Genomic DNA, 112,926 nt, shown 5'->3' with positions numbered 1-112,926 from the left:
GTGTCTTCACCCAGGCCGAGGCGCTGTTCCCCACGGGCAAGCCGAACCGTTTCGTGCTGCGCGCGATGGAAAAGAACGAAGCCGTCATGGCGCTGAAAGTGACCGAACCCGGTGAAGATGCGGGCCTGACCAACCGGCTTGAAAAGGGCATGCGCGCCTTCGCCATCAAGGTCGATGTGTCGTCCGGCGTGTCCGGCTTCCTCCGCCCCGGCGACCGCGTGGACGTCTACTGGACCGGCCGTGTCGGTTTTGAAGGCGGCCGCGCCGGCGAGGTCACCAAGCTGATCGAAGCGGGTGTCCGCCTGATCGCCATCGACCAGACCGCTGCCGCCGAAGAGGCTCAGGCGATGATCGCCCGCACCGTCACTGTCGCAATCAACCCGCAGCAGGTGGCCGCGCTGGCACAGGCACAGTCCACCGGACGCCTGTCCCTGTCGCTGGTCGGCGCCGCGGACGACACCGTGGCCGAGGCCATCGAGGTCGACCAGCAGACCCTGCTGGGCATCGAAGCCCCCGAGAAAGAAGTCGTGATCCAGAAGCAGGAAGAGAAAGTCTGCTCCATCCGTACCCGCCGCGGCGCGGAAGTGGTCGAAATCCGCATCCCCTGCACCGACTGATCCCGACAGCATACTGGAAAGGGCGGCCCAATTTGCGCCGCCCTTTCGTTTAGCCACAACAGAATGTGCCGCATGGTAAAGTCTGTTGCCACTTATCCACATAAGCTGCGGCGCGTAAGCCATTGTTCATTGCAATAAATGCGCGCTTCCCGCAGGATGCCTGAAAACGTGGGCGCAAAAAGACCCACTATCGAGGCGTGATCGGAGAGGCAGGTCACATGAAAAACGACAGATTCCTAAAGGCGGCCCTTTTGGGGTTGTCTCTGGCTGCGGGTGGTATGGTTTCGACGCCGGTCCTCGCCCAGCAACTGAGGGTCGTGGAGCGCGGCACCCAGTCTTCGGTCAAGGTGGCCATGAACCGCGCCGTGGTCGTCGAAAGCGCCACGCCCTTCGCCGAACTTTCCATCGCCAACCCCCAGATCGCCGACATCTCTTCGCTGAGTGACCGGTCGATCTATGTGCTCGGCAAGGCGCCCGGCATCACGACGCTGACGCTGCTGGACCAGACCGGCCAGCTGATCGCGAACGTGGATGTGGTCGTTGCCGCCGACATCACCGAATTCAAGGAACGGCTGCGCCAGATTCTTCCCGGTGAGAAGATCGAGGTGCGGACCGCCAACGACGGCATCGTGCTGTCGGGCACCGTGTCCTCCTCGCAGAAGCTTCAGCGTGCGCTGGACCTCGCTGAGCGTTACGCGCCCGAGCGCGTGTCGAACCTGATGAGCGTCGGCGGCGTGCAGCAGGTCATGCTCAAGGTTCGCTTCGCCGAGATGGAACGCTCGGTCTCCAAGTCGCTGTCCTCCTCGCTCGCGCTCAAAGGCAATGGCCTCGGCGGCAATCTGGGCCTGTCCGGCGGCAACGGCCGCAGCTCCAACTCGGTCGACCAGGGCAACGCGCTGGCCGGCTCGATCCCCGCCATCAACGACAACACGGGCGCAATGTTGTTCGGCTTTGACGTCGGCGCGGTCGAGGTCGGCGTCCTGCTGGAAGCCCTTGAAACCAAGGGCGTGGTCCGCACGCTGGCCGAACCCAACCTGACCGCTCTTTCGGGCCAGGAAGCCAAGTTCCTCGCCGGTGGTGAATACCCGGTGCCGGTCGCGCAGGATGGCGGGACCGTCACGGTCGAGTTCAAGCCCTTCGGCGTCGAGATGAACTTCATCCCCCGCGTGGTGGATGACGACATCATCAACCTCGAACTGTCGGCCGCCGTGTCGTCGATCGACCCGAACAACGGCTTTACCCTGAACGCGTTCGAGATCGACGCCTTCACCAAGCGCCAAGCCGAAACCACGGTCGAACTGCGCGACGGTCAGAGCTTTGCGATCGCCGGCCTGCTGCAGGACGACTTCCGCGACAGCAACGCGCAGGTGCCGTGGCTGGGCGACATCCCCGTGCTGGGCGCGCTGTTTCGCAGCGCGGACTACCAGCGCCGCCAGACGGAACTGGTCATCATCATCACGGCGCACCTCGTGCAGCCGACCCGTGGCGAGGCGCTCGCCCTGCCGACCGACCGGGTCCGGCCGCCCTCCGAAAAGGACCTGTTCCTGTTCGGCAACGTCGCCAAGGACAACAGCCGCAAGCTGAAGGGTGCCGCGGGCGAAGTCGCCCGGCAGGACTTCAGCGGGTCCTACGGCTATGTGATGGAGTAAGGCCATGAACTTCCGGGGGCATATCAAGGGCTTGCTGGCAGCGACCAGCGTTCTGGCCATCGCGGCCTGTACCGGCGACGGCTATTCGCCGTGGACCAAGGAAGCGGGCTCCATCGTGGACGGCGGCGACTTTGGCGACGCCACGATGAACAACACGCTGATCCAGAACGGCGACAGGACCTATGTCGTCAACCTGAACGAGCGGTTCACGAAAGAAGTGCCGCCAACGGTCAACTTCGCCTTCAACTCGGCCACGATCGACGCGGAAGCGGCGGCGATCCTGCGCCGCCAGGCCGACTGGATCCGCCAGTTCCCCGAGGTGCGGTTCCGGGTCTACGGCCACACCGACCTCGTCGGGTCGAATTCCTACAACTACGGGCTTGGCCTGCGCCGCGCCAATGCGGTGGTCTCCTATCTGACGCGGTTCGGCATTTCGCGGTCCCGGCTCGAAGCGGTTGTTTCGCGTGGCGAAACGCAGCCGCTGATCGTGACCCAGGGCCGCGAGCGTCAGAACCGGCGCACCGTGACCGAGGTGATCGGCTTCGTCGACGGCGATCCGCTGGTGCTCGACGGCAAGTATGCGCAGATCGTCTATCGCGAATACGTGCAGTCCGCCCTGCCCCAGACCGGCCTGACCGGTGTGGACGGGCAGAGCGCCGTCACCACCCCGAACTAAGCCGTTTCGGCAGTGCGACTTTACTGTCCGGCGGCGCCCTGCGCCGCCGGAAACACTTCTGTGTCTCGACGGTCAGTGTTGTGTAAAACCAAACAATTTCGAGATTTTGGCCGTAATCTCGCCCAAGTTTGCTGACATTTTGCATCAGGAAACGCCTTGCCCGCGGTGCGGGTGGCGGTTCGGACAAGGGATGTGAAGGCCGGAAGAGCAGAACAGGCACAGTATTCCCCGAACCGCAGGTGTGAGTGGAAAGGTATTGAGGCATGACATCGACCGCTAATTCGCAGCAGCCCGAGCCGAGCGCGCTCGTGGCCTGCACGATCCGGCGAGAGCCGGACGGCTTCGATCTGCTTATCGAGGACATGGAAGAGGCCCTCGGTGAACACTGGGGGGATCTCGGATTTTCCGAGGCCCTGATGTTCTTCAACCAACCCGAAGCGGCTTCGCTGGAATTCGTCGCCATCGCCATGGACAGCGAGGACGAGAAGAACCTTGCGATGCTGGGTGAGGTCATCACCCAGGCGCGGGCGCGGGCGATCAAGGTCATCCTGATCGCCGAAGACGTCAGCCCCTCGGCCCTGCACCAGCTGCTGCGGCAGGGTGCGGATGAATTCGTGCCCTATCCGCTGCCCGAAGGCGAACTGGCCGCCGCGATTTCCCGTATCCAGGCGCCCGAGCCCGAACCCGAGCAACTGGACGACACCCCCAAGCGCAAGAAGTCCAAGGGCGACCGCAACGGGGCCGTGCTGGTCACGCATGGCCTTGCCGGTGGTGTCGGCGCGACCTCGCTGGCCGTGAACCTGGCGTGGGAGCTGTGCAACGTCGCCAAGAAGGGCGAAGACAATCCCAAGGTCTGCATCCTCGACATGGACCTGCAGTTTGGGACCGTCGCCACCTATCTCGACCTGCCCCGCCGAGAAGCGGTCTATGAACTGCTGTCCGACACCGAGGTGATGGACGACGAGGCGTTCCTCGGCGCGCTGCTGACCTACGAGGACAAGCTGCACGCCCTGACCGCACCGGGCGAGATGCTGCCGCTGGATTTCATCAATTCCGACGACGTGAACCGCATTATCTCGATGGCGCGTTCGCATTTCGACTTCGTCATCGTCGACATGCCCAAAACGCTGGTGCAGTGGTCCGAAGCGATCCTGAACTCGGCCCAGATCTATTTCGCGGTGATGGAGCTGGACATGCGGTCCGCCCAGAACTGCCAGCGCCTGAAACGCGCGCTGCAGGCCGAGGAACTGCCGGTCGAAAAACTGCGCTTCGTTCTGAACCGCGCGCCGACCGGGTTCGACCTGAACGGCAAGCAGCGGGTCAAGCGGCTTGGCGAGAGCCTCGGGATCTCGATCGAACTGCAGCTTCCCGACGGCGGCAAGGCGGTTGTCCAGGCAGGCGACCACGGCGCGCCGCTGGCCCGCAACGCGGCCAAGAACCCGCTGCGCAAGGAATTCGCAAAACTGGCCAAACAGATCCACGAGATCGGGGCCGACCAAGAAGCCGCCGTCGCCGACTGACGCAAAAAGCAGGGTAGAAGATCATGTTCTCGAAATACAAGAAGGCTGCCCCTCCTCAGAAACCGACGCTGGTGCCTGCCAGCAACGGCGCCCGTGACACGCAGCCCAAGCCCGCGGCCCCGGCCGCGCCCGCACCCGCGGCCCCAAAGGCCATGCGCAAACCGATGGCTCCCGCGAAACCGGGCGTGCCGGTCGCGGCGGACAAGAACCGCAAGCGCAAGGAACGGCTGGGCGAGATCAAGCTGGAACTTCACCGCGCCCTGCTGGACAACCTGAACCTTGCCGCGCTCGACAGCGCATCCGAACAGGACCTGCGGATGGAGATCAACTCCATCGCGACCGAGGTGCTGCAGGAAAAGGGCATCGTGCTGAACCGCGAAGAGCGGTCCCAGCTGAACCAGGAACTCTATGACGAGGTCAAGGGTCTCGGTCCGCTCGAGTCGCTGCTGAAAGACGACACCATCGCGGATATTCTGGTTAACGGACCGCAGCAGATCTTCATCGAACGGAACGGCAAGCTGGAACTCAGCGACGTGACGTTCAAGGACGAACGCCACCTGCTGCGGATCATCGACAAGATCGTGTCCGCCGTCGGCCGCCGCGTCGATGAATCGAACCCCTACGTCGACGCCCGCCTGCAGGACGGGTCGCGTTTCAACGCCATGGTCCCGCCGATCGCGGTGGACGGCTCGCTGGTGTCCATTCGTAAGTTCAAGAAGGACAAGCTGGGCATCGACGAGCTGGTCAAGTTCGGCGCCTTCTCCGAGGAAATGGCAGCCTACCTTCAGGCCGCCGTCGCCTGCCGCCTGAACGTCATCGTCTCGGGCGGTACCGGTTCCGGTAAGACGACGACGCTCAACGCGCTGTCGTCCTTCATCGACAACTCGGAACGCATCCTGACGATCGAGGATACCGCGGAACTCCAGCTGCAGCAGACCCACGTGGGCCGGATGGAAAGCCGCCCGGCGAACGTCGAAGGCAAGGGCGCCGTCAGCCAGCGCGACTGTCTGCGAAACGCCCTGCGGATGCGTCCCGACCGCATCATCGTCGGCGAAACGCGCGGCGAGGAAGTCATCGACATGCTGCAGGCCATGAACACCGGCCACGACGGGTCCATGACCACGATTCACGCCAACAGCGCCCGTGACGGTGTCAGCCGTCTGGAAAACATGGTCGCCATGGCCGGGATCGAGATGCCGCTCAAGGCCGTCCGGTCCCAGATCGCCAGCGCTGTCCACCTGATCGTGCAGGCCAGCCGCCTGCAGGACGGTTCGCGCCGGATGGTCTCGATCACCGAGGTGACGGGCATGGAAGGCGAAGTGATCTCGATGCAGGAAGTGTTCCGCTTCCAGCGTGTCGGCCTCGCGCCCGATGGCAAGATCATCGGCCACTACACCGCGACCGGTGTCCGGTCGCACTATTCCGAACGGTTCAAGCAGTGGGGCTATGACCTGCCGCCGCAAATCTTCGAACCGATCGCAGCGGAGTAAGATGTCATGGCAAATACGGCATCCCTGGTCATCTACGGCCTGATCTTCGTCGGCGTAATCGTGCTGGTCGAGGGCCTCTATCTGACGGTCTTCGGAAAGTCGATCAGCCTCAACAGCCGCGTGAACCGTCGTCTGGAGATGATGGAAAAGGGCGCGGGCCGCGAGGAAGTGCTGGAAAAGCTCCGCAAGGAGATGCAGCAGCACATGTCGTCGCGGTCGATCCCGCTCTACGCGATGCTGGCCAACAAGGCGCAGAAGGCGGCCATCGCCTTTACGCCGCAGCAGCTGATCATGATCATGGTGCTTCTCAGCGGCGTGGCCTTCGTCGGCCTGACGATGATGACCGCGACATCGGTTCCGATCCGTGTCGTGATGTCCGTCGCCATGGGTGTCGGCGGGGTCTACACCTGGGTCGGACACAAGGCCAAGAAGCGTGCCTCGCTGATCGAGGAACAGCTGCCGGATGCGGTGGAACTGATGGTCCGCTCGCTGCGCGTCGGACACCCGTTCTCGTCCGCCATCGGCATCGTCGCAAAGGAAGTGCAGGATCCGCTCGCCTCGGAATTCGGGGTCATCGCGGACGAGGCCGCCTATGGCCGCGATCTGGGCGAGGCGCTCAAGGACATGGCCGAACGGCTGGACATGCAGGACCTTCGCTTCCTCGCCGTCGCCGTGACCATCCAGCAGCAGTCGGGCGGTAACCTGGCCGAGGTGCTGGCCGGTCTGGCCGCCGTGATCCGGTCGCGCTTCCGCCTGTTCCGGCGCGTCAAGGCGATCACCGCCGAGGCGCAATGGTCCGGCAAGTTCCTGTCCGGCTTCCCGATCTTCGCGCTGATCGTCATCAACGTGATGGACCCGCACTACTACGACGAAGTGCTGGACCACCCCTATTTCATCCACGCCTGCATCGCGGTGGCGGCCTTCCTTGCGGCCAACCTCTACGTGATGCGGATGCTCGTGAACATCAAGGTCTGAGGAGAGCCCGCGATGGACGCCATCAATTCCTTCCTGGTCGACATGCTCGGCCCCCTCGGCCCGATCTATGCGGTCGGCGGCCTTGGCGCCCTGCTGGTCCTTTTTACCCTGCCGGTCCTGCTGAAAAAGCAGCAGGATCCGCTGGAAAAGCTCAAGCAGCAGACCGAGGCCCCCAAGGCCGGTGGCAAGAAGGACCGTCTGCGGACGGCGCGCAAGAACGACAAGCTGGAGAAGTATTCCACCTTCCTCGAACCCAAGAGCGAAGAGGAATACTCGGCCGCCAAGCTCAAGCTGCTGCAGGCCGGTTACCGCACCAAGGACGCGGTCCGCTTCTTCCACTTCGCGCAGTTTGCGCTCGGCATCATCGGGATCGTCGTGGGCGTCATCTTCTTCGTGCTGTTCAAGGCCGGCGACAACCCGACCACGCAGCAGACGCTGATCTGGATTCTCGGTCCCGGCGGCGTCGGCTACATGTTCCCGAAATACTGGGTCACAAAGCGCCAGCAGCAGCGGCAGGAAGAGATCCAGGACGGTTTCCCCGACAGCCTCGACATGCTGCTGGTCTGCGTCGAAGCGGGCCAGTCGATGGACCAGGCGATCATCCGCGTCTCCAAGGAAATGCGCACCTCCTACCCTGCCCTTGCGGACGAATTCGAGATCGTCAGCCACGAGATCAAGGCGGGCAAGGACAAGCCGACCGTGCTGTCCGACATGGCCGAACGCTGCGGCGTGATGGACATTTCGTCCTTCGTCACCGTGCTGATCCAGTCGGCCACCTTCGGCACCTCGATCGCCGAAGCGCTGCGGGTCTATGCGGGCGAAATGCGTGACAAGCGTGTGATGCGCGCCGAGGAGAAGGCAAACAAGTTGCCGACCAAGATGACCCTTGCCACAATGATGCTGACGGTGCCGCCGCTGCTGATCATCCTGGTCGGTCCTTCGGTGCACGGCATCACACAAATGGGGAACATGGGTCCCTGATAAACGAGGCATGACGCAGACATGGCGAAGGGGGTTGTCGCCATCATCCTGACATTCGGACTGGCCGCCTGTTCACCGGGCGGCTTTTCCCCTGCTGGCGAACAGGTTTACGCGCCCGGCGTGAAACCGAACGCCAAGGCGGTGGACGGGCTGGTTGTCGGCCACAGGCTGATGGACGCAGGCGAACACGAACTGGCGCTCGAGGCCTATGTCCGGGCGGCGGGCGAATATGGCATGACCACCGACGTCAAGGCCGCCATCGGCACCGCGAACCTCGGGCTCGGGCGGCTCGGTCAGGCCGAAAAGTTGCTGCGCGAAGCGATCGAGGCCGAGGATTCCACGCCCGAGATGTGGAACAACCTCGGGATCGTTCTGCTGGAAAAGGGTGAAACCGCCGAGGCGGTGCAGGTGCTGAAACGGGCCTATGCACTGGACAATGGCGAAAGTGACGCAATCCGCGACAATCTTCGCCTCGCGCTCGAAAAGCTTGAAAAATCAGCGTATGCTGAGGATAACGAAGAGCAACAATACAAAGTGGTGCGGCGCGGCAGCAGCGAATACCAGCTCCGCCAGATACCATAAGACCGAGGCAGAGCAGTAAAGGACGCAGCAAATGCGCCATCCCCTATTCGTGACCCTGTGCATTGCAGGCGCCGTCACCCTGTCGGCCTGCGAACAGAAAAGCGCGTCCGAGGTCAACCGGGCGTTCCGCGATGTGAACGTCGTGGACGAGTCCAACATGAGTGACATCATGCTGACCGTTGCCGACCCGAACGAGGCGGTGACCTATTTCAAGCGCACGCTGGGTGACAATCCCGACCGCATCGACCTGCAGCGCGGCCTGGGTCAGAGCCTGATCCGCGCCAAGCGCGCGAACGAGGCCGTCCCGGTCTGGGCCGCCGTGGTCGAACACAAGGACGCCACCAACGAGGATCGCGTCGAGTATGCCGACGCCCTGATCCGTGCCGGTGAATGGCAGCGTGCGGACAAGGTGCTGGACACCATCCCGCCGACCTACGAAACCTTCAACCGCTACCGGCTGGAGGCGATGATCGCCGACAGCAACAAGGAGTGGAAGAAGGCCGACAGCTTCTACGAGATCGCAACCGGCCTGACCACCAAGCCGGGCGGCGTGCTGAACAACTGGGGATACTCCAAGCTGACCCGCGGCGATTTCGCCGGGGCCGAGCGGCTGTTCGGCGACGCGCTGCGTCAGGACGGCTCCATGTTCACCGCCAAGAACAACCTCGTTCTCGCCCGTGGGGCCCAGCGGAACTACACGCTGCCGGTGATCCCGATGTCCCAGATCGAACGCGCTCAACTGCTGCAGACCATGGGCCTGACAGCGGTCAAGCAGGGCGATGTGGAGACCGGAAAGTCGCTGCTGCGCGATGCGATCGACACCCATCCCCAGCATTTCGAGGAAGCCTCCCGCGCCCTCCGCGCGCTCGAAGGCTGAGGCACCGCTTTGGCCGGGCCGATGGAAATCACCGCGCTCTCGGCGGCGGCGCTGGCCGTACCCGCGATTCCGCTGTCGATGTTCACCTGCTGGAGCGACATGCGCGGGATGCGCATTCCGAACGGCACCGTCCTGCTGCTGGCCGGGGCCTTCGTGCTGATCGGGCCCTTCGTCCTGCCCTTCGACACCTATCTCTGGCGTCTCGCGCAGCTGGCGATCGTGCTGGTGGCGGGCATCATCGCGAATGCCGGCGGGCTGATGGGGGCGGGCGACGCCAAGTTCGCCGCCGCAGCCGCGCCCTACATCGCGCTCGGCGATCTGCGTTTCGTGATCGCGCTGTTCACCGCCTGCCTGCTGGCCGCCTTCGTGTCGCACCGGCTGGCCAAGCACACACCCCTGCGGCGCCTCGCGCCCGACTGGGAAAGCTGGTCGCGCGGTGGCGACTTCCCGATGGGCCTCGCGCTTGGCGGGACGCTGTCGATCTACCTGATCCTCGGGGCGATCTTCGGCAACTGAGGCGTCAGCGCCCGATTTCGTAGAGCGTGAACAGCTCGTTGTGCCCTGTTTCCGTCAGCGGCACCCCGCGCGCCTCGATCAGCGACAGGATATGCGCCCGGACATGGGGCTTCGACGCGCAGACCGGCACCATCAGGTGCGTCGCCGTCTCAAGGCCCGGCAAGCCGTCGTAATACCACGGCGCACCGTCTGGCAGAGGGGTGAGGGCGGAATACATCCAGTAGGGCGCAAGGAAATCCGCCACGAAGGGTTGCGGTCCTTGAGTGATCCCCAACTCGGCCAGCAGCGCCGTTTCCGCCTCGATCACCGGCACCAGACCGCCCTCGCGCTTGCATTCGGCCAGCGGCCTGCCCTGAAACTCCGGCAGGTCGGGCGTCTGTCCCGGCAGGACCATCGTCGCCTGCACGAAAGGCGCCTCGCCCCGCGCGGCCAGCATCCGCAGGTCCGCATGGGCCGGGTCCGGCAGCAGCGGCCGATACTGGCTGGCGGGCAGCAGCGCGTGACGGACCGGCGAATACAGGACGTTCCCCATCTGCGGCGCGACCAGAACCAGCGCCGTCAGCGCCACGGCGGCCATCGCGCTGCGCGGCCCCTCACCGGGGCCGGGAAGCTGGGCGATCAGGCAGAAGGCCACCGGCACCAGCCACAGCGGGTCGTTGCCGTAGTTCTGGTAGGAAATGTAGACGAAGGCCGGCAGGAACAGCATCAGAGCCAGCCCCGGCCCACGCGATTCCCGCCGCAGCAGCAGGGCCGCCGCAAGTCCGGCGAGCGTGGCAAAGGTATAGGCCGGGGACAGCGCCACCGCCTGCAGCGTTTCACCCGGAAAGGGCCGGATACCCGACCGCAGGACGGTCAGCAGATCGTCGGCGTAGGCCCGCCAGAATTCCGGCCCGAAGGCCCAGGCATACAGCCCCCAGACCGCCAGTGCGGCCAGCCCCGCAACCCACATCACACGCGCCCGGAACTGGATCAGCAGACCGAGGGTCACGGGCAGGGCCAGTGCGACGGCATATGTCGCCTTGATGAGAACCAGCGCAGACAGCGCGAGCCCGATGACCAGCCCGTCGAACAGATCGGCACGCCTGCGCCCCGCCGGAACCACGACCAGCACCACGACCAGAAAGGTCAGCGCCCAGGCCCACCGGTTGTAGTGCATCGACAGCGACAGGTTCGTATGCACCCCGCCGAACACCAGCCCCGTGACCAGCCCCAGCGTCAGCAGGCCGAACACCACCGCCGGTCCGAAACGCATCCGGCTGAGCCCGGTCCAGCACACCGCCGGCAGCAGGACCACCGCCGCCATGACCTGCGACCACAGCATCGCCCGCCCGAGCCCCAGCGGAGGCAGTGCCGCGATCCGGTCCGGGAGCATCAGCAGGGCGGCGATCGGACGAAAGGCCAGATCACCGATCGGCGTCATGAAATCCATGTGCGGCACCTGCCCCGCGACCACGCGCAGCACGAGTTCCGAAAGGTGCAACATGTCGCCTTCGTGGCGGGAAAATCGGAATTCCGCCGAAATCCAGACCAGAAGGGCCTGCAAACCGACGAACCCGATGAGAATTCCACAAAAATGCCGCTTCCGCGCCCCGCTCATCGATGCCTCATGTGTTTTAGTCACAATACGGAGCCGCGTTGTTTATTGCACCGACAAAGTGCGCATTAAGAGTGCCGTGAACAAAATGAAAAACCACAAAGACGAGCAGGTCTCAGGCAGCCGACTATGAATATGCAGGTCCAAACTGGCGTCACACCGCCGCCCTTGCCCCGGTCTCTCGAAGAGATGCAGCTCCCCATCGTCATGATGCGGGACATCCTTCTCAAGACGATGTTCCGCAAGAACGTCGACAAGGTCAGCAAGATCGCCCGCGCCATCGCCCTGCCCGCCCCGGTAACGCAGGAACTGGTCGACCTCGCGCGCGAACAGTTGCTGCTCGAGGCGACCGGCACGCTCAAGGCCACCGGGTCCAACGAGATGGGCTATCAGCTGACCGACAGCGGCCGGGCCCGCGCGCTCGATGCGCTGAAGCAGTCCGAATATTACGGCGCCATGCCGGTCCCGCTCGAGGTCTATCACGAGCAGATCAAGCGCCAGTCGATCAAGAACATCCAGATCACACGCGACCACCTGACGGCCTCGATGGGTCATCTGGTGCTCCCGGATGATCTGATCTCGAACCTCGGGCCCGCGGTGTCCTCGGGCCGGTCAGTCCTGATGTACGGCCCGCCGGGCAACGGTAAGTCATCCATTTCCAACGGCATCCGCGACGCGCTCGGCGACCGTATCTACGTGCCGAAGGCCGTGGAATATGCCGGTCAGGTCATCACCGTCTATGACCCCATCGTGCATTCCGCCGCCGAAGAGCAGATGGACGACCCCACGTCGCTGCGCAGGACCGGCAACCGCTTCGACAGCCGCTATGTCCTCTGCGCGCGTCCGACCGTCATCACCGGCGGCGAACTGACGCTCGACATGCTCGACCTGGTCTACAACCCGGTCGCGCGCACCTATCAGGCCCCGCTGCAGATGAAGGCCTCGGGCGGCGTGTTCATCGTCGACGACCTTGGCCGCCAGTCCGAGCCGCCGCAGGCGCTGATCAACCGCTGGATCGTTCCGCTGGAAGAGGGCAAGGACATCCTCGCCCTCCAGTCCGGTGAAAAGTTCGAGGTGCCGTTCGACACGCTGGTCATCTTCTCGACCAACTTCCACCCGAACGAGATCTTCGACCAGGCCGCGCTGCGCCGGATCTTCTTCAAGATCAAGGTGGACGGCCCGACGCAGGAGAACTTCCTGAAGATCTTCGCGATGGTCGCTCGCAAGAAGAAGATGCCGCTGTCCGAGCCCGCGCTCGTGCACCTGCTCAAGAAGAAATACCCGACCATCGACAACAACTTCGCCAACTACCAGCCGGTGTTCCTGATCGACCAGATGATCTCGATCTGCGAATTCGAAGGCATCCCCTACCAGATGTCGCCGGAACTGATCGACCGGGCCTGGGGCAACATGTTCGTCAAGGACGAGCTGATCGTGAAGTGATCGACTGCGTCGCGGGGAAACTCGCGAAGCGACCCGGGGCGGGTAGACAAAGACCCCGGGTCACTCCGCCGGTGCGGTTTGCCGACCGGGCAGGGAGTTCCCGAGCGGCAGCTCCTCCAACCGCAACGATATCAGGCAGGCCATGAAGGCGAGCGCGGAGGCGACGAGGAAAATCGGCGTGATCGCGTCCGAGAAGGCCTGAACGACCTTGATCTGAAGCGCCGGGTCCAGCTGCATGACCCGGTCATAGGTCACCGGCCCCAGCCCGCCGTCCGGCAGCAGCGGCCGCACATGCGCCGCCAGTCCCATTCCGAACAGCCCGCCGAAGGCCGAGGTGCCGATGGCGCCCCCGGTCAGACGGAACATGTTCACGCTGGCCGTCGCGATGCCGATATGTCCGACCGGCACTGCCGACTGGATAGCGGCCATGCTGACGCTCATGGTCGGGCCGATGCCGATACCGACGAGGAACATGAAGCTGCAGAGCACCGGGATCGGCGTGTCCGGGCCAATGGTCGACAGGCAGAGCATCGCCACGCCCAGCACCGCGGTCGAGCTTGTCGGCATCCACTTGTAACGTCCGGTGCGCGACATCAGCCGCCCTGCGACGATCGAGGTGCCGATCAGCCCGAACATCATCGGCACCAGCAGTAGGCCGGATTCCGACGGGCTGCGGCCCTTCACCACCTGCAGGAAGGTCGGCATGAAGGAAATCGTGCCGAACATCGTCATCCCGACCAGCAGGTTCATCGAGTTCGCGACCTGGAAATTGCGGATGCTGAACAGCTCCAGCGGCATGATCGGCTCGCGCGCGCGCCGTTCGATCGTGACGAAGCTGTAAAGCACCAGCGGCACCAGCGCGATCAGCGTCAGCATCGGCGCCGAAGACCACGGCAGGATCGCCCCGCCCAGGTTGGCGATCAGTGTCAGGCAGCTCAGCAGCGTGGCCAGCAGGAAGGCGCCGGTAAAGTCGATCTTGTGCCGCCCGGACGGCGGCGGGTTCACCATGACGACCGAGATCACGACAAAGGCCAGCAACCCGACCGGCATGTTCAGCCAGAAAATCCAGTGCCAGCTCATCGTGCTGACGATGTACCCGCCGATCAGCGGCCCGATGATGGTCGACAGGCCGAACACGCTCGACAGCGTGCCCTGCGCCCGGCCCCGCTGGCGCGGCGGCAGCACGTCGGCGACCGAGGCCATCGAGACGACGATCAGCGACCCTGCGCCATAGCCCTGCACCAGTCGGCCGATCACCAGCGTCAGCATGCTCTCGGCCAGCCCGCAGATCGCGGAGCCCACTAGGAACACGATGATCGCCGCCTGCAACAGGCGCTTGCGGCCGTACATGTCGCCAAGCCGGCCCGAGATCGGCGCGCCGATGGTCGAGGCCAGCAGGAAGGCCGTCACGACCCATGTGATGTATTCCAGCCCGCCCAGCTCGCTGACGATCCGCGGCAGCGCGGCGGCCACGACGGTGTTGCCCAGCGAGGCGAGAAACAGCGTGGATGCCACGGCCGCGAGGATGACCCGCAGTCGGCGTGGTTCGGGCATGTCTGGCGCGTCAAGCGCCGCGTCGGGTGACGCCATGTCGGGCGACCTCTCTCCACCGGGCTGTATGGTCCGTGCAATCGGCGCCGGGTGGTTCGTTCCGAATGGCGCCAATATCTGCTTGCAGCATTTGCATGTCAATGGCATGTATATTGCAAGAGCGAAAGGGCAAGCCTTGCGGTTGCGCAGGGCGTCCAGACCCGGAGGACAGAGCGATCGGATCCCGCGACGACTCACTCAAGGCGTATCTCGCCCAGGCGGGGATTCCGCCCGAAGTTGCCGATCGCGCGCTCACGCTCGACGCCATCGTCCAGACGTGGCGACGCAGGGTGCAGAAGCGTGAACTGGGCCGGATGGCCCTGCGCGAACTCGACCTCCCGCTCGACCTGCCCAAGCTCGACGTGCTGATCGCCATCTGGGCGCCATCGAACGAATTCGGCCGCGACGAGACAGAGACGATGGTCTCGACCATCGCCACCCGCCTCGGCATCGACCCTTCCCGCGCGTCCCGGCTGGTGTCGGACCTGATCAACCAGGGCTTCGTCAAGCGCGCCGTGTCCCAGCAGGATGCCCGCCGGACGGTGGTCGAACTGACCGACAGCGGCCTCGCCATTGTCGAGACGGTGCGCACGATAAAGTTCCTGATGCTGGGCGATTACCTCTCCGGCTGGTCCCTGGACGAGATCGACGCCTTTGTCCCCCAGCTCGAACGCTTCGCCCACTGGTCCGACCAGGCCGAGACGATGAACGCGGGCCGCCTCGAAGGCGAGATCGAGAAACTCGCCGCCCGCCTCAAGGACCGGATGGGCTGACGCCCCACTGGCTTCATCTTGCCAAAAATATGCCGGGGGTCCGGGGGCAGAGCCCCCGGTCCGCCCTTGCCATATGCGCGCGGCACACTAAGAACGTAGCATGAACACCCTGCCCGAGCCCTTCGCCGGATGGTTCGCCGCGCGCGCATGGTCGATCCATCCGCACCAGCAGGCCATGCTGGACCGCGCCGCGGACCCGGCGCTGCTGCTGATCGCCCCGACCGGCGGCGGCAAGACGCTGGCCGGGTTCCTGCCGACGCTCGCGGAGCTGGCCGACGGCAATCACAAGGGTCTGCACACCCTCTACGTCTCGCCACTCAAGGCGCTGGCCGCCGACATCCGGCGCAACCTGACCACCCCGGTCGAGGAGATGGCCCTCCCCATCCGGATCGAGGACCGCACCGGCGACACCTCCTATACGCAGAAGCGCCGCCAGCGCGCGGACCCGCCGCATATCCTGCTGACCACGCCTGAAAGCCTCGCCCTGCTGATCTCATACCCCGACGCGCCGCATATCTTCGCGGGCCTGCAGCGCATCGTGGTCGACGAAATCCACGCGCTCGCCGAATCGAAACGCGGCGACCAGCTGTTCCTCGCCCTCTCCCGGCTCCAGACCCTCTGCCCCGGCCTGCGCCGCGTCGGCCTGTCGGCCACCGTCGAGGACCCGCAGGCCATCGCGCACCTCCTGGCCCGCAATCCCGATCCCTGCGCCATCCTGCACGCGGACCCCGGCCCCGATCCCGACATCGCCATGCTGGAAACCGAGGAACGCCCGCCATGGTCCGGCGGCGGCGGCGCCTACGCGATTCCGGCGGTGCTCGATCAGGTGCGCAGACACAAGACGACGCTGATCTTCCACAACACCCGCGCACAGGCCGAGATCTTCTTTCACAACCTCTGGATGGCGAACGAAGAAGGCCTGCCGATCGGCATCCATCACGGCTCGCTCGACCGGACCCAGCGGGAGCGGGTGGAAAAGGCAATGGCGCAGGGACGGCTGCGGGCCGTGGTCTGCACCGGATCGCTCGATCTGGGGATCGACTGGGGCGACGTGGACCTTGTGATCCAGGTCGGCGCACCGAAGAACGTGAAACGGCTGGTCCAGCGGATCGGGCGGGCGAACCACCGTTACAACGCGCCGTCCAAGGCGCTGCTGGTGCCCGCCAACCGCTTCGAGGTGGTGGAATGCGTCGCCGCGCTTGAGGCGGTGAAGGAACACGATCTCGACGGCGACCCGCGCGGGCCCGGTCCGCTGGACGTATTGTGCCAGCACCTGCTGATCACCGCCTGCGCCGCGCCCTTCGACGCGGATGCCGTCTATGCCGAGGTCATCACGGCAGGCGCCTATTCCGATCTGACGCGCGATACCTTCGACGCATGCCTCGATTTCGTCGCCACCGGCGGCTACGCCCTGCGCGCCTACGACCAGTGGAAACGGCTGCAGCAGGGCCCCGAGGGCCTGTGGCACCTGCGCGACCCCCGCAGCACCACGCTGATCCGCATGAACATCGGCACGATCTTCGACTACGACAAGTTGAAGGTCCGGATGAAGCACGGCGGCGGCCGGCCCCTTGGCGAGATAGAGGAGGGCTTCGCCGCCTCCCTCACCCCCGGCGACACCTTCCTTATCGGCGGACGGATCGTCCGCTATGAAGGGCTCAACGAGTTGACCGTCGAGGTCACCCGCAACGCCGCCCGCAAGCCCAAGATCGCCGTCTTCGCCGGAACCAAGTTTGCCACCTCGACCCAGCTCAGTCATCGCATCCTGCGGCTGTTCCAGCAGGAGACATGGCCCAACCTGCCCCGCCACACCGCCGAATGGCTGCACCTGCAACGCGAGGTCTCGCGCCTGCCGGAACCGGGGCGGCTGCTGCTGGAGAGCTTCCCGCACGACGGGCGGCAGAACCTCGTGATCTACGGCCTTGCCGGGCGGAACGCGCAGCAGACGCTGGGGCTGATCCTGACCAAGCGGATGGAGGAACTGGGCCTCGACCCGCTCGGCTTCGTCTCGACCGATTACGCCACGCTGATCTGGGGGCTGGAGCATCTGACCGACCCCGCGCCACTGTTCGACCCGGTCATGCTGCGCGAGGGGCTCGAGCGGTGGCTGTCCGACAATGCGCTGATGAAGCGCACATTCCGCGCCTCGGCCCAGATCGCGGGCCTCATCATGCGCAACCAGCCGCGCGGTCCGCGCAAGTCGGGGCGACAGTCGGCGTTCTCGTCGGATATCCTCTACGACACGCTTCAGAAATATGACCCCGACCACCTGATGATGCGGATCACGCAGGCCGAGGCGATGCGGGGCCTCGTGGATTTCGGCCGGGTGGAGGAGATGCTGGCGCGGGTCGGCGGACGGATCGACCACCTCGCGCTGGACCGGATCACCCCACTCTCCGCGCCGCTCTTCCTCGAACACGGGCGCGTGCCGGTCGAAGGCGCGGGTCAGGAGCGGCTGCTGGCCGAGGAAGCGGACAGGCTGATGGAGGAAGCCGGGCTGGCCGGCGCCAAGGTCCGTTAACTTTTATCGCGGATACATGTCATATGCGGATGGACAAATGTGGTGACGCCAAATAGCGTCGTCTGCATGTCTCAAGATCGTCCCCTTCTCGGCATTCTCCTCATGATCGGTTTCTGCGTCGTGGCGCCCATGGGCGACGCGGTGGCGAAACTTTTGGGTGAGACGCAGCCGCTCGGCCCCCTTCTGTTGTTCCGTTTCGCGGTCCAGACCATACTGCTGGTCCCGCTGGTCTGGCTGACCGGACGCGCATGGCGGCTGTCGGGACGGCTTCTGCGGCTGGCCGCGCTCAGAACGTTCCTGCACATCATCGGCATCGGCATGATGTTCTCGGCCCTGCGCTATCTGCCGCTGGCCGACGCGGTCGCGATCGCCTTCGTCATGCCGTTCATCCTGCTGATCCTCGGCCGCTACGTGCTGGGTGAAGAGGTCGGCATCCGCCGCCTCTCGGCCTGCGTCGTCGGGTTCATCGGGACACTACTTGTGATCCAGCCCAGCTTTGCCGAGGTCGGCTGGCCCGCACTGCTGCCGCTCGGGGTCGCCGTGAACTTCGCCTTCTTCATCATGGTCACCCGCCAGCTTGCGCCCCATACGGATCCGATCGGCCTGCAGGCGGCATCGGGGTTCATGGCGACCGCGGTGCTGCTGCCGCTGCTGCTGATCCTGCAGCCGCTCGACTTCGGGCTCACCGATTTCGTCGCGGTGCAGGGGACCGAGGCGTTCCTGCTGTTCGCCATCGGTGCGCTCGGCACCGTGGGGCATCTGCTGATGACGTGGTCGCTGCGCTATGCGCCGTCCGCCACGCTGGCGCCGATCCAGTATCTGGAAATCCCGGTCGCCACGCTGATCGGCCTGCTGATCTTCGACGATCTGCCGGACGACCTCGCCGCGCTCGGCATCGTCATCACCTGTGCCGCCGGCCTCTACGTCGTCATGCGCGAGCGGGCCATCGCGCGGGCGCAGCCGAAAACGCACGAACCGTTGCAGCCAATTCCGCCCGAGGTGTGATCGCCAGCATCAGCGGGGCCGAGACCTCGATCCGCACCGGCCCGGTGACCCGGTTCGACGTGCCGACCCGTGAATGGGGTGCGAACTCCAGCCCGTCGATCGGCCATTCCAGACCTTCGGACCGTCCGGTAACCGGCCCGAGGGGATAAAGCGAGAACCAGCTGCCCGGCCGGGGCTCAAGTTCGATCCGGGGCGGGCACAGGAATATCACGTCGTCCTCGCCCGCCAGCACGCAGCGCCGGTCGGCGTGCCGGGACAGCACCGTGAAGGCCGCCAGCGCGTGGTCCGTCCGCGCGCCGCTGAACCCGGCCCCGATCACCACCGGCGCCCTGACATGCCTGAGTGCCTTGTCGAAATCGGTGGTGTCCTGTTCCGCCACAGGATGGACGCGATCAGCCGGTATGAGGGCGCGATCAACTGGCGAAAGCGAATCCATGTCCCCGATCACGAGGTCCGGCATCAGCCCGCGGCGCAGCAGATGCGTCGCCCCGCCGTCCGCCGCGACACTGCGCGACGACAGCGCCAGAACCTCGTCCAGCAGGGCGTCGGACACCGCCGCGCCGCCGAACAGGCCGAGAAATCCGTCGCTTTCTAATAATGTCTTTGGCATGGCTTCCGGCGCTGTTGATTGGACATCAACCATACAATCGTCACAAAATGAAACCCAGAGCACCATAGATTCGGGCAGGTTCAGTCGCATCCTTCATGCGTCGAGGTCCACGAGCAGTGTCGGGCCGAAACGGGTTACGAGCAGAGAAGCGAGATAAAACCGTGGTAGAATCGAACAAAATCCTGACCGTGTCCTATGGCACGTTCTCCTGCACGCTCGAAGGCTTTGACGATGCATTCGAGACGATGAAGGCAATTGCAGAATATTTCCGCGACCTCGCCGCCGAGGATCGCTTCTTCGGGGCCGAGCCGCCGACGCCGGACGCCGAGATGCTGGCACGCCTGGCAGAGCGCAGTTCCGCCCGCCGGATCGAGGCACGGTCTTCGGACACCGGCATCGTTCTGCGTCAGTCGGCCGAAGCGCCCGCCGCCGCACCGGTCGCAGCCGCCGCGCCCGTCGCAGCCGCCGCACCTGTCGCCGCTGCAGCCGCAGCATCGGCCGCCGCAGCGCCGTCCGCCGAAATCGCCGAAGCACCGGCCGAAGAGATCGCCGAGGCTGTCGAAGCCGACGACATGATCGCCGAGACCGCAACCGATGAGGTCGCCGCCGCTGAGGTCGCAGAAGACGAGGCCGATGATGCCGCGCTGATCGCCGCCATCGCCGCCTCGTCCGAGATCTCCGAAGACACGCAGGTCGAGGCCGAAGAGGCCGAGATCGCGTCGCTCGAAGAGGCGCTCTTTGCCGATGAGGCCGAAGACGAAGACGAGGCCGCGTTCGACGAGGTCGAGGCCTACGACGACGAGGACGCGGAAGAAGAGGCATTCGAGGACGAAGCCTACGACGACGAATTCGAGGACGAATTCGAGGACGAATCCGAATTCGAAGAGGACACCGCGTTCGAGGATGAAGCCGAAGAAGACTGGGAAGATGCTGCCGAGGATGTCGCTGATGACGTGACCGCCGAGGAAGAAGACGAGGTCGTCCTGGCCGAGGATGAAAGCGTCGAAGTCGAGACCGCCGAAGTCGAGATGATGGAAGCCATCTCCGAGCCGCAGGCCGACGACAACAGCATCGTCGCCAAGCTGCGCCGTATCCGCGCCGTGGTGTCCCGCACCCGCGCCACCGCCGCGCCTGTCGACTTCTCCGAAGACCAGCACGCCGACGAGATGGTCGAGGAAACCGGCGTCGACCTCACCCCGCTGCACGCCGCCACGACCACGCCGGTCATGGACGAGACGCTGGGCTTCGACGACGAGTTTTCCGAAGAGGACTACGCCGAAGACGGGTATGCCGACGAAGGCTACGCCGACGAGGATGACTACGCTGAGGACGACTTCGCCGAAGAAGACGAACTCGCCGAGGAAGACGTGGCCGACGCGGAACCCGCGCCTGTCGTCGCGCCCCGGCCGGTCGTTGCCGCCCGCGTCGTCAAGGTCAAGCGCAGCGACTTCGAACAGGCCATGGGCCTGGAAGACGCCGCGCCGAAATCCAGCCTGAGCCCCGAGGACGAGGCCGACCTTCAGAGCGAACTCGCCGCGCTGGAAGCCGAGATCGAGGCCGACGCCGACTATGACGAGGACGAGGACTTCGAAGAGGTCGAAGCCGAACTCGAAGACGACGAGCTGGAGTGGGACGAAGAAGAGACCGCCGCAGAGTTCTTCGAGGACGACGAACTGGACGAATTCGGACCGGAAGCCGCAGTCGGCGTCGCCGACGACTCGCTGACCTACGACGAGGACGACTTCGAGGACGAAGAGGCCTATTCCGACGAGGCTGTCGAGGACGCCGAGGATGAAGCCGCCTTCGAGGAGGCAGAGGTCACGGCCGAGGACGAGGACAGCTTCGAGGAAGAAGCGTTCGAGGATGAGGACGAGGACGAAGCCTACGAGGACGACAGTGCCGAGCTCGACGACGAGGACGCGCTCGAGGACGAGTCGGACGACGCCTTCATGGACGACGAGGACGACGTCGCGGCCGAGGCAGAGCCCGCGCCCGCGCCGGTCGCCCCCGCCGCACTGGCCGGTCGCGACAAGCTCGCCAAGTCGGCTTCGACCGACGACATGGACCGCATCCTGGCCGAGACGAACAGCCAGCTCGGCGAAACCGAAGGCACCCGCCGCCGCAGCGCGATCGCACATCTGCGCGCCGCTGTTGCCGCGACCAAGGCCGAGAAGGACGCCGGCTCCGACCTGCGTAAGTCCGACGAGGACAGCGCCGACGCCTACCGCCAGGACCTGGCACAGGTCGTCCGCCCGCGCCGTCCGCGCCCCTCGGGCACGCCGCTGCGCCGGACCGAGGACAAGCCGGCCCCGCTGCGTCTGGTTGCCGAACAGCGCGTCGACATCGAGAATGAGTTCCGCGAACCGGTCCGTCCGCGCCGCGTCTCCATCGCCGACCTGATCCGTCAGGAAGCCGAAGCCGACGTCGAAGCGGACGCACCCGAGGCAGCCGGTGAAGGCTACGAAGGTCTGCAGAAGAGCGAACCCTCGGGCTTTGTCGAGTTCCTCGAGGACTCGGACGCGACCGAGCTGAACGAGGTGCTGGAATGCGCCGCCGCCTACCTCGCCTTCGTCGAGGGCCGCGAACAGTTCTCGCGCCCGCAGCTGATGAACCGGGTGCGCGAGGCCGATCCCGAGGGTTACACCCGCGAGGATGCCCTGCGCGCCTTCGGGATGCTGCTGCGCGAAGGCAAGATCCGCAAGGTCAAGGGCGGTCGCTTCACCGCCTCCGACCGGATCGGCTACCGCCCGGACCGCCGTCAGGCCGTCTGACCCGAACCGACACTGCACCGAAAACGAAACGGGCGCCCCCAGGGGCGCCCGTTTGCGTCAGTTCGACAGGGTCAGGACCTGAGGACGATCAGCCCGTCCAGAGCCTTGAGTCCGCCGTCATCCGTGACCACCAGCGGGTTCACATCGATCTCCTCGATCAGGTCGGCGTTCTCGGCCATCACCCGGCTGAACGCGGCGATGGTTTCGGCCAGCGCCTTGGTGTCCACCGCCTTCTGCCCCCGCGCACCCATCAGGATCGGCGCGGCCTTCAGCTCTCCGATCATCGCCTCGGCCTCGGCCACCGACACCGGTGCAAGGCGGAAGGTCACGTCCTTGAGGATCTCGACGAAGATGCCACCCAGCCCGAGCGCGACGACCGGCCCGAATTCCGGATCGTTGCGCGCGCCGAGAATCAGCTCGTGCTTGAACTTCACCATGGGTTGCACCAGCACCTCGGCCCCGGCCTTGCCCGCCATCTTTCCGGTCAGGTCCGCAAATGCCGCCCGCACCGCGTCGTCATCCGCCACGCCAAGCGCCACGAGCCCCGCGTCCGACTTGTGCGCCACGCCCGGCGCGTCGCCCTTCATGACCACCGGATAGCCAAGCGCCCGCGCTGCCGCGACGGACTCGTCGGCCGTGCCACAGGCCCGGTCCTCGGTCACCGGCACGCCGGCCTGCGCCAGCAAGGCCTTCGCCGCCTTCTCGGACACGATGCTGTCGCCCGCAGCGGCCCGCGCCTCCAGCGCCTTGCGCACATCCGGCAGCGTATTGCCGCTGGCCTCCGGCTGCGCCGCGGGCCCGCCCGTGTTCCACACCCGGCACCACGCATCCAGCGCGGCGACCCCGGCTGCGGCCTGATGCGGCATCGGGAAATACGGCAGGTTCAGCCCGTCCAGCTTGCCCAGATCCTCGGGATCGAAGCTGCCGCCGGGCCATGAGACGATGACGATCTCGTCCCGCTCGGCCTGGATGCGCCCCAGATCGGCGATCGGGGCGTTGTAGTCGGGCGCGACGGTCAGGGTCGGCACGATCACCTGGATGTCGTCGAAACCCGCGAAGATCTCGGTGCAGCCGCCCCAGTAGGCATCCCCGCCCACGACCTGCGCCGTGGTGTCCAGCGGGTTCTGGGCCTTGATCGGGAAACCCAGTTCGTCCGAGAACAGCTTGTCCGCACCCTCGGGCGGCTTGGGAAAGGTCAGCCCGGCGAAAGAGCCATGGTCGGCCATCAGGCCGACATGCCCGCCCGACAGGCAGAACGACGCGACATGCGCGCCGGGGTTCGAGTAGCGCTTAAGCTTGCCCGCCCGCGCCAGCCGCGCGAACATCGCGCCGAGGCGATAGAGGTCGTCGATGTCCTTGGCCAGCGCGACGCCGTACTTGCGGACCACCATGTCGAAGATCTCGGACGATCCGGCCAGCGCGCCCGTATGCGACTGCGCCATGACCTTGCCGAGCGAGGACCGCCCGGTCTTGAGGATCACCACCGGCTTGCCCGCCCGCCCCGCACGGTCGAGGAAGGCGACGAAGGCCGCCGGGTTGCGCACCGCCTCGATCACCAGCGCGATGGCGTTGGTGTTGGGGTCGTCGATCAGCGCCTCGGCGCATTCGACGGCGTCCAGATCGGCCTCGTTCCCGGTCGAGATGATGTGGGAAAAGCTGATCCCCTCGACCATTGCGCAATAGCTGACCGAAGCGAAGCCAAGCCCGCCGCTCTGCGAGGACAGGCCCAGATCGCCCGCCTTGATGTCCGGCCATGCCATCGCGGCGGCGGCCGCAGAGACGACGTGTTCGTGGAAGTTCGCGTAGCCGATGCAGTTCGGCCCCAGCACCCGGATCCCCATCTCGCGCGCGGTGGCGGACAGCTCGTCCTGCAGCGCCTGATCCTCGGGGCGGCCCGTCTCGCCGAACCCGGCGGCGGCGCAGAAGAACAGCTTGACGCCCTTGCCTTCGCAGGCCTTCAGCGACTCAAGCGCCTTGTCCGGCCCCATGCCGTAGACGATGCAGTCGGTCTGCGGCAGGTCCGCGATGGTGGGGTAACACTTCTGTCCCGCGATTTCCTCCCGGTTCGGGTTGACCGGGTAGATCGCTCCGGGGAACTGGTGCCTGAGCAGGGTCGGCACGATCCGTCCGGTAAAGCGCATCGGGTTCGAAGACGCGCCGACCACCGCGACGGAGCGGGGGGCGAACAGCGACATGTCGATACCGCGGGGTTGGGTCATCTGGCAGGTCCTCATCGGGTTGTTTCAGGAAAAATCCCTGCCGGAACGGGGGTCCGGCAGGGAGGAGTGCGAGACGCCTCAGGATGCGTCCCGTCGGGAGAAAGACACCGGGGTCAGGCGACCTCGCGCGTCTTGGGTTCGGGGGACAGGACCGCCGCGATGCCGGGGGCCGTGTCGATGGACATGAGTGCGTCGTAGAGCGCGCGGGCCTTCGGTTCGGACCACCCGGCAAAGCGGGCGCAGTCGGCGAACTTGGTCCAGAGCTCGGCCTCGGACAGCGGCACGTCGGCATGGCCGGTGGCGCGTTCGACGGGTTTGCCCTCGATCACCGTGCCGTCCTTGAGTTTGACGATCACCTGGTCCGCCGGACGGTAACCCGGCAGCTTGGGGTCGTAGTCGGTCGAGGCGTTGACCGTGACCTTCTGCATCAGGTCCTGCACATCGGGCTGCAGGACGAACCCGTCGGTCAGCTGGGTCAGCCCGACGTTACCCGCGAGGATCCCCGAGGCCATGTCGAACTGCATGGAGAACTTGGCCTCCAGCCCCGTCTGCGGCAGCGCATTGCGCAGGGTCATGGCGTGCAGGTCCGAGGTATAGGTGTCGATCTGGGCGATCTGGTCCGGCGCGATGTCGTGGTCGCGCATGATCTGCAGGATGCCGTCGGTCGCCCGGTGGCCGCAGTAGCAGACCGGGTATTTCTTGATCGACAGGCCATAGCGGCGCATCCGCCACTCCTTGCCCAGATGGTCGGCGGGCGTGGTCCGGTCGACCTGGTTCTCGGGCGAGATCGCCTTGAGGAAGCCCTGGTTGTGCTCGATCGCGTCGGCGCTGCCGGTCATGCCGACCTCGGCCAGCCGCGCGGCCAGCAGGCCCGACGCGGCGGAGCGCCCGGCGTGGAACGGCTTGGTCATCGTGCCGAAGTTGGCCAGTAGACCGGCGGACTGCGAGGCGCCGATGGCGATGGCCATCGTGGCGCGTTCGGCGTCCAGCCCGCGCAGCACGGCGCAGGAGGCGGCGGCGGCGATGGCCCCCAGCACGCCGGTCGGGTGCCAGCCCTTGTTCTGGATCTGGCCCGCGTCGCGATAGGCCATGTCGGCCCAGATCTCGTAGCCCGCCATGTAGGCCGCGATCATCTGGGCACCGGTCGACCCCAGCACCTCGGCCTCGGCAAAGATGGCGGGCATGATGACCGTGGTCACGTGCCCGCGCATCGCCACGTCGTCGTAATCAAGCGCATGGCAGGCCGCGCCGTTGATGAAGGCCGCATCGGCGGCGCCGCGCTTTTCGGAGCCCATCAGGATGGTCGCCTCGGTCCCGCCTGCGGGCAGCACCTGCCGCAGCTTCTCAACCACGGGTTCGTCCTTGCCCGCCAGCATCACGCCGACCGCGTCGGCGAGGCCGGTCTTGACCAGCGCCGCGCAATCCTCGGGCACCGTGATCTCGCCGGATGCGAGGGCGGCGGCGAAGGCGCCGTATTGTTGTGTGAGACCCGTCATGCTGCAATCTCCTTCCGTTTGGCGGACAGCGAGCCGCCGCGTTTCACCATGCCGGGCAGCGGATGGCCGACGATCCGTTCGGCCAGCAACGCCGCATCCAGCAGCTTGTCGAGGTCGACCCCCGTTTCGATTCCCATTTCCTCGCACATGAAGACGAGGTCCTCGGTACAGACATTGCCCGCCGCGCCCTTGTGGCCCGCGAAGGGACAGCCACCGAGACCGGCGACCGAGGTGTCGAAGTTCGCCACCCCCATCTCCAGCCCCGCATAGGCGTTGGCGATGCCGAGCCCGCGCGTGTCGTGCAGGTGCAGGTTCAGCGGCAGGTCGGGATAGCGGTCGCGCACCGCGCCCAGCATCCGCTTGATGCGTTCCGGCGTGGCCCAGCCCATCGTGTCGGCGAGCGACAGCATCGGGATCGCCATGTCCCGCTCCGCCGCCATCTCGACAAGGTCGGCCACCCGCGCCAGCACGTCGTCGGGGCTGACATCGCCCTGGAAGTTGCAGCCGAAGGCGGACATCACCATGACCCGGTCGATGGGGATGTTCCGGTCGATATAGGCGTCCCGCAGCCGCCGCATCAGCGCGAGGTTCTCCTCATGCGTGACGTTCTGGTTCTGGCGCAGGAATTCGACGGACACGGTCAGGGACATCTTGCCGATGATGTCGAGGCACCCGTTGGCGATGGCGCGGTCCAGACCTTTTTCGTTCAGCCAGAGGCCGGTGTATTGCACCCCCGGTTTCCGCTTGATCCCGCAGGCGATGGCATCGGCATCCGCCATCCCCGGCACCTTCTTGGGGTTCACGAAGGAACAGACCTGGATATGGGTCAGCCCGGTTTCGGACAATGCATCGACCAGCGCGATCTTGTCGGCGGTCGGAATCGGCCCCGGCTCGATCTGGAAGCCCTCGCGCGGGCCTTCCTCGTTGATGGTGATACGGCTCGGCAGGCTCATACCGGTGCTCCTTCCCAGTCTGTGCGTGATGATCCGAACCCAGCATAGGCCAGACCACCGTCCTGCGCGTAGACGCGGCGGCGGAATGACAGATCGCTGGTCGGGGTCGGCACCCTGCACACTCCTGAAAAGTCGAAACCAGTCATTCTATTCGCTATTCGAATAGGCTATTCGTATTTTCAGCATAGCCCGCCCAGTGCCCCCCCTCAAAGCGGCGGGCGGCTTTTTCACATGGAAGGCGGACCGGATGAATGAGGCGAGGATGCAGGCGGCAAACGCGGACACGTTACCGGGCAAGGACCGGCAGTTCGTGACCGCCCTCGCCCGTGGCCTGCAGATCCTGCGCTGCTTCGGCGCGGATCATCCCAGCCTCGGCACTTCGGAAATCGCGCGGCTGACCGGTCTGCCCCAGCCGACCGTCTGGCGCGCCTGCCATACGCTGCTGGAAACCGGATACCTCGTGCCGGACGGACATCAGGGGCGGATGCGGCTCGGCGCCGGGTGCCTTGCGCTCGGCCATGCGATGCTGGCCTCGCAGCCGCTGACGCAGATAGCGCAGGGGCTGCTGCTGCCGCTCGCCACGCGGTCGGGCCTGGCCGCCGCGCTTGGCGAACGGGACGGCGACGCGATGATCCAGACGGTGCGGGTGCAGGGACCGTCGAACATGCTGATGAACCTGCCGGTCGGGTCGCGGATGCCGTTCCTGTCCTCCGTATTGGGCTGGGCCTATCTGGCGGAACTGCCCGAAGCCGAGCGCGACGCGCTGATCGCGGAACTGCAGCCGACCGAGGCCGACCGGTGGGACGAACTGGCCCCCGCCATCGAAGCGGCGGTCGCGCACTATGCGGAGACCGGCTATCTCGTGAACCGGGGCTATTTCCATCCCCGCGTGGTGTCGGTCGGCACCGCCTTCCGCGCGCCGGATGGCCGGATCTTCGCCCTGAACTGCGGCGGCCCGGCCAGCGAGATCGGCGAGGACCGGATCGGGGCGGAGATCGCCCCCGCCCTGACCCGCATCGCCCGCGACCTGCGGGACGTGCTGAAGGGGCAGACCGGCGCATGAGCGAACAGACACGCAATGTCGCCCTGACGCTGGCCGTCATCGGCATCATGCTCAGCGCGACGGCTTCGTCGGCGGGCTATCCGCCGGAGGTGCGGCTGGCTGGCGGCGGGCTGGCCTTCGCGCTGGTCATCGCGCAATGGGGCAAGATCCCGATGGGCATCCGCATGATGGGCGGGCTGATGGTGGCGGTGGCCGCCGTCATCCTGTGCTTTGACCCCGAGCCGGTCCTGACCATCGAACGCGGCCTGCGCAGCACGATTTCGTTCCTGTCGCTGGTCGCCGCCGTCAGCCTGCTCGGCGCGCGGTCCGAGGCCAGCCCCTCGGTCAACGGGATCGGCATCACGCTGGCGCGCACCGCGCAGGCCGGAGCCTATGCGCCGATCGCCATTATCTCGCACCTCGTCGCCTCGGGCCTGTCGCTGGCGGGCACGGCGGTGCTGATGGCCTCGGCCGCGCAGGCGCTGCCGCCGGGGCGGGACGACGTCGCCCAGAAACTGGCGTTCAGCGCCCTGCTGCGCGGGTTCTGCTGCGCGATCTGCTGGACGCCGATGATGGGGAACATGGCGCTGCTGCTGGCGATCTACGATCTGCCGTGGCTATCGGTTCTGCCGATCAACATGAGCGCCACCGCAACGCTGATCGCGGGCGGGATCCTGTTCGAATGGCTGCGGCGCGGACGGACACGGGCGGGAAAGCTGCCGCCGGAACTGTGGGGCGTCCTGCTTAAGGTCGTGCTGGCGCTGGCGGTTAACGTGCCCGTGCTGGTCATCATCAGCCGCGCCATCGACCTGCCGATCGCCGGGATCATCATCCTGCTTGCCGCGCCTGCCGCGATGCTCTGGGCATGGATCGAACGGCACCCGGCACCCGGCGGCCCGCCGCGCCAGGTGGGGCGGGACGCGGTGCGGCGGTTCCCCGGCTTCGCGGGCGAAGCGCTGCTGTTTCTTGGCGCGGGGCTGTCTTCGGCGGCCATCGCCGTGGTCGTCCCCGAAGACGTGGTGCGCCTTGCCGGTCAGCTGCTGCTCGGCTCGCCCGGCCTGTTCTTCCTGTTCTGCCTCCTCAGTATCGGCGGGCTGGCCCTGATCGGCATTCACCCGGCCCTGCCCGCCCTGCTGATCGCCACCGTCCTGTCGCCCGATGCCATCGGCCTGTCCGCCAAGGCGCATTTCGCCTCGCTCCTGTCCGCATGGGGCTTGGCCAATACGCTCGGGCCCTTCACGATCTCCGGGCTGATGACGGCGCGGGCCTCGGGCCGGACGCCACAGCGGGTCACGGTCGGCTGGAACCTCGGGATGGTGCTGTTCACGGCCCCGATCGGCGCGGTGGCGCTGGAAATCCTGCTGCGCCTGTTCGGCTGAGCGATCAGTCCGCCCGGCGCCCGCCGACGCGGCGTACCATCTCGGCCAGCCCGTCGAACTGGTCGGTCAGCGGGGTCGTCCGCCGCCAGACCATGCCGATGGTCCGCTTGGGTCGCGGTTCCGGCAGGCGCTGGACCGAGACGGGGGCCGAACGCGCCTCGACCGGGACGGCCATCTCGGGGATCAGCGTCACGCCGATGCCCACGCCGACCATCTGGACCAGAGTGGCGAGCGTCGACGCCTCCATCAGGTCGCGCGGCGGGGTCGAGGACAGGTTGCAGAACGACAGCGCCTGATCGCGGAAGCAGTGCCCCTCCTCCAGCAGCAGCAACCGCATCTCGCTGAGCCCCTTGGGGTCCGGCGGCGGCTTGCCCGCGTCGGCCTCGGGGCGGACCAGGATGAATTCCTCGTCGAACAGCGGCACCTCGCGCAGCGCGGGTTCCGACACCGGCAGCGCGACGATGCCCACGTCAAGACGCCCGTCGATCAGGTCGCGGATGACGGTCGCGGTCTGCGTTTCACGCGGGCGGATGTCGAGATCGGGGAACGCGTCCGAGAGGTCCTTGATCAGCGCGGGCAGCAGGTAGGGCGCGACGGTCGGGATCACGCCGATCCTGAGCTGCCCCGACAGCGCCCCGCGCGAGGTCCGGGCGAGATCCTCGATCTCGTCCACCGCGCGCAGGATGTCGCGGGCGCGTACCGCCAGATCCTCGCCTAGTGCGCTGAGCCTGATCTGACGCGGCCCCCGTTCGATCAGGGGTGCGCCGAGGATGCCCTCAAGCTCCTTCATCTGCACCGACAGCGCCGGCTGCGAGATCGAACAGGCGTCGGCGGCCCGCCCGAAATGGCGATGCCGGGCCAGCGCCTCGAAGTAGCGCAGGTGCTTCATGGTCACGGCAGCCATAACCTGCTCCTATTGGAATGATTATAAATTCCAACTTTTGATAATCTCTCCGCCTGCGTAGAACAAGCCTGAGGGAGACATCCGGATTCGGAGAATCGGACGCGTCGCTGTCACGGAACTGTCCGGGGCACGCGTCAGGATGACGCCACATCGCTTGAACAAGCAAAGGAGAGCCATCATGGACGGCAACGACATGGACACCGGCGGCAAGTGCCCGGTGATGCACGGCGGGAACACCGCCTCTAGCGCGACGGTGACGGGGTGGTGGCCGAATGCGCTGAACTTCGACATCCTGCACCAGCACGACACCAAGACGAACCCGATGGGTCCGGACTTCGACTACCACGAAGAGCTGAAGTCGCTGGACGTCGAGGGGCTCAAGGCCGATCTCAAGGCGCTGATGACCGACAGCCAGGACTGGTGGCCGGCGGACTGGGGCCATTACGGCGGCCTGATGATCCGCATGGCATGGCACGCCGCGGGCTCCTACCGTCTGGCCGATGGCCGTGGCGGCGGCGGCACCGGCAACCAGCGCTTCGCGCCGCTGAACTCGTGGCCGGACAACGTCAGCCTCGACAAGGCCCGCCGCCTGCTGTGGCCGATCAAGAAGAAATACGGCAACAAGGTCAGCTGGGCCGACCTGATGATCCTCGCCGGGAACATGGCCTATGAGTCGATGGGCCTGAAGACCTTCGGCTTCGCCTTCGGCCGCGAGGACATCTGGCACCCGGAAAAGGACATCTACTGGGGCGCGGAGAAGGAATGGCTCGCGCCGTCCGACAGCCGTTACGAGGATGTCGAGAAGCCCGAGACGATGGAAAACCCGCTGGCTGCCGTCCAGATGGGCCTGATCTACGTGAACCCCGAGGGTGTGAACGGCAAGTCCGACCCGATGAAGACTGCCGCCCAGGTGCGCGAGACCTTCGCCCGGATGGCCATGAACGACGAGGAAACCGCGGCGCTGACCGCCGGTGGCCACACCGTCGGCAAGACCCACGGCAACGGTGACGCCAGCGCGCTCGGCGCGGATCCGGAGAACGCGGATGTCGACCAGCAGGGCTTTGGCTGGGCCAACCCGAACATGGGTGGCAAGGCGGCGAATGCTGTGACCTCTGGCCTCGAAGGCGCATGGACCAGCGAGCCGACCAAGTTCGACATGGGCTTCTTCGACATGCTGTTCGGGCATGAATGGGAACTGCGCAAGTCGCCCGCCGGTGCGAACCAGTGGGAACCGGTCGACATCAAGGAAGAGGACAAGCCCCTCGACGCGTCCGACCCGACCAAGCGTCACAACCCGATGATGACCGACGCCGACATGGCGATGAAGGTGGACCCGGCCTACAACGCGATCTGCCAGAAGTTCATGGCCGATCCGGAGTATTTCAAGGACACCTTCGCCCGTGCGTGGTTCAAGCTGACGCACCGCGACATGGGCCCCAAGGCCCGTTACTTCGGCCCGGACGTTCCCGCCGAGGACCTGATCTGGCAGGATCCGATCCCCGCCGGCTCGACCTCTTACGACGTGGAGGCCGTGAAGGCCAAGATCGCCGCATCGGGCCTGTCGCTGTCGGACATGGTGTCGACCGCTTGGGACAGCGCGCGGACCTTCCGTGGCTCGGACCTGCGCGGCGGCGCCAACGGCGCGCGCATCCGTCTGGCCCCGCAGAAGGACTGGGCCGGCAACGAGCCCGAGCGCCTCGCGCGCGTCCTGTCGGTGCTGGAGCCGATCGCGGCCGAGACGGGCGCATCGGTGGCCGACGTGATCGTTCTGGCGGGCAACCTCGGCGTCGAGCAGGCGGCCAAGGCCGCGGGCTATGACGTCAAGGTGCCGTTCGCTCCGGGCCGCGGCGACGCGACCGCGGAACAGACCGACGCCGAAAGCTTCGAACCGCTCGAGCCGCTGGCCGACGGGTTCCGCAACTGGCTCAAGGCGGACTACGTCGTCTCGCCCGAGGAGATGATGCTCGACCGTGCCCAGCTGATGGGTCTGACGGCGGCCGAGATGACCTGCCTCGTCGGCGGGATGCGGGCCATGGGCACGAACCACGGCGGCACCGCGCATGGCGTGTTCACCGCCAAGACCGGCGCGCTGACCACGGACTTCTTCGAGGTGCTGACCGATATGGCCTACACCTGGAAGGCGGTCGGTGAGGGCAGCTACGAGATCCGCGACCGCAAGACCGGTGAGGTCAAGTTCACCGCCTCGCGTCTGGACCTCGTGTTCGGCTCGAACTCGATCCTGCGCGCCTATGCCGAGGTCTACGCCCAGAACGACGGCAAGGAGAAGTTCGTGAAGGACTTCGTCGCCGCATGGACCAAGGTGATGAACGCGGACCGTTTCGACATCGCGTGACGAAAAAGGGCCGGTCCCCGCGACCGGCCCCTCCAGAAATGGAAAACGCCCGCCGGATGATCGTCCGGCGGGCGTTTTTGATTGCCTGTCCTGCGGGGCCTACTGCCCCGCCATGCTCCGCGACAGCTGCATCGGCGCAGAGTCCGCGGTCGGCGGTCCGTCATAGACCACGCGCCCGAGGTCCAGCTTGACCAGCCGGTCGCAGGTCCCGAAATACCGGTCATCGTGGGTAACGGCGATCACCGTCACGCCCTGCGCCCGGAGCGCATCGAGGTATTCGGTATAGAAGAAGGCCCGGAACTCCGGATCCTGTTCGGCCCCGAATTCGTCCAGCACCAGCACCGGCCGCCGCTGCGCCCGCGCCAGCACCAGCGCCAGCCGCTTGCGCTGCCCGGTAGACAACCGCGTGGTCGAGAATGCGCCATCCTCGGTCAGCGAAACCTTGTCGTGCAGGCGCACGCGGACGATCTCTTCCTCCAGCAGCTTGCGGGCGCGGTCGGGGTCGATGCCGTAGGCCTGGTCGAACAGGTGGAAATCGTGGAAGACCGAGGCGATCAGGTCGCGCCAGCCGCCGATCGTCTGCGGGGTCAGCAGCGTGTCGCCAAGCAGGATCCGGCCACGTGTCGGCGGATAGAGCCCGGTCAGCACCTTCATCAGCGAGGTCTTGCCAGACCCGTTGCCACCGACGAGGAACACGATCTCGCCCGGATTGACGGTCATGTCGATGGGGCCGAGCGTGAAGGTCGTGGCGTTGTCCTCGGACTTGTAGTCCAGCTCCACCGCGTCCAGCCGCAGCGGTTCCTCGAAGCGGAAGTCGCTGTCGCGCCCGGCCTCCTCGCGGTCCATCGCCGCCTCCAGCTTGCGGAGGTTGTTCAGCGACACCTGCGCCCGCATGTAGGGCCCGACCATGTCGACCAGCTGTTCCAGCGGCGGCACGAGGTAGAGCAGCACGGCGAGGATCTGGAAGGCCAGCCCGGACGTCACGCCGATCCACTCCACGGGCAGGAACGCGATCACCCCGAGCAGCGCGAACAGCATGAACTTGGAGACGATGGAGGTGGAGTAGAACAGGAACTCCGCCCGGACGAAGTCGACCCGCGCCAGCGCGGAATGCGTGTTCAGCGTGGTCCGCAGGTCTTCGCCGACGGCCGAGTTCAGCTTGACCTCCTTGAACCCGTCCAGAAGGTCGGAAATCCCGCTGAACAGCTTCGCCTCATTGGTGCGCGCCCGTTCGAGATAGGCCTTGGCCCGCCGTTCCTGCCAGTCGAACAGGACGATGCCGACGACGACCAGAACCAGCGTGACGCCGAAGACCAGCGGCGACAGCCACGCGAGATAGGACAGACAGAACACCACGACGATCGCGGCCTGGAACGCCTTGACCAGCCGGACCGAGGCCATCCCGACGTTGCCGGTGTCGCGGGTCAGGTGGACATAGGTTTCGCCCCGGCCGTAATCCTCGACCGCGCGCAGGGACGTGGCGGTGACCCGGTTCACGACCTGTTTGCGCAGAAGCTCGACAAAGCCCTCGGCCATGTCGGTGGCGCGATACATCGCGAAATAGCCGCCGACGAAGAAGGCGATCACCGAGGCGACGAACAGCGCGGGCTGGGTCCAGTCGAACGTCCCGTCCACCCGCGCCGAGATGGCGCTGTTGATCGCGGACAGCATCCCGCCGTTGGCAAAGCCCACGACGAGGGACATGACGACGACGGATTTCTTGGGGCCGGGAATGTTGGTCCAGACATACCGGGCGTAATCGAGCATTCTTTTGGCCTTCGGCGTTGGCGGAAAGTTTGATCCGCCCTTCTATCGCCCATAGTCGCGGATAGGAAGTCCCTAGCTAGCGGTCCGCGACCAGGGCCGACGGCAGCGGGATCGCCCCGATGGTGCCGCCGATCCGCGGCCGGGTCTCGGCGGATTTCCACGAATGGAACCGCGCGATCCAGTGGTTCGAGAACATGACCGGCGGCAGCGGGGCGTCGAACCATGGCGCATATTCGTCGCGCCATTTCGCGAGGTTCGCTTCCGTCACCTCGGACCAGTCCTGCACGATCACGACCGGCAGCCCGTCATAGATCGGGTCCATCGGCGTCGTCTTGACGATGGGGATCGTCCTGAGCAGCAACGCCTCCCACGTGCGGTGGCAGTCGATGGAATTGCCGCGCGGGCTGGCCTCGAACGCCGCTTCCTCGTGCCGCCGCCAGACATCGTTGCGGGTCGTCTGGCGCGGCTCGACGATGGCGAAGGGCTTGTCCTTCAGCGCCTCGATCGCCTCGGCCCGCGCTTCGGCGCGGGGGATAGCGTGATGGTGGCGCAGGAAGGTGTCCATGTTCAGCTGGAAGTTGCAGTAGACCTTGAGCGGCCGTTCCCGGATCGGCGAGATCGTGTCGCGGATCTGCCTGAGTTGCGCCTGCTGCGCGCCGGGCCGGGCGGGCGCGCCCATGTCGGCGGCCCGGTTGGGGCTGTTGGGATCGAGCTTGTGATAGTTCATGCCGAGCGGCAGCGGGACGATCTTGCCGGTCTCGATATAGCTGGCATCGAATTCGTAGTTCTCGACGAACCAGCACAGCACGTTGGGGTCGGCCAGCACGCGATCCACATCGAAATACCGGGTCGGGTTGTTCTCACGAGCGGAGACGAGGACGAATTTCGACTGCATCTTCGGCAGGAATTCCTCGATGAACCTGGGCATTCGCTTGGTGTTAACCCAGATGACCGTCCCGTAGGGATGCGGCCCGGTCAGGTTCGCCGGCGGCTCTTCGTCGAACTCCTCCCAGATCACGTCGCAGGCGTCGCGCATGACCGTGGAGGACACGAACATGTCGGCCTCTTCCTCGGCGATCCGGTCCGGCGGGAAATCCGCGACGCGGGCGCGGTCCTCCCACGTCCGGTCGATCTTGCGCAGCACCCACTTCCTGAAAGGGTTGTGCCGCCACAGCACGGCAAAGGTCGCCACCGCCAGGATCGCGAGGATCGCGACCACGGTCCAGATCACGGTTTGCACTGCCCGACCTCCGTTGCTTGCCCGGCGGATGTGGCCGTCCGGGTCGCAAATTGCAACCCGCGGACCACACGCCACGTTTCAGTTGTGACACATCCCGTCCGAAAACGGCCCAAGCCCGCCGGGATGCCGCAATCAGGGGCTTTTCTGTTACCTTCACATGCTGAATAGACACCAAATCAGACAGCCCCATGACGGGGCGCAGCCAGGGAACCGCCGCCGTCATGCCGCACGCATCCGTCACAGCCCAGACACCGCCGCCCGCGGTGATGTCGCGCCCGCTGGCGGCGTTCGGGCTGGTCATCGGCCTGACTGCGCCGTTTTCCATCGTCTATTGGAACCTGCGCGTTCGGGCTGAATGGATCGCGATGTTCCCGGATCAGGCCGCGGTTCAGCCGCCGACCATCAGCCGGGCGATCTCGGTCCCCGAGATCGGCGCGCCCTTCGCCTTCTGGATCACCATCTTCTCGGTCGTGATGCTGTTCAACGCCTGCGTGATCGGCCTGCTCTACGCCCGGACCGTCGCAGCGACCCCGGCCGCCGATGCCCGCGACCGCCGGAGGCTCACGATCAGGGCCGTTCTGCTGGCCGCGATCCAGTTGCCCGTGTCCGCCGGCATGGTGATCCTGTCGGTCTTCAACCTGGGGCCGCACACCGATCTGCACATGTTCGGCAGCTACCTGATGTTCATCTCGGCCTCGCTGGCGCAGTTCGCCAACATCGCCGCGGCCACCGCCGTGCTGGCCCTCATGCGCCACGACATGGCGATGCGCGACCGTGGCCTGATCGACCCGCGTGCCGCGCGGTTCCGCATCTGGTTCTCGGGCGCGGCGATCGCGACGGCGATCTTCTACCTCGCCCTGTTCATCGCCAAGGACACGTCACTGCGGTCGGACGCGCTGTATTTCACCTATGTCACGACCGAAGAGGTGCTGATCGCCCTGCTGATGAGCATTCAGGTCCTGCATGCCATCGACTTCTGGCACATCCTCAGCGGTCGGCGCGGTCGATACCCTGAAGCATCCGGAACGCCGTCCGGAACCGCTGAAGCGCGGTGAAGTTCGTCAGCGCCGCGAAGATCCCCATGCCCCAGAGCGTCACCGTCCCGGCCCATGCGTCGGGCAGGACTCCGGCCAGCACGAGCATGACGCAGAGGTAGATGATCCGCTCCAGCCGTTCGAAGAGCTGCGGCCAGCCGTCGTTCGACGCCTGCGTCTCCAGCGCGACGCGCGCCTTGGCGTAGGAGGTGATGACGCTGCCCGCGAAGGCCAGCATCGCGGCGGGCCAGAGGTCGTGGACATGGGCAATGGCCGCCAGAACGGCCAGTTCCTGATAGCGGTCGACCATCGCGTCGAGGTAACCGCCCGCCTTGGACCGCATGTCGCGCCGCCGCGCCACGGCCCCGTCCAGTGCGTCGAAGGCAAACGACATGGCCATCCACAGGCCGAACACCAGATCCGAGCGGTGCCAGAGGTAGAGCGCCGATCCGAGGACGATCAGCCCCAGTCCGGTCAGCGTCACCGCATTGGGCGACATCTTTGCCCTGACCAGCGGGGTCGAGGCCTTTTCCCACATCGGGTCCAGAACGTGCTTGATGAGACCGTCGATCATGCGGTGCCCCCCGAATAGCTGCCGACCATCTGCTTGCGCAGTTTCCTGAGCCGCTTGTACCGACGCTCGATCATCTCGCGTCGTCCGGGCTGCGGTGCGAACCGCGCCGTCACCCGGTCCGACAGCCGCGCGGCGGCCTGCCAGACGTCCTTGTCCCAGCCCATGTGCGGCGCGGCCAGCGTGGCGGTGCCCAGCACCCCCGCGAACCGCGTCTCGCCCGTCGTCACCTCGCGCCCGAGCGCATCGGCCACGCATTGCGCCAGCACCGGGTTCGCCGCGCCGCCGCCGACCAGCGGCAGGGGGCCATCCAGCCGGACGCCCTTCTTCTTCGCCACCGCCTCGTAGGCCCAGCGTAGGTTCAGAGCGACCCCTTCCAGCGCCGCGCGCGCGACGGACTGGCGGTCGTGGTCGATCGACAGGCCGTGGATCACGCCACGCAGGCGGTCGTTGTCGACCGGCACCCGTTCGCCGGCAAACCACGGGATCAGGAACGGATCGTCCTCGCGCCACTCGCCGACATCGCCGTAGGCCGCATTCATGTCCGGCGTCTCGCCATGCCTCATCAGCCGGGCGACCCATTCCAGCGCGGACCCCGCGCTTTCCTGCGTGGCGATCAGCAGCGGACGGAACCCCGCGCTGCTTGCGACGGTCGCGAATGAGGCCGGCACGCTCAGCACCCGGTGCGGAAAGAACCCGCTGACCCAGGCGCTGGTCGAGATACACAGGTGCAGCGCTCCGTCCCCGACCGCGCCGGAGCCGAGCGCCGTGGCCGTCACGTCGCCCGCGCCCGCAACCACGGCGGTGCCCTGCGGCAGGCCCAGCTCGACCGCCGCGCGCGGCGTCAGGGGGCCGACGACATCGCTGCCGTCCACGATCTCGGGCAACTTGTCGAGCGGGGTGCCCGTCATCCGCGACAGCGTCTCGGACCAGCCCTCGCGCCCTTCGCGGGTGTCCATCAGCCAGGTCAGGTTGGCGCTGTCGCCGGTGGTGACGAAGCGGCCCGTCGCGCGGTGGATCAGCCAGTCCTTCACGTCCAGCGTGCGGTGCGTTTTCGCCCAGACCTCGGGCTCCTCGCGCATCAGCCAGTGCATCTTGGCGATCGGGTCCATGCCGTTCTTGGCCGGAGCCCCGTTCGCGATCGGCAGCCACTTTGTCAGGCGCGGGATGTTGTAGCCCAGCACCTCGGGAAAGCCGCCGATCAGGTCGCGGGCGATATGCGCCGCGCGGATGTCCTGCCAGATGATCGAGGGACGCAGCGGCGTGCCGTCGGCATCGACACAGGTCACGCCCGCCATCTGGGCCGAGAAGACGACCGCCCCGACCCGCTCCAGCGTGCCGGGCATGTCGCGCTCCAGCGCCGTGATCCCGCGCGCCAGCGCCGCCCACCAGTCCTCGGGGCGCTGTTCGGCGCGGCCGCCGGAGCCAAGGATGACAGGGTAACTTTCCATCCGGTTGCCGAGCAGCTTCATGCCCTCGGCCACCACGCCCAGCTTCACGCTCGACGTGCCGAAATCGGCGGCGATGACGTAATCTCCGCGGCTCATGCTGGTGCCGGTCCTGTCCCCATGCCCGGTCCGCGCCGGGCGCGCTGGACTATTCGCATGTGCCGCGCGGTGCGGCAACCGGCAATCGCCCCTCGCCAAACTGCCGCCGCCGGGCTATCCGGGATCACGGAAAGATGGGGCAGGCGATGACCGGACAAGAGCGGATAGACGTGGTCTATACCTGGGTGGACGACACCTTTGACGGCTATGCCGAGACGCTGGCGAAATATGTCGACAAGCCCGCCGACACGAACCCCAACCGCACCCGCGACAACCTCGACATGCTGCGCTATTCGCTGCGGTCGCTCAGCATGATGCCGGAACTGGGCCACGTCCACATCCTGTCCTGCCGCCCGCAGGTCCCGCGCTGGCTGAACACGGAAGCGCCGGGGATCACGGTGCACCACCATGACGCGGTGATGGATGCGGAGCTGCTGCCCACCTTCAACTCCTTCGCCATCGTCAGCCACCTGCACCTGCTGCCCGGCCTCAGCGACCGCTTCGTGTATTTCGAGGACGACATGCTGATCGCGAATCCGGGGATGATTGCTGGCCTCACCGATCCCGACGGGCGCAGCGTGTCGCACTTCCTGCCCAAGGTGGTGCCCGGCCATGACGCGCTCAAACCAACCGACAGCCCTTGGAACCACGCGCTGGCAACGGCGGTCGAGGTGCTGAACCGGACCTACAAGCGCCGCCCGCGCAATCCCTTCATCCACGGGCCGCAGGTCATCGACCGCGCGCGCTACGGCGAGATGATCGAGAAGTTCGCCCCCGAGATCGAGCGCACCCGCCGCAGCCGGTTCCGGTCGAACGACAACGTGCCGCCGGAATACCTCTATCCCCAGGTCGCGGTCGAGGAAGGCTGGGCCCGCCGCGCCACCAAGGAACAGGCGGCCAAGATGGAAGGCTACGTCAGCATCGAGAACTTCCTGCCGCTGACATGGCTGATGATGCGGCTGAACGAGGGGCGAAAGCCCACGACCTACACGTTCAACGACAGCTTCGGGAAGAACCCGAACCCGCGTGTCGTGCACTATGTCCGGCAGTGGCTGGAAGAGCGCTATCCGGAGCCTTCACCCTGGGAGAAACCGGCGAGGGCGCATGTGTACAGCTCCGTATAGGCCGGGCCGACGGCGCTGACATCATAGGTCATCGCATGGGCGCGCCCCCAGTCGGCCAGCGCCTTCACCCGGTCGGGCGACTGCGCCAGCTCGGCCAGTTTCGCGGCCAGCGCGTCGGCGTCCCCCACGGGGAAGAGCAGGTCGGCCCCCTCGCCCGTCATCACGGTGGCAAATCCGGCATTCGCCGCCGCGACCGGCACGGTGCCCGCCGCCATAGCTTCGATCAGCACCAGGCCGAAGCTTTCGCCCCAGCCGGCGGGCGCGACCGAGACGTCGGCATCGGCGATCAGCCGGATCGCCTCGGCCCGGTCCGGGCTTTCGACCAGCCGCGCGCCTTCGGGCAAGGGTCCGGGCAGCGTGCCGCGCCCGGCGATCACCAGCTCCGCATCCTTCAGCGCTTCGGGCCGCCGGGCCCACGCCCGCAGCAGCACGTCGACCCCTTTGCGCGCCTCGAACCGGCCTAGGTAGGCGACACGGAACGGCCCCGGCCTGCGCGTGCCGGTGTCGCCTGCGCGCCAGTCGCTCAGATCAATGGTCGGCGGCAGCACCAGCGGCAGAGGGTCCAGCCCCTTGGCCGCCCATTGCCGCCGGGGGGCTTCGGATGGGACGACCACGGACGCCATTCGGGCGTTGAAGTAGTGCCCCGCGCGGGTGATGAACCGCTCTTCCAGATCGGGGCTGTCGCTTTCGGGCAGCGTCGCGTGAAAGGTGGCGATGGCAGGCAGACGCATCGCCCGCCAAACCTGCCAGGCCAGCATCGGCGTCCACGGGGTGTGCAGATGCAGCACCTCGGCGCCCCAATCCCGCAATTCGCGCCTGAGCCTCCGCAGCGCCAGCGGTCCGGCAAACGAGAACTCGAACCCGGTGCCGTGGATCGACACTTCGCGCGCGCGGCCAAGGGGCAACAGCCCCGGTTCGTGGTGATCGGCACGGTCCGGGCTGACGATACGGACCTCGTGCCCCTGCGCCGACAACCAGCCGCACACGTCGCGCACGTTGCTCTGGACGCCGCCGGGGCGGGCCATCGGATAGGGCGTGACCTGAACGATCTTCACGTCCGGTCCGTCCGCAGCAGTTGCGACAGCGCGTCCGCCACGTCGATCAGGGAGTAGGCCACAAGGCACCAGACCGCCGCAGGCCAGTGGGCCACCGCAAGAGCCAGAAACGGGATCGCGCCCGATATGCCTGCCACGAAGGCCGTCACCATCGCCAACGGTGTCCACGGCGCGCGTCCAGTCGTCGGCGCGCCGCCGGCCTCGTCATGGTAGACGCGGGCCAGCAGCCGGGCCCATGCGGCGGACAGGCCGACCACGGTCCAGACCCCGAACATTTCCCCCACTGCGCGGTCGGCCAGCAGACCGATCGAGCCGTAGAGCAGGCCCCAGAACATCATGTCCACCGCAAGGTCAAGCCGCGCGCCCAGCTCGGACCCGCCACCATGCCGCGCCACGTCCCCGTCCGAACAGTCGAGCGTGATCACCGCGAACCCGAGGATCACGACGGACCAGACAGCCGCCTGAAACGGCAGCAGCGCCGCCGCGACCGGCATCGCCAGCGCCAGCGCACCGCCCGCCAGCGTGATCGCGTTGGCCGATATCCCGATCCTCATGCACAGTGCGGCCAGCAGGAAGGCAGGCCAGCGGTGCAGGAGCACCATGACCCAGTTCCCGCGCAGCTCTTCCTGAAACTTGTCCGATCCCAGATAGCTCCGCGCCAGGGCGGCCGGGCCGGGAGTGTGATCTTGCGGCACGCGCCTGCTCCGTCTTCCCCTGCGTCGTTCCAATCCGAACGTGACGAACGGATGGCGATACTGTAAACGTCCGGTGTCATTTATCCTTTCGGGGGAAAAACGGAAATGGGCGATATTACGGCCGTCATCGTGGCCGCCGGGCGCGGCGTCCGCATGGGGGAACGGGGCCGCATGACCCCGAAGGGCATGATCGCGCTGGACGGCATCCCGCTGGTCCGCGCCTCGGTCATGCACCTCGCGTCGCGCGGGATCGACCGCGTGCGGATCGTCACCGGCCACCTCGCCGACATTTACCGCAGCGAATTCTCGGCCGCGCCGGGGATCGAGCTGCTGCACAACGCGGGCTTCCACGAAAGCGGCTCGCTCCGATCGCTGCAGATCGGCCTCGAAGGGCTGACCGGGCAGATCCTGATCCTCGAGTCGGACATCATGTACGAGGCCCGCGCGCTGGACCCGCTGGTGGCCGAGGACGCCACCGCGCTGGTGCTGTCGGGCGAGACCAAGGCGACGGACGAGGTCTATGTCTGGCAGACCGCGGACGGGCACCTGCTGGACATGAACAAGAACATCGACCACCGCCCCGAGGACCATCGCGGCGAACTGGTCGGCATCAGCACCGTCGCGTCGGGCGACATGGGTGCCTTCAACGCAACGATGGAGCGGCTGCTGTCCGAGGATCCGCGCCGCGACTACGAAGGCTGTCTGGTCGCGCATGCGGCGGAACGCCCGTTCGGCCTGCACAAGATCGACGACCTGGCCTGGGCCGAGGTCGATGACGAGCAGATGCTGGAACGTGCCGCCGCAAAGGTATGGCCGCGTGCCAGCGCCACCCTTCCGCCGCGCGCCCGCGCGGTCTGAGGTCCGGGATCAGCCGAGGGGCAGCCGCCTGCCCTTCGATTCCTTGTTCAGCAGCCACTGGAGCGTCAGGGTGATCGCCAGCGCCAGCAGCGCCGGCACCAGCACCGCGGCGGGCGCCGCCATCGCGCCCTGTTCCCCGAGCGCAAGGAAGACCTTGAGCGACAGCGTCACGAGGTAGCCGCCAAAGGCCATCGCGACGAGGATCGGCACCCGCGTCACCCGCCCCCGGAAACCCGTCATCGCAAGGCTGGCCCCCAGAAAGGCGAACAGCCCCGGCAGCAGGAATATCGTGGCCCGCCGCCAGATCGTCGTCTCGATCTCGGGATCGCCCGGCATCGCCGCCGCCCGCGCCAGCAGCACATCCTGCGGCAGGTAGAAGGGCGAAGGGCGCAGGTATTCCAGCCGCTCCGGCGTGATCCACAGCGGCAGGTCGAGACTGTCCACCGGATCGCCGATCAGCCGGGTGCGACCGTCCGCCGTCCAGACCTCGGCATCCTCGAACCGCCAGATCCCGCCCTCCAGCGGCCGTACCGCGTCGGCCCGGATCAGCCGGTCGAAGCCAAGCCCGGTCAGCCCCTCGAAGTAACTCACGTTGCGCAGTTCCGGGCGCGGCCCGACAAGCACCTGTCCGGCGATGGCGCGGTCATCCTGAACGAACCACGTCTGGTCGTCGGTCAGCCCCTGCGCGAAGCGTTCGGCGTAATCGCCCGCGCCCAGTTCCACCTGCGCGAACACCGCCGCCGGGCGCCAATCGCGCTGCAGCTTCCATTCCAGTGCGCCGGTCGCCAGCCCGATCCACGCCAGCGCGGCGAAGGTCGGCAGCGCGGAAACCCCGACCGAGGCAAGGATCACCGTTTCCAGCAGCGCCCGCCGCCGGATCTCGGCCAGGAAGGCACCGAGCAGCGCCGCGACCGGCAGCAGCCGGGTGACGATGTCGGTCGCGCGGTATAGCGTGTATTCGCCCAGCACCAGCAGCATCGAACGACCTTCGGCAGCGGCCTGAATGCTGTCGAAGCTCTCGGCGAAGTCGATCATCAGCGCCACGAACAGCAGCACCGACTGCACCGCGACAAAGGCGCCGATGTGTTCGCGCATCGCGAGCCGCATGGCCCGGCCGGTCAGAACCCGCGTCGCCATCACTCGCGCCCCGGACGGATCAGCGCTTCGCCCGCAAAGGCCAGCCCGATCAGCGGCACGCCGATCGCGCCGAGGGCGATGGCCGCCGCCATGCCCGACAGTGTAAGGCCGGACCCCGCGGCGCCGAGCGCCGCGCGGCAAACGAGGTCGAACAGCACCAGCGACACCAGCGCCAGCGGCAGGGACGCGGCGCGGATCCGGCGCTGCGTGCCGCCCCAGACCGCCAGCAGGGCGATCAGCGCAGCCGCGGGGACCAGCAGCGCGCGGGCCCAGACCTGCGCGACGCGGCGGGTGTCGCCGGTCGTGTCCTCCACACCCCGGAACATCGCGCCGAGCAGCGGCAGCACCGTGCGCTCGTCCGACCGGCGGTCCTGGTCGAGCACCGGCAGCACGTCGACCATGGCGAACCCGACGTTCACCGTGCCCGCCGCCATCCGGTTCAGCCGCGCCTCGGCCTCTTCGCCGCGCAGCCGTGGCAGGTCGCCGAAGGCCGTCACCTGCCCCAGCCGGAATGTCGCGTCGCCTTCGGGGTCGGGGCCCAGAACCTCCCAGTCCCCGGCGAAGGCATAGCGCCACGGGGTCGAACCGGCTTCGCGGCGGACCATCAGCGAGGGCGGTCCGCCCTCTGCGCCGGTGGCCACGAAGTCCACGCCATTGGCCACGAAGGTCGTGCCGCTTTCACCCGGCGACGAGATCTGGTTGCCGATGCTCTGCACCGTCAGGCTGTGAACGGCCACGCGCTGCGCATAGCTCGACGCCGGGGTGATGATGCCGGCCATCAGGAAGCTGAGGACACCGCCGACCAGCCCGACCACGGCGACCCCCGCGACCAGCCCGCGCACCGGTGCACCGGCGGCAGCAACGACCACCAGTTCGCCGTCACGCCGCGCCCGCCCGACGGCAGCGTTGACGCCGACCAGCAGGGCGGCGGGCAGAGCGAGATCGAGGATGCCGGGCATTTCCCACGACAGCAGCAGCACAAGGTCAAGCCATGTGCCGCCGGTGCTGACGACGGTGTTCAGCAGCCCGGTGAACTGTTCCGCCAGGAAGACGATCTCGACCAGGGCGAGGATCGCCAGCGCGGTGACAAGCGTGGGGCGCAGGACAAGGCGCAGATAGGGACGCATCGCTGCATCACCTACCACATCGCGGCGGAGGCGAGCACCACCGCCAGCGCGCCGCCGGTGGCGATCCAGGAATCGAAGATGTCGAACAGCCCGCCCTGATGGGCCACCAGTTTCGGATAATCCTTGACCCCCATGGCCCGCTTCATCCGCGAGGCGCTCAGGTCGCCGGTGACGGTGAAGACGCCGATCAGCAGGGCAAAGCCGATCGCCTGCCAGACCGACACGGCGGACAGCAGCGCGGCGGCGACCAGCGCGGTGAGGACCAGCATGATCGCCCCGCCGGCCAGACCCTCGATCGTCTTGTTCGGGCTGAGCTTCGGGAACGCCTTGCGCTTGCCGAACACCTTGCCCGCCAGCAGGGCGTAGCTGTCGAACGTCTCGATCCCGATCCACGCGGCAAGGAACAGCGCCTCGTTCCCGCCGGTGCAGGCAATGGCGAAGCCCAGCGTCGGCAGCACCGGAAAGACCAGCAGGTCCGCGGCCGGTTCCTTGGGCGACATGATGCGCCAGGCCATGGCCCCCAGCCAGCCGAGCGCCAGCAGCATCACCGCCACCTGCCAGGGAAAGATGAACAGCACCAGCAGCAGGGCCGCCGCGCCGATGGCCCAGACCACCGGCTGCGATCCCGGCACGGGGCGGAAGCGGATCGTCGCCGCCTCCCACACGATGCGCATGGTGAACAGGACAAAGGCGGGGCCCATCAGGACCGGCGCGAAGAAGAAGATGACAAGGACGACGCCGACGATCATCGCCTCGGCGTTCAGGATCGGCCAGATCTTCCGCGCGCCCTCGGCGGTCGCGGCGATGCGGGTCATCGCAAAGACCACGGCATAGCCGAGCGCCAGCACGATCAGTGCCGCGAGGACGACGCCCTGTGTCGCCCCGTCTGCGATCATTTACCTGCCACCTTGCGGATCACCCTGCCCTGATGCCAGCGCATGATCGGCCAGATCAGCGGCGCAATCCAGTAGAGAGCGCTCATCTGCCAGCCGGGTGTCACCGCAAAACGTCCCCTGTCCATGCCCCTGAGCAGCGCGGCGGCCACGTCCTCGGGTTTCCAGAGCCCGCCGCCCTCGCTGATGATCTTGGTCGCCTCGGGCTTGGTCCGCATCTCGTATTCCAGCATCGGCGTGTCGGTGTCGGGCGGATAGCAGAGCGTGACGGCGATGTCGTGCGGCGCCAGTTCCACGCGCAGCACCTCGGCCAGCGCGCGGACGGCGAATTTCGACGGCGCGTAGGCGCCGTAACCGTAGATGCCGAAGAAGGCTGCGCCGGAGGACACCAGCGCCAGTTGACCGCCGCCCGCGTCCTTCATGATCGGGGCCGCGACATGACACAGGTTCAGCGTGCCGACGTAGTTCGCGTTGAACTGCGCCTGATGCGCCTCGATGCGCTGTTCAAGGAAGACACCTGGCTCGGCCAGACCCGCGCTCGCCACCACCACGCCCGGCGCGCCGTGTTCGGCGATGGCATGGGCGGCGGCGGCCTCGACGGCGGCGTAATCGGTGACGTCGCAGGGAATGCAGGAGACGACGGCGCCCGGAACGTCCTTGCCGATCAGCGCGGCGGCAGTCGCCATGCGCTCCTCGTTGCGGGCCAGAAGCACAACTGGCCGCCCTCGGGCGGCCAGTTGTCGGGCGACCTCGAGCCCGATGCCGCTCGACCCGCCCGAAATCCAGGCCGGGGCGTGCTCATCGGGCTGGGTCATTGTCAGGCGTTCCCGTCGGCGAACTCGACCATCTTGCGATAGGCTTCTTCGTCGCCCATCTGGACCGGCGGGTGCTTGAAGATGAAGGCGGACGCGGCGGTCACCGGACCGGCCATGCCGCGGTCGCGGGCGATACGGGCGCAGCGGATCGCCGCCAGCGCCTCGGCCGCCGCGTTCGGGCTGTCCTCGACCTCCAGCCGCATCTCGACCGAGGTCGAGACACCGCCGAACAGACGGCCTTCCAGACGGATGTAGGCGACCTTGCGGTCGTTCAGCCACGGCACATAATCCGACGGACCGACCCGGATCTCGTCATTGGCGAGACGGGTCTTCATGCTTTCCTGCACCGCTTCGGTCTTCGACTCGCGCTTCATCGCCAGCCGGTCGCCGTCCATCATGTTCAGGAAGTCGGTGTTGCCGCCGACGTTCAGCTGATAGGTCCGGTCGATCTGCACGCCGCGCATGTCAGCGAGCTGTGCAATCGCACGGTGCATGATCGTCGCGCCGAACTGCGCCTTGAAGTCGTCGCCCAGAACCGGGATGCCGGCGGCTTCGAACCGCTTGGCCCAGGTCGGGTTGGACACGATGAAGACCGGGATGCCGTTGACGATCGACACACCTGCCTGCAGCGCGCATTCGGCGTAGAACTCGACCGCGTCGATGGAGCCGACGGGCAGGAAGATGATCAGCACTTCGGCGTTCGAGCTCTTCAGAACCTCGATCACCTCGGTCTTGGACATCTGCGGCTCGGGCGAGACCTGGAACGCGCGGTGCGGGTTCTGGTTCTTCATGAACGCAGACACGCCGTCGAGGTCCGGACCACGCAGCACCTTGGCCTTGTGCTCCGACACCTCGGTTTCGAAAATGGCCGTGCAGTTCGGCTCGGCCATGATGGCCTCACCCAGCGGACGGCCCACCTTGCGCGCGTCGACGTCGAAGGCCGCCACGAATTCGATGTCGGACGGCGCGTAGCCGCCAAGCTCGGGGAAGCTCACGCCGATGGCCTTGTCACCCATCCGCTTGCAGTAGCTTACGCCTTGAACCAGCGAGCTTGCACAGTTGCCGACCCCGGCGATTGCGACCCGGATCGGGGCCTTCTTGTCAGTTGTCATTCCAGCTCTCTCAGCCGTTAACTTTATATGTTTCCATCACGTACTTGCCCGACGGGGCACGGCCGATCAGTTTCAGCCGGGTGACCTTGGGCAGCAGCCCGCTCTCATCCACGTCGAGGTAGGCGTAAACCAGTCGTGCATCGGTGTCGCCCATGCGGGAAAACAGCGCAGGGCGGCCATCGACCACCTTGAGCGTCATCACCTTGGACGGCAGCGCCTTGAAGCTGACGTTATAGGTGCCGTCGCCATTTGCCTTGGACGACACGCCATAGGCCATGCTGCGTTCCATCGACCCGAGCGCCTTGGCCTCGCCGCTGGTGTTGTACCGGCGCCAGTAGGCGGAGACGGGGGTCTTGGGGTCGATCTGCCCGCCGCTGACCTTGGTCGCATAGACCACGGTGTTGGCGTTGGACGAGCGCTGGATATAGAAGACCTGCCCGCCGTCGCGCGGCGTCTGGTAGGCGCCGTTCACGACCGGCATTGCGCCGGACACGGCACGGTTCTCCAGCGACAGCTGAGGTGCAGCCGTGGCCGGGGCCGCCGTCAGTGCGACAGCGGTGAGAAACGCGAGAAAGAGCGCCATCAGCCCCCTGGCAAAAGCCGGGGATGCAGTGAAGGTCTGTGTCATTGAGTTACGTACCGACAGCCTGGCCGGAGAGATCAGCGGTCATCTCCGCTGCGTGCTGCAGCGCCGTGATCACCCGGTCGATGTCGGCCTCCTCATGCGCGGCGGAGATGAAGAACCGGATGCGCGGCAGGTCCTTCGGTACGCCCACATGGACGATCGGCGGCGCGTAGATCCCCTGTTCCAGCAGGATATGCGAAACCGCAAGCACCTGCGCCTGCGTCTGGAACAGCACGGGAACGACTGCCTCACCGACCGCGGTGAAAGTGTTCAGGCCCGCCGCACGGGCCTTGTTCAGGAACATCTGGCTGTTGCGGCGCAGTTTGCGAACCCGTTCGGGTTCCGCCTTCAGCAGGTCGAGAGACGTCTGCGCGGTGGCCAGAGTGGCGGGCGAGAGGCCCACCGAATAGACGAAGCAGGGCAGCGTGAACCGGAGCCATTCGATGACCTCTTTCGAGGCGGCGATGAAACCGCCCGAGGAGGCAAAGCTCTTGGAAAGCGTGCCGATCTGCAGCTCGACCCGCTCGGGGTCGACGCCGGCACGTTCACACAGGCCGCGGCCCGTTTCGCCCAGAACGCCGTAGGAATGCGCCTCGTCCAGAAGGAGCCAGGCGTCGTGACGGTCCTTGATGTCGACCAGCCGCGGCAGGTCGGCAAGGTCGCCGTCCATGGAGTAAAGTCCCTCAGCCGCGATGAGAACGCGGGCGTAGTTCGACCGTTCCGTCTCCAGGATATGCTCCAGGTGATCGAGGTCGTTATGGCGGAATTTCTTGTATTCGAACCGTCCGGCCTTGGCCCCCATCACGATGGAGTTGTGCGCGAGGTCGTCGGTGATGACCAGATCGCGCGGCCCCATGATGTGGCTGATGATGGACATGTTCGTCAGGTAGCCCGAGATCATCGCCAGCACGCCGCCGACGCCAAGGAACTCGGCCATGTCTTCTTCGAACTTGCGGTGCGCGGTGCGCTCGCCGCCGACGAGGCGGGAGGCGCCGGCGCCCGAACCGAAGGCGTCGATCGCCTCTTTCGCCGCGGCGTTCATCCGCGGGTCATGCATCAGACCGAGATAGTCGTAATGCGCAAAGCTCAGGAACCCGCCGGGCACATCCTTTGCAGCAGCGGCCAGGGCGTCGACCTGGGCGAACCAGGGATGCCCACCTTCGAGCAATGCCTTGCCTGCCATTTTGAAACGGCGGCGTGCATAACCTTCGAAACTCGAACTCTTGGGGTTCGGCTTATCCACTCTTCCCTCCGGCGCGGGCGTCACTGTTCTGGGTTCGGGGCCGAAAGGGAATTCAAGCTGACGGACACCGATCGGACGCACTCTTAGAGATCATAAATCCGTCACGCAATGCAAGAAAGGGGAAAGGCCGACATGCCGGCGACGCTGTGCCGGGGATGACAGTTACGTCCCGTAATATGCCGATTTCCGAAACATTTGTAACACAGTCCGTGAACGCTAGGCCAATTTCCGCGCACACGGGGGCAGGTCAGCGCAGGCCCTTCTGGGCGATCAGCCGGGCCAGGTCGCGCACGACCTCGCCGCGCGCGGCCGCGATGGCCGCCGCACCGCCGCCCGGCGTGATCGGTGCGCTGAGCGAAAAGAGCCCCGACCGGTCCCGCCCGCCGTTGTCCGGCGCGACGAAGTACTGGCCGGACATAAGGAAAAGCGTTTCGCCGTCCGCGAACATCTCCTCGACCCGGACATCCACGGTCGCCGCAGCACGATCGACGAAGGGCCAGGGTTCGGGCGCGACGCGGGCGCCGGTCATCTGCGACAGGTATCGCGCCAGTTCCAGTGACACCGCCCGCGCGGGCTCGTCCGACCACAGCATGCCGCTGGACGTCAGGGCCCCGCCCTTGCCGCGAACGTGGATTTCGTCGCCCGCCGCGTAGGTCGGCAGCGACACCTGCCGCACCTCGACCGAGCGGAAGGAAATGCCGATCCGGCTGGTTTCGACCGGTGCCGCGGGGACCGAATAGAGCTCGGACTTGCCGCCGCAGGCGGACAGGATGGCAAGGCCGAACAGGGCGGGGATCAGGGACAGGCGCACGGTCATCTCCTTCCGAACAGCAGCGAGTTCGGATTGCGTTCAAGGGCGCGCGCCAGCGAGCTGACGGCGGCGGCGGCGCGTTCGACTTCTCTCAGCGCCTGCGAGGCTTCGCGTCCGACACCGTTCGAGGCATCGTAGCCGCGCAGCATCTCGGACGCCTGCCCCAGCACCGCCTGTGCCCGGCGGATCAGCGCGGGCAGGTCGGTGGCGGCGGCGGAAATCGCATCGGCCGCGTCGCTGGCCGAGGCGAAGGTGCGGTTGGCGTTCTCGATCACCCCGCCCTCGCGCAGATCGTCCAGCACGGCGCGCAGGCTGGCCAGCGCCTCGGACAGGTCGGCGGGCAGTGCGCGCGCGGCATCCGTGCCGATAAGCGCATCGGCCGAGGCCAGCAGCGACGACAGGCGGTCGGCCAGTTCGTCCAGCGGCAGCTCGCCCGCCTTGGCAGCCACGGCGTCGATCTTCTCGATCAGCGCGGGCACCCCATCGACCGAGGCCGACAGCTTGGCCGCCGCCTCGCTCACCGCGCTGAGCGCTTCAGCGGCATTGCCAGCCACGTTGCGTTCACGCAGGTCGGCCAGCAGAGTGCTCAACTCGGTCAGGCTGTCGGTCGCGGCGGCAGGCAGGGCCCGTGCCGCATCGGTGCCCAGAACGGCATTGGCGCTGTCGGCCACGTCGCGAAGCTGGGTCACGAGGTCCTCCAGCGGCAGGGCGTTCGCCTTGGCCGCCACGGCCTCGAGCTGTTCGATCAGGGTCGGCACGCCAGCCACGGCTTCGGAGGCAGACGTGCCCGCCACCGCCACGGCATCGACCGCGGCCAGCAGCCGCTCGACCGAGCGTTCGGTGTTCAGACGTTCCACCAGCGTCCGCAGCTCGGTCGCCGTGCGCGTCAGCTCTACCGGCAGTTCCTGCGCGGCCTCGGACCCGATCAGCCCGCGTGCGTCACCAAGCAGCCCCCGCAGATCGCCGGGCACCTGCCGCAGGTCGTCGTTGGCGATGAACCGGCTCACGTTGTCCATCGCGCCGATGGCGGACTGCATCAGCCCTTCGATCGGCAGGCTGTTGATCCGCTCGAACAGGCCCTCCGCGGTGGCCGACACATCCGCGATCTGGCTGTCGGTCGTGGGGATCAGCGGGTTGGGTCGCGCGTCGACATCCAGTTCCGCCGGTTCGGCGTCATCGACCATCAACAGCTCTATCTTCAGACCACCCGTCAGGATCGACGATGTCACAAGCCGTGCCCGCAGCCCCTCGGCCACCTGGCTCCGGAAGAAGTCGAGCGCCACCTGCGGCGACGAATTTCCATCCGGCAGGCCAAGCCGCGAGGGCCGGATCGCCATCGTCGCCGCCAGCCGCACCCTGCGGTCGCCGAACCGTTCCTCGTCCACGATGCCGTTGACCGACTGCACGCGCCCGACCCGGACCCCGCCAAGGTCGACCGGGCTGTCGGAGGCGAGGCCGGCGACGTTGTCCTCGAAGATCGCGGTCAGCATCAGCGGCGTGCCGTCGGATTCCGCGAAGACGCTCGCGCGGGCCGAGGATTCGTCGGTGTAGACGGAATAGACCGTGTCCGGGTCCACCGCCTCGCCCCCCGACACCACGGTCGAGAAGGTGATCCCGCCCGAGATCAGCGAGGCGATCGAGGAGAAGTCGATCTCGGCCCCGTTCGGCCCGAAGCTGAAGGTGAAGCCGGAGCTTTCCCAGAACCGCGTGGCGGACGAGATCAGCCGGTCATGCGGCGCAAAGATCAGCGCCGGGGCCTCGACCGTGCTGCCGTCCTGCGACACCTCGGCCCGGCCGATGCGGCCCACCTCGATCCCGCGATAGACGATCGGCGCGTTCTCGGTCAGGCCCGAATCCCCGGTCGCGCGCAGCCGCAGCTGCAGCCCGGTGCGCCCGTCCCGCGAGAGCGGCGCCTCGTCCAGACCGTCGAACCGGACCGGGAAGGTGCCCGAGGGCTCCGTATCCCACAGGCCCTCGATGAAGACGCCGGTCAGAACCGTGTCCAGCCCCTCGATCCCCTCGGTCGAGATGCGCGGGCGGACCACCCAGAACTGGCTGTCGCCGTCGACGTAATCCGCGACTTCCTTGTCCAGACGGACGCGGACCAGCACCTTGCTTAGGTCCTCGGTGAACGTCACCCGCTCGACGATGCCGACCGCGACGTCGCGATACCTCAGCTCTGTCTCGTTCGCGGCCATGCCGCTGGCGTTCTCGAAGGCGATCTCGATCACCGGGCCCTGGCTCTGGTAGGTCTGCCACGCCACGCCAAGCGCAATGATCAGCGCGATCAGCGGAATCACCCAGACGATGGACACACGTTCCCACACCGACCGCCGCACGGGCTGAACGGGCACGGAAGGGGGAGTGTTGGCGCTGTCGCTCATCCGGCGCGGTTCCTCAGTTCTGCGGCTCGCGCCTGTTTATCTACGACCGCATCGGGATCCCAGATCATCCGGCTGTCGAAACTCTGCGCCGACAGCATGGTGAATATCACCGACAGCGCGAAGTAAAGGCTTGCGGGACCGGGCACAATGGCCGCCAGCGCGCCGAGCTGGACCAGCGAGGACAGCAGCGCCACGACGAAGACGTCGATCATCGACCAGCGCCCGATGTATTCGACCACCTCGTAGAGCTGCTGTCGCCGGATCCGGCTCATGCTGCTGCCGTGGCGCACGCTCATCGCAAGCGCGGCGATCACGGCGAACTTGCCCATCGGGATCAGGACCGAAGCGACGAGGATCACGATCGCGACCCCCCAGTTGCCATGTTCGGCCAGTTCGACCGCGCCGCCGACGATCGTGTTTTCCTGCTGGATGACCAGCGTGCGGGTGGACAACATCGGCAGGACGTTCGCGGGCACGTAGCAGGCCAGCCCGACCACCCACCACGCCCAGACCTTCTGCAGCGCCAGGTGGTCACGGGATTCGATGGTGTGCCCGCAACGGTCGCAGACCTCGGTGCCCGCGGGCCAGACCCGCGTGCAGCGCTGGCAGGCCACCAGCCCCGCCTCGCGCGCGGACCTCACGCCTCCAGGGATTTCCATACCGAATACCTGCAAAGAAAGCTGTCCTGCACGATGACCAGCACCACCAAGACGGAAAACATGTAGAACGCCGGGCCGAACTCGACCTGCGCGAGGTCGGCCACCTTGACCAGCGCCACCGCACAGCCGATCGCAAAGATCTCGGCCATCGACCATGGGCGCAGATCCTCGGACATGCGGAACGCCGCCTTGGCACCCCGCGCAGGCGGACGGTCGAAGACGATGGGCACCAGCACGTAAAGCATCAGAAGCGCCCTGAGCACAGGGATGAACACGATCAGCGCGGCCACGGCCAGAGCGAGCGCAAAGAAGAGACCGCCCTGGAACGACAGCGCGGCGTCGAGGACCGAACTGGAATGCGAGGCGCCGCCGATGCGGATCGTCAGGAAGGGGAACAGCGTCGCCGCGACGACAAGGATCACCACCGTCAGCGACACCGCGATCAGCCGCATCCCGGCCCCCTTGCGCGGGGCGATCAGCACCGTGTGGCACCGCGCGCAGACGGCGCGTTCCATGGATGCCGGTTCGCTCGCCTTGTAAAGGGCGTCGCATTTCGGACAGGCGATCAGATCGGCAAGATCTTCGCCGGGAATGGGTGTGGTCGGGTGCATGGCAGCCGTATGTGTCCCGCAGCAGGATTGCGTGAAGGGTATAGCAGCACGCACCGGGGTCAACCACCCGAACCGGGTGGCTAAGGCTCTTTCGTGACTAGGGAAAACTGCCGCTGCCCTCGCCAGTGCCCTTGGCTGACGTAAATCAGGTCCATCGACTTCTCGATCCGCTCCAGCACGATCACCGCCCCGTCGGTGTCGGGCCAGGGCGGTTCGCCTTGGTATCCGAACCCGCCGTGATCAGCCGGCACCACCCGCCAAGCTTCGGCCCTCGCCAGCAAGCCCGGCGGCACCAGCCCCGCGCCATCCTCGGCCACCGAGAGTCTGGTGCCGTCGAGACAGAGGAGCAGCGCCGGTGCATCGCTGTCGTCGCGGGCAATGGCAACCGCATCCGGGGCCGGGCCTCCGCCGAACTGCCCGGTCAGCACCGGGGGCGCTGGCCATTGGGCCAGCCGCCAGCGCCCGAAGTCGACCCCGCATCCGGCAAGGAACGTCGCACCCTCAGGCGCGTCCGACTTCGGCACCGGCCATGTCAGGCAGAGATCGAGCGTGACCGTCAGCATCCTTGCGCGCTGTCCGGCCTCCGGTGGCGTCAGGACGACGTCCCGCAGGACCAGCAAACCACGACCGGGCGCAGCATCGGCATCCGCCGGCTCCCCCGGCCGCACACCCGCGGTTCCGGCAAGGCCCGGATCGAAGCGGATGTCGCGTGCCGACTGGGGCGCGTTGACGTCTCCGGCATTCGGACCGGTGTTCGCCGCGTTCCTGAAATGCCAGCCCGCCAGATCGCGCGGGTCCACACCGAAGCGCGGCGCGCTCATCCCGCTGATGTCCCGCCGCGCCGCATCGGTGACACGGGCGCTCCAGCCGTGCGGCGCGGGGTCGAAGACCAGCACCAGCCCCGGACCGAAACCGATGGCCTGACGCTCACCCGCCTCCAGCCGGATTCCATCCTGCGAAAACGCCTGCCGTCCCTCGGCGGCTGGACAGATCATCGCTGCCGCACCGGATGGGACCAGCGCCAGCAGCCACAGCGCCAGCCAGCGCATCAGTCCGTCGCCGGGGCGGCGGGCGCAAGCGCAGTGGCGGGGCGGTCCGGCGGCGGCGCGACGTTGATCGGATCGGCATAGCGCGCCCAGAGGATCACCCCGATCAGCGCCACGACGCCCAGCAGCGCGATCAGGATCGGCACCCGCCCCGCCCATCTGAGCAGAGGCGTCTCGGCGCGCCGCGACACGGACCACAGCGCAATGGCCACGAACAGCCCGAGGGCCTGGAACTGGAAGAAAAGGGTGACCCGGTTCATTCCGCGCGTGAACCCGAAATCGGTGGGCGCGGTATTGGCCGGGACGATGATCGACAGGGCGCAAAGCACGATCCAGAGGATCAGGAGCCCCAGAATGAGAGCAGGTCGCGACATGAAGGCATTTCTCCAAATGCCTTCATGCTAACCGGAGCGGCCCCTATGGCCTACCCGGCAATTTCTTCGAACAGCGCGCGGGTGTTCGCCTCGGTCATCTCGACCGGGTTGCCGCCGGTGCTGGGATCCTTCAGCGCCGCCGCCGTGAGGCGGGCGAAATCCGGATCCTTCACCCCGAGCGCCTTGAGCGTCTTCGGGATCCCGAGGCTGTCGTTCAGCCCGTCGACATAGGCTTTGAACCCCTCGAAGCCGCCCTCGATGCCCAGATAGCCCGCCGCCCGGTCGAACCGCCCCGCGATGGCATCCGCGTTGAACCGCAGCACGGCGGGCATGCAGACCGCATTGGTGGTGCCGTGGTGGGTGTGATGGATCGCCCCGATCGGATGGCTCAGCGCATGGATCGCGCCGAGGCCCTTCTGGAACGCCACGGCGCCCATTGCTGCGGCGGACATCATGTTCGCCCGCGCCTCCAGATCGCCGCCGTCGGCATAGGCTTTCGGCAGGTTGTCGACCACCAGCCGCATCCCCTCCAGCGCGATGCCCTGGGACATCGGGTGATAGTGCGGCGAGGAATAGGCCTCCACGCAATGCGCGAAGGCGTCGAGCCCGGTGCCCGCCGTGATGTGCTTCGGCATCCCCACGGTCAGCTCAGGATCGCAGATCACGACCGAGGGCAGCATCTTGGGGTGGAAGATGATCTTCTTCTCTTCCGTCACCGAATTGGTGATGACGCCCGCGCGCCCCACCTCGGAGCCTGTGCCCGCCGTGGTCGGCACCGCCACGATGGGCGCGATCCCGGCCGGGTCGGCGCGGGTCCACCAGTCGCCGATGTCCTCGAAATCCCACAAGGGGCGCGCCTGCCCCGCCATGAAGGCCAGCGTCTTGCCGAGGTCCAGACCCGAGCCGCCGCCAAAGGCCACGACGCCGTCGAACCCGCCCTCGCGATAAACCTTCAGCCCCTCGTCGACGTTCTTCTCGTTCGGGTTCGGGTCGACGTCGGAAAAGATCGCCGCGCCCAGACCCGCGCCATCGAGGATCGCCAGCGCGTCCTTGGTGATCTGCATCCCCGCCAGACCCTTGTCGGTCACAAGCAGCGGCTTCTGGATGCCCGCCGCGATGCAGGCCTCCGCCAGTTCGGAAATACGCCCCGCGCCAAAGCGGATGGCGGTCGGATAGGACCAGTTGGCTTTCGGTGCCATGTGGGTCAGCCCTTCTTCAGGTGGTAGGATTTCGGACGGGTCAGCGCGTGGTAGCCCAGCACCGACAGACCCGCGCCGCGCCCGGTGTCCTTGCAGCCGGTCCAGCACAGCGCCGGGTCGAGGTAATCGCAGCGGTTCATGAACACCGTGCCCGTCTCCAGCCGGTCGCCGAGCGCCTCGGCGGCCTCGACATCCTTGGTCCAGAGCGACACGGTCAGACCGTACTGGCAGTCGTTCATAAGCTCGACCGCGTGGTCGTCGTCGCGCACCGGCATGATACCGACCAGCGGGCCGAAGGTCTCCTCGGTCATCACCGCCATTTCGTGGGTGACGTCGGTCAGGATCTGCGGCGTGACATAGGCCGCACCGTCATCTTCGGGGAAGGTGTCGATATGGGCGGTCGCGCCCATCTCCAGCGCCTGCGTCAGCTGATCCCGCACGACCCTGGCAAAGCGCACGTTGGCCATCGGCCCGATCGTCGTCTCCCGGTCCATCGGATCGCCCAGCTTGTAGGTCCTGACCAGCGCCACGGCCTTCTCGACGAACTCGTCATAGCGGCTCTCGTGCACGTAAATCCGCTCGATCCCGCAGCAGCACTGGCCCGAGTTGAACATCGCCCCGTCGATCAGCCCGGCCACGGCGGCGTCCACATCCGCATCCGCCCGGACATAGCCCGGATCCTTGCCGCCCAGTTCCGTCGCGACCTGCGTGAAGGTCCCCGCCGCCGCCTTCTCCATCGCGCGGCCCCCGCCGACCGAGCCGGTGAAGTTCACCACGTCGAACGCGCGCTCCGCGATCAGGGCCGAGGTCGTGTCGTGATCCCAGTGCACGTTCCGGAACACATCTTCGGGCACGCCCGCCGCATGGAACGCCTCGGCCAGATGCTCGCCCACCATCAGGGTCTGGGTCGCGTGTTTCAGGATGACGGTGGAGCCCGAGATCAGCGCGGGCGCCAGCGTGTTGATGGCGGTCATGTAAGGATAGTTCCACGGCGCCACGATCAGAACGACACCCGCCGGCAGCCGCTTGATCATCCGCTTCGCGGTGTTGCTGTCTTCGACCATGATCGGCGCCAGCGCGTCCTTGGCGATCGAGGCCATGTAGCTCGCCCGATCGTTGAACCCGCCGAACTCGCCGCCGTAGCGGATCGGCCGGCCCATCTGGAGCGCCAGTTCCTTCGCCATCCGCTCCGTCTGTTCGCCGATCTTCGCGACCCCGGCCATGACGAGCTCGATCCGCTCCTCGATCGGTCGCGCCGCCCAGAGCTTCTGCGCCGCGCGCGCCTGATCGGCGGCGGACTGCGCGGCCTCGAGGGACATCACCGGACGTTCGGCCAGCACCGAGCCGTCGATGGGGGAAATCAGGGTGAGTTTGGTCATCTGTCTTTACTCAGCACAATCGAACCGCGTGTAACCCTCGCGGAACAGAGGGGCGGGACGACCCGCGGGGTGGCGCGGCACCGCTCAGGCGCCGGACGGCTCCCAACTCAACCGCAGTGGTCTCTCGAAGATCGCCTGCGATCTTCTGCCGACCGGCGATTGCGAGCAATCGCCTGTGATCATGACTTCTCGAACCCGCGCGCGATTTCCCAGTCCGTCACCACGGCGTCGAACGTCTCCTGCTCGACCTCCGCCGTGCGCACGTAGTGGTCCACCACGAAATCCCCGAACGCCTCGCGCAGCATGGCCGAAGCGCGCATCCGCTCCGTCGCCGCCCCCAGCGAACGCGGCACCTCGGGGACCGAGGCATCGTCGTAGATGTCGCCCGTCACCGGCCCGTCCAGAGTCAGCCCTTCCTCGATACCCTTCAGCCCGGCGGCCAGCAGCGCCGCCTCGGCCAGGTAGGGGTTCATGTCCGAGCCGGGGATCCGGCACTCCATCCGCACGCCCTTGGTCCCCTCGCCGCACAGGCGGAACCCGGCGGTGCGGTTGTCCACCGACCACGCGATCTTGGTCGGCGCGAAGGTGCCCTTGGCGAAACGCTTGTAGGAATTGACATAGGGCGCCATGAACCACGTGACGTCGCCCGCGTATTTCAGCATCCCGGCACAGAAACTCTTCATCAGGTCGGACATGCCATGCGGGGCGTCCTTGTCGAAGAAGGCAGGCGTGCCACCCTTCCACAGCGACAGGTGGATATGCGCGGCGGAGCCGACCTTCCCCGCTTTCCATTTCGCAAGGAACGTGGCCGACACGCCCTTCTGGAACGCGATCTCCTTGATCGCCTGCTTGGCGATGGTGTGGTGATCCGCGCAGTCCATCGCGGCGGCGTAGCGGATGTTCAGCTCCTCCTGCCCCGCCTCGGCCTCGCCCTTGGAATTCTCGACCGGCACACCGGCGGCGACCAGATGGTTCCGGATCGGCCGCATGACGTGCTCCTCCTTCATCGTCCCCAGCATGTGGTAGTCGATGTTGTAGGGCGAATAGGGCTTCAGCTCGCGATAGCCCGAGCGCATCAGGTCGTTGTAGGTCCCCTCGAAGAAGAAGAACTCCAGCTCCGTCGCCATCATCGGCGTCAGGCCGAGCGCCTCGGCCCGCGCGATCTGCGTCTTGAGCATCGCGCGCGGCGAATGCGGCACGTCCTCATGGGTGTGGTGGTCGAGGACATCGCACAGCACCATCGCCGTCCCCTCGAGCCAGGGCACCAGCCGCAGCGTCTCCATGTCCGGCTTGAGCACGTAGTCGCCATAGCCCGCCGCCCACGAGGTCGAGGCGTAGCCATCGGGCGTCGCCATGTCGATGTCGGTGGCCAGCAGGTAGTTGCAGCAATGGGTCTCTTCCCATCCGCTTTCCACGAAATGCACGGCGGTGAAGCGCTTGCCCATCAGGCGGCCCTGCATGTCGACGAGGCACACCAGCACCGTGTCGATCTCGCCCGCCTTGGTCGCTTTCTTGAGATCGTTGAAGGAAAGATTGCCGGGCATCGTCGCGTCCTTTCAGGGTCGTCGGTCGGGTAAGGCCCCCGCACATATGCGCGGAGACCCGGGATTCGCAATGCGGGGCGGTGTCGGCTCCGGCTCAACCCGCCAGGGCTTCGCCCGTTCGCGGCTGAAAACGTCCATTGGACGTTTTCTTTTTCGCCGCTCACCCCCCGCCGGAGGCATCGCGTATCCCGGCCACCGGCCGGGATACGCCAAGTAAAGGTGTGCGCGGCCCAACGGGCCGCGCTCATTCAGGTCAGGCCCGGATCAGAACGTGTACGGAGGTCCGGCCTGGTTGATGACGCCGTTGTACTCTTCGAAGATGCCGACGATCTTGGATTCGATCTCGCCTTCCTGCGCGATCTCCTTCCAGAACTCCTTGGCCGCGTTCTCGACCTCGGCCCATTCTTCCGGCGGCACGGACCGCAGTTCCAGCTTGTCGCCGGTCGCCCGCAGCTTCGCCTCGCCGCCCCAGTACCACTGGTTGCGATAGGTGTCGGCGGCCTTGATCGCGGCCATGACCAGCTGCTTCAGGTGATCCGGCAGATCCGCCCAGCGTCCCTGGTTGGCGAAGATCGACCCGATCCAGGCGCCCGAGATGTTGTTGGTCAGGAAGTAGTCGGTCACGTTCGCCCAGCCTACCGTGTAATCCTCGGTGATGCCCGACCACGACATGCCGTCCAGCTCGCCCGTCTGCACCGCGACCTCGGCATCCTCGTAGGGGATGTTCACCGGCACCACGCCGAACTTGGCCAGGAACCGGCCCGCCGTCGGGAAGGTGTAGAGCTTCAGCCCGTCCAGATCGCCGAGCGTCGTGATCTCCTTCTTGGTGTTGAAGTTGCACGGATCCTGCCCGGCCGAGGACAGCCATGTCACGCCGACCTTCTCGTATTCCGCCTTCCAGATGTCGGCCAGGCCGTACTGGTTGAACAGCACCGGCACGTCGAGGATGTGCTTGGTGGCGAAGGGGAAATAGCCGCCGAACTGGCGCACCGGCGTCGGCGAGGCCATCGAGTCGTCATCCGAATGCACCATGTCGATGGTGCCGCGCTGCAGCGCCTGGAACAGCTCGCCCGTCGGCACGATCTGGTCGGCGAAGTAGAGCTCCACCTCCATCTCGCCATCCGCCGCCTCGTTGATGAAGTCGACGATGGGCTTGGTCACATGCTCGCCCAGGGCGGCGCCCGCATAGGTCTGCATCCGCCACTTGATCGGCTCCTGCGTGCGCCCGATCCGCGGGGCGGCGAGCGTCGCGGGCGCGGCCATCGCGGCGGCGCCGAGCAGCTTTCTTCTGGAAATCGTCATCTCTTCTATCTCCCTGTTTCGGGTTGGGTTGTTCGCCCCCTGTCCGGGGGTCTGGTTCAGTTGTTGTAAATCAGGTCCGGCAGCCACAGCGCGATGCCGGGGAACAGCATCAGCACGACGAGTGTCACCACCATGACGCCCACGAAGGGGATGATGGAGGTGTAGATGTCCTTCAGCCCGATCTCGGGCGGCGCCATCGCGCGCATCAGGAACAGGTTGTAGCCGAAGGGCGGGGTCATGTAGGCGATCTGGCAGGTGATGGTATAAAGCACACCGTACCACACGAGATCGAAGCCGAGCGCGCCGACCAGCGGCACGTAGAGCGGCGCGACGATCACCAGCATCGCGGTGTCGTCCAGGAACGTCCCCATCAGGATGAAGCTCAGCTGCATCAGTACGAGGATCCACCACGGGCTGAGGCCCAGCTTCTCGGTGAACAGGCTCTCGATCGCCTTGACCGCGCCCAGCCCGTCGAACACCGCGCCAAAGGCCAGCGCGGCGAGGATGATCCACATGAACATGCAGGAAATCCCCAGCGTGTTCCGCACCGTCGTCTCGAAAACCTGCCGCGTCATCCGGCCCTTCACCACGGCGGCGAGGAAGGCCGCAATGGCCCCGATGGCCGAGCTTTCCACCAGCGAGGTCCAGCCCTTCACGAAGGGCACCATCATGACGAAGAAGATGCCGAGCGGCAGCAGCCCTGCCCCCAGCAGGCGCAGCTTTTCCCGCATCGGAACATTGCGCTCCTCGCGGCTCAGCACCGGGCCGAGTTCCGGCTGCAACCGGCAGCGGATCGCGATGTAGACGATGAAGAAGAAGGCCATCATCAGTCCCGGCACCACGCCCGCCAGCCACAGCTGCCCGACCGGCTGCCGCGCGATCATCGCGTAAAGCACCAGCACCACCGAGGGTGGCACGAGGATACCCAAGGACGATCCCGCCTGGATCACCCCTGTCACCATCCGCTTGTCATAGCCGCGTTTCAGCAGTTCCGGCAGCGCGATGGTCGCGCCGATGGCCATCCCGGCCACCGACAGCCCGTTCATGGCCGAGATCAGCACCATCAGCCCGATCGTCCCGATGGCCAGCCCGCCGTGCAGCCCGCCCATCCAGACGTGGAACATCTTGTACAGGTCATCCGCGATCCGGCTTTCCGACAGGACGTAGCCCATGAAGATGAACATCGGCAGCGTCAGCAGCGGATACCACTTCATCAGCTTCATCGCGGCGGCGAAGCCCAGGTCATAGCCGCCTCGGTCGCCCCACAGGAACAGCGCCGCCACCACGGCGACAAAGCCGATGGCCCCGAACACCCGCTGACCGGTGATCAGCATCAGCATCATGCTCGAGAACATGAGGATCGCGATCATCTCGTAGGACATCAGGCCTTGTCCCCCATGTCCTCACCCCGGATGCGCAGGATGTCCTTGAAGAACTCGCTCAGGCACTGCAGCAGCATCAGCAGGATGCCGACGCACATGATCAGCTTGACCGGCCAGATGATCGGCCGCCACGACGAGGACGAGCGTTCGATATAGCCCATCGGCTCCGTCGCGCCCTCGATTCCGCCGGTGACGAACCCGCCGATCACCCGCCCGAAGAAGGCGAAGAAGTTGCCGCTGAAATCCCCGAGGCTGTAGGCCAGCGACGCCAGCCCGCCCCAGAGCAGGACGATCAGGTAGAAGATCAGGAAGAAGACGGTGAAGCCGTCGACCCAGGCCTTCTTCTTCAGCGACCATTCGCCATAGAGCAGGTCCATCCGCACGTTCGATCCCATCTGGATCGAATAGGGCCCGCCCAGCACGTAATAGGCCACCATGGCGAATTGCGCCATTTCCAGCGTCCAGAGCGTCGGCGTGGCGAAGACCTTGGAATAGGAGGACCACAACAGGATCCCCATCATCACGAAGATCCCGTACATCACGACCCGCCCGATCCAGCGGTTCATCCGGTCCACGATGGCGATGAAGCGCCTCATGCCAGCGCCTCCAGCGCGTCCCTGACCACCACTGCCAATGCGCGGCCCATCTCCGCCGCCGCCGCGTCGGTCGCGATCAGGTCATTGCGCACTTCGATCATCACGTTGCGTCGCCCCGCCCCGTGCAGCTTCAGCGTATGCGTCACCCCGTCGGCGGCGCTGTAGGGCACGTTGAGCTCAGCGCGTGCAGGCAACGCACCGGCCTGCGCCATCATCGCCTCCGCCAGCGCCGGATCGGCATCGTGCAGTATCCCGATCTCGGCGTCGCGCGGCTGTCCGAACCAGACCGGCGTGAAGGAATGCACCGTCACCATCGCCGCGTCCTGCCGCGCGGCCAGAACCGAAGCAAGGGCCTTAGTGAACGGCTCGTAGACCTCGCGCACCCGCGCGCCCCGTGCCTCTGCCGTCAGACCCCGGTTGCCCGGCACCTCGATGACCTCGGATTTCTCGGGCATCGCCCCCGGCGCCTCGGGTGGGCGGTTGCAGTCGTAGACCAGCCGCGACACCCGCGCGGCGACCAGCGGCGCATCCAACACCTCGGACATCGCCCGCGCCATCTCCAGCGCGCCCGGATCCCAGGCCGCGTGGCTCAGCCGGTCGGCCTCCTTCAGCCCCAAGCCATCAAGCGCGACGGGCACGAAGGCGCTGGCATGTTCGCAGACGAGAACGACATCGCCCGCCCCGCCGGGGTTCAGAACCTCGACCGGCGCGCCCTCGTCGGCGCTCAGTATGCTGTCAGGCTGGGCAATCGTCATGGCCGCAACCAGAACCGCCACCCGGTGGCTTGTCAACGGACAAGTTGTAGTCTTTGCTACACCCACATGCGCCTTTGTAGCAAAATCGAGCAGCGCCGATGCAGCCCGCCCGCCAGATCGTCAAGGACCTGATCCTCGCCCGCCGGTCCGAGCTGACCGCCTCGGAACGCGGGCTGGCCGAGGTGCTGCTGCGCGACTATCCGGTCGCCGGCCTGCAGTCTGTCACGCGACTCGCCGCCGCCGCCGGGGTGTCGACGCCGACGGTGATCCGCATGGCCCGCAAGCTGGGGTTCGAAGGCTATCCGGACCTGCAGAACGCATTGCGCGAGGAAGCGGCGGCGCAGATCCGCGAACCGATCGCCCGCCGGGCGGCATGGTCCTCGGGCACCGACGAAGGGCATACGCTCAACCGCTTCGCCACCGCCGTCACCGACAACCTGCGCAACACGCTGGACCGGCTGGACGTCGCCGCCTTCGACACCGTGGCGCGGCTGCTGGCCGATCCGGCGCGGCAGATCCACATCGCGGGCGGGCGGATCACCCGGTCGAACGCGGATTACCTGTTCAACCACCTGCAGATCATCCGCCCCAATGTGACGCTGCTGTCGCAGAGCGCGAATGTCTGGCCGCAGTATATCCTCGACATGGGGCCGGGCACGGTGCTGGTCCTGTTCGACATCCGGCGATACGAGGCCGACCTCGCCCGCCTCGCTGCGCTGGCGACCGAGCGCGGGGCGCAGGTGGTGCTGTTCACCGACCAGTGGGGCTCGCCCGTCTCGGCCACGGCGGCGCATGTGTTCAACGCCCATGTCGAGGCGCCGTCGTCGTGGGATTCCACGATCGCCATCATGCTGCTGGTCGAGGCGCTGATCGCCGAGGTGCAGGCGGCCCGGTGGGACGCCGCCAAGGACCGGATCGAGGCGCTGGAGCAGATGTTCTCGGCCACCAAGCTGTTCCGGTCTTAAGGGAAAGGTGCGTGCGGAGCACACACCCTACACATGTGGTTTATTGGCCGTTAAGGGCGCAAGCGCCGTGGACGTAGGGTGCGTGCTCGTCACGCACCACCACAATCCACCACACCGCCCCGTCAGAACGTCTGGTCGTAATCCCCGACCGCCGGCTCCGTGCGGATCACGTCGTCGACCTCCTTGAAGATCGCGCGCAGTTCCGCCTCGCTCTCCGAGCTTTCGCAGACCACCACGAGGTTCGGCGTGTTCGACGACGCCCGCACCAGACCCCACGACCCGTTGTCGAGGATCACTCGCGCGCCGTTCACCGTCACGACTTCCTTGATCGCCCGGCCCGCGAAGCTGTCCCCGGCCTCGCCCTTGGCGACCAGCTTCTGCACGATGCGCTCGAGGATGTCGTATTTCTCCTCGTCCGCCGCATAGGGCGACATGGTCGGCGTGGACCACGTGACGGGCAGCGCCTTGCGCAGGTCCGACATGGACTTGTCGGGGTTCCGGTCCATCAGCTTGCAGATCTCGACCGCGACCCGCATCCCGTCGTCGTAGCCGCGCCCCACGGGTTCGGCCATGAAGTAGTGTCCCGACTTCTCGAACCCCGCCAGCGCGCCCAGTTCGTGCACCCGGCGCTTCATGTGGCTGTGCCCGGTCTTCCAGTAATCCGCCTTCACGCCGTTGGCGATCAGCTCCGGATCGCTGGCGAAGAGCCCGGTGGATTTCACATCCGCCACGAAGGTCGAGTTCGGGTAAATCTTGGACAGGTCGCGGGCCATGATGACCCCCACCTTGTCGGCGAAGATCTCCTCGCCCTCGTCATCCACCACGCCGCAGCGGTCGCCGTCCCCGTCGAAGCCGAGCGCGAAGTCCGCACCCGAAGCCTTCACGGAATGCGCCATGTCGTGCAGCATTTCCATCGCCTCGGGGTTCGGGTTGTAGTTCGGGAAGGTGTAGTCGAGCTCGTTGTGGCTCTCGACCACCTCGACGCCGATCCGTTCGAACAGCGCGGGCGCGAAGGCCGAGGCGGTGCCGTTGCCGGTCGCGCAGACGACCTTGAGCTTGCGGCTCATTTTGAAGTCGCCGACGAGGTCGTCCATGTAGGCGTCGAACACGCCCTCCACGAATTCGCAGGATCCGCCCGGACGCGACTCGCCCTTGCCGTTCAGCACGATGTCCTTCAGCTCACCCATCTCGTCCGGACCGTGGGTCAGCGGCATGGCAAAGCCCATCTTCACCCCGGTCCAGCCGTTCGGGTTGTGGCTGGCCGTGACCATCGCGACGCCCGGCACCCCGAGGTGGAAGGAACTGAAATAGGCCATCGGCGTGATGCAGGGCCCGATGTCCTTGACCTGGACGCCCGCCTGCATCAGTCCGAGGATCAGCGCGTTCTTGATCGCCACGGAATAGTCCCGGTAATCGTTGCCGACCGCGATCACCGGCTCCACGCCGCGCTTGTGCATCTGGGTCCCGATCCCGAGGCCGAGAGCGGTCATGCCCGGCAGGTTGATTTCGTCCGGATACTTCCAGCGCGCATCGTATTCGCGAAACCCGGTCGGCTTGATCATCGGATCGCGCATGAAGGACCAGGTGTTCGGCTGAACGGTGGAAATCGGCTTCGTCACGTAATGTCTCGCTTTCTGATTCCGGCCCCTTGCGGGCCTGCAATTGTGCAGCAGGCCAAACCGGCCCGCCGCGATCTAATCCATAACCTGTAACGGGTCCATGTTGGAACAATCCGACGGCGGATCGTCGCAGGCGGCAATCGCCACGCTGAAAAGGCAGGCGCGCACCGGACGGGCGCGCGCCTTGGGGATCAGGCCGAAACCTGTTCGCGCAGGATCGAGGCCGTCAGGCTGATCATCAGGTAAATGCCCGAGAAGATCAGGAACGCCAGCAGCGTGTCCTCGAAGGCGCGCGGATAGCTCGGATCCTCGGGCGCGACCGGCCGGACCGAGGTGGTCAGGTAGCGCACCTGCCGGTTCGCCTCCAGCTCGGTCTGCTTTTCGTTCTGCAGCGCGGATTGCAGGAACAGGTCAGCGGTCGCCAGGTCGGCCTGCGCCATCTGCACCTGCGCAGCCTTGGCGGCCAGCGAGGTTTCGCCCGACGTCGCCTCGGTCATCCTTGCGTTCAGTTCGGCCAGCAGGGCCTTGAGCCGCTGCACATCGCCCCGCGCACCCTCGACACGGGCCGAGTTGGGCCGCGAGTTGTCCAAAAGCGCCGCAAGTTGCAGTTCCTTCTCAGCCAGCTGGATCTCGTAGTTGTTGATCTGCGTCCTCAGGCCCGCGATGATCCCCTCGGGGTCGATGAAGGTGCCTTCCTGAAGGGCGACCAGCTGTTCCTGCGCCTCGCGCCGTTCCGCCTTGGCCCGTTCCAGGCTTTCGCGGGCGGTCTTCATCCCGTCCTCGCGCTTGCGGCGGGACAGTTCGTCGACGCGTTCCTCGGCGTATTCGATCAGGTTCTCGCTGAACTGCGCGGCGACGGTCGGGTCGGCTGCGGCGACTTCCATGCGGATCACGCCTTCGGTCGGGTCATAGCCGATCTTCACGTTCCGCTTGTAGATCTTGTAGGCCTGTTCGTTCGACGGATCGGGGTCCAGTCGCTGGATCGGGTCGATCCACGGCTGTGTAAAGTGGCTCTTGAAGCCGACGTCGCGGTCCAGCCGCAGCATCGCGTCCTTGGACTGCAGATAGGACTGCACCGCGATGGAATCCTGGTTGGTCGCGAACTGGGTCCCGGACAGCAGCCCGCCAAGACCGCCGCCGCCCTGGTTGTCGGCCTGCAGGATCAGGAATTCCGACTTGGCCGCGTACATCGGCGTGGCGACGACAAAGAAGTACCACCCGGCCAGGAAGGTCGGCGCAAAGACGAAGAACATCAGCCGGACCGCCAGCAGCATCATCCGCTTGCGGCGACGCTGGGCCAGTTCCTGCTGCAGCTTCGAGATTTCGTTGGCCCGGCGTTCGGACGGGCGCACCTCGGTCGAGGGCAGGTTGTGGCCCGGACCGGCGGGGATCGTCTGCGGCAGCTGCACCGGCGGCTCGTCGCCGCCGCCATTGCCCGACGCGCCGCCCGGCACGACCAGTTGCAGCATGTTCGTCCGCTCGAACGGGTCGATCCCGCGCGCGCGCAGCTGGCGCACCGCGTCGAAGTCCGAGGTCGCGGCGATCCCGTGTTTCTGCGCCACGCGCCGCGCCATGCGCAGCTGGCGGCCCGTCAGGCCCTCCTTGCGGATCGTGTCGATGTCCAGATCCGCCCGCGCGACGCGGGGGCTGTCGACCTCGCCAGACCGGGCATCGGTCGAGGCGGGGGTCACGGGGGCCTCGGCACTCGGCTGAGCCGTTTCGTCGGGGGCCGCAGGGCGCGGTGCGGCAGAGGTGCCGTTGTCCGCCTGTGCATCCGGGGCCGGCGTCGGGCGCGGGAAACTGTCGGTGTCGCCCTCGGCGGGCAGCACCGGGCGCGGGCGGACCGTTGCGACCGTCGGGCGCGACGGTCTGACCGTCTCGCCACCCTCGGAGGACACGATGGGCTTGGGTCGCGGTGCGACCGTGCGGCCCGCAGCCTTGAGCGTGGATTTCGGTGCGCCGCCCGAAATGGGCGAAGGCTGGCCTGCGGCTTCGGCGGCGGCCTTGCGGCGGGCCGCCTCGGCGGCAGCCGCCCGGCGGGCCAGTTCGGCCGCGCGTTGCTGCGCGACGCTGGAAATGCTGGATTCGGCCCCGGTCGGCGCGGCCTCGGGCGCGGTGTCCACCGGACGCACCGACGGGCGCTGTGCCGCGTCCTGTTCGGAGTGCGACGCGGGCGTGCCGGGCGTTGCGCGGCGGATGCGGAACTTCCTAGCCTTGGGTTTCGTAGTCATAGAGCTGTTTCGCTTCTTCCAAGGAGTCGAACATGTGGAGCTTGCCGTCCATCAGCACGGCGGCCTGGTTGGCAAAGGCTTCGAGCACGCGGGGCTGGTGCGACACGATCACGATCGTCGTCCGTTCCAGCCTTTCGCGCAGGATTTCCCCCGCCTTTCGGTTGAACTCCACGTCGGTTGAATTGGGCATGCCCTCGTCGATGAGGTACATGTCGAAATCGAGCGCCAGCAGCAGCGCAAAGGAAAACCGGGATCGCATCCCGGACGAATAGGTCCCGAGCGGCTGGTCGAAATATTCCCCCAGATCGCAGAGCCAGCGGCAGAACGCCTCGACATAGTCCGGGTCCAGACCGTAGAGCCGCGCGATGTAGCGGCTGTTCTCGTAGGCGGAATGGCGGCTGACGGTGCCGCCCATGAACCCCAGCGGGAACGAGATCTTGGCGGTCCGGCGGATCGTGCCCTCGTCCGGCTTCTCGAGATTGGCCATCATGTTGATGAGGGTCGTCTTGCCGGTGCCGTTCGGCGCGAGGATCCCGAGGTTGCGCCCGCGTTCGATGCGGAAAGACACCCGGTCAAGGATGATCTTCCGGTGACTCCCGGTCCAGAAGGACTTGCTCACGTTATCGAATTCGAGCATCGAGCGCTCCGGATTCTGCTCTCGGCCACTCCTTGCCGGAGTTTTGTTTAGGCATGATTGACCCTTGACGGGCATTATGAGCCATAGCCGAGGGTCATGCCAAGCGATCGCGGCGAAATTGTGGCTCGGGTCGACAAATCTGCGCCAATCCCGCTGCTGTCACGTGACAATCCCCGTCACGTGGACAGCGGCACCCGGATTCCCTCCGGGCGCCGCCAGAATCGTCAGGCCCGGACCTTCTCGACCCGCGTCAGCTGACCCACCACGAGGGACACCGCCGCGGCAAAGAAGCTGAACAGCGCGCCCATCTTGGCTGCGTCCTGAACCGGGCCCGGATCGAAGGCGACCGAGGCGACGAACAGCGACACGGTGAACCCGATCGCCGCGACGCAGCCGACGACGACAAGGTCGATGGTCCGCATCCCCGCCGGCAGACCCAGCTTCAGCACATGGGCGCCCACAATCCCGAACAGCGCGATCCCGACCGGCTTGCCGATCAGCAGACCGCCCAGCACCAGCCACGTCGGCTCGCCGATGGAGCTGAACACCACCCCCGCGTTGAGCAGGCCGAAGAGGAACAGCACCAGCTCGACCGGATATTTGAGTGCATGCTCGATATGGTTCAGCAGGTCGGTCAGATACTGCTCGGCCTCGCTGAAGATACCGAAGGCGCGGTCGGCATGGGGGATCGTCGGCACGATCGGCAGCAGGCCCAGCGCCGGATGGATCCCGCTTTCCTGGAACCCGTACCAGCTGATGCAGCCCGCGATGGCATAAGGCCAGAAGCCCAGCTTCTCGCGCACCCATGTCGAATTGGGCCGGTCCTGGTTGCCCACGTCCATCCGGCGCGGCAGCCAGTTGAACAGGACAAAGACCCCCACGGCCGCCGCCAGCGACATCAGCAGCCAGGCCGGGGCCAGATCGCCCGAGGGATAGAAGATCGCGAGGATGATCAGCCCCGCGGCGTCATCCGCGATGGCCAGCAGCAGCAGGAACCGCACCGCCGGGTGCCCCGCGCCGAACACCATCCGTCCGACGAGGTAGGAGAACGCGATGTCCGTCGCGGTCGGGATCGCCCAGCCGTTCGCGACGTCATGGAACGTGTCGTTCCACAGGAACCACGCCATCCCGAGGTAGACCACGATCGGCCCCAGCATCCCGCCCGCCGTGGCGAACAGCGGCGTCGCCGCCTTCTTGCCGCGCAGCGAGCCTTCCTCGAGGATCACCGCTTCCCAGACTTCCTTGGCCGCGATGGCAAAGAACAGCGCCATCAGCACGTCGTTGACGAGGTAGTGCAGCGTCAGCGTCCGGTGGCCGTCATGCAGGTGCCCGATCGGCGCATGATCCCAGATCACGAACTCCACGAAGTGGTGGTAGCTGTCCGCCGAAGTGTTCGCCCACACCAGTGCCAGAAGCGCGCCGATGATGAGCAGGAGCGAATAGCTGGTCAGAAAATTCCACACGCGATACATGTGTCCCCATCCCTTTTTGTTTTTTTCCGGATTAGGTCCTTTCCCTGCGTCGCACAATCGCCGCGATGTCGCCGACAGATCCAGAGCGGCGCCCTGCGCCGTTGACGCCGCGCCCGCCCGGACCCACCTTTCCGCGATGACCGCCCCCCTGCCCGACCGCATCCGCGCCTGCCGTCTCTGTGCCGACCGCTTCGCCACGACCCGCACCGCCCACGCGCCGCGCCCGGTGGTCTGGTTCCGCCCCGGCGCGCGGTTGCTGATCGCGGGACAGGCCCCCGGCATCCGCGTCCATGAAAGCGGGCGGCCCTTCGACGACCGTTCGGGCGACCGGCTGCGGGACTGGATGGGGGTGGACCGCGAAACGTTCTACGACATGTCCCGCATCGCCGTCGTGCCGATGGCCTTCTGCTTTCCCGGATACGACGCCAAGGGCAGCGACCTGCCGCCGCCCCGCCTCTGCGCGGCCACGTGGCACGACGCGGTGATGGACACGCTCCCCGACCTGCACCTGCGCCTGCTGATCGGCGCCCACGCGCACCGCTACCACCTCGGCCTGCGGACCCCCGTCACCGAAACCGTCCGCGCATGGCGCGACCACGCGCCCGGCGCCTTCCCCTTGCCTCATCCCTCATGGCGCAATACCGGGTGGCTGAAGAAGAACCCGTGGTTCGAAACCGAACTGATCCCCGTGCTGCAGGCACAAGTGAAGGAAGCGCTCGCATGACCGACACCCCGCTCGACCGCGCCCATGCGGCGATGGAAGCCGCACCCCAGGACGATGCGGCCCGGCTGAAGTTCTACGAGCGCCTCGCCGACAACGAGCTGTTCATGCTGCTGACGCAGGAAGCGAAGGACGACAAGCTGTCGCCCGAGATCTTCACCCTCTCCGATGCCGACTGGATCCTCGTCTTCGACACCGAGGAACGGCTGGCCGCCTTCACGGGCCGCGAAGCGCCCTATGCCGCGCTGCCCGGCCGGGTGATCGCCGGGATGCTCGCCGGTCAGGGCATCGGCCTGGGCCTGAACCTCGAGGTCGCGCCGTCGTCCATCATGCTCCCGCCCGAGGCGGTGGCGTGGCTGGCCGAAACCCTCGGCCACAGCCCTCAGGAAACCGAGGCGCGGATCGCGGCTTTCCACACTCCGCGCGGCCTGCCCGACCGCCTGCTCGAGGCGCTGGACACCAAGCTAGGCCTGACCGGCGGTCTGGCCGAGTCCGCCTACCTCGTCGGGACCGAGGACCAAGCCGGACGGCGCGGCCACATGCTCGCCTTCGTCGACACCCGCCCCGGTGCCGAGGCCGCGCTGGCCCGTGCCGCGGGCGAGGCGCTGACCTTCTCCGGCGTCGAGGCGGGCGAGATGGACGTCGCCTTCTTCGCCGCGACCGACCCCAGGGCCGCGGCCCTCGCGCGCCGCGGCCTGCTGATCGACCTGCCCAAGCCCGCCGCCCCCGAAACGCCCGCCCGCACCGCACCCGGCTCCGACCCGGACAAGCCGCCGATCCTGCGCTGAGGCTTGCGGCGATAACGGCCTCGTGAGACCGCGCCGCCCGGCCCCGGCTGGACTTCGCTTCGCGGATCGCGACAGGATGCCGCACAACGCTGCCGCGCCTCCGTGCGGCCACCGGCGACGAAGGGAGCGACCATGTCCGAGCCAACCTCCGATACCCTGCAGATCGAGCGCGAGGAAACCGCCTCCAAGGGCCGCTACGTCGTCACTGTCGACGGGCACGAGGCCGAGATGACCTATTCGCGCGCCGGTGAAAGCCTCATCATCATCGACCACACCGAGGTCCCCGACGCCCTGCGCGGCCGCTCGGTCGGGCAGGCGCTGGTCCTGCGCGCGGTCGAGGACGCCCGTGCCGAAGGGAAGAAGATCCTCCCGCTCTGCCCCTTCGCCAAGGCGCAGATCGCCCGCCATCCCGAATGGCAGGACGTCCTGAACAGCTGAGGAGCACACGACATGAGCTGGAGCCCCTGCCCCGATCCCACCCTCGGCGACCCGGCCTCGGTCGATGCCATCGAGACGCTGGTTATCCCCCGCGCCGTCGACCTCGGCGGGCTGGAGGTGCGGCGCGCGCTGCCGACCACGCAGCGCCAGATGGTCGGACCGTTCATCTTCTTCGACCAGATGGGCCCGGCGGAATTCCTGACCGACCAGGGCATCGACGTGCGCCCCCATCCGCACATCAACCTCGCCACCGTGACCTACCTGTTCGACGGCAGCATCCGCCACCGCGACAGCCTCGGCACCGATGCCGAGATCCTGCCCGGCGCGGTCAACTGGATGAAGGCCGGGCGCGGCATCGTGCATTCCGAACGCACCGACCCCGAGCGGCGCAGGACCGGCCAGAAACTCTTCGGCCTGCAGACATGGGTGGCGCTCCCCGAGGCGCAGGAGGAAAGCGATCCCGCCTTCATGCACCACGGCACCGAGTCGCTGCCGGTCCTCGAGGACGGCGGCGTCACCGCCCGCCTGATCGCCGGCTCCGCCTTCGGCGCCTCCTCGCCCCTCGCCACGACTTCCGAGACGCTCTATTCCGACATCCAGCTCGCCCCCGGCGCACGGGTGGCGATCGAGCCCTCGGTGACGGAGCGCGCCATCTACACCATCTCGGGTGAGATCGAGATCGGCGGCCAGACCTTCCCCGCCGCCCGCCTGCTGGTGCTGCACCCCGGCGACCAGATCGTCGTCCGCTCGGACCGTGGCGCGCGGATCATGCTCTTCGGCGGCGAACCGATGGAAGGCCCGCGCTGGATCTGGTGGAACTTCGTCTCCTCCCGCAAGGAACGCATCGAACAGGCGCAGGAGGAATGGCGCCGCGGCCGGTTCGAAACGGTGCCCGGCGACGAAAGCGACTTCATCCCCCTGCCGCCCACCGACACCAAACCCCGCCGCGCCCTTGGCGGCGGCCCATACGACTGACCGCCGGGGCACCACCACACCGCACTGACCTCTCCACCCGAACAGGATCCCCGGCTTCTTCTGGTCAAAAATACTTCGGGGGGAGTCGTGGCCTTCAGGCCGCGACGGGGGCAGAGCCCCCTCCTCCATTCGAACTTCCGGCTCGTGGATTTCAACGATCAGAATTGTGGAACGCACCACAGTAGCCGATCGTCCGAAAGCAGGCCGAAGGGGACGGCGGCGCTTCAATGCCGCCCCGCCTGCTGGGGAAACGCGGGACGCGCAGGCCTGTCGCAGGCTTCACCTGGCAACAGGGTCCGAGGCATCCCGGCAAGCTGAAGCGATACAGTCTGCAAGGTATTTGCTGTCCTCCTCGATCCCCAGGAATCTGCCTGAGCCCCAGGTGTTCAGCCAGCCCAACCCTACGAAATACAACCCCGGCTGTGCGGTCACGCCGCGCGTGTATTCCGGCTTGCCGCGTGCGTCGAAGACATCCGCCTCGATCCAGGAATAATCCGGCCGGAACCCGATGGCCCAGAGAACCGAGGTGATGCCCTGATCGGCCACATCGACCTCAGTGATTTCCTGCTCCGGTTCCCAGACCTTCTCGAAGCCCGGTTCCGCGGGCGCATCGATCCCTTCACGCGCGATGTAGGCGTCGATCTGGTCACGAATTCCGACATAGGATCGGTCCGCATCGTCGAGGTTTTTCTTCAGGTCCGGGAGGAAACGCACAGTCGTGCCAACCATGTCCGCGAGCGAGCCGTAAAGCGAGACTCCCTCCTCGAGGTGGAAGCGGCGCAGGTCGATCTCCTTGCCGCCATCGCGGCCGGACATGTAGTGGTTGGTCTGGGTCATCGCCTTCACGGGATCGGGGTGGCGGTCGATGGTGATATCGTAGTGTCCGGCGTCATACAGCCAGTCCGTCGCATCCCGGCCCCGGTATTTGCGCGGGCTCCGTGGCGCGGGCCCGACGGCGAGATGCACGTCGCGGCCGGCGCGCGTGAAATCCTCCATGAGCTGCACCCCGGACTGACCGGTGCCGACGATCAGCACGCCGCCATCGGGGAACTGGTCGACGTTGCGGTAATCGACGGAGTGCATCTGGAAAATGTCCGGCGACAGGTCCTGCGCGTAAGGCGGCTCGATCGGCGTGTCATATCCGCCGGTCGCGATCACCACCTGATCGCAGGTCCAGGCGCCGATGCTGGTCTCAACGACAAATCCACCGCCATCCACGGGCGCAACGCGGGTCACGACGACCCCTTCGTGCAGGTTGGGCGCGGCGCGGTCGAGGAAGGCGTCGAGGTAGTCGGTGATCTCATCCCGCAGCATGAAACCGTCTGGATCGGTCCCGCCATAGTCACGGTCATAGTGGAAATCCGGCAGGCGGCATTGCCAGTTGGGAGTGACGAGGCAAAAGCTGTCCCACCTGTTCACCTTCCAGGAATGGAACGCTTTGTTGCGTTCGAAGACGATGCTTTCGATCCCTTTCTGCTCAAGGCAATAGGCCGTCGAGAGGCCCGCCTGACCGCCGCCGACGATTACGACCGGGCTATGCGGTGTCTGGGTGTCTTTCATCGTCTCACTCCTCATTGGGTGATCTTCAGGCATGTGACCGGGGCCCCTTCGGGGTCGAGCCCGGCCACCCGCTGTTCGATCCGGTCCAGCTGGCCCATGGCCAGCGAACATGGGTGGCCGTAGCGGGCCTTGACCCGGTTCGAGGCGCTCTGCATCGCCATGCGGGACCGGTGCAGAAAATCTGGAACCGGGTAGCGCGTCCCCGGTTCGAAAAGCTCGGTTACGACGGAAGACGGGGAATAAAGCTGCTCCTCCGTGCCGTCGGGCCAGCGCACGGTCCAGAAGGTTTCAGGCATCCGCGCCTCCGGTCAGGCCGAGGTATGGCGTGGCGGCATGATCCCAGAAAAGGGCACGTTCGCCGCCTTGGATCAGGGTAACGGAGCTGCCGCTGCTGATCCGACCGATAGCGGCGGCCTCGATGTCACGCGCGCCAAAGCGGGTCGTGACCGCATTGGCCTTGTCGGGTGCGACAGCCAACAGGAAGCCGAAACTGGGGAAGCTGCGCAGCCATCGGTCCACGGCGATGCCCGGCGGAGGCGTCACGGCGTCAATCTCGATCTCGATCCCGACGCCGGAGCATTCGGCCAGCATCAGCGCCGTGCCGACGATCCCGCCCTGGCTGATGTCCTTTCCCGCCGCGACCAGCCCCTCTTCGGCCAGTGCAGGCAGCAGTTCCAGATCGCCGCGCAACCGCTCTGGCGGGGCGTCGAGCGCGGCGCAGAAGTTGTCGAAGTTGCGATAGGCCCCGCGATGATCCACGGCGGCGATTAGCACATCGCCCGGCCGCGCATCGAAGCTGGTGATCAGCGCGCGGGCCTTGCCGAAGACCGAGGTCGCCAGTCCGATCGACGGCGCGGCAAGGTTCGTATGCCCGCCAACCAGCGGCACGCCAAAGGCGGCGCAGGCATCCCTCAGCCCCTTCAGCACGGGCGCGGCGATTTCAGCATCCGGCGCCCAGACCTGATCGACCAGCGCCGTCGCCCGCCCTCCCATGGCCGCGATGTCCGACAGGTTCACCATCACGGCGCACCAGCCCGCGAACCATGGATCATCCGCGACAAAGGCCGGGATGAATCCTTCGCCAGCGATCAGGTCCCAGCCGTCGCCGTTCGGCAGGGCGGCGGCGTCGTCGCCCACACGGCCCGCGCTGGCGGCGTCGAGGCCAAGCGCCCGAGTCGCGTCCGCGATGCCCAGCTTGGATCGGATGGACGGATGTTCGCGCAACGCCTCGGCCATGGCGGAAACGGCGGAGGGGACAGGGTGCATCATCAGCCAGCCCTGCGTTGCGTGCGGTGATACCAGCCGACGACCGGATCGGCGCAGGGCGGATATTTCGTGAGATCCACCTGCATCTTCATATGCGGCGTGCCGTGGATCGTGACCTCCTTCAGCGCGGTCCAGTGCAGTTTTTCGAACAGACGCACGTTCTGCATCTGAACGTGGGCAAGGAAAATGTCGCAGCCGCGCGCATTCGCCGTGCAGACGGCCAGCCGGATCAGTTCGGTGCCAAGACGGCTCACCGCCCGGAAATCGCGGTCGACGGCAAGGCGCGAGCCCCACCAGAGGCGCGGGCTTTCCTCGTGGATGCGGACCGTGCCGACCACCTGATCGGCTTCGTGCGCATAGGTCGACAGCGCCACCAGATGCGTGGCGATCAGGTCGATCTCGTCCCGGTCATGGTCGGGGAATATCTTCTGCTCCTCGACGAAGGTGCGGTGCCGAAGTGCCTGCGCGCCATCCGCCTCGAACCGTTTCGAGGCCGCGCGGATGTAGTAGCCGGGGCAGTGGAACGCGCGCGGTTCAAGCTCGATCATGCGATCCTCCGCTCCGGCGTGGGGGCCAGTTTCTCGTAGGTCGAGAGGGCCGAACACGCGCCGCACTTGCCGCAGCCCGCTTTCATGTCCGACGACAGGATGCCATTTCGCGCAATCATTTGTCCGAGGGGCCGGAGGATCGAGGCCATGAACTCCGACGACGGCGTCGGATGGCTTTCCAGCGGCGTGCCCGAGATCGGGACAAAGGGCACGACGAAGGGATAGACGCCCATGTCGGTCAGCACCTCGGCCATCGACAGGATCGCCTCGCGCGTGTCGCCCAGACCGGCGAGGATGTAGGTCGAGACCTGGCCGCGCCCGAAGACCTTCACCGCCGCCTCGAAACTGGAGAGGTACTTCTCGACGGGAACCGAGGCCTTGCCCGGCATGATCCTTTCGCGCACCTCGGGCGTCACCGCCTCAAGGTGCATGCCAAGCGTGTCGATGCCCGCATCGAACATGCGCTGGTGCCAGATGTCATCCTCGGGCGGTTCGATCTGGCCCTGCAGCGGCAGGTCGACCGCGGACTTGATCGCAAGGGCGCTGTCCACCATGACCTGCGCGCCCCGGTCCTTGCCCCTGGGCGTGCCGGTCGTCAGGACCATATGCTTCACGCCGTCCAGCTCGACCGCCGCCTTCGCGACCTCCGCCAGCATCTCGGGCGTCTTGTGGGCGATGGTGCGGCCGGCCGCGAGGCTCTGGCCGATGGCGCAGAACTGGCAGGTCTTCTTGCGGCTTTCATAGCGGATGCAGGTCTGAAGCACCGTCGTCGCCAGCACGTCGCGCGAATGCAGCGCGGCGATCTGGCTGTAGGGGATGCCGTCGGCGGTCTTCAGAGCATAGAACTTCGCCTTGGTCGGGAAGCGGACCCGCGCGACTTCCTCGCCATCGCGCGTCACCCGGGCGGCGCCGGTGTCGTCCGGGGCCTCGACGAGGTAGGGGCTCTCGAAGCTCGGCGCGGTGTGGACGGGGATCATCACCGTGGTGTCGCCGATGGTGATCGCCTTGTGGTCCGACGGCCCTGCCCCGCCCCGGCGGCTTTCCTGTCCCGCGCGGGGATCGACAAGGCGCATCCCGTGGGTCTGCAGTTCGTTGATCAGATCGGATTGGGCTAGGTCAGACATCCTGGTCCTCCTGTTCGGCGGGGTCGGGAAAGGGCGCGCCGTCGCGGGAGTGACGGGTCACGGCAGGGCGGGTGTCGTGCAGCAGGCTCAGAAGTTCAGGCCGCGCGTAATGGCCGACGCTGTCCATCATGCGCTTGCGCTTGGCGATCAGCCGCATATCGAGATCGGCAATCAGGATGCCTTCGCCCTCGGTCAGAGGTTCGGCCAGATGCCGCCCCTCGGGCGAGATGATGCAGGTCATACAGCCGTCGCGGATCCCCTTCTGCAATTTTGGATCGGGGTGGATTTCGGCGATCTGCTCCTCGGTCAGCCAGCCGGTCGCGTTGACGACGAAACACCCGGCCTCCAGCGCGTGGTGGCGCATCGTGACCTCGATCTGTTCGCCGAAGATCGGCCCGACGAGGGAGCCGGGGAAGTGACCGGCGTGGATCTCCTCGTGCTGGGTCATCAGCGCGTAGCGGGCGAGCGGGTTGTAATGCTCCCAGCAGGCCAGCGCCCCGACGCGCCCGACAGCGGTATCGACGACTTTCAGCCCCGCACCGTCACCCATGCCCCAGACCATGCGCTCATGGTAGGTGGGCGTGATCTTGCGCCGTTTCAGCGCCAGTGTGCCGTCTGCATCGAAGATCAGTTGCGTGTTGTAGAGCGATCCGTGATCGCGTTCGTTCACGCCCAGCACCACGACCACGCCGCGCTTGGCGGCGGCATCGGCGACGGCCTGTGTTTCCGGCGACGGCACGACCACCGCCTCGGCGATCAGGTCCATATGCGGGGCACCCTGCTGCACGGGCGGAAGGATGAACGAGAAATAGGGGTAGTAGGGCACGAAGGTCTCGGGGAAGACGATGAACTGCGCACCCTTGTCGGCGGCTTCGGCAATCGCGTTCAGCACCCGTTCGATCGTGCCAGCCCGGCCCGACAGGTCGGGGGCAATCTGGACGGCTGCGGCGCGGATCGTGTCCGTTCGCATGGAAGACCTCCGTTCGGAATAGGCCGGGTCGGCAAAGGCACGACCCGGCGATGAGGGGCAATGCGCCCTCAAGGAGTCAGACGGTCCAGGTATCCAGGATCACCGCGTTCGCCTTCTTGTGCAGAAGGATGCAGTCCAACACGTCCTGGGGCGCGATCGGCGTGATGCCCGGCAGCAGCGACGGCTCCCCATGGCCATAGAGCGCCTGAAGCGCGAACCGGCAGGCATAGACCTTGCCGCCCTCGCCCATGAACTTCTTGAGGTTCACGGCAAAGTTCTGATGGCCGGGAAAAGCTTCGTCGCCCAGCGTCGGGAAGCCGCGCTGGATGCCGAGCGTGACGCCGGGTCCATAAAGCAGGATCGAGGTCTCGTAGCCCTTCCGGTTCAGGCGGATGGCATTGAGGATGTTCACGAGGCCGATAGAGCCTTCGAAGGCAACGGTGTGGAAGGTGACGAGGGCTTTCTCGCCTTCCTCAGCCTTTACGTCCTCGAAGACCTTCTCTTCGTAATTGACGAAATAGTCGCCGTCCTTGTGCGCTTCCTGGGTGACTGCGGGCATGATGTTCTCCTTGCTGAGGGATGACCATCTGTGCGCCGCCAAAATTGTATGAATCAATCAACAGTTCAATCTACATACAATTAAATGCACATTCCAGATTCAATTTTGCCCATAACCCAAGCAAACAAAGGCCAAACATGCCCGCCGCATAATCACATTCTGTCTGGCGCATTCGATCCGGTGTGTCACCAGCATACCACACGAATCAATTACCCCCAATAATCCATACAATCCGCTTCAATTTTTCGGCGGGTTTCTGTAGGGACGACCCAGAACGGAGTAAATAATGATCGACTGGACCCCTGCGGATATCGAAAGCGGCAAGCCGCGCTACATCGCCATCGCCGAAGCCCTCGCCGCCGACATCCGTGCCGGGCGCCTGAAACCCGGCGACCGCCTGCCGCCGCAGCGCCGTCTCGCAGAGCGGCTGAAGATCGACTTCACCACCGTCTCCCGCGGCTACGCCGAGGCGCAGGCGCGCGGTCATGTCGAAAGCCACGTCGGCCGCGGCACCTTCGTCCGCAGCACCTCTGTCAGCGCCGCCCCCGATCCCGCCCGCGCCCGCGAAGAGGATCTGGCGATGAACATGCCGCCGGAACCGGTCGACCCGGAACTGCGGCGGCGGATGCAGGAGGGGCTGGGCTATGTGTCGAACAACCTGATCGACCTGTTGCGATACCAGTCCTCGACCGGATCGGAACGCGACCGCGTCGCCGCCTCCAGCTGGCTCAGCATGCGGGGGATGGTGCCCTCCCTCGACCGGATCGCAGTGACTCCCGGCGCCCATGCGACGATGACGGCGATCCTGTCGGTCATCGCCCGGCCCGGCGAAGTGATCCTGTGCGAAGACATCACCTATCCCGGTATCCGCAATATCTGCGGGCGACTTCAGCTGAAACTCATCGGCATCGCCGGGGACGAGAAAGGCATACTGCCCGAAGCCCTCGACGAAGCTGTGCGGACGCACGCGCCAAAAGCGCTCTACCTTAACCCGACGCTTCAGAACCCCACGACGCTGACGATCCCCGAGGATCGCCGACTGGCCATTGCCGAACGGCTGCGCCACCACGACCTCAATCTGATCGAAGACGATGCCTACGGGTTCATTCCCGCGCGCACCCCTGCCCCGATCGCACTGTCCGCGCCGGACCTGACCTGGCACATTGGCGGGCTCGCAAAATGCATCGGAGCCGGGCTGCGGCTGGCCTATACCATCGCCCCGACCCCGCGCTGCGCCCACCACCTGTCGCAGGCGATCCGCGCGCTCTCGGTGATGCCCTCGCCACTGTCCATGGCCCTGACCACGCAATGGATCGAGGATGGCACGGCCGACAGCATCCGGCGCTTCATTCGGTCCGAAACCGCCGCAAGGCAAGCCATCGCAGATGAGGTTCTGGCCGGACACACCTATCTGTCTGCAGAAAATGCGTTCAACATCTGGCTGAGCTTGCCGACAGGCGTCACCCGCGCTGATATCCTCGCCCGCATGGCGCGTCGCCCTATCGGGCTGATGCCTTCGGATGCGTTTACCGTCTATGGCGAGCCGGGCGAATACCTGCGGGTCAATCTCGGCGGGCCGTCGTCACGAGACGCGCTGCGAGAGAACCTCAACGGACTCGCCACGGCGCTGTTGCCGAACACGTTCATGGGATGAGTGTCGCCCTTCCTGCCCGCAGCGGCCATGGACATCCATTGTAATGCCGCACCCTCCCGCTGACGGATCGGCAACTGTCCGCAACCGCATCATCAGGAGCCCTGAACGGCAGAGCAGACATCTCGCCTGCGGGATAAACTCATACGAACGAACGCCCGCATCCTTCTTGCGGGCATGTCTGGGTTGTTGCGATCCCGCTGGAGGTTCCATGGCTTCAAAGAGGCTCCCATTTCCGGGCAAGGCTCGCGGATCACGTCGATCCCGCTGCCTTCAGTTGAAGCCGTGCGTACGGGATGATCCCTTCGAACCCCAAACGCGCGCGGCACAGTAATCGAGTGCTTGCGGACAACGGGGACCGGAAAGTCCAAACAACGGTAAGGCAGCGCCCCCTTCCACCGCCGATATTGGCACCTTCCTTGAGAAAAGGGAGGATGGCTCACCTGGCCGCCGCGTCTCGAGCAGGGGGCACTGCAATCAATGGTTAGACTGGGCCCCCAAAACCCGGACCAAAACTCCCGACGTCACTCGGCAGGCCGCTTCAGCCCCACCAGCCCCTGCGCGCCCTCGTCGGGCGCCAGTTCCTCAAAGTCGAAGTTATCCAGCCGCGCAGCCCGCTTCCCGGCCCGCTCGGCGGCGGTCCCGATCCCTTCCAGGTCGGCCCGGGCCTGTCCGAAATGGGTCTGCAACTTGCCGACCCGTTCCGACACCAGCTCCACATCGCGGTGCAGCAGTTTCAGCATGTTGCGGATCGCGCCCGCCTGTTCCCGCATCCGCGCGTCCTTCAGGATCGCGCGCATCGTGTTCAGCGTCGCCATGCAGGTGGTGGGCGACACCACCCAGACCCGTGCCGCAAAACCCTCGCGCACCAGCTCGCCGAAATTGGCATGCAGCTCGGCATAGACCGCCTCGGACGGCAGGAACATCAGCGCCCCGTCCGCCGTTTCGCCTTCGATGATGTAACGCTCTGAAATCGCCTTGATATGCGCCCGGACCGAGGTCTTGAACAGCTGCGCCGCGCCGGGTTCGCCCGCCCTCAGCTTCTCGTAGGCCTCCAGCGGGAACTTGGCGTCGATCACGATCGGCCCCGGCGGGTTCGGCAGGTGGATCAGGCAGTCCGCCCGCTTGCCGTTCGACAGCACCGCCTGCAGCGAGAAGCTGTCGGAGGGCAGCGCCTTGCCCACGATGTCGTTCAGCTGGATCTCGCCGAACGCCCCGCGCGTCTGCTTATTCGACAGGATGTCCTGCAACGACAGCACATCGCCCGACAGCCGGGTGATATTCTCCTGCGCCTTGTCGATGACCGCCAGCCGCTCCTGCAGCTCGGTCAACGACTTGGTCGTCTTCTCCGACCCGCCCCGAAGCTGTTCGTTCATCTTCTCCTGCATCTCGGACAGCGCCCGCGCCGACTTCATCGCATTCTCGTGCAGGCGGTCGTTCATCTGGCTCTGCACCGCCGCCAGTCGGGTCTCCATCGCCTGCAGCACCTGCGCCTGACCGCTGGCCTGCGCGTTCGACACGGTCGTCAGCCCGCCCGACAGCTGCTCCTGCCCGCGGTAGAGGCCGTCGATGGTTCGGCCCATCTGGTCCAGCTGGTAGATCAGCGGGTCGGCGGCCTTGCGGCTGGCGCGAATGGACAGCAGCAGCAGCAGGCAGATCAGCACGAAGCCCACGGCGCCGCCGAGGCCGATCAGCACGACCGGGTCTTCCAGCGAAAAGGTATGTCCCGCGATGCGTATCATGTGCGTCCGAAAAGCCGTTCGATATCAGAGAGTTTCAGCTCCACGTAGGTGGGCCGCCCGTGGTTGCACTGGCCGGAATGGGGCGTCGCCTCCATCTCGCGCAGCAGCGCGTTCATCTCTTCCGCCCGCATCCGGCGGCCCGACCGGACGGAGCCGTGGCAGGCCATCCGGCTGAGGATCGCGTCCAGCCGCGCCTTCAGCAGGTCGCTGTCGCCCGCATCGTCCAGTTCGTCGAGGATGTCGCGCACCATCGCCTGTGCATCGACCTCGCCCAGGATCGCGGGCGTCTCGCGCACCGCGACGGCGTTGCCGCCGAAGGGCTCGATCCCGAGACCGAAGCGTTCCAGCGTTTCCGCGTGTTCCAGCAGCAACGCGCGGTCGCCGGAGGAAAGCTCGACAATCTCCGGGATCAGCAGCGCCTGCGCGGCGACCCCGGTCTCCGCCATCTGCCGTTTCAGGCGTTCATAGACGAGCCGCTCATGCGCCGCATGCTGGTCCACGATCACCATCCCCCTCTCGGTCTGGGCGATGATGTAGTTCTCGTGCACCTGCGCCCGCGCCGCGCCGAGGGGATGGCTGACCGCGCTCTCGTCCGGCCCTTGCGCGCCGGTCTCGACGCGGGCGGAGACGGCATCGTCCATGTCGAAGGCGCGCGCCGGTTCCTCGAACACCGGCTGCTGCGCGGACCAGCCTGCGGCGATCGCCCCGCGCGACGGGCGGTCCATCTGGTAGACGCGCGGCGGGCCCGACGGCTCCGGCCGGAAGGCGCCGAGCGTCTCGCCCGCCACGGTGGTCGAGGCGCGTTGCCCCTGTTCGGCCAGCGCATGGCGCAGGCCCGTCACGATCAGACCGCGCGCCGCGCCGGGATCGCGGAAGCGGACCTCGGATTTCGCGGGGTGCACGTTCACGTCGACCAGATGCGGATCACAGTCGATGAACAGCGCCGCCGCCGGGTGCCGGTCGCGGCTGAGCAGGTCGGTATAGGCCGCGCGCAGTGCGCCGGTCAGGGTCCGGTCACGCACGGGCCGTCCGTTGACGAAGAGATACTGCGCCACCGCCGCACCGCGCGAATAGGTCGGCAGGGCGGCGAAGCCGGTCATGTGGAGCCCCTCGCGCTCGGCATCCACGGGGATCGCGTTGGCGATGAAGTCGCGCCCCAGCACCGAGGACAGGCGGGCCGAAAGCGCCTCGAACAGGTCGCCCTGTTCGGCATCGGCGCGGAAGACCTCGCGCTCGTCCTCGCCCTGCCGTTGTTTCAGGACGAAGGTGACGAAGGGCTCGGCCATCGCCAGCCGCCTGATCGTGTCGGTGACCGCCTGCGATTCCGCGCGGTCGGTGCGCAGGAACTTGAGCCGCGCGGGCGTGGCAAAGAACAGGTCCCGCAACTCGACGATCGTGCCGGGCTGCAGCGCGGCCGGGCGGACCGGTTCGGCCCGGCCACCGGAGACGGTGATCTCGTGCCCCTCGCCACCCTGCACGCGCGAGGCGATGCGCAACCGGCCGACGGCGCCGAGCGAGGGCAGCGCCTCGCCCCGGAAGCCGAAACTGTGGATGTTCAGCAGGTCCGAGCCGTCGATCTTGGAGGTCGCGTGGCGCGACAGCGCCAGCGGCAGGTCCTCGGGCGACATGCCACAGCCGTCGTCGGCCACGCGGATCAGGGTCTTGCCGCCATCTGCCACCGTGATCGTGATCCGCCGCGCGCCCGCGTCGATGGCGTTTTCCACCAGTTCCTTCACGGCGGAGGCCGGACGCTCCACCACCTCGCCCGCCGCGATGCGGTTGATCGCCGCCTCGTCCAGTTGCCGGATCACGGGACGGTCGGGGCTTATATTGCGTGGCTGAGTGTTCATTCCACCAGACCTAGCATGGATGCGGTGATTCTGGAAACGGAAGTCAAGAATGCCTTAACGGGATATCGGACGCAATGTTCCCGTTATGTTTCGTCGCGAAGCCTTGATGTAACCTTGCGGGGGAGCCTGTGGCGCGCTCCGGCAAAGGCATCGTCATCCTCGGGCTCGACCCGAGGACCTCGTGACGGGAGATCGATCCTCGGGTCGAGCCCGAGAATGACGGCACTCCCAAGCCGGGTGCTCTTCCCGACCGGACGCGTAATCAAGGGCGAAGCCCGCCGCGCCTTGTGCCCACCCACGGGCAGGCTCGCCCGGCGTAGCGGATGCGTCACCGCCGCCCTGTCCTACCCGTCGTCGCGCGACGTCGCCGCCTCGTACCACGCGACGATCTTCGCCCGTTCCGCAGGCTCGATGAAGCTCAGGTTCGCCGGCGGCATCGCATGCCCCAGCCCGGCCTGCAGGTAGATCGCCCGCGCCTGCCGGGCGATCTGGTTCTCGGTTTCCAGCCGCACGCCCTTGGGCGGCCAGAGCAGCCCTTCCCACGCCGGTTCCGCCGCGTGACACATGGAGCAGCGGCCCAGCACGATGTCATGCACCTCGGCGAACCCCTCGGCCCGGGCGAACCGGACCGCGGCGCCGGTCGCCTCTTCAGGCTCGTCGTTACGGAACATCGGCGCGGTCGACAGCCACATTACGATCAGGAACAGCACCGCCGTCGCCAGCCACGTCCAGGTCGGGTTGCCCTTACGGGAATGCACCGTGTTGAAGTAGTGCCGGATCGTCACCCCCATCAGGAACACAAGCGACGCGATCAGCCAGGTCCAGTCGGTGGCGAAGGCCAGCGGGTAGTGGTTCGACAGCATCATAAAGATGACGGGCAGCGTCAGGTAGTTGTTGTGGGTCGACCGCTGCTTGGCGATCTTGCCGTATTTCGCGTCCGGCACCCGCCCGGCCTTGAGGTCGGCCACGACGATCCGCTGGTTCGGCATGATGATGAAGAAGACGTTCGCGCTCATGATCGTCGCGGTGAAGGCGCCCAGATGCAGCATCGCGGCGCGGCCCGAGAAGACGTGGGTGTAGAAATACGCGATCCCCACGAGGATCACGTAGAGCGCCAGCATCAGCCGCGTGTTGTCGTCACCGAACTTCGACTTGCAGATCCGGTCGTAGGCCAGCCAGCCGAACCCGAGCGACCCGACCGAGATCAGGATCGCCTGCCAGCCCGCCAGATCGGCGATGGCCGGGTCGACGAGGTAGAACTCGGCCCCGAGGTAATAGACGAGGATCAGCAGCGCGAAACCGGTCAGCCATGTCGAATAGGCCTCCCATTTGAACCAGACGAGGTCGTCGGGCATTTTCTCGGGCGCGATCAGGTACTTCTGGATGTGGTAGAAGCCGCCGCCGTGGACCTGCCATTCCTCGCCATCCGCACCGGAGGCAAGGTTGCGGTCGCGGTGCAGGCCGAGGTCCAGCGCGATGAAGTAGAACGAGGATCCGATCCACGCGATCGCGGTGATCACGTGGGTCCAGCGCACCGCGAATTCGAGCCAGGCGCCGATGGCGGCGAAGTCATACATCCCTTTGTCCCCCGAGATTTTCCTGCAAGGCTAGACCCGCCGCGCCCCCGCGGCAATCCGCTGCGTCGCTCCGGTCGGGGCGGTCCGGCGGCCTGCACGGAAACAGGGCGGAACTTGCGGCGGGCCAGAAACATTCTACATTCGGAATGCGAATACGGAAGGACTGACCATGTTCACCAGAACCAGCGCCTCCCGCGGGGCAGGATCGCCGCGGGTGCAGGGATTTTACGACAAGGCCACGGGGTCCGTGCAATACGTCGCCATCGACGAGGCCACGAAGCGCTGCGCGCTGATCGACGTGGTGCAGGATTTCGATCCGAAGAACGCCGTGGCCTCTCACGACTCCGCGCAGGAGATCCTCGACTTCGTCGCCCGCGAAGGGCTGACGGTGGAGTGGGTGCTGGACACGCACCCCCATGCCGACCACTTCATGGCCTCGCACTGGCTGAAACAGCAGACCGGCGCGCCGAACGCCATCGGGGCGAAGGTGGCCGAAATCGCGGAGCTGTGGCGCGACATTTACCACATGCCCGACGCCTTCGACGTGACGCGGGATTTCGACCGGCTCTTCGCGGAGGGCGAGACATTCCGGCTGGGCGAACTGGAGGTGAAGGTCATGCTGTCGCCGGGCCATACGCTCGGCTCGATCACCTACGTGATCGGGGATGCGGCCTTCGTGCACGACACCTTCATGCATGTCGACGCGGGCACCGCGCGGGCGGACTTCCCCGGCGGATCGGCGGCCATGCTGCACGACAGCCTGATGGCGATCCTTGCCCTGCCGGACAACACCCGGCTGTTCATCGGCCACGACTACCCGCCTGTCGGCGACCGCACCGATCCGGCGTGGGAGGCCACCGTGGCCGAACATCGCGCCAGCAACCCGCACCTCGCCGGGAAAAGCCGGGCCGACTACATCGCCCTGCGCGAAAAGCGCGACGCGACGTTGTCGCTGCCCGACCGGATGCTGCACGCGCTGCAGGTCAACCTGCGCGCCGGGCAGCTGCCCCCGCCCGAGGCGGACGGGCACAGCTATTTCAAGATACCCGCAAACCGGTTCTGACCAAGGAGCACCCCAATGAAGACCGAAACCGTCGACGGCGTCACGCTGGAAACATGGACCCCCGAAGAGACGCGCAAGGCCCGTGACGCGGGCGAGATCGTGCTGATCGACGTCCGCACCCCGCAGGAATTCATGTTCGAACACATCGAGGGCGCGCTGCTGTTCCCGATGGCCTTTTTCGACCCCGCGGCCCTGCCGGGACAAGGCGAAAAGCGGATCGTCCTGCACTGCGGATCGGGCATGCGTTCGGACAAGATGGCGCGCAAGGCCATTGCTGCCGGGCTCACGCAGATCGCCCATGTCGAGGGCGGATTCGGTGCGTGGAAAGCCGCCGGCCTGCCCTATGTCGGCACCGACATGGGCACGGGCGCGCCGAAGCGGATGCCCGGCTGAGCGCTCCGGCGCTGCAAATCCCAGTGACCGGGTGAAACCCAACACGCCCGCTGCGCGTTGGCCACCCGATCACCGGACTGCAGCGCTCTGACCAGATGCCTGTGGTCCGGACAGAAACGGAGCACAGCCATGACCGATCACACCGATCCCGAAAAGAAGGCGAAGGCCGCGGCGCACGACGTCCGCGACGACCTGAGCCACAAGGCGCAGGAACTGGCCAGCGATGCGCGCGAGACAGCGCAGAGCCTTGCCGCCGACGCGCGTCAGTCCGCATATGACTACGGCACCGGCGTCAAGAACCACGCCGCGTCCGAGACCTCAAAGATGGCCGAAGCGCTGCGCGCCGCTGCCAGCGACCTGCAGGACGGTTCCATTCAGGAACGTCTAGTGGGCCGCCTGGCCGAGAACGTGGCCGACGCCGCCGATGGCCTGCGCGACCGCGACATCGACGACATCGGGCGCGACTTCTCCGAATACGCGCGCCGCAATCCGCTGTTCTTCCTCGGCGGTGCCGCACTTGTGGGCTTTGCCGCCGGTCGGTTCCTGAAGGCGACGGGCGGACACGACGACGGTGGCTACGGCCCCCAGCCGACGCCGGCCTATGTCGGCCGCGACGGCAATGCCGACTGGCAGCGTGACGAACTGCGCGCGCATCCCCAGCCGCATGCCGGGTCGGACCCGCATCCCGAGCCCGAAGAGCCCAGCAAGCCGCTGACCTCCTACAATGCAGGTGGTGGCCATCGGGGGCTGGCGAACGGGGTCCACAAATGACCAACGGCGCCGACCACTACGGCACGGATCCGCACCGGCGGCCACAGCCCAGCACGACCGACCTGATCGGCGCGGCGCTCGGGCATGTGTCGTCGCTGCTGCGGAACGAGTTCGACCTCGCCCGTGCCGAGCTGGACCGGAGCGCATCCCGCGCCGCGCGCGGGATCGGCTACGTGGTGGCGGGGGTCGCGATCGCGATCTGCGCCCTCGCGACGCTGACCGCCGCTCTGATCGCCGCGCTCACGGTGGCCCTGGCCGGAACGGCCTATCCGCTCGTCTTCGCGGCGCTGATCGTCGGTGCGCTCTACACCATCGCCGCCGCCCTGTTCGTCCGCGTCGGGATCGCCCGCCTCAAGGCGGCGAGCCTCGCCCCGCGCCGGACAGTCGACAACATCAAAAAAGACGCTGACCTTCTGAAAGGAACGCTGCAATGACCTACAATCATCACCCCCGCACCCCCGAGGAGATCGAGGCAGAGATCGAGCGTGACCGCTCGGCCCTGAACCGCACCATCGGCACGATCCAGGACCGGATCTCGGTCGATGGCATGATGTCCTCGCTTACCGAAAGCGTGACGGAACACGGGGCCGAGGTGTCCGACGCCGTGGTCCGCACGGTGCGCCGCAACCCCGCCGCCGTCGCCCTGACGGTCGCCGGGCTCGCATGGCTGGCATATTCCAACGGCAAGCCCGCCCGGAAGTCCTCCGAGGCGCGTTATCCGGTTCCGGCCACCGCGCCGCAGTACAACCGCGACTATGCCGAACCGCGCCACCTCGCCGACCGCGCACCGCTGTCGCCCGAGATGCCGCCGCGCAGCGTCGTGCCTTCGGGCAACGGGGCAACCGCGCAGATGGATGACGGCACCTCGCCCTGGGACACCGCGCAGAAGAACGTTCGCGATGCCCGCGATCGCATGGCACGCGGCGTCGCCGATGCCCGTGACGCGGCCGGCCGGCACTACGCCGAAGCCCGCGCCGGGGCGCAGAAGCGCTATGCCTCCGTCCGCGACGAGGCCGTGGAACGCGCCGACCGCATCGGCACCTCGGCCCGCCACCTGCGGGACCGGATCAGCGACGGCACCCAGCACATGAGCGAAGAGGCCCGCCGCCGCGTGATCGCCGCCCGGACCCAGGCCTACGAGGCTCAGGTGAAAGCCGAGTATCTCGCCCGCAAGGGCCGCGACCGCGCCACCGGCTTCTTCGAGGAGCAGCCGCTGGTCGTTGGCGCCCTCGCGCTGGCCGTCGGCGCGGCCATCGGCGGCGCCCTGCCGCGCACCTCGCGCGAGAACGAGGCGTTCGGCGCCTACCGTGACGACCTCTTCTCCGAGGCGGAGCGCATCTATGCCGAGGAGAAGGCCAAGCTGAAGTCGGTCGCCGAGGACACCGCCGAAGCCGCCAAGGCGCAGGCGTCCGATCTGGTCGACGACGCGAAGGGCGCCGTCAAATCCGCCGAGAAGGACGTGGAAAACCGCGTCGAGAACATCGCGGACGCTGCCAAGAACAGCGCGAAGAGCAACGGTCTGGGCAATTCAGTCAAGTCCTGACCGGGGCAACGGTAACGACACGCGACGCGGGCCGGTTTTCCGGCCCGCGTCTTTTTTGTTGGGCCCGCAAGCCTGATCCCGCAAAAGAAAAAGCCCGGGCGCGAACGCCCGGGCAGGTGTTAAAGGTCTGATCGGAAGGAGAAATCAGCCCTTGGAAAACTCGGGGTATGCTTCCATCCCCAGTTCGGCCATGTCGAGACCGTTGATCTCGTCCTCTTCGCTGACGCGCAGGCCCATGGTCATCTTAAGGATGAACCAGAGAACCGCCGAGACCACGAAGACGAAGATGCCGACGACGACGATCGAGTAGATCTGGGTGCCGAAGGAGGCATCGCCGTTCGAGAACGGAACCGCCAGGGTGCCCCAGATACCGGCGCAGAGGTGAACCGGGATCGCGCCGACGACGTCGTCGATCTTGAGCTTGTCGAGGAACGGAACCGCGAAGACCACGATGGCGCCGCCGATCATGCCCACGATGGTCGCCCAGCCGAGCGAGGGCGCGAGCGGTTCTGCGGTGATCGACACGAGGCCGGCGAGGGCACCGTTGAGGATCATCGTCAGGTCGGGCTTCTTGTAGAGAAGCTGGGTCAGGATCATCGCCGAGATCGCGCCACCGGCAGCAGCAGTGTTGGTGTTCGCGAAGATGCGCGAGATGTCAGCCACGTTGCCCGCGGTGTCCATGTAGAGCTGCGAACCGCCGTTGAAGCCGAACCAGCCGAGCCACAGGATGAACGTCCCGAGGGTGGCGAGGGTCAGGTTGGAGCCCGGCATCGGGTGAACCATGCCGTCCTTGTACTTGCCGATACGCGGCCCGAGGATCAGCGCGCCGGCCAGAGCGGCCCAGCCACCGACGGAGTGCACAACGGTCGAACCCGCGAAGTCCTGGAAACCAGCCGCATCGAGGAAGCCGCCGCCCCATTTCCACGAGGCCTGAACCGGGTAGATCACGGCGGTCAGGATGACGGTGAACACGAGGAACGGCCACAGCTTGATCCGCTCGGCCAGTGCGCCCGAAACGATCGAGGCGGTGGCGGCACAGAACATCAGCTGGAAGAAGAAGTCGGAACCGACGGAGGCATAGGTCAGGTCGGTTTCGGTATCGGCCAGACCGACCGGCTCGAGCGTGGTGGTCGAGAAGGCACCGAGGATACCGTCGATGGACCAGCCGTCGCCCGGATACATCAGGTTGTAGCCCAGCAGGTAGTAGAAGATCGCGGCGAGCGAGAACAGCGCCACGTTCTTGGTCAGCTGCATGGTCACGTTCTTCTGGCGGACCAGACCGGCTTCGAGCATCGCAAAGCCGCAGCCCATGAACATCACGAGGAAGCCCGTGACGAGGAACATGAAGGTGGTGAAGATGTAGCCGATGTCACCGTTCGGCGGCGTCGTGTCGGCCTCCTGGGCCAGACCGAGGCTCGGCGCCGCGATCTGCGCGGCCGCGAGGCTCAGTTTCACGATGGATTTCATTTGCATTTCCTTGGTTTCCCCTGTCCGTGCGCTCACAGTGCGTCTTCGTTGGTCTCGCCGGTCCGGACCCGGACGGCCTGCGTGATATCGAGAACGAAAATCTTGCCGTCGCCGATCTTGCCGGTCTTGGCCGTGCTGGTGATCGTCTCGACGACCTGATCGGCCATGGCGGCACTGACCGCGATCTCGAGCTTGATCTTCGGCACGAAATTCACGGCGTATTCCGCGCCGCGGTAAATTTCCGTGTGACCGGACTGCGAGCCGAAGCCCTTGATCTCCGTAACCATCATGCCGCGCACGCCGATTTCGGTCAGCGCCTCGCGGACCTCCTCGAGCTTGAACGGCTTGATTGTCGCTATGATGAGTTTCACTGTGATCCCCTTCCTTGTCGCGGGAAGCAGCCCCCGCCATTCGCACCGGCAGCTAAGACTTCCGCAGCGCAGCACGGGAACCCTGAGCGCCTTGGAACGGGCAAATACCGGGCATGAGCGCACAGTATTTGCGCACTTGCTGATTTTTGCCTGTTTTTTGGGCATCACAAGAACGCCATTGACCCAGATCGCCCCTCTACATCGGGCGGGACACGGGGTATTCTGACGCAAACAAAAGGGCGCCGGGCAGGGCAGCATGAGTGAGTCTGGAAAGCGGAAACCGCTGGTGGCGGATCGCAGATACACGTCGAAGTCCGGCCAGGGCAGCGGCGGTTCCAAGACGTCGGGCGGTGGTCGCGGCGGAACGGGCGGCGGGCGCAAGGCGCCTCCCAAGAAGCCGGCCGCGCGGGTTCGCAAGCCTGCGGCCCGCAGGCGCAATCCGATTGCCGCATTCTTTATCGGCCTGTTCCGCTGGGTCTGGCGGATCGTCTGGGGCGTGTCGTGGCGACTCGGCCTGACGGCTGTCCTGATCATACTCGGCCTGTCGGCCTACATGGCGACGACCCTGCCCGCGTCGGATGATCTGCTGGATGGCCGCGCCCGCGGATCGGTGACGATGCTGGACCAGGGCGGTCAGGTCTATGCCTGGCGCGGCGACCAGTTCGGCGGCGTGGTGACGACGGAAACCGTGTCGCCCTACCTGAAGAACGCCATCGTCGCGACCGAGGACAAGCGGTTCTACCGTCACTTCGGCGTATCGCCGCGCGGCATCGCCAGCGCCATCCGGATCAACATGCGCGAAGGCCGCGGCCCGCTGCAGGGGCACGGTGGCTCCACCATTACGCAGCAGACCGCAAAGCTACTGTGCCTGGGCACGCCCTACGACCCGGATGTCTGGGAGGACGAGGCCGAATACGAGGCCGACTGCCGCCGGACGACGCTGTGGCGCAAGGCAAAGGAGGCCATCTACTCCGTCGCGATGGAGATGAAGTACACCAAGGACGAGATCCTGACGATCTACATGAACCGCGCCTTCCTCGGCGCGGGGGCGCGGGGCTTCGAAGCGGCCAGCCAGCGGTATTTCGGCAAGTCCGCCGCCAACGTGAACGCCGCCGAGGCCGCGATGCTGGCCGGGCTGCTGAAGGCGCCGACGCGCTATGCGCCCACGAACAACCTGCAACTGGCACAGGACCGGGCGGCGCTGATCCTCGGGCTGATGGAGGAGCAGGGTTACCTGTCCTCGGGCGACATGGCCGCCGCCATCGCGAACCCTGCGGAACTGTCCGAAGCGGCCGAGGCCAAGGCGGGCGGCTACTTCGCCGACTGGGTTATGTCCACGGGACCTGAATTCCTGACCCGCAAGACCACCGAAGACGTCATCATCCGCACCACGATGGACCAGCGCATCCAGCGCGCGGCCGAGGATGCGATGAAGGTGATCTTCTCGGACAAGGTCAAGGAAGGCTCCAAGGCGCAGGCCGCCATCGTGGTGATGAGTTCGGACGGGGCGGTCCGCGCCATGGTCGGCGGCCGCCGCACCAAGGTGTCAGGCGCGTTCAACCGCGCGACACAGGCGCTGCGGCAGACCGGGTCGTCGTTCAAGCCCTTCGTCTATGCTGCCGCGCTGGACCGGGGTTATTCGCCCTATGCGACCGTGCAGGACACGCCGCTCACCATCGACATCCCCGGCTCCGGCCCGTGGTCGCCCGAGAACTACGATCACAAGTTCCGCGGCACCGTCACACTGATCGACGCGCTCAAGAATTCGCTGAACATCCCCGCGATCCGCATGTCGCGCGAAGTGGGGCTGGATTCGGTGCGCCAGATCGCCAGCGATTTCGGCATCCAGAGCGATCTGGCCGCCGGTCCGGCGCTGGCGCTCGGCGTGTCTGAAAGCACGCTGATCGAGATGGTCGGCGCCTATGCGGGCATCCTGAACGGCGGCTCTTCGGTCACGCCATACGGCCTTACCGAGCTGACCCTGCAGGGCGAAACCGAGCCGCTGATGGTCAACGAAACGGGCATCGGCGAACGCGTGATCCGCGAATCCGCCGCGCGCGAGCTGATCTGGATGATGCGCAAGGTCGTGACCGAGGGCACCGGCGCGCGGGCCAACATCGACGGGCTCGAGGTGGCGGGCAAGACCGGCACCACCCAGGCGGCACGGGACGCGTGGTTCATCGGTTTCTCGGCCGATTACGTCGCGGGCGTCTGGATGGGATACGACGATAACACCCCGCTGACCGGCGTGACCGGTTCGGGTCTGCCCGCCGAGATCTGGCGCGAGGCGATGGTGCGCATCCACGACGGGCAGGAACGTCGTCCGCTGCCGATGCTGGCGCCCGATCCGGCGCAGGTTCCGCCGCCGCAGGGCCAGCCCGCAGAGCGGCCGCGTCAGGCGCAGCCCGAGAACCCGGTCGAACGGATCCTCAAGGACATTCTGGGATTGCGATAGGGTTGCGCCAGGGCGCGGGCCTCAGCCCGCGCGCTGCAATTCCGCCGTCAGCTTGGCGATGTCGCCACGGGCGCGGTCCAGCATCGCGCCGATCTCGGTCCGTTCGGTCAGCCGCAGGGATACGCCTTCGATCAGCATGTCGAAGAACAGGGTCCGCCCGGACCGATCCGAGACAAAGAACCGCACCTCGAACGGGGCCTCGCCGCGCAGGTAGGCGATCGTAACCACCTCGTGCCAGGTCTTGACCGCCTTGGCGTCGCGGACCTCGATCCGGCCGCCGATGAATTCGCGGAACCGTTTGCCGTATTTCCGGCCGATATACCCCCGGAACGCATTGGTGTAGGCGTCGAGCTGCGCCGCGTTGTAGTTCCGCGCATCGGCGCCCAGGCAGGACCGCGCGATGATCGGCACATCTGCGTAACGCGCGAAAATGCCTTCGAAATCCCGGATCATCGCGGCTTCGGACTTGCCCGAGCCGATCACGGTGTTGATGTCGGCGACCAGCTTGTCGACAAGTGATTTCGCCGCGCTGTCCGTCAGCGCGAAGGCGCGGGCGGGAAGGAGCGGCAGCGCCGCCATGGCCGTCAGGCCGGCCATGAAAGCGCGGCGGGACAGGCTATTCGAGATAGGGGTCGGTGTAGACATCGCTTGATCCATACGGGTCCAGATAGGCATCCCCGGCGGCGGCGTCACCCCCCAGTTCATAGCGTCTGCGCTGCAGATAGGCGGATCGCAGCGCAGCGTAGCTGTCGGCGCTTTCGTACAGCACGCTGTCGACCGTGTCGGCGAACCGGCCACGCGTCCCCAGCACGTCGCCGACCTTGGCCACGGTCGTCACGTAACGCTCCGGCGCCGGGATCACGTAACGCAGCGGGTTCAGGAACAGGTCGACCACACCGCCGGTCGCGTCGCGCACGGTCGAGGGACCGATCACCGGCAGCGACAGGAAGGCGCCCTCGGGGACGTTCCAGTACGCCAGCGTGGCCCCGAAATCGGTCTCCTGCGGCGGAATCCCGATGGTGCTGGCCACATCCGCGATGCCACCCAGTCCGGCGGTCGTGTTGACCGCGAAACGCACCGTGTTGGCCAGCGCATGGTCCATGCGGAACTGGAGCAGGTTGTTCACCACGATCCCCGGCATGCTGGCATTCAGGGCAAAGTTGGACACGGCCTTCTGCTGCACCGGGGACAGCGTCGTCACGTAATCGATCGCCAGGGGCCGCAGGACAGCGCGGTCGACCCGTTTCATCTGCTCATGCCGGGCGCGGTTGGCCTGTTCGAACGGATCGTAGATGCCGCCGGGTTCGGACGGCCCGCCGCAGGCGGACAGGCCGGAGAACAGGGCGAGGGCAAGGAAACCGCTGACAGTTTTACGAAAGGGGATGGATTTCGGGAGCATGATGGAGGGTGCCAATGTAACTTTTGCCCAGTGATATTAAACCATTTGGTGTCTAAGGTAGTGCGTCCGCAGGGGCGAAGAAAGTCCGGACGCCGTCTAATCCGGCGCCAGCGCCGGGTCGGGCGGAATTTTCAAGCAGCCTCCGGCAGGAGGTCATTCTGGTCGAGAGGCGGAGCTGTCATGTCCACGCAATACAGTTCGGACCCTGGTCTCGAGGAACTGCGCGCCGTCCGGCGCGAAAGCCGCCACCTGTTCTGGGCCGCAGCCCTGTTCAGCGCCTTTGCGAATATTCTCATGCTGACCGGACCGTTGTACATGTTGCAGGTGTACGATCGGGTGCTCAGTTCCCGGTCCACCGCGACGCTGCTGGCGCTGTCCACGATCGTCGCCTTCATGTTCCTGATCATGGGCCTTCTCGACCTGTCGCGGACCAGGATCCTCGCTCGGATCGGCGCCCGGTTTCAGTCCCGCCTGGATGGCCGGGTGTTCGATGCGGTGATACGCCGCGCCGCGATCCGCCCCGATGCGCTGTCCGCATCGGGTCTGCGCGATCTCGAATCCATCCAGAAACTGCTCGGCTCGCCCGCGCTGGTGGCGATGTTCGACATTCCATGGACCCCTGTCTTCCTCGCCGGCATATCGCTGTTCCATCCGATGCTGGGACTCCTCGCGCTGGCCGGAGGTGCGCTGCTGGTATGCATCACGCTGCTGAACCAGTGGATATCCCGCGGGCCTCAGCTCGACTCCATGCGTCGCACCATGGCCGCGGAACAGATTTCCGATCAGCTGAGAAACGAAGCCGAGATGCTGCAGGCCATGGGGATGCGCGATGCCGCCTTCGCCCGCTGGAACAGCGCGCGGGACGCGGCGCTGGCCGCGCAGCTTGCGGCGACAGACACCACGGTCACCTTTTCCTCGATCGGCAAGACGTTCCGCCTGTTCCTGCAGTCCGCAATGCTGGGACTCGGGGCCTACCTGGTTCTGCAGGGCGAACTGTCAGCCGGGGCGATGATCGCCGGGTCGATCCTGCTGGGGCGTGCCCTGGCGCCGATCGAGATGGCAATCGCGCAATGGCCGATGATCACCCGCGCCCGGTCGGGCTGGCGGTCGCTCGGCACCCTACTGACCGAGATCCCCCCGGAACCCCGGCGCACGGAACTGCCGCGTCCCAGGGCGCGGCTGGAGGTGAGCCAGGCCACCGTGATCCCGCCGGGGGATAGTGTCGCCGCGCTCCGCATCGTGAGCTTCAACGTCGAGCCGGGTCAGGCCGTCGGCGTCATCGGCCCCTCGGGCGCGGGCAAATCGACGCTGGCGCGGGCCCTGACCGGCGCGTGGCGAGTCGCGGGCGGCAAGATCCGGCTGGACGGCGCATCGCTGGACCAGTTCGATCCGACCGCGCGCGGCAATCACATCGGATACCTCCCGCAGCGGGTGCAGCTCTTCGATGGCACCATCGCCGAGAATATCGCGCGCCTGTCACCCGAACCGGACGACCAGAAGGTGATCGCGGCCGCGAAGCTGGCGGATGCGCACGAGATGATCCTCAAGCTGCCCGACGGCTATGACACCCGCGTCACCGCCAATGGCGGACGGCTGTCCGGCGGCCAGATCCAGCGGATCGGCCTGGCCCGCGCGATGTATTCCGACCCGGTTCTGCTGGTTCTGGACGAACCGAACGCGAACCTCGACAACGAGGGCAGCATGGCGCTGAACGGCGCGATCCGCGCGCTCAAGGCACGCGGCTGTTCCGTCCTCATCATGGCGCACCGCCCCGCGGCGATCCAGGAATGCGACCTGCTGCTGATGCTCGAAAACGGCAGCCGAGTCGCCTTCGGTCCCAAGGACGAGGTGCTGCGCGAGGTCGTGCAGAATCACAAGCAGATCCAGCAGGCCAGCGGGCCCGGAGGTGTCAGATGACCGGACGCGACAGCACGAACCGCTGGTCCGCATCCTCGCCCATGGCCATCGGGCTGCTGGCGCTCTTCGCGCTGATCGGCGGCTTCGGCACATGGGCCGCGACGAGCGAGCTTTCCGGCGCCGTCATCGCCATGGGCCGGATCGAGGTCGACAAGAACCGGCAGGTCGTCCAGCACCCCGATGGCGGCGTGATCGAAGAGGTGCTGGTCGAGGAGGGCCAGTTCGTCGAGGCCGACCAGGTGCTGGTCCGGCTGGAGGCCGCGCCGCTCAGGTCCGAACTGGCGGTGGTCGAGGGGCAGTTGTTCGAACTGATGGCGCGCCGCGGGCGGCTGGAGGCCGAACAGAACGGCGATGACGCGATCACCTTCGACAACATGCTGGTCGAGGTCGCGCAGACCCGAGAGGAAGCGCGCAAGCTGATGGACGGACAGAACAGCCTGTTCGACGCCCGCCTGAAGTCCAAGCAGAGCGAGATCGACCAGCTCGGCAAGCGGCGCGAACAGATCAGCAGCCAGATCGGCGGCTACGACGCGCAGATCGCCGCCATCGGCACCCAGCTCGAGCTGATCGAGGAGGAGCTGACATCGCAGCGCAGCCTGCTGGACCGCGGCCTTGCGCAGGCCGCGCGGGTGCTCGCGCTCCAGCGCGAGGAGGCGCGGCTGCGCGGCACGCTCGGCGAGGTGCAGTCGGCGCGCGCGCAGTCCGAGGGGCGCATCACCGAGATCGACCTGGCCATCCTGCAGATCGACACAACACGGCGCGAAGAGGCGATTTCTCAGCTGCGCGAGTTGCAGTATCGCGAGCTGTCGCAGCTGGAAAACCGTCGCGCCCTGCTGACCCGGATCGAACGGCTGGACATCACCGCCCCGGTTTCGGGGATCGTCTATGGCCTGCAGGTCTCGGCCCGGCGGTCTGTGGTGCAGCCCGCGCAGCAGCTGCTGTATGTCGTGCCGCAGGACCGGCCGCTGATCATCGCCGCGCAGGTGGACCCGATCAGCATCGACCAGATCTATGTCGGGCAGGAGGCGATCCTGCGTTTCTCGGCCTTCACCCAGCGGGACATGCCTGACTTCTACGGCAGCGTGACGCTGGTTTCCGCCGACGCATTCACCGACGAATCCCGGCTGCGCAGTTTCTACGAGATCGAGATCCGACTGGCCGAGGGCGAACTGGACAAGCTGCAACCGGACCAGCACCTGCTGCCCGGCATGCCGGTCGAAGCCTATGTCCGCACCGGCGAGCAGTCTCCGCTGGATTACCTGATCAAGCCTATGGCCGATTACTTCCGCCGCGCCTTCCGCGAATCCTGACCGGTTCCGCCCGCGTTTAGCGGTTGCATTCCCGCCCCGGACCACTAGCGTCCGGGGCGCATTCATTTCCCGGAGGCCGCCATGACCAACGCCATCGAATCCCGCCTTGCCGACATGGGCATCACCCTGCCCGAAGCCACCGCGCCCGCCGCGAACTACATCCCCTTCGTGCAGGTCGGTGACACGCTCTACGTGTCCGGCCAGGTGTCGATGAAGGACGGCAAGTTGATGCAGGGCAAGATCGGCGCCGAGCTGTCGGTCGAAGAGGGCGCGGCCGCCGCACGCCAGTGCGCGATTTCCCTGCTGACGCAGGTCAAGGCAGCCTGCGGCGGCGACCTGTCGCGGCTCAAGCGGGTGGTCAAGCTGACCGGTTTCGTGAACTCGACCCCGGAATTCGGCGAACAGCCCAAGGTCATCAATGGCGCGTCCGACTTCCTTGTCGAGGTTCTGGGCGAGGCCGGGCGCCATGCCCGGTCCGCCGTGTCCGCCGGTGCCCTGCCGTTCAACGTGGCGGTCGAGATCGAAGGCATCTTCCAGATCGACTGAGCGACCAGACATGCAGGCCCCTTCCCTGCCCGCCGCCTTTCTCAGGGCCCCGATCGCGCACCGCGCGCTGCATGACCTGTCCGCCGGACGGCCCGAGAACTCGCGCGAGGCGATCCTTGCCGCTGTTCAGGCGGGCTACGGGATCGAGATCGACCTGCAGCTGACCGCCGATGCGCAGGCGGTGGTGTTCCATGACTACGCGCTCGAACGGCTGACCGGCCGGACCGGGCAAGTGAAGGCCGCCACCGCCGCCGACCTCGGCGCCATGGTGCTGACCGGCGGCGCGACCGGCGCGCCGACCTTCGCCGAGGTGCTCGACCTCGTCGCGGGCAGGGTGCCCCTGCTGGTCGAGGTCAAGGATCAGGACGGCGCGCTCGGCCCCGGCGTGGGCGCGCTGGAGGAAAAGGCGGCGGAGGCGGTCAAAGGCTATGACGGGCCGCTGGCCTTCATGTCGTTCAACCCGCATTCGGTCCGCATCCTGTCCGGCCTCGCGCCCGATGTCCCGCGCGGCATCGTCACCTCGGCCTACCGCCCCGAAGACTGGAAGCTGATCCCCGCCGCCACCCGCGACAGGCTGCGCGGGATACCCGACATCGACGCGACCGGCGCCAGTTTCATCAGCCATGAGGCGGGCGATCTGGACCGCCCGCGTGTGGCCGAGCTCAAGTCAAAGGGCCTGCCGATCCTGTGCTGGACCATCCGTTCGCCCGAACAGGAGGCTGCGGCGCGGAAGGTCGCCGACAACGTCACGTTCGAAGGTTACCCGGCCGAAATCCCCCTGTAGGGTCCGCTTGATCCGCGAGGGGATCGGCCCAGATTGATCCGGGATGCAGAAACAGATGGACGATGTGGTCGAGATACACGTCCTGCCCGCGCTGTCGGAAATCTCCGCGGCCGAGTGGGATTCCTGTGCGTGTCCGGAAGCCGCGGACGGCGGCCGCCCCTACGATCCCTTCACCACCTACCGCTTCCTGAAAGCGCTCGAGGACAGCCGCTCCGTCGGGCGCGGCACCGGGTGGGAGCCGCGCTATCTGAGCGCCCGGCGGAATGGGGAACTGATCGGAGTCGCGCCGCTCTATGCCAAGAACAACAGCCAGGGCGAATACATCTTCGATTTCTCATGGGCCCATGCCTACGAGAATGCGGGCGGTCAGTATTACCCCAAGCTGCAGATCGCCGTGCCCTTTACCCCCGCCACAGGCCGCCGATTCCTCGTCAAGCCCGGCGCCGAGGCCGAGGGCATGTCGGCACTGGTGCAGGGCGCGGTTCAGCTGGCGGCGGACAACATGCTGTCTTCGCTGCACATCACCTTCTGCACCGAGGGCGAGGCGATTGCGGGCGAACAGATGGGACTGATGCGCCGGGTGTCGCAGCAGTTCCATTGGGAAAACCACGGCTACGACAGCTTCGACGATTTCCTCGGGTCCCTCTCGTCGCGCAAGCGCAAGACGATCCGCAAGGAACGCCAGCGCGCGCAGGCCTTCGGCGGCGACATCCGGATGCTGACCGGGGACGAGATCCAGCCGCACCACTGGGACGCCTTCTGGCGCTTCTACCAGGACACCGGCAGCCGGAAATGGGGCAGCCCCTACCTGACCCGGCAGTTCTTCGACATCGCGCAGGACACCCTGCGCGACGACATCCTGCTGGTGATGTGCGACCGCGACGGGCGCGACATCGCGGGCGCGCTGAACATGATCGGGCGGGATACGCTTTATGGCCGATACTGGGGCTGTATCGAGCATCATGAGTTCCTGCATTTCGAAGCGTGCTACTATCAGGCCATCGACTATGCGATCCGCGAGCGCCTTTCGGGCGTAGAAGCAGGCGCGCAGGGTGAACACAAGCTGGCCCGCGGCTACCTGCCCGCGGAGTGCCATTCGCTGCACTGGGTCGGCGACGCCGGCTTTGCCCGCGCGATCGAACGGTTCCTGCAGGAGGAACGCCGCGCGATCGAACAGGATATCGAGGTGCTGACGGCCTACGGGCCGTTCCGCCGCGACCAGAGGGAGGAACAAGATTGACCGAGAAACTGTCGGATACCGCCCGCAAGACATTGCTGGAGCCGCTGCTGGACCGGGGCTGGACGCTGGCCGAGGGCGAGGACGCGCTGGAAAAGGAGTTCCTTTTCGAGGACTTCACCGAAGCCTTCTCATGGATGACCCGCGTTGCGCTCTGGGCCGAAAAATGGGAACACCACCCCGACTGGACGAACAGCTACAAGCGCGTGGCCGTGCACCTGACCACACATGATGTCGGCGGCCTGTCGGCGCTGGATGCCAAGCTCGCCCGCAAGATGGACCAACTGACGGAAGCCTGATGCAAGACCTGCTGAATACGGAAATCTGGAACGGCCGCACGGTCGGCGACATTCTCACCCTCGAATTCCTGGCCAGTATCGCGGGCAGCATGTTGTCGGCGGTCTTCATTATTGTCGTCGGCTTCGTGATCGCGGGATGGGCCAACCGCCGGATCACCAACCTCGCCAAGCGCTACGCCCGCCTGGACGACACCCTGTTCAACTTCCTGGGCTCCATCGCGCGTTACGCGATCCTCGGCTTCACCTTCCTGTTCGTGCTGAACACCTTCGGCGTGCGGACCACCAGCGTGATCGCGGTCATCGGTGCCGCCGGTCTGGCCATCGGCCTCGCCCTGCAGGGCACGCTGTCAAACGTCGCGGCCGGTGTGATGATCGTCTTCTTCCGCCCGATCAAGCACGGCGATTTCGTCGAGATCGCGGGCCAGATGGGGACCGTCAAGGACATCACCCTGAATTTCACCGAACTGGCGAACATGTCCAACGTCCAGATCATCATCCCCAATTCCGAGGTCTGGGGGAACACGATCGTCAACTACTCGGTCTATCCGACCCGGCGGGCGGAATGGACGTTCGGCGTCAGCTACGACAGCGACCTGAAACAGGCCGAGACGATCATCCGCGAGGTGGTGATGGCCGACGAACGGACCCACCCGGAACCCGCGATGTTCATCCAGGTGAACAACCTCGGCGACTTCTCGGTCGACTTCCTCGTCCGCGCGTGGTGCGACAGCGCGGTCTTCTTCGCCTACCAGTCGGACATGAAGCGGAAGGTGAAGGAAGCGCTGGATGCCGGCGGCGTCTCGATCCCCTTCCCGACCAGCACGCTCTACGTGAACCGGCAGGAGCAGGAGACCGCAGGAAGCCTTTGACGTTTACGTAACGGGACCCTATACTTTCGTATGGTCCGGTTCATCCCCATCAACCGGTCTCTCGCGCCACTTCCCCAGTGGCACACGTCGGGCGGAAGCGGCTGCGATCTCGGTCTACGCGATCCGGCCGCTTTCGCCCGATTTCCTTTTCGCTGAACCCTACATCTGGTCCAGAAGCGTCTCGGCCGCCGAGATGCTGCATTGCCCCGGCGACTCCTCGAGGTTCAGCGCGGTCACGACGCCATCCTCGACCAGCATGGTGTAGCGCTTCGACCGGTCGATGAAGCCGACCGGCGGCGCGGTGAAGTCCATGCCGATGGCCTTGGTGAACTCGGCCATGCCGTCGGCCAGCATGGTGATTCCCCCGGCGCTGGCGCCGATCTGGCCGTCCCAGGCCTTCATCGCGAAGAAATCGTTGACCGAAACGCAGATCACCTCGTCCACGCCCTTGGCCGCCAGCGCCTCGCGGTTGCGCAGGAAACTGGGGACATGCGCGGTCGTGCAGGTGCCGCTGAAGGCCGCGGGCAGGCCGAAGATCACGACCTTACGGCCAGAAACATAGTCGGGAAACTTCACCCCGGACGGGGCATCCCCCGAGGTGGCGATCATCGTCGCTTCGGGCAGCGTGTCGCCTGTGGAAATGGTCATTGTGTCCTGTCCTCCGTGTTGTGCGCGCGTTGTCATTCGCAGTTCGCAGGATATAGGGTGCGCCACGGAGCGGGCCAGCGGGAAAGGGACACATCATGGCAAATACGGTTGTGATCGGGGCGGGACAGGCCGGGGCCGCACTCGTTGCCCGCCTGCGCGCCAAGGGCGAGACCGGGCAGATCACCCTGATCGGCGAGGAACCGGTGCCCCCCTATCAGCGCCCGCCGCTCTCCAAGGCCTACCTGCTGGGCGAGATGGAGGAGGAACGCCTCTACCTCCGGCAGGACAGTTTCTATGCGGAGCATGACATCACCGTCCGCACCGGCGTGCGGGTCACGGGGTTCGATCCCGCGGCACGGACCGTGACGCTCGAATCGGGCGAGGTGCTGCACTATGACCGCCTCGCGCTGACGACCGGTTCCCGCCCCCGCCGCCTGCCCGGCGCGATCGGTGGCGATCTGCCCGGCGTGCTGACGATGCGGACGCTGGCCGATGCCGACGCGATGCGCCCCTACCTCAAGCCGGGCAACGGCCTGCTGGTGGTCGGCGGCGGCTACATCGGGCTGGAGGCGGCGGCCGTGGCGGCCAAATCAGGGATGCGGGTGACGCTGGTCGAGGCGGCGCAGCGCATTCTCGGCCGCGTCGCCGCGCCCGAAACCGCCGACTGGTTCCGCCAATTGCACCGCGACCATGGCGTGCAGGTGATCGAGAACACCGGCCTGACCCGCCTGACCGGCACCGACCACGTCACCGGCGCGGTGCTGGCGGACGGCTCGGAAACCGCCTGCGACGTTGTCGTTGCGGGCATCGGCATCGCGCCGAACCTCGAACTGGCCGAGGCCGCGGGCCTGACCATCGACAACGGCATCGCCACCGATGCGCGCGGCCAGACCTCGGACCCGTCGATCTGGGCGGCCGGCGACTGCGCCTCGCTGCCCTATCGCGGCCAGCGCATCCGGCTGGAATCGGTGCAGAACGCCATCGACCAGGCCGAAGCGGTGGCCGACAACATGCTGGGCGCCGAAACGGACTACGTGCCGAAACCGTGGTTCTGGTCCGACCAGTACGACGTCAAGCTGCAGATCGCCGGGCTGAACACCGGCTACGACCGCGTCGTGACCCGTCCGGGCGAAGGTCAGGCGGTGTCCTACTGGTATTACTGCGGGACCGAGCTGCTGGCCGTGGACGCGATGAACGACCCGCGCGCCTACATGACCGGCAAGCGCCTGATCGAATCCGGCCGCAGCCCCGACCCGGCCCGCGTCGCCGACCCGGCCGTGACGGTCAAGGAGCTGCTGGCGACGTGAGGATCATCGCGGGCGACTGGCGCGGGCGCACGCTGGCCTCGGTCGGCAAGGGCGATCCGGGCGCGCATCTGCGCCCGACGACCGACCGGGTGCGCGAAAGCCTGTTCTCCACGCTCTCGGGCGGCCGCTTCGACGACCCGCTGACCGATGCCGTGGTGCTCGACCTCTTCGCCGGCACCGGCGCCCTCGGGCTCGAGGCGCTGTCGCGTGGCGCGGCCACCGCCACCTTCGTCGACGACGGCCGCATCGCGCTGCGCCTGCTGCGCGACAACATCGCCGCCCTCAACGCTGGCCCCCGCGCCCGCACCATCGCCCGCGACGCCCGCCGCCTGCCCCCGAACGACGGCCCGCCCGCGACGCTGGTATTCCTCGACCCGCCCTACGGCAAATCCCTCGGCGCCGCGGCCCTCGCCGCCGCCGAACGCGGCGGCTGGATCGTCCCCGACGCCCTGATCGTCTGGGAGGAAAACGCCGAACAGCCCGCGCCAGACGGCTACGCCCGCCTCGACGCCCGCAAGTACGGCGACACCACCGTCACCTTCCTCCGCCGGACGTGAAAACGGCGGCGCCATCCCGCGCCGCCGCTCCAATCTTCATCTTGCCGGAAATATGCCGGGGGTGTGGGGGCAGAGCCCCCACTCCTTCAGATCACACGAAGGCCTGCAGCCCGGTCTGTGCCCGCCCGAGGATCAGCGCATGCACGTCATGTGTGCCCTCGTAGGTGTTCACCGTCTCGAGGTTCGCGGCATGCCGCATCACCTTGTAGCCGATCTGGATACCGTTCCCGCCGTGCATGTCCCGCGCCATCCGCGCGATGTCCAGCGCCTTGCCGCAGTTGTTGCGCTTGATGATCGACACCATCTCGGGGCTCGCCTTCGCCTCGTCGAACAGCCGCCCGACGCGCAGCGACGCCTGGAGGCCGAGCGCGATCTCGGTCTGCATGTCGGCCAGCTTCTTCTGGAACAGCTGGGTGCCCGCGATCGGCTTGCCGAACTGGGTCCGGTCCATGCCGTAGGACCGCGCCTGGAACCAGCAATCCTCGGCTGCGCCCATCACGCCCCAGCCGATGCCGTAGCGTGCACGGTTCAGACAGCCGAACGGGCCCTTCAGGCCGGACACATGCGGCAGCAGGGCCTCTTCGCCCACTTCCACGTTGTCCAGAACGATCTCGCCGGTGATCGAGGCGCGCAGGGACAGCTTGCCGCCGACCTTGGGCGCGCTCAGGCCCTTCATGCCCTTTTCCAGCACGAAGCCACGGATCGCGCCGTCATGGGCGTCCGACTTGGCCCAGACCACGAAGACATCCGCGATCGGCGCGTTCGAGATCCACATCTTGGCGCCGTTCAGCACGTAGCCGCCGTCGGTCTTCTTGGCGCGGGTCTTCATGCCGCCCGGATCGGAGCCCGCATCGGGTTCGGTCAGGCCGAAGCAGCCGATCCACTCGCCGCTGGCGAGTTTCGGCAGGTACTTCATCCGCTGCTCTTCCGAGCCGTAGGCATAGATCGGGTACATCACGAGCGACGACTGGACCGAGCACATCGAGCGGAAGCCCGAGTCGACCCGCTCCACCTCACGCGCGACAAGGCCGTAGGACACGTAGTTCGCGCCGATCCCGCCGTATTCCTCGGGCACGGTCACCCCGAGGATGCCCTGTTCGCCCATCTCGGCGAAGATCGAGGGGTCGACGCCCTCTTCCATGTACATCTTCTCGACCCGCGGCATCAGCTTTTCCTGACAGAACGCATAGGCGCTGTCGCGGATCATGCGCTCGTCCTCGGACAGCTGGTCGTCCAGCAGGAACGGATCTTCCCACGCGAAGGACGCCATATTGGGGCGGTCCTTGTCCTTGATCTTGGGGCGGTCGTGAACGTTCATGGCTCCTCCTTCCGGGCGCAGGCCCTGTTCTGTCTGGTTTCCGTAAGGACTCTAGTGCGCGTGGACAGGTTTTGCTAACGAGGAATGCGGAAGAGTTGACGACAAAAACGCATCAAGTGATCCGCCATGCCCGAGAGTTTCATACCGACAATCCGTGAGCTTGAAGCCTTTTGCGAGTTGGCACGCTCCGGCACCACCCATCTGGCCGCGCGGCGGGTGAATCTCAGCCAGACCGCCGTCAGCCGGTCGGTCCGCGCCTTGGAGGACCGCCTCGGCGTCGCCCTATTCGTCCGGGAGCGCCAGCGGATGGAGCTATCGGACGCCGGGCGCGCCTTCCTGCCCAAGGCGCAGGACCTGCTCGCCGACCTGAACGCCGCCGCTGTCGGCGTGATGGCCTTCGGCGGCCAGTCCTCTGTGCTGCGCATCGCCGTCCTGCCCAGCTTCGGCCGGTCCTGGCTGATCCCGCGCCTCGCATCCTTCTTCGCCGCCGCGCCGGGCACCAGCGTCGACGTGGCCGCGCGGCTGGACCCGGTGGATTTCGCCGCCGATCCCTTCGACCTCGCCATCCAGCGCACCCAGCACCGCAGCGGTGACGCGCACCGCCTGCATCTGGTGGACGAAACCCTGATCGCCGTCGCGGCCCCCGGCCTCGTCGGGCGCAGTCCGCTGGACGACCGCGATCTGCTGACCCTGCCGCTGCTGCAGCAGACCACCCGCCCGACGCTCTGGCTGGACTGGTTCCGCCACGCCCGGCTGGATCCGCGCCGCATCCTGCGCGGCGCGCGGTTCGACCATTTCGACATGGTGATCGACGCCGCCGTCGCGGGCCTCGGCGTCGCGCTGGTGCCCGAGATCCTCGCCCGCGAGCCGCTGGCGCAGCGACGGCTGGTGCTTGCTTCGGAACGGGAGCTCGACAGCGGGCAGGCCTACACGCTGATGTATCCCGAACGCGCCGAATCCATGCCGCAGTTCCAGCGGTTCAGGGCGTGGATCCGGGCCGAGATCGAGGGAATCTGGGCCTGACCTCCCGCCACCGGGCCCCGCGCGGCTCACAACTCGGTGATAGGCGCGGCATCGCTGCCACAGTCGCGCGTCCAAATGGCCACGGGGTGGGGTGACCTGCCGCGGATTAATCTAAAGTGACTTCCACGAATTTGAGACTGCCCATTGGAGCTGCCCCCGATGACAACCCGTCGCTCGTTTCTGACCAAGGCCGCCGCTGCCGGCGCCGCCCTGACCCTGCCGATGCCTGCTCTTGCTGCGCCCAGCACGCGGCAGGAAGTGTTGGCGAAACAACAAGTTAAGATCTCCGGCGCCTATCAGCCGGGCGAGATCGTGATCGTTCCCGACGCCTATTTCCTGTATCATGTGACCGCGCCCGGTGTGGCCAGCCGGTATGGAATCGCCGTCGCGAAACCCGGCCTGAACTGGAAGGGAATCGCCACCATCAAGCGCAAGGTGGAGTGGCCGACGTGGCGTCCGACCGACGACATGATCGACCGCGACCCGGCCCACTACGGCAAGTTCAAGAACAACGAGGACCGCATGCCCGGCGGCCCCGGCAACCCGCTCGGTGCGCGGGCTCTGTACCTGTTTGAGGGCAACAAGGACACGTATGTCCGCATCCACGGCACCATCGCCCCGTCTTCGATCGGAAGCCGGGCGTCGAGCGGGTGTTTCCGGATGCTCAACGAGAATGTCATCGACCTATACGACCGGGTTCAGCTCGGCACCAAGGTGACAGTGCTCTGACACGCGCAGTCGTGGAAGAGGGACAGATGGCGGGCGACACCTCAAAGAGGGTCGCCCGTTTTCTTTGGACGATCGCCGCGGTGCTGGCCACCGCCACAGCCCCGGAGGCCAATCCGATGGAAGACCGCCTGCGCGCCGCCTTCGCCGCCGGAGAGCTGGAGGGGCTGCATGCCCTGCATGTCACGCAGCACGGCGAGGTCATCGCGGATGTCTATTTCGATGGCGTGGACGAACACTGGGGCACGCCACTCGGCCACCGGACCTTCGGCCCGGACGAGCTGCACGACCTGCGCTCGGTCACCAAGAGCGTCGTCGGCCTGCTCTACGGGATCGCACTGGACGAGGGAGTGGTCCCGCCGCCCGAAGCGCCGCTCTATGCGCAGTTCCCGGAATATCCGGACTTCGCCGATGATCCGGCCTATGCCCCGATCCGGATCGAACACGCCCTGACCATGTCACTCGGCACCGAGTGGCGCGAGGATCTGCCCTATACCGACCCCGAGAACAGCGAAATCGCAATGGAGCGGGCGGCGGATCGCTACGCCTACGTCCTGTCGCGCCCGGTTGTCCGACCGCCGGGCGAGGTCTGGACCTACAACGGCGGCGCGACGGCCCTGCTGGCGCGGCTGATCGAGAAGGGGAGCGGGCAGACTATCGAAGCCTTTGCCGCCGAACGCCTTTTCGCGCCGCTCGGGATCACCGAATGGGACTGGGCGGCGGGCGCCGATGGCGTCCCCGCAGCCGCCTCTGGCCTCAGGCTGACAGCGCGCGATCTGGCGAAGATCGGACAGCTCGTGCTGGACGGCGGGTCGCATGACGGCAGGCAGATCCTCCCCGCCGCGTGGCTGGACGCAAGTTTCGCGCCCAAGCTCAGCCTCGGAGAGCTGAGCTATGGCTACCAGTGGTATCTGGCCCCATATTTCGTCGCAGGCTTCGGCAATGGCGGCCAGCGGCTGTCGGTCAACCGCAGCGCCGGGCTCGTGCTGGTGCTCTATGCCGGGCGCTACAACGACTTCGACGCGTGGCAGCTGGCGGTGAAGATCTCGACCGAGTTTCTCGCCCCTTACCTGAACGACCGGGCGAAGTAGCGCTCAGACCCGCGCGCCCGTCTGCTGGCGGACCCAGGCCGTGATCTGCGAGGCCGGCATCGCGCCGGACACCCGCGCGACCTCTTTCCCGCCGCGCCAGATCACCATCGTCGGGATCCCGCGAATGCCCTGCGCCGCGCCCGCCTGAGGATGCTCCTCGGTGTTCACCTTGGCGAACCGCGCCACGCCGGACAGCTCGCGCGCCGCCTGTTCGAACTGGGGCGCCATCATCCGGCAGGGGCCGCACCACGGCGCCCAGAAATCCACGACCAGCGGCACGTCATCCGTCCGCGCGGCCTTGTTCAGCGTCGCGGCGTCCATGTTCTGCGGTTTCGCCGCCATCAGCTGCGCGCCGCAGGTGCCGCACTTGGGGCCGGCCGACAGACGGTCCTCGGGCACCCGGTTCGCCTGACCGCAGTCGAGGCACACGATCTTCTTTCCAGCCATGACAGCCTCCAAACACATTCGAACTGCGATATATGTTCAACTCTGATCAACACAAGACCCGAACGCACGTCATTGCGTCAACGCAACTTGACCCCGACGCCGCCCCGACCATTATCACCCGGTGATGTTCGCACGGCTTTTCCGCCTTATTCCCATACTGATGCTGGTCGCAACCGCGGCCTGTTCCCTGCTGCCGACACCGCAGGAAATCGACGTCATGCCGCTGGTCCATGACGGCAAGGCGAAAAAGGGCATCAAGCGGGCCGTCGTGGTCATTCCGGGTGCCATGGCGACCGTGGGTATTTACGAGCCGGTGCTGGACTGGAACGTGCCTGACGGCGCGATCCTGGCCTACCGGTTCCCCGGCCTCGACGGGCTCAAGCTGGATCACCGGCTGGACATCGCGGCGGCCGGACAGCTCATCGCGGACGCGATGGACCGGCTCGAGGTCGAAGAGGTCATGCTGGTCGGCTTCTCGACCGGCGGCCCCGTCGCGCTGGAGGCCGCGAACCGCGTGAAGGCGCCCGAGGTCAAGGTCGCACTGATCTCCTCCGCCGGGTCGTTTCCGTCGGGCGTGCAGGCTTCGGTCGAAGGCTTCTTCGACGTGCTCAAGGCGCTGATCCGCGCGCATGGCAGCACGGCCGAGGACCTGTGGCTGGAGAACTATCGCAACCTGCTTTACGGGCGCGAACACTTCGCCGAGAAGGGGCGCGCTGACGAGAGCAAGAAGCTCGCGGAAATGCAGCGCGGGCATCTCCAGCGGCCCGAAACTCGGCTGACGCTGGCGCATACCTCCAGCCTGATGACGTGGGAGTTGCCGCGGGCGGAGGGGCTTAAACGGGCGCATATCGGGATCTTCCACGGCGAGAAGGACACGGTGTTCCCGCTCGACCAGGCGCGACGATTCGCGCGGCGGCTCCATGCCGAACAGATGGCCGTCTATCCCGGACAGGGGCATATCCTGTTCGTCACGGCGCCCACACTGTGGGAAGACATCAGAAAATTTTTCGGTTTGCCCCCCGCAGGAAAGCGCTGAGCCATTTCGAACCGATTGAAATTCTACCGCGTTTGCGCCATATAGGGCCCGCTAACGTCACTGCTATCGACCACCTGCTCCGACCACGGCTCAGTTCTCGATCACGGACAAGGCCGAACTGCCGCATCCCGCGGGCAGATCATGTAGGAGAAACGACGATGGCCACCGGCACCGTCAAATGGTTCAACGCCACCAAGGGCTACGGCTTCATCGCCCCCGATGGCGGCGGCAAGGACGTATTCGTTCACATCACCGCTCTGGAGCGCGCAGGCCTGACCGGTCTGAAGGACAACCAGAAAGTCAGCTTCGAGCTGCAGTCCGGCCGTGACGGCCGCGCCTCTGCAACCGACCTGGCGCTGATGTAAGGTCCGCGGGACGCGTCAGTCGACCCGCCGGATCAGTGCCCTGACACTGGGACCGAGCGCCGCGACGATCCGCGTCACGCCTTCTGAATTCGGATGCAGCCCGTCGGGCTGCATCCACTTCCGCGCAGCAGCCGGATCATCCCCGGCCCCCAGCCCGGCAAAGATATTGGGCTCCACCAGCGCGCCGTATTTCTCAGCCAGTTCCGGATAGATCGCGTCGAAGGCCGCCTTGTACTCGGGCCCGTAGTTCGACGAGGCCGGCAGCCCGATCAGCAGCACCGGCAGGTCGCGCGCCTGCGCGATGGACAGGATCTGATCGAGGTTCTTGCGCGTCAGCGCCGGATCGGTCCCGCGCAGCAGGTCGTTGCCGCCAAGCTCCACGATCATCGCGTCGACTTCGGGCGTCAGAGACCATTCCACCCGCGCCAGCCCGCCCTGCGTGGTGTCGCCCGACACGCCCGCGTTGATCAGCGTGGCGTCCTCGCCCTGCGCGTCCAGCCAGGCCTGCATCTGCGGGACCATGCCCTGACCGTCGGGCAGGCCGTAGCCGGCCATCAGGCTGTCGCCCAGTGCCAAGATCGTGACCTCTTCGGCGATCGAAATTCCGGGCAGCAACGTAAAAGCTACAAATGCCGCCATAACCTTGCGGCGCAGACTCCCGGTCCCATATGAAACGGGACGCAACCCGGCAAAGGCACCCTGCATGAGCGATCCGATCCTCTCGCTGAAAGACGCGCGTCTGGCGCTCGACGGAAACGCGGGGCGGGTGGAAATCCTCCACGGCATCACGCTGGACGTCCGCAAGGGCGAAACGCTGGGGCTGGTCGGGCCTTCGGGATCGGGCAAGTCGTCGCTCCTCATGCTCATGGGCGGTCTCGAACGCGCCACCGGGGGGCAGGTCACGGCCATGGGGCACGATCTGACCGCGATGGACGAAGACGCGCTGGCGCGCTTCCGCAGGGACAATATGGGGGTGGTGTTCCAATCCTTCCACCTGATCCCGACGATGACCGCGCTGGAAAATGTCGCGACACCGCTGGAACTGGCCGGCGCGCCCGACGCGCTGGACCGCGCCGCGAAGGAGCTTGAGGCCGTCGGCCTCGGCCACCGCGCGGGACATTATCCCAACCAGATGTCCGGCGGCGAACAGCAGCGCGTCGCGCTGGCCCGTGCCTCGGCCTCGCGGCCGAAGATCCTGCTGGCGGACGAACCGACCGGCAACCTCGACGCCGCCAATGGCGCCGCGATCATCGACCTGCTGTTCGACCTGCGCGACCGGCACGGCGCGACGCTGGTGATCGTCACCCACGCTGCCGACCTCGCCGCGCGCTGCGACCGGGTGATCCACCTGACCGACGGCCGCCTGTCCGACACCGCGCGCGAGGCGGCGGAATGACCCTGCGCGCCGCCGCCCGGATGGCCGGGCGCGAACTGCGCGGCGGGCTGCGCGGCTTTCGCATTCTCATCGCCTGCCTCGCGCTCGGCGTGGCCGCGATCGCGGGGGTCGGCAGCATCCGCTCCGCCATCGAGGCTGGCCTGTCGCGCGAAGGCGCCGCGCTGCTCGGCGGCGATGCCGAGATCACCTTCACCTACCGCTTCGCCAATGACGCCGAACTGGCGTGGATGCAGGAACAGGCCACCACGCTGTCGGAAATCGCCGACTTCCGCTCGCTCGCCGTCGCGGGGACCGGGGACACGGCGGAACGCGGCCTGACGCAGGTCAAGGCGGTCGACGGGACCTATCCGCTGGTCGGCACGGTCGGGCTGGACCCCGAGATGACGCTGGCCGATGCGCTGGCCGGCCGCGACGGCCTGCCCGGCGCTGTGATGGACCCGCTGCTGATTGACCGGCTGGGGATCGCGGTCGGTG

At 66.6% G+C, this 112,926-nt stretch carries 104 protein-coding genes (2 of these 104 running past the window's edge); 49 read left to right on the top strand and 55 right to left on the bottom strand.

Annotation, left to right across the window (positions count from 1 at the left end; genetic code table 11):
- From cpaB to ATO6_RS06310, 10 genes are all read left to right on the top strand, one after another.
- Positions 1–617 carry the 3' portion of a Flp pilus assembly protein CpaB gene (gene cpaB, locus ATO6_RS06355; protein ID WP_088623050.1) on the top strand. 241 nt of this gene lie to the left of the window's left edge, so 617 of the gene's 858 nt are visible here — the last part of the coding sequence; the start codon falls outside the window, past its left edge; it ends in the stop codon at positions 615–617.
- Positions 618–835: 218 nt separating this feature from the next.
- On the top strand, positions 836–2,266 hold the full coding sequence (locus ATO6_RS06350) for a type II and III secretion system protein family protein (protein WP_088623049.1): 1,431 nt from the start codon (positions 836–838) through the stop codon (positions 2,264–2,266).
- Positions 2,267–2,270: 4 nt separating this feature from the next.
- The gene (locus tag ATO6_RS06345) at positions 2,271–2,942 is read left to right on the top strand and encodes an OmpA family protein (protein ID WP_088623048.1); all 672 of its coding nucleotides are present in this window, start codon (positions 2,271–2,273) and stop codon (positions 2,940–2,942) included.
- Positions 2,943–3,205: 263 nt separating this feature from the next.
- Positions 3,206–4,462 (top strand): AAA family ATPase, encoded by a 1,257-nt coding sequence (locus tag ATO6_RS06340; RefSeq protein WP_088623047.1) that lies wholly within the window; start codon positions 3,206–3,208, stop codon positions 4,460–4,462.
- A gap of 23 nt (positions 4,463–4,485) precedes the next feature.
- Positions 4,486–5,952, top strand: coding sequence for a CpaF family protein (locus ATO6_RS06335; protein WP_088623046.1), 1,467 nt, complete (start codon positions 4,486–4,488; stop codon positions 5,950–5,952).
- A gap of 6 nt (positions 5,953–5,958) precedes the next feature.
- Positions 5,959–6,927: a type II secretion system F family protein gene (locus tag ATO6_RS06330; protein ID WP_088623045.1), complete on the top strand. Its 969-nt coding sequence runs from the start codon at positions 5,959–5,961 to the stop codon at positions 6,925–6,927.
- A 12-nt stretch (positions 6,928–6,939) separates the two neighbouring features.
- Positions 6,940–7,908: a type II secretion system F family protein gene (locus ATO6_RS06325; RefSeq protein ID WP_088623044.1), complete on the top strand. Its 969-nt coding sequence runs from the start codon at positions 6,940–6,942 to the stop codon at positions 7,906–7,908.
- Between the two features lie 21 nt (positions 7,909–7,929).
- Positions 7,930–8,490 (top strand): tetratricopeptide repeat protein, encoded by a 561-nt coding sequence (locus tag ATO6_RS06320; RefSeq protein ID WP_088623043.1) that lies wholly within the window; start codon positions 7,930–7,932, stop codon positions 8,488–8,490.
- A gap of 31 nt (positions 8,491–8,521) precedes the next feature.
- Positions 8,522–9,367: a lipopolysaccharide assembly protein LapB gene (locus tag ATO6_RS06315; protein WP_088623042.1), complete on the top strand. Its 846-nt coding sequence runs from the start codon at positions 8,522–8,524 to the stop codon at positions 9,365–9,367.
- A 21-nt stretch (positions 9,368–9,388) separates the two neighbouring features.
- Entirely contained in the window at positions 9,389–9,883 is a 495-nt protein-coding gene (locus ATO6_RS06310; RefSeq protein ID WP_088623041.1) for a prepilin peptidase, read from the top strand.
- A gap of 4 nt (positions 9,884–9,887) precedes the next feature.
- Here ATO6_RS06310 and ATO6_RS06305 read toward each other — a convergent pair whose 3' ends face one another.
- On the bottom strand, positions 9,888–11,366 hold the full coding sequence (locus ATO6_RS06305; RefSeq protein ID WP_141101942.1) for a hypothetical protein: 1,479 nt from the start codon (positions 11,364–11,366) through the stop codon (positions 9,888–9,890).
- A 240-nt stretch (positions 11,367–11,606) separates the two neighbouring features.
- On the opposite strand from ATO6_RS06305, the gene ATO6_RS06300 reads away from it, so the two are divergent.
- On the top strand, positions 11,607–12,920 hold the full coding sequence (locus tag ATO6_RS06300; RefSeq protein WP_088623039.1) for an ATPase: 1,314 nt from the start codon (positions 11,607–11,609) through the stop codon (positions 12,918–12,920).
- 60 nt (positions 12,921–12,980) lie between these two features.
- On the opposite strand, the gene ATO6_RS06295 is transcribed toward ATO6_RS06300, so the two are convergent.
- Positions 12,981–14,510, bottom strand: coding sequence for an MDR family MFS transporter (locus ATO6_RS06295; protein WP_088623038.1), 1,530 nt, complete (start codon positions 14,508–14,510; stop codon positions 12,981–12,983).
- A gap of 290 nt (positions 14,511–14,800) precedes the next feature.
- Here ATO6_RS06295 and ATO6_RS06290 point away from each other — a divergent pair, with 290 nt between their 5' ends.
- From ATO6_RS06290 to ATO6_RS06280, 3 genes are all read left to right on the top strand, one after another.
- Complete coding sequence (locus ATO6_RS06290) at positions 14,801–15,283, top strand: MarR family winged helix-turn-helix transcriptional regulator (RefSeq protein ID WP_254919077.1); 483 nt, start codon at positions 14,801–14,803, stop codon at positions 15,281–15,283.
- A gap of 100 nt (positions 15,284–15,383) precedes the next feature.
- On the top strand, positions 15,384–17,804 hold the full coding sequence (locus tag ATO6_RS06285; protein WP_088623036.1) for a ligase-associated DNA damage response DEXH box helicase: 2,421 nt from the start codon (positions 15,384–15,386) through the stop codon (positions 17,802–17,804).
- Positions 17,805–17,870: 66 nt separating this feature from the next.
- Positions 17,871–18,809 (top strand): DMT family transporter, encoded by a 939-nt coding sequence (locus ATO6_RS06280; RefSeq protein ID WP_088623035.1) that lies wholly within the window; start codon positions 17,871–17,873, stop codon positions 18,807–18,809.
- Here the strand turns inward: ATO6_RS06280 and ATO6_RS06275 are convergent.
- A complete protein-coding gene (locus tag ATO6_RS06275) occupies positions 18,733–19,419 on the bottom strand; it encodes a thiamine diphosphokinase (protein WP_088623034.1) in 687 nt (228 codons plus the stop codon). The two genes, ATO6_RS06280 and ATO6_RS06275, sit on opposite strands and share 77 nt — an antisense overlap.
- A 161-nt stretch (positions 19,420–19,580) precedes the next feature.
- On the opposite strand from ATO6_RS06275, the gene ATO6_RS24995 reads away from it, so the two are divergent.
- Positions 19,581–22,190, top strand: a complete 2,610-nt coding sequence (locus ATO6_RS24995) for a hypothetical protein (protein WP_176440844.1) — start codon at positions 19,581–19,583, stop codon at positions 22,188–22,190.
- Between the two features lie 71 nt (positions 22,191–22,261).
- Here the strand turns inward: ATO6_RS24995 and ATO6_RS06260 are convergent, their stop codons facing one another.
- The 3 genes from ATO6_RS06260 to ATO6_RS06250 all read right to left on the bottom strand — a co-directional run bounded on the left by ATO6_RS06260 (position 22,262) and on the right by ATO6_RS06250 (position 26,858).
- A complete protein-coding gene (locus ATO6_RS06260) occupies positions 22,262–24,409 on the bottom strand; it encodes an acetate--CoA ligase family protein (RefSeq protein WP_176440843.1) in 2,148 nt (715 codons plus the stop codon).
- A gap of 113 nt (positions 24,410–24,522) precedes the next feature.
- Complete coding sequence (locus tag ATO6_RS06255; RefSeq protein ID WP_088623031.1) at positions 24,523–25,905, bottom strand: MmgE/PrpD family protein; 1,383 nt, start codon at positions 25,903–25,905, stop codon at positions 24,523–24,525.
- Positions 25,902–26,858 (bottom strand): hydroxymethylglutaryl-CoA lyase, encoded by a 957-nt coding sequence (locus ATO6_RS06250; RefSeq protein ID WP_088623030.1) that lies wholly within the window; start codon positions 26,856–26,858, stop codon positions 25,902–25,904. The genes ATO6_RS06255 and ATO6_RS06250 overlap by 4 nt, the downstream gene beginning before the upstream one ends.
- A gap of 262 nt (positions 26,859–27,120) precedes the next feature.
- Between ATO6_RS06250 and ATO6_RS06245 the strand changes: the two genes are divergently transcribed.
- On the top strand, positions 27,121–27,921 hold the full coding sequence (locus ATO6_RS06245; protein WP_176440842.1) for an IclR family transcriptional regulator: 801 nt from the start codon (positions 27,121–27,123) through the stop codon (positions 27,919–27,921).
- Entirely contained in the window at positions 27,918–29,279 is a 1,362-nt protein-coding gene (locus tag ATO6_RS06240) for a hypothetical protein (protein WP_088623028.1), read from the top strand. The genes ATO6_RS06245 and ATO6_RS06240 overlap by 4 nt, the downstream gene beginning before the upstream one ends.
- 4 nt (positions 29,280–29,283) lie before the next feature.
- Here the strand turns inward: ATO6_RS06240 and ATO6_RS06235 are convergent, their stop codons facing one another.
- Positions 29,284–30,183 (bottom strand): hydrogen peroxide-inducible genes activator, encoded by a 900-nt coding sequence (locus tag ATO6_RS06235; RefSeq protein ID WP_088623027.1) that lies wholly within the window; start codon positions 30,181–30,183, stop codon positions 29,284–29,286.
- Positions 30,184–30,361: 178 nt separating this feature from the next.
- On the opposite strand from ATO6_RS06235, the gene katG reads away from it, so the two are divergent.
- Positions 30,362–32,536, top strand: a complete 2,175-nt coding sequence (gene katG / locus ATO6_RS06230; protein ID WP_088623026.1) for a catalase/peroxidase HPI — start codon at positions 30,362–30,364, stop codon at positions 32,534–32,536.
- 99 nt (positions 32,537–32,635) lie between these two features.
- Here the strand turns inward: katG and ATO6_RS06225 are convergent, their stop codons facing one another.
- Both ATO6_RS06225 and ATO6_RS06220 read right to left on the bottom strand, forming a co-directional pair.
- The gene (locus tag ATO6_RS06225) at positions 32,636–34,303 is read right to left on the bottom strand and encodes a cyclic peptide export ABC transporter (protein ID WP_088623025.1); all 1,668 of its coding nucleotides are present in this window, start codon (positions 34,301–34,303) and stop codon (positions 32,636–32,638) included.
- 76 nt (positions 34,304–34,379) lie between these two features.
- Positions 34,380–35,543 (bottom strand): hypothetical protein, encoded by a 1,164-nt coding sequence (locus ATO6_RS06220; protein WP_088623024.1) that lies wholly within the window; start codon positions 35,541–35,543, stop codon positions 34,380–34,382.
- A 188-nt stretch (positions 35,544–35,731) separates the two neighbouring features.
- On the opposite strand from ATO6_RS06220, the gene ATO6_RS06215 reads away from it, so the two are divergent.
- Positions 35,732–36,598, top strand: a complete 867-nt coding sequence (locus ATO6_RS06215) for a hypothetical protein (protein ID WP_088623023.1) — start codon at positions 35,732–35,734, stop codon at positions 36,596–36,598.
- Here the strand turns inward: ATO6_RS06215 and ATO6_RS06210 are convergent.
- Together ATO6_RS06210 and ATO6_RS06205 are read right to left on the bottom strand one after the other, a co-directional pair.
- Positions 36,531–37,151 carry a CDP-alcohol phosphatidyltransferase family protein gene (locus ATO6_RS06210; protein WP_176440841.1) on the bottom strand — a complete coding sequence of 207 codons (621 nt, stop codon included), beginning with the start codon at positions 37,149–37,151 and terminating at the stop codon, positions 36,531–36,533. The two genes, ATO6_RS06215 and ATO6_RS06210, sit on opposite strands and share 68 nt — an antisense overlap.
- Positions 37,148–38,695, bottom strand: a complete 1,548-nt coding sequence (locus ATO6_RS06205) for an FGGY-family carbohydrate kinase (protein ID WP_088623022.1) — start codon at positions 38,693–38,695, stop codon at positions 37,148–37,150. Before ATO6_RS06205 ends, ATO6_RS06210 begins: the two co-directional genes overlap by 4 nt.
- Before the next feature lie 146 nt (positions 38,696–38,841).
- On the opposite strand from ATO6_RS06205, the gene ATO6_RS06200 reads away from it, so the two are divergent.
- Complete coding sequence (locus ATO6_RS06200) at positions 38,842–39,819, top strand: stealth conserved region 3 domain-containing protein (RefSeq protein WP_176440840.1); 978 nt, start codon at positions 38,842–38,844, stop codon at positions 39,817–39,819.
- On the opposite strand, the gene ATO6_RS06195 is transcribed toward ATO6_RS06200, so the two are convergent.
- Positions 39,759–40,874 carry a glycosyltransferase family 4 protein gene (locus tag ATO6_RS06195; RefSeq protein ID WP_088623020.1) on the bottom strand — a complete coding sequence of 372 codons (1,116 nt, stop codon included), beginning with the start codon at positions 40,872–40,874 and terminating at the stop codon, positions 39,759–39,761. The two genes, ATO6_RS06200 and ATO6_RS06195, sit on opposite strands and share 61 nt — an antisense overlap.
- The gene (locus ATO6_RS06190) at positions 40,871–41,569 is read right to left on the bottom strand and encodes a CDP-alcohol phosphatidyltransferase family protein (protein WP_088623019.1); all 699 of its coding nucleotides are present in this window, start codon (positions 41,567–41,569) and stop codon (positions 40,871–40,873) included. Before ATO6_RS06190 ends, ATO6_RS06195 begins: the two co-directional genes overlap by 4 nt.
- Positions 41,570–41,674: 105 nt before the next feature.
- Here ATO6_RS06190 and ATO6_RS06185 point away from each other — a divergent pair, with 105 nt between their 5' ends.
- Positions 41,675–42,427 carry an NTP transferase domain-containing protein gene (locus ATO6_RS06185; RefSeq protein ID WP_088623018.1) on the top strand — a complete coding sequence of 251 codons (753 nt, stop codon included), beginning with the start codon at positions 41,675–41,677 and terminating at the stop codon, positions 42,425–42,427.
- A gap of 9 nt (positions 42,428–42,436) precedes the next feature.
- Here the strand turns inward: ATO6_RS06185 and ATO6_RS06180 are convergent, their stop codons facing one another.
- The 20 genes from ATO6_RS06180 to ATO6_RS06085 all read right to left on the bottom strand — a co-directional run bounded on the left by ATO6_RS06180 (position 42,437) and on the right by ATO6_RS06085 (position 63,421).
- Positions 42,437–43,564 (bottom strand): LptF/LptG family permease, encoded by a 1,128-nt coding sequence (locus ATO6_RS06180; protein ID WP_088623017.1) that lies wholly within the window; start codon positions 43,562–43,564, stop codon positions 42,437–42,439.
- Positions 43,564–44,691: an LptF/LptG family permease gene (locus ATO6_RS06175; protein WP_088623016.1), complete on the bottom strand. Its 1,128-nt coding sequence runs from the start codon at positions 44,689–44,691 to the stop codon at positions 43,564–43,566. Before ATO6_RS06175 ends, ATO6_RS06180 begins: the two co-directional genes overlap by 1 nt.
- Positions 44,692–44,702: 11 nt before the next feature.
- Positions 44,703–45,587, bottom strand: a complete 885-nt coding sequence (locus ATO6_RS06170; RefSeq protein WP_088623015.1) for a phosphatidate cytidylyltransferase — start codon at positions 45,585–45,587, stop codon at positions 44,703–44,705.
- Complete coding sequence (locus ATO6_RS06165) at positions 45,584–46,399, bottom strand: SDR family oxidoreductase (RefSeq protein ID WP_088623014.1); 816 nt, start codon at positions 46,397–46,399, stop codon at positions 45,584–45,586. Before ATO6_RS06165 ends, ATO6_RS06170 begins: the two co-directional genes overlap by 4 nt.
- Before the next feature lie 2 nt (positions 46,400–46,401).
- Positions 46,402–47,511 (bottom strand): inositol-3-phosphate synthase, encoded by a 1,110-nt coding sequence (locus tag ATO6_RS06160; RefSeq protein WP_088623013.1) that lies wholly within the window; start codon positions 47,509–47,511, stop codon positions 46,402–46,404.
- A 10-nt stretch (positions 47,512–47,521) separates the two neighbouring features.
- The gene (locus ATO6_RS06155) at positions 47,522–48,094 is read right to left on the bottom strand and encodes a DUF4833 domain-containing protein (protein WP_176440839.1); all 573 of its coding nucleotides are present in this window, start codon (positions 48,092–48,094) and stop codon (positions 47,522–47,524) included.
- A 49-nt stretch (positions 48,095–48,143) separates the two neighbouring features.
- Complete coding sequence (locus tag ATO6_RS06150; protein ID WP_217898973.1) at positions 48,144–49,379, bottom strand: aminotransferase class I/II-fold pyridoxal phosphate-dependent enzyme; 1,236 nt, start codon at positions 49,377–49,379, stop codon at positions 48,144–48,146.
- A 247-nt stretch (positions 49,380–49,626) separates the two neighbouring features.
- Positions 49,627–50,196, bottom strand: coding sequence for a membrane integrity-associated transporter subunit PqiC (locus ATO6_RS06145; RefSeq protein ID WP_088623011.1), 570 nt, complete (start codon positions 50,194–50,196; stop codon positions 49,627–49,629).
- Positions 50,193–52,574 (bottom strand): MlaD family protein, encoded by a 2,382-nt coding sequence (locus tag ATO6_RS06140; RefSeq protein WP_088623010.1) that lies wholly within the window; start codon positions 52,572–52,574, stop codon positions 50,193–50,195. The genes ATO6_RS06145 and ATO6_RS06140 overlap by 4 nt, the downstream gene beginning before the upstream one ends.
- A complete protein-coding gene (locus ATO6_RS06135; RefSeq protein ID WP_088623009.1) occupies positions 52,571–53,233 on the bottom strand; it encodes a paraquat-inducible protein A in 663 nt (220 codons plus the stop codon). Before ATO6_RS06135 ends, ATO6_RS06140 begins: the two co-directional genes overlap by 4 nt.
- The gene (locus tag ATO6_RS06130) at positions 53,212–53,844 is read right to left on the bottom strand and encodes a paraquat-inducible protein A (protein WP_088623008.1); all 633 of its coding nucleotides are present in this window, start codon (positions 53,842–53,844) and stop codon (positions 53,212–53,214) included. The genes ATO6_RS06135 and ATO6_RS06130 overlap by 22 nt, the downstream gene beginning before the upstream one ends.
- An 80-nt stretch (positions 53,845–53,924) precedes the next feature.
- Positions 53,925–54,893: a hypothetical protein gene (locus tag ATO6_RS06125; RefSeq protein WP_088623007.1), complete on the bottom strand. Its 969-nt coding sequence runs from the start codon at positions 54,891–54,893 to the stop codon at positions 53,925–53,927.
- Positions 54,893–55,264 (bottom strand): hypothetical protein, encoded by a 372-nt coding sequence (locus ATO6_RS06120; RefSeq protein ID WP_088623006.1) that lies wholly within the window; start codon positions 55,262–55,264, stop codon positions 54,893–54,895. The genes ATO6_RS06125 and ATO6_RS06120 overlap by 1 nt, the downstream gene beginning before the upstream one ends.
- 50 nt (positions 55,265–55,314) lie before the next feature.
- Positions 55,315–56,463, bottom strand: a complete 1,149-nt coding sequence (locus tag ATO6_RS06115) for an iron-containing alcohol dehydrogenase (protein ID WP_088623005.1) — start codon at positions 56,461–56,463, stop codon at positions 55,315–55,317.
- Between the two features lie 5 nt (positions 56,464–56,468).
- The gene (locus tag ATO6_RS06110; protein ID WP_088623004.1) at positions 56,469–57,842 is read right to left on the bottom strand and encodes an aldehyde dehydrogenase family protein; all 1,374 of its coding nucleotides are present in this window, start codon (positions 57,840–57,842) and stop codon (positions 56,469–56,471) included.
- 179 nt (positions 57,843–58,021) lie between these two features.
- The gene (locus tag ATO6_RS06105) at positions 58,022–59,386 is read right to left on the bottom strand and encodes a glutamine synthetase family protein (RefSeq protein ID WP_088623003.1); all 1,365 of its coding nucleotides are present in this window, start codon (positions 59,384–59,386) and stop codon (positions 58,022–58,024) included.
- 264 nt (positions 59,387–59,650) lie between these two features.
- Positions 59,651–60,688: a TRAP transporter substrate-binding protein gene (locus ATO6_RS06100; RefSeq protein WP_088623002.1), complete on the bottom strand. Its 1,038-nt coding sequence runs from the start codon at positions 60,686–60,688 to the stop codon at positions 59,651–59,653.
- A gap of 56 nt (positions 60,689–60,744) precedes the next feature.
- The gene (locus tag ATO6_RS06095; RefSeq protein ID WP_088623001.1) at positions 60,745–62,070 is read right to left on the bottom strand and encodes a TRAP transporter large permease subunit; all 1,326 of its coding nucleotides are present in this window, start codon (positions 62,068–62,070) and stop codon (positions 60,745–60,747) included.
- Positions 62,070–62,666 carry a TRAP transporter small permease subunit gene (locus tag ATO6_RS06090; protein WP_088623000.1) on the bottom strand — a complete coding sequence of 199 codons (597 nt, stop codon included), beginning with the start codon at positions 62,664–62,666 and terminating at the stop codon, positions 62,070–62,072. Before ATO6_RS06090 ends, ATO6_RS06095 begins: the two co-directional genes overlap by 1 nt.
- Positions 62,663–63,421, bottom strand: a complete 759-nt coding sequence (locus tag ATO6_RS06085; protein WP_088623434.1) for an N-formylglutamate amidohydrolase — start codon at positions 63,419–63,421, stop codon at positions 62,663–62,665. The genes ATO6_RS06090 and ATO6_RS06085 overlap by 4 nt, the downstream gene beginning before the upstream one ends.
- 98 nt (positions 63,422–63,519) lie before the next feature.
- Here ATO6_RS06085 and ATO6_RS06080 point away from each other — a divergent pair, with 98 nt between their 5' ends.
- Positions 63,520–64,386: a MurR/RpiR family transcriptional regulator gene (locus tag ATO6_RS06080; RefSeq protein WP_088622999.1), complete on the top strand. Its 867-nt coding sequence runs from the start codon at positions 63,520–63,522 to the stop codon at positions 64,384–64,386.
- Positions 64,387–64,508: 122 nt separating this feature from the next.
- Here ATO6_RS06080 and ATO6_RS06075 read toward each other — a convergent pair whose 3' ends face one another.
- From ATO6_RS06075 to ATO6_RS06060, 4 genes are all read right to left on the bottom strand, one after another.
- Positions 64,509–66,005, bottom strand: coding sequence for a phosphomannomutase/phosphoglucomutase (locus ATO6_RS06075; protein ID WP_088622998.1), 1,497 nt, complete (start codon positions 66,003–66,005; stop codon positions 64,509–64,511).
- A 191-nt stretch (positions 66,006–66,196) separates the two neighbouring features.
- Positions 66,197–68,236, bottom strand: coding sequence for a capsule biosynthesis protein (locus ATO6_RS06070; RefSeq protein ID WP_088622997.1), 2,040 nt, complete (start codon positions 68,234–68,236; stop codon positions 66,197–66,199).
- Positions 68,214–68,873, bottom strand: a complete 660-nt coding sequence (locus ATO6_RS06065; protein WP_088622996.1) for an ABC transporter ATP-binding protein — start codon at positions 68,871–68,873, stop codon at positions 68,214–68,216. Before ATO6_RS06065 ends, ATO6_RS06070 begins: the two co-directional genes overlap by 23 nt.
- A gap of 224 nt (positions 68,874–69,097) precedes the next feature.
- Positions 69,098–70,345, bottom strand: a complete 1,248-nt coding sequence (locus ATO6_RS06060; protein ID WP_088622995.1) for a Na+/H+ antiporter NhaA — start codon at positions 70,343–70,345, stop codon at positions 69,098–69,100.
- A 136-nt stretch (positions 70,346–70,481) separates the two neighbouring features.
- On the opposite strand from ATO6_RS06060, the gene ATO6_RS06055 reads away from it, so the two are divergent.
- The 4 genes from ATO6_RS06055 (at position 70,482) to ATO6_RS06040 (ending at position 73,267) form a co-directional block, all read left to right on the top strand.
- Positions 70,482–71,069 (top strand): uracil-DNA glycosylase family protein, encoded by a 588-nt coding sequence (locus tag ATO6_RS06055; RefSeq protein ID WP_088622994.1) that lies wholly within the window; start codon positions 70,482–70,484, stop codon positions 71,067–71,069.
- On the top strand, positions 71,066–71,854 hold the full coding sequence (locus ATO6_RS06050) for an SseB family protein (protein WP_088622993.1): 789 nt from the start codon (positions 71,066–71,068) through the stop codon (positions 71,852–71,854). Before ATO6_RS06055 ends, ATO6_RS06050 begins: the two co-directional genes overlap by 4 nt.
- A 132-nt stretch (positions 71,855–71,986) precedes the next feature.
- Positions 71,987–72,292: a GNAT family N-acetyltransferase gene (locus tag ATO6_RS06045; protein WP_088622992.1), complete on the top strand. Its 306-nt coding sequence runs from the start codon at positions 71,987–71,989 to the stop codon at positions 72,290–72,292.
- 12 nt (positions 72,293–72,304) lie between these two features.
- Entirely contained in the window at positions 72,305–73,267 is a 963-nt protein-coding gene (locus ATO6_RS06040) for a pirin family protein (RefSeq protein ID WP_088622991.1), read from the top strand.
- A 279-nt stretch (positions 73,268–73,546) separates the two neighbouring features.
- Here the strand turns inward: ATO6_RS06040 and ATO6_RS06035 are convergent, their stop codons facing one another.
- The 7 genes from ATO6_RS06035 to ATO6_RS06005 form a co-directional block, all read right to left on the bottom strand.
- On the bottom strand, positions 73,547–74,827 hold the full coding sequence (locus tag ATO6_RS06035) for an MSMEG_0569 family flavin-dependent oxidoreductase (RefSeq protein WP_088622990.1): 1,281 nt from the start codon (positions 74,825–74,827) through the stop codon (positions 73,547–73,549).
- Between the two features lie 11 nt (positions 74,828–74,838).
- Positions 74,839–75,123 (bottom strand): MSMEG_0570 family nitrogen starvation response protein, encoded by a 285-nt coding sequence (locus tag ATO6_RS06030; protein ID WP_088622989.1) that lies wholly within the window; start codon positions 75,121–75,123, stop codon positions 74,839–74,841.
- Positions 75,116–76,096, bottom strand: a complete 981-nt coding sequence (locus ATO6_RS06025; RefSeq protein ID WP_254919076.1) for a sll0787 family AIR synthase-like protein — start codon at positions 76,094–76,096, stop codon at positions 75,116–75,118. Before ATO6_RS06025 ends, ATO6_RS06030 begins: the two co-directional genes overlap by 8 nt.
- A complete protein-coding gene (locus ATO6_RS06020; protein ID WP_088622988.1) occupies positions 76,096–76,641 on the bottom strand; it encodes an MSMEG_0567/Sll0786 family nitrogen starvation N-acetyltransferase in 546 nt (181 codons plus the stop codon). Before ATO6_RS06020 ends, ATO6_RS06025 begins: the two co-directional genes overlap by 1 nt.
- Complete coding sequence (locus tag ATO6_RS06015; protein WP_088622987.1) at positions 76,638–77,765, bottom strand: MSMEG_0568 family radical SAM protein; 1,128 nt, start codon at positions 77,763–77,765, stop codon at positions 76,638–76,640. Before ATO6_RS06015 ends, ATO6_RS06020 begins: the two co-directional genes overlap by 4 nt.
- Positions 77,758–78,735, bottom strand: coding sequence for a Nit6803 family nitrilase (locus ATO6_RS06010; RefSeq protein WP_088622986.1), 978 nt, complete (start codon positions 78,733–78,735; stop codon positions 77,758–77,760). Before ATO6_RS06010 ends, ATO6_RS06015 begins: the two co-directional genes overlap by 8 nt.
- A 76-nt stretch (positions 78,736–78,811) precedes the next feature.
- Positions 78,812–79,294, bottom strand: a complete 483-nt coding sequence (locus ATO6_RS06005; protein WP_088622985.1) for an MSMEG_0572/Sll0783 family nitrogen starvation response protein — start codon at positions 79,292–79,294, stop codon at positions 78,812–78,814.
- A 286-nt stretch (positions 79,295–79,580) separates the two neighbouring features.
- Here ATO6_RS06005 and ATO6_RS06000 point away from each other — a divergent pair, with 286 nt between their 5' ends.
- Positions 79,581–80,948, top strand: a complete 1,368-nt coding sequence (locus ATO6_RS06000; RefSeq protein WP_088622984.1) for a PLP-dependent aminotransferase family protein — start codon at positions 79,581–79,583, stop codon at positions 80,946–80,948.
- Positions 80,949–81,469: 521 nt separating this feature from the next.
- Here ATO6_RS06000 and ATO6_RS05995 read toward each other — a convergent pair.
- From ATO6_RS05995 to ATO6_RS05985, 3 genes are all read right to left on the bottom strand, one after another.
- Positions 81,470–82,687: a DNA recombination protein RmuC gene (locus tag ATO6_RS05995; protein WP_088622983.1), complete on the bottom strand. Its 1,218-nt coding sequence runs from the start codon at positions 82,685–82,687 to the stop codon at positions 81,470–81,472.
- Positions 82,684–84,537 (bottom strand): DNA mismatch repair endonuclease MutL, encoded by a 1,854-nt coding sequence (mutL, locus tag ATO6_RS05990; protein ID WP_088622982.1) that lies wholly within the window; start codon positions 84,535–84,537, stop codon positions 82,684–82,686. Before mutL ends, ATO6_RS05995 begins: the two co-directional genes overlap by 4 nt.
- Before the next feature lie 344 nt (positions 84,538–84,881).
- The gene (locus ATO6_RS05985) at positions 84,882–86,114 is read right to left on the bottom strand and encodes a urate hydroxylase PuuD (protein ID WP_088622981.1); all 1,233 of its coding nucleotides are present in this window, start codon (positions 86,112–86,114) and stop codon (positions 84,882–84,884) included.
- A 169-nt stretch (positions 86,115–86,283) separates the two neighbouring features.
- Here ATO6_RS05985 and ATO6_RS05980 point away from each other — a divergent pair, with 169 nt between their 5' ends.
- The 5 genes from ATO6_RS05980 (at position 86,284) to ATO6_RS05960 (ending at position 89,884) form a co-directional block, all read left to right on the top strand.
- A complete protein-coding gene (locus ATO6_RS05980) occupies positions 86,284–87,177 on the top strand; it encodes an MBL fold metallo-hydrolase (RefSeq protein WP_088622980.1) in 894 nt (297 codons plus the stop codon).
- A 15-nt stretch (positions 87,178–87,192) separates the two neighbouring features.
- The gene (locus tag ATO6_RS05975; RefSeq protein WP_088622979.1) at positions 87,193–87,570 is read left to right on the top strand and encodes a rhodanese-like domain-containing protein; all 378 of its coding nucleotides are present in this window, start codon (positions 87,193–87,195) and stop codon (positions 87,568–87,570) included.
- A gap of 129 nt (positions 87,571–87,699) precedes the next feature.
- Positions 87,700–88,341: a hypothetical protein gene (locus ATO6_RS05970; protein ID WP_088622978.1), complete on the top strand. Its 642-nt coding sequence runs from the start codon at positions 87,700–87,702 to the stop codon at positions 88,339–88,341.
- Positions 88,338–88,775, top strand: coding sequence for a phage holin family protein (locus ATO6_RS05965; protein ID WP_088622977.1), 438 nt, complete (start codon positions 88,338–88,340; stop codon positions 88,773–88,775). Before ATO6_RS05970 ends, ATO6_RS05965 begins: the two co-directional genes overlap by 4 nt.
- Entirely contained in the window at positions 88,772–89,884 is a 1,113-nt protein-coding gene (locus ATO6_RS05960; RefSeq protein ID WP_088622976.1) for a DUF3618 domain-containing protein, read from the top strand. Before ATO6_RS05965 ends, ATO6_RS05960 begins: the two co-directional genes overlap by 4 nt.
- A gap of 144 nt (positions 89,885–90,028) precedes the next feature.
- On the opposite strand, the gene ATO6_RS05955 is transcribed toward ATO6_RS05960, so the two are convergent.
- Entirely contained in the window at positions 90,029–91,351 is a 1,323-nt protein-coding gene (locus ATO6_RS05955; protein ID WP_088622975.1) for an ammonium transporter, read from the bottom strand.
- A gap of 32 nt (positions 91,352–91,383) precedes the next feature.
- Complete coding sequence (locus ATO6_RS05950; RefSeq protein WP_088622974.1) at positions 91,384–91,722, bottom strand: P-II family nitrogen regulator; 339 nt, start codon at positions 91,720–91,722, stop codon at positions 91,384–91,386.
- 256 nt (positions 91,723–91,978) lie between these two features.
- Between ATO6_RS05950 and ATO6_RS05945 the strand changes: the two genes are divergently transcribed.
- Positions 91,979–94,177, top strand: a complete 2,199-nt coding sequence (locus ATO6_RS05945) for a transglycosylase domain-containing protein (RefSeq protein ID WP_088622973.1) — start codon at positions 91,979–91,981, stop codon at positions 94,175–94,177.
- 21 nt (positions 94,178–94,198) lie between these two features.
- Here ATO6_RS05945 and ATO6_RS05940 read toward each other — a convergent pair whose 3' ends face one another.
- The gene (locus ATO6_RS05940) at positions 94,199–94,822 is read right to left on the bottom strand and encodes a phospholipid-binding protein MlaC (RefSeq protein WP_088622972.1); all 624 of its coding nucleotides are present in this window, start codon (positions 94,820–94,822) and stop codon (positions 94,199–94,201) included.
- Positions 94,794–95,576 (bottom strand): VacJ family lipoprotein, encoded by a 783-nt coding sequence (locus ATO6_RS05935; protein WP_088622971.1) that lies wholly within the window; start codon positions 95,574–95,576, stop codon positions 94,794–94,796. The genes ATO6_RS05940 and ATO6_RS05935 overlap by 29 nt, the downstream gene beginning before the upstream one ends.
- A gap of 180 nt (positions 95,577–95,756) precedes the next feature.
- Between ATO6_RS05935 and ATO6_RS05930 the strand changes: the two genes are divergently transcribed.
- The 7 genes from ATO6_RS05930 to ATO6_RS05900 all read left to right on the top strand — a co-directional run bounded on the left by ATO6_RS05930 (position 95,757) and on the right by ATO6_RS05900 (position 102,538).
- A complete protein-coding gene (locus tag ATO6_RS05930) occupies positions 95,757–97,493 on the top strand; it encodes a type I secretion system permease/ATPase (protein WP_088622970.1) in 1,737 nt (578 codons plus the stop codon).
- A complete protein-coding gene (locus ATO6_RS05925) occupies positions 97,490–98,803 on the top strand; it encodes an HlyD family type I secretion periplasmic adaptor subunit (protein ID WP_088622969.1) in 1,314 nt (437 codons plus the stop codon). Before ATO6_RS05930 ends, ATO6_RS05925 begins: the two co-directional genes overlap by 4 nt.
- Before the next feature lie 81 nt (positions 98,804–98,884).
- Positions 98,885–99,349, top strand: a complete 465-nt coding sequence (locus ATO6_RS05920; RefSeq protein ID WP_088622968.1) for a RidA family protein — start codon at positions 98,885–98,887, stop codon at positions 99,347–99,349.
- A 10-nt stretch (positions 99,350–99,359) separates the two neighbouring features.
- The gene (locus tag ATO6_RS05915) at positions 99,360–100,133 is read left to right on the top strand and encodes a glycerophosphodiester phosphodiesterase family protein (protein WP_088622967.1); all 774 of its coding nucleotides are present in this window, start codon (positions 99,360–99,362) and stop codon (positions 100,131–100,133) included.
- Positions 100,134–100,176: 43 nt separating this feature from the next.
- Complete coding sequence (locus ATO6_RS05910) at positions 100,177–101,373, top strand: GNAT family N-acetyltransferase (protein ID WP_254919075.1); 1,197 nt, start codon at positions 100,177–100,179, stop codon at positions 101,371–101,373.
- Complete coding sequence (locus ATO6_RS05905) at positions 101,370–101,669, top strand: 4a-hydroxytetrahydrobiopterin dehydratase (protein ID WP_088622966.1); 300 nt, start codon at positions 101,370–101,372, stop codon at positions 101,667–101,669. Before ATO6_RS05910 ends, ATO6_RS05905 begins: the two co-directional genes overlap by 4 nt.
- Positions 101,669–102,538, top strand: coding sequence for a mechanosensitive ion channel family protein (locus ATO6_RS05900; protein ID WP_088622965.1), 870 nt, complete (start codon positions 101,669–101,671; stop codon positions 102,536–102,538). Before ATO6_RS05905 ends, ATO6_RS05900 begins: the two co-directional genes overlap by 1 nt.
- Positions 102,539–102,697: 159 nt before the next feature.
- On the opposite strand, the gene ATO6_RS05895 is transcribed toward ATO6_RS05900, so the two are convergent.
- The gene (locus ATO6_RS05895) at positions 102,698–103,186 is read right to left on the bottom strand and encodes a peroxiredoxin (protein WP_088622964.1); all 489 of its coding nucleotides are present in this window, start codon (positions 103,184–103,186) and stop codon (positions 102,698–102,700) included.
- Between the two features lie 95 nt (positions 103,187–103,281).
- Here ATO6_RS05895 and ATO6_RS05890 point away from each other — a divergent pair, with 95 nt between their 5' ends.
- A complete protein-coding gene (locus tag ATO6_RS05890; RefSeq protein ID WP_088622963.1) occupies positions 103,282–104,493 on the top strand; it encodes an NAD(P)/FAD-dependent oxidoreductase in 1,212 nt (403 codons plus the stop codon).
- Entirely contained in the window at positions 104,490–105,050 is a 561-nt protein-coding gene (gene rsmD, locus ATO6_RS05885) for a 16S rRNA (guanine(966)-N(2))-methyltransferase RsmD (protein WP_088622962.1), read from the top strand. The genes ATO6_RS05890 and rsmD overlap by 4 nt, the downstream gene beginning before the upstream one ends.
- 91 nt (positions 105,051–105,141) lie before the next feature.
- Here rsmD and ATO6_RS05880 read toward each other — a convergent pair whose 3' ends face one another.
- On the bottom strand, positions 105,142–106,368 hold the full coding sequence (locus ATO6_RS05880) for an acyl-CoA dehydrogenase (RefSeq protein WP_217898972.1): 1,227 nt from the start codon (positions 106,366–106,368) through the stop codon (positions 105,142–105,144).
- A 126-nt stretch (positions 106,369–106,494) separates the two neighbouring features.
- Here ATO6_RS05880 and ATO6_RS05875 point away from each other — a divergent pair, with 126 nt between their 5' ends.
- The 3 genes from ATO6_RS05875 to ATO6_RS05865 all read left to right on the top strand — a co-directional run bounded on the left by ATO6_RS05875 (position 106,495) and on the right by ATO6_RS05865 (position 109,208).
- Positions 106,495–107,391, top strand: a complete 897-nt coding sequence (locus tag ATO6_RS05875) for a LysR substrate-binding domain-containing protein (RefSeq protein WP_088622961.1) — start codon at positions 106,495–106,497, stop codon at positions 107,389–107,391.
- A gap of 159 nt (positions 107,392–107,550) precedes the next feature.
- Positions 107,551–108,120 (top strand): L,D-transpeptidase, encoded by a 570-nt coding sequence (locus ATO6_RS05870; protein WP_088623430.1) that lies wholly within the window; start codon positions 107,551–107,553, stop codon positions 108,118–108,120.
- A gap of 26 nt (positions 108,121–108,146) precedes the next feature.
- A complete protein-coding gene (locus ATO6_RS05865; protein WP_217898971.1) occupies positions 108,147–109,208 on the top strand; it encodes a serine hydrolase in 1,062 nt (353 codons plus the stop codon).
- 3 nt (positions 109,209–109,211) lie between these two features.
- Here ATO6_RS05865 and trxC read toward each other — a convergent pair whose 3' ends face one another.
- Positions 109,212–109,655, bottom strand: a complete 444-nt coding sequence (trxC, locus tag ATO6_RS05860) for a thioredoxin TrxC (RefSeq protein WP_088622960.1) — start codon at positions 109,653–109,655, stop codon at positions 109,212–109,214.
- 124 nt (positions 109,656–109,779) lie between these two features.
- On the opposite strand from trxC, the gene ATO6_RS05855 reads away from it, so the two are divergent.
- Together ATO6_RS05855 and ATO6_RS05850 are read left to right on the top strand one after the other, a co-directional pair.
- Positions 109,780–110,691, top strand: a complete 912-nt coding sequence (locus ATO6_RS05855) for an alpha/beta fold hydrolase (RefSeq protein ID WP_088622959.1) — start codon at positions 109,780–109,782, stop codon at positions 110,689–110,691.
- A gap of 158 nt (positions 110,692–110,849) precedes the next feature.
- Complete coding sequence (locus ATO6_RS05850) at positions 110,850–111,056, top strand: cold-shock protein (protein WP_088622958.1); 207 nt, start codon at positions 110,850–110,852, stop codon at positions 111,054–111,056.
- A gap of 15 nt (positions 111,057–111,071) precedes the next feature.
- On the opposite strand, the gene ATO6_RS05845 is transcribed toward ATO6_RS05850, so the two are convergent.
- Positions 111,072–111,695 (bottom strand): arylesterase, encoded by a 624-nt coding sequence (locus ATO6_RS05845; protein ID WP_088623428.1) that lies wholly within the window; start codon positions 111,693–111,695, stop codon positions 111,072–111,074.
- A 64-nt stretch (positions 111,696–111,759) separates the two neighbouring features.
- On the opposite strand from ATO6_RS05845, the gene ATO6_RS05840 reads away from it, so the two are divergent.
- Both ATO6_RS05840 and ATO6_RS05835 read left to right on the top strand, forming a co-directional pair.
- Positions 111,760–112,452, top strand: coding sequence for an ABC transporter ATP-binding protein (locus ATO6_RS05840; RefSeq protein ID WP_088622957.1), 693 nt, complete (start codon positions 111,760–111,762; stop codon positions 112,450–112,452).
- Positions 112,449–112,926: the beginning of an ABC transporter permease gene (locus ATO6_RS05835; protein WP_088622956.1), read on the top strand. The gene runs 2,051 nt beyond the window's last position; the window shows 478 of its 2,529 coding nt (coding positions 1–478); the start codon lies at positions 112,449–112,451; the stop codon falls past the right edge of the window. The genes ATO6_RS05840 and ATO6_RS05835 overlap by 4 nt, the downstream gene beginning before the upstream one ends.

Source organism: Oceanicola sp. 22II-s10i (genome assembly GCF_002210105.1).
Lineage (GTDB): Bacteria > Pseudomonadota > Alphaproteobacteria > Rhodobacterales > Rhodobacteraceae > Pseudooceanicola.
The sequence above is the reverse complement of the archived record's forward strand: the minus strand, read 5'-3'. Positions and strand labels throughout refer to the sequence as shown.

Excerpts from the sequence above, each read along its gene's own strand:
- ATO6_RS06085 (WP_088623434.1), bottom strand. The coding sequence starts at position 63,421 with ATGACGATTGCCCAGCCTGACAGCATACTGAGCGCCGACGAGGGCGCG.
- ATO6_RS06180 (WP_088623017.1), bottom strand. The coding sequence starts at position 43,564 with ATGGCGACGCGGGTTCTGACCGGCCGGGCCATGCGGCTCGCGATGCGC.
- ATO6_RS06350 (WP_088623049.1), top strand. The coding sequence starts at position 836 with ATGAAAAACGACAGATTCCTAAAGGCGGCCCTTTTGGGGTTGTCTCTG.
- ATO6_RS05890 (WP_088622963.1), top strand. The coding sequence starts at position 103,282 with ATGGCAAATACGGTTGTGATCGGGGCGGGACAGGCCGGGGCCGCACTC.
- ATO6_RS06010 (WP_088622986.1), bottom strand. The coding sequence starts at position 78,735 with ATGCGAACGGACACGATCCGCGCCGCAGCCGTCCAGATTGCCCCCGAC.
- ATO6_RS06245 (WP_176440842.1), top strand. The coding sequence starts at position 27,121 with ATGCAGGCGGCAAACGCGGACACGTTACCGGGCAAGGACCGGCAGTTC.
- ATO6_RS06005 (WP_088622985.1), bottom strand. The coding sequence starts at position 79,294 with ATGCCCGCAGTCACCCAGGAAGCGCACAAGGACGGCGACTATTTCGTC.
- ATO6_RS06020 (WP_088622988.1), bottom strand. The coding sequence starts at position 76,641 with ATGATCGAGCTTGAACCGCGCGCGTTCCACTGCCCCGGCTACTACATC.
- ATO6_RS06335 (WP_088623046.1), top strand. The coding sequence starts at position 4,486 with ATGTTCTCGAAATACAAGAAGGCTGCCCCTCCTCAGAAACCGACGCTG.
- ATO6_RS05935 (WP_088622971.1), bottom strand. The coding sequence starts at position 95,576 with ATGCTCCCGAAATCCATCCCCTTTCGTAAAACTGTCAGCGGTTTCCTT.
- ATO6_RS06015 (WP_088622987.1), bottom strand. The coding sequence starts at position 77,765 with ATGTCTGACCTAGCCCAATCCGATCTGATCAACGAACTGCAGACCCAC.
- ATO6_RS06095 (WP_088623001.1), bottom strand. The coding sequence starts at position 62,070 with ATGTCCTACGAGATGATCGCGATCCTCATGTTCTCGAGCATGATGCTG.
- ATO6_RS06160 (WP_088623013.1), bottom strand. The coding sequence starts at position 47,511 with ATGACAACTGACAAGAAGGCCCCGATCCGGGTCGCAATCGCCGGGGTC.
- ATO6_RS06235 (WP_088623027.1), bottom strand. The coding sequence starts at position 30,183 with ATGGCTGCCGTGACCATGAAGCACCTGCGCTACTTCGAGGCGCTGGCC.
- ATO6_RS05975 (WP_088622979.1), top strand. The coding sequence starts at position 87,193 with ATGAAGACCGAAACCGTCGACGGCGTCACGCTGGAAACATGGACCCCC.
- ATO6_RS05940 (WP_088622972.1), bottom strand. The coding sequence starts at position 94,822 with ATGTCTACACCGACCCCTATCTCGAATAGCCTGTCCCGCCGCGCTTTC.
- ATO6_RS06185 (WP_088623018.1), top strand. The coding sequence starts at position 41,675 with ATGGGCGATATTACGGCCGTCATCGTGGCCGCCGGGCGCGGCGTCCGC.
- ATO6_RS06240 (WP_088623028.1), top strand. The coding sequence starts at position 27,918 with ATGAGCGAACAGACACGCAATGTCGCCCTGACGCTGGCCGTCATCGGC.
- ATO6_RS06310 (WP_088623041.1), top strand. The coding sequence starts at position 9,389 with ATGGAAATCACCGCGCTCTCGGCGGCGGCGCTGGCCGTACCCGCGATT.
- ATO6_RS06345 (WP_088623048.1), top strand. The coding sequence starts at position 2,271 with ATGAACTTCCGGGGGCATATCAAGGGCTTGCTGGCAGCGACCAGCGTT.
- ATO6_RS06035 (WP_088622990.1), bottom strand. The coding sequence starts at position 74,827 with ATGAAAGACACCCAGACACCGCATAGCCCGGTCGTAATCGTCGGCGGC.
- ATO6_RS06315 (WP_088623042.1), top strand. The coding sequence starts at position 8,522 with ATGCGCCATCCCCTATTCGTGACCCTGTGCATTGCAGGCGCCGTCACC.
- ATO6_RS05970 (WP_088622978.1), top strand. The coding sequence starts at position 87,700 with ATGACCGATCACACCGATCCCGAAAAGAAGGCGAAGGCCGCGGCGCAC.
- ATO6_RS05955 (WP_088622975.1), bottom strand. The coding sequence starts at position 91,351 with ATGAAATCCATCGTGAAACTGAGCCTCGCGGCCGCGCAGATCGCGGCG.
- ATO6_RS06115 (WP_088623005.1), bottom strand. The coding sequence starts at position 56,463 with ATGGCACCGAAAGCCAACTGGTCCTATCCGACCGCCATCCGCTTTGGC.
- ATO6_RS05980 (WP_088622980.1), top strand. The coding sequence starts at position 86,284 with ATGTTCACCAGAACCAGCGCCTCCCGCGGGGCAGGATCGCCGCGGGTG.
- ATO6_RS06060 (WP_088622995.1), bottom strand. The coding sequence starts at position 70,345 with ATGTATCGCGTGTGGAATTTTCTGACCAGCTATTCGCTCCTGCTCATC.
- ATO6_RS06125 (WP_088623007.1), bottom strand. The coding sequence starts at position 54,893 with ATGCGCTGGCTGGCGCTGTGGCTGCTGGCGCTGGTCCCATCCGGTGCG.
- ATO6_RS06250 (WP_088623030.1), bottom strand. The coding sequence starts at position 26,858 with ATGAGCCTGCCGAGCCGTATCACCATCAACGAGGAAGGCCCGCGCGAG.
- ATO6_RS06040 (WP_088622991.1), top strand. The coding sequence starts at position 72,305 with ATGAGCTGGAGCCCCTGCCCCGATCCCACCCTCGGCGACCCGGCCTCG.
- ATO6_RS06120 (WP_088623006.1), bottom strand. The coding sequence starts at position 55,264 with ATGTCGCGACCTGCTCTCATTCTGGGGCTCCTGATCCTCTGGATCGTG.
- ATO6_RS05865 (WP_217898971.1), top strand. The coding sequence starts at position 108,147 with ATGGCGGGCGACACCTCAAAGAGGGTCGCCCGTTTTCTTTGGACGATC.
- ATO6_RS05875 (WP_088622961.1), top strand. The coding sequence starts at position 106,495 with ATGCCCGAGAGTTTCATACCGACAATCCGTGAGCTTGAAGCCTTTTGC.
- ATO6_RS05870 (WP_088623430.1), top strand. The coding sequence starts at position 107,551 with ATGACAACCCGTCGCTCGTTTCTGACCAAGGCCGCCGCTGCCGGCGCC.
- ATO6_RS06320 (WP_088623043.1), top strand. The coding sequence starts at position 7,930 with ATGGCGAAGGGGGTTGTCGCCATCATCCTGACATTCGGACTGGCCGCC.
- ATO6_RS06280 (WP_088623035.1), top strand. The coding sequence starts at position 17,871 with ATGTCTCAAGATCGTCCCCTTCTCGGCATTCTCCTCATGATCGGTTTC.
- ATO6_RS05845 (WP_088623428.1), bottom strand. The coding sequence starts at position 111,695 with ATGGCGGCATTTGTAGCTTTTACGTTGCTGCCCGGAATTTCGATCGCC.
- ATO6_RS06330 (WP_088623045.1), top strand. The coding sequence starts at position 5,959 with ATGGCAAATACGGCATCCCTGGTCATCTACGGCCTGATCTTCGTCGGC.
- ATO6_RS06215 (WP_088623023.1), top strand. The coding sequence starts at position 35,732 with ATGACGGGGCGCAGCCAGGGAACCGCCGCCGTCATGCCGCACGCATCC.
- ATO6_RS05945 (WP_088622973.1), top strand. The coding sequence starts at position 91,979 with ATGAGTGAGTCTGGAAAGCGGAAACCGCTGGTGGCGGATCGCAGATAC.
- ATO6_RS06045 (WP_088622992.1), top strand. The coding sequence starts at position 71,987 with ATGTCCGAGCCAACCTCCGATACCCTGCAGATCGAGCGCGAGGAAACC.
- ATO6_RS06205 (WP_088623022.1), bottom strand. The coding sequence starts at position 38,695 with ATGAGCCGCGGAGATTACGTCATCGCCGCCGATTTCGGCACGTCGAGC.
- ATO6_RS06050 (WP_088622993.1), top strand. The coding sequence starts at position 71,066 with ATGACCGACACCCCGCTCGACCGCGCCCATGCGGCGATGGAAGCCGCA.
- ATO6_RS05855 (WP_088622959.1), top strand. The coding sequence starts at position 109,780 with ATGTTCGCACGGCTTTTCCGCCTTATTCCCATACTGATGCTGGTCGCA.
- ATO6_RS06080 (WP_088622999.1), top strand. The coding sequence starts at position 63,520 with ATGCAGCCCGCCCGCCAGATCGTCAAGGACCTGATCCTCGCCCGCCGG.
- mutL (WP_088622982.1), bottom strand. The coding sequence starts at position 84,537 with ATGAACACTCAGCCACGCAATATAAGCCCCGACCGTCCCGTGATCCGG.
- katG (WP_088623026.1), top strand. The coding sequence starts at position 30,362 with ATGGACGGCAACGACATGGACACCGGCGGCAAGTGCCCGGTGATGCAC.
- ATO6_RS06255 (WP_088623031.1), bottom strand. The coding sequence starts at position 25,905 with ATGACGGGTCTCACACAACAATACGGCGCCTTCGCCGCCGCCCTCGCA.
- ATO6_RS06065 (WP_088622996.1), bottom strand. The coding sequence starts at position 68,873 with ATGCTCGAATTCGATAACGTGAGCAAGTCCTTCTGGACCGGGAGTCAC.
- ATO6_RS06055 (WP_088622994.1), top strand. The coding sequence starts at position 70,482 with ATGACCGCCCCCCTGCCCGACCGCATCCGCGCCTGCCGTCTCTGTGCC.
- ATO6_RS06155 (WP_176440839.1), bottom strand. The coding sequence starts at position 48,094 with ATGGCGCTCTTTCTCGCGTTTCTCACCGCTGTCGCACTGACGGCGGCC.
- ATO6_RS06090 (WP_088623000.1), bottom strand. The coding sequence starts at position 62,666 with ATGAGGCGCTTCATCGCCATCGTGGACCGGATGAACCGCTGGATCGGG.
- ATO6_RS06300 (WP_088623039.1), top strand. The coding sequence starts at position 11,607 with ATGAATATGCAGGTCCAAACTGGCGTCACACCGCCGCCCTTGCCCCGG.
- ATO6_RS05915 (WP_088622967.1), top strand. The coding sequence starts at position 99,360 with ATGCAGGCCCCTTCCCTGCCCGCCGCCTTTCTCAGGGCCCCGATCGCG.
- ATO6_RS05850 (WP_088622958.1), top strand. The coding sequence starts at position 110,850 with ATGGCCACCGGCACCGTCAAATGGTTCAACGCCACCAAGGGCTACGGC.
- trxC (WP_088622960.1), bottom strand. The coding sequence starts at position 109,655 with ATGGCTGGAAAGAAGATCGTGTGCCTCGACTGCGGTCAGGCGAACCGG.
- ATO6_RS06070 (WP_088622997.1), bottom strand. The coding sequence starts at position 68,236 with ATGACTACGAAACCCAAGGCTAGGAAGTTCCGCATCCGCCGCGCAACG.
- ATO6_RS06260 (WP_176440843.1), bottom strand. The coding sequence starts at position 24,409 with ATGACCCAACCCCGCGGTATCGACATGTCGCTGTTCGCCCCCCGCTCC.
- ATO6_RS06170 (WP_088623015.1), bottom strand. The coding sequence starts at position 45,587 with ATGATCGCAGACGGGGCGACACAGGGCGTCGTCCTCGCGGCACTGATC.
- ATO6_RS05960 (WP_088622976.1), top strand. The coding sequence starts at position 88,772 with ATGACCTACAATCATCACCCCCGCACCCCCGAGGAGATCGAGGCAGAG.
- ATO6_RS06140 (WP_088623010.1), bottom strand. The coding sequence starts at position 52,574 with ATGAGCGACAGCGCCAACACTCCCCCTTCCGTGCCCGTTCAGCCCGTG.
- ATO6_RS06110 (WP_088623004.1), bottom strand. The coding sequence starts at position 57,842 with ATGACCAAACTCACCCTGATTTCCCCCATCGACGGCTCGGTGCTGGCC.
- ATO6_RS06175 (WP_088623016.1), bottom strand. The coding sequence starts at position 44,691 with ATGCGTCCCTATCTGCGCCTTGTCCTGCGCCCCACGCTTGTCACCGCG.
- ATO6_RS06305 (WP_141101942.1), bottom strand. The coding sequence starts at position 11,366 with ATGTTGCACCTTTCGGAACTCGTGCTGCGCGTGGTCGCGGGGCAGGTG.
- ATO6_RS05995 (WP_088622983.1), bottom strand. The coding sequence starts at position 82,687 with ATGATACGCATCGCGGGACATACCTTTTCGCTGGAAGACCCGGTCGTG.
- ATO6_RS06225 (WP_088623025.1), bottom strand. The coding sequence starts at position 34,303 with ATGCTCGATTACGCCCGGTATGTCTGGACCAACATTCCCGGCCCCAAG.
- ATO6_RS05840 (WP_088622957.1), top strand. The coding sequence starts at position 111,760 with ATGAGCGATCCGATCCTCTCGCTGAAAGACGCGCGTCTGGCGCTCGAC.
- ATO6_RS06285 (WP_088623036.1), top strand. The coding sequence starts at position 15,384 with ATGAACACCCTGCCCGAGCCCTTCGCCGGATGGTTCGCCGCGCGCGCA.
- ATO6_RS05965 (WP_088622977.1), top strand. The coding sequence starts at position 88,338 with ATGACCAACGGCGCCGACCACTACGGCACGGATCCGCACCGGCGGCCA.
- ATO6_RS06165 (WP_088623014.1), bottom strand. The coding sequence starts at position 46,399 with ATGACCCAGCCCGATGAGCACGCCCCGGCCTGGATTTCGGGCGGGTCG.
- ATO6_RS06275 (WP_088623034.1), bottom strand. The coding sequence starts at position 19,419 with ATGCCAAAGACATTATTAGAAAGCGACGGATTTCTCGGCCTGTTCGGC.
- ATO6_RS06325 (WP_088623044.1), top strand. The coding sequence starts at position 6,940 with ATGGACGCCATCAATTCCTTCCTGGTCGACATGCTCGGCCCCCTCGGC.
- ATO6_RS06135 (WP_088623009.1), bottom strand. The coding sequence starts at position 53,233 with ATGGAAATCCCTGGAGGCGTGAGGTCCGCGCGCGAGGCGGGGCTGGTG.
- ATO6_RS06030 (WP_088622989.1), bottom strand. The coding sequence starts at position 75,123 with ATGCCTGAAACCTTCTGGACCGTGCGCTGGCCCGACGGCACGGAGGAG.
- ATO6_RS06025 (WP_254919076.1), bottom strand. The coding sequence starts at position 76,096 with ATGATGCACCCTGTCCCCTCCGCCGTTTCCGCCATGGCCGAGGCGTTG.
- ATO6_RS06130 (WP_088623008.1), bottom strand. The coding sequence starts at position 53,844 with ATGCACCCGACCACACCCATTCCCGGCGAAGATCTTGCCGATCTGATC.
- ATO6_RS06145 (WP_088623011.1), bottom strand. The coding sequence starts at position 50,196 with ATGACCGTGCGCCTGTCCCTGATCCCCGCCCTGTTCGGCCTTGCCATC.
- ATO6_RS05880 (WP_217898972.1), bottom strand. The coding sequence starts at position 106,368 with ATGAACGTTCACGACCGCCCCAAGATCAAGGACAAGGACCGCCCCAAT.
- ATO6_RS06340 (WP_088623047.1), top strand. The coding sequence starts at position 3,206 with ATGACATCGACCGCTAATTCGCAGCAGCCCGAGCCGAGCGCGCTCGTG.
- ATO6_RS05930 (WP_088622970.1), top strand. The coding sequence starts at position 95,757 with ATGTCCACGCAATACAGTTCGGACCCTGGTCTCGAGGAACTGCGCGCC.
- ATO6_RS06210 (WP_176440841.1), bottom strand. The coding sequence starts at position 37,151 with ATGATCGACGGTCTCATCAAGCACGTTCTGGACCCGATGTGGGAAAAG.
- ATO6_RS06200 (WP_176440840.1), top strand. The coding sequence starts at position 38,842 with ATGACCGGACAAGAGCGGATAGACGTGGTCTATACCTGGGTGGACGAC.
- ATO6_RS05985 (WP_088622981.1), bottom strand. The coding sequence starts at position 86,114 with ATGTATGACTTCGCCGCCATCGGCGCCTGGCTCGAATTCGCGGTGCGC.
- ATO6_RS06295 (WP_088623038.1), bottom strand. The coding sequence starts at position 14,510 with ATGGCGTCACCCGACGCGGCGCTTGACGCGCCAGACATGCCCGAACCA.
- ATO6_RS05900 (WP_088622965.1), top strand. The coding sequence starts at position 101,669 with ATGCAAGACCTGCTGAATACGGAAATCTGGAACGGCCGCACGGTCGGC.
- ATO6_RS06100 (WP_088623002.1), bottom strand. The coding sequence starts at position 60,688 with ATGACGATTTCCAGAAGAAAGCTGCTCGGCGCCGCCGCGATGGCCGCG.
- ATO6_RS05925 (WP_088622969.1), top strand. The coding sequence starts at position 97,490 with ATGACCGGACGCGACAGCACGAACCGCTGGTCCGCATCCTCGCCCATG.
- ATO6_RS06105 (WP_088623003.1), bottom strand. The coding sequence starts at position 59,386 with ATGCCCGGCAATCTTTCCTTCAACGATCTCAAGAAAGCGACCAAGGCG.
- ATO6_RS05920 (WP_088622968.1), top strand. The coding sequence starts at position 98,885 with ATGACCAACGCCATCGAATCCCGCCTTGCCGACATGGGCATCACCCTG.
- ATO6_RS06000 (WP_088622984.1), top strand. The coding sequence starts at position 79,581 with ATGATCGACTGGACCCCTGCGGATATCGAAAGCGGCAAGCCGCGCTAC.
- ATO6_RS05910 (WP_254919075.1), top strand. The coding sequence starts at position 100,177 with ATGCAGAAACAGATGGACGATGTGGTCGAGATACACGTCCTGCCCGCG.
- ATO6_RS05895 (WP_088622964.1), bottom strand. The coding sequence starts at position 103,186 with ATGACCATTTCCACAGGCGACACGCTGCCCGAAGCGACGATGATCGCC.